Source organism: Paraburkholderia sp. GAS348, from assembly GCF_050434205.1.
Classification (GTDB): Bacteria; Pseudomonadota; Gammaproteobacteria; order Burkholderiales; family Burkholderiaceae; genus Paraburkholderia.
In genome coordinates this window covers 57672-173014 of record NZ_JBNPVT010000013.1, presented here as the reverse complement: position 1 = coordinate 173014, position 115343 = coordinate 57672, and the positions used below count along the sequence as shown (strand labels likewise).

Sequence of the window (115343 nt, the reverse complement as noted above, 5' to 3'; positions counted from 1 at the left end):
ATCTCGCCGCGGCGGTGGATGATCTGGTCGTGCAAGGCGTGCAGGTCATCGTGCTGGGCTGCACCGAGTTGCCGCTGCTGCTGCGCGGCTCGACGCTGGCGCGGCCAGGCGGGCCGGTGGTGCGGCTTGTCGACCCGGCCGAGGTGCTGGCAAAACGCTGCGTGGCTTATGCGCTGGGCGAAAGCGCTGCGGCGCAGGCGGCTTCGGAACCGGCGGAGCCGGTGACGAGCCGGCTTAGCGTGGAAAGCGTTTGCGGTTAGACCCGGTTAGATCGGGCTGGAACAGCCGCGTGCGGCGGCGCCGCGCGGGAAAGCCTTGCAATTCCCACCCTCCGTCACCACTTCCTGACCCGCTGCGCGCTCCTTCCTGAAACGGCACAACGCCCGCTGATCGGCCGATCGGGGCGCGCCAGGCGCCGCCATTCATGGCCCGCAGCGCTGCGAAAGCGCGACCGTGCCGTGTCATGGAAAACTGTACAAATATACAGTATAGTATCCCGCTGTAACCCGGTCCCTGGCGTGTCCTCCCGCTAGCCGGGTGTCCCGAACTTGCGCGGTCGCGAGGCGTCCGTGAGAGGTGGTCCACTCATTCAGACGGTCGGAAAAATTGGCATCTAACGGAATTATCCGCATTCGCGGCGCGCGCCAGCACAACCTGAAGAACGTCGATCTCGACGTGCGAACCGGCGAAATGACGGTCGTCACCGGCCCCTCCGGTTCCGGCAAATCGAGCCTTGTGTTCGACACGTTGTACGCGGAAGGGCAGCGGCGCTACGTCGAAACCTTCAGCGCTTACGCCCGGCAGTTTCTCGACCGCATGGACCGGCCGCAAGTCGACCGGGTCGACGGCGTGCCGCCCGCCATCGCGATCGACCAGACCAACCCGGTGCGCAGTTCGCGTTCCACCGTCGGCACCATGACGGAACTCAACGATCACCTGAAGCTGCTCTACGCGCGCGCGGCCGAACTGTTCGATCGCCAGACCGGGCAGCAGGTGCGCCACGACACGCCGGAAACGATCTACGCCGAGCTGCTCGAGCGAACCGCGGCGCATGATCCGCGGCTGGTCGTCACGTTTCCGGTCGAACTGCCGGAGACGGCGTCCGAGCAGGAAGTGGAGCAATGGCTGTCCGCGAGCGGCTACACGCGTGTGCAGGCGCAGCGCGAAGTCGATTCGCCCACCGGCAAGCGCAAGCTGCTCGACGTAGTGGCCGACCGCTTCCGCCTAAGCTCGGTCGAGAAGCCGCGCGTGGTCGAAGCGATCGAGGCATCGCTCAAGCGCGGCGGCGGCCGCGTCAACATCTATGTGCTGCCTGCCGCGCCAGACGCGCGGGAGGCGCCGCTTGAGACGAATCCTCCCGAGCCGCAAATCTGGCGTTTCTCCACCGGCCTGCACAGCCCGGAGAGCGACCTGCGCTATGCGGATCCGCAGCCGGCGCTGTTCTCGTTCAACTCGGCTTACGGCGCGTGCGAAGTCTGCCGCGGTTTTGGCCGCGTGATCGGCGTCGACCTCGGCCTCGTGATTCCCGACGCGCGCAAGACACTGCGCGACGGCGCGATCAAGCCGATGCAAACGCCAGCCTGGAAGGAGTGCCAGGACGACCTGATGCGCTATGCGGCGAAAGCCGATATTCGCCGCGGCACACCTTGGGGCGAGCTGACGGACGCCGAGCGCGACTGGGTGATCAACGGCTCGCCGGACTGGAACGGCAAGTGGCAAAGCCATTGGTACGGCGTCAAACGCTTCTTCGAATATCTCGAATCGAAAGCGTACAAGATGCACATCCGCGTGTTGCTGTCGAAGTACCGCAGCTATACGCCGTGCGAGACCTGTGGCGGCGCGCGTCTGAAAACGGAATCGCTGCTGTGGCGTCTCGGCAGCAAGCAGAATGCGGACGAGGTGCTGGCGCCCGAAAAGCGCTTCATGCCGCGTGGCGTCGAATGGCGGCGCGCGCAACTCGAAGCCCTGCCGGGTCTGACCGTGCACGACCTGATGCTGATGCCGATCGAGCGCATCCGGCGTTTCTTCGATGAGATCAGCCTGCCGAGCGCACTGCTTGACGACGCACTCAAGCTGTTGCTCGCCGAAGTCCGCACGCGGCTCAAATATCTCTGCGATGTCGGCCTCGGCTATCTGACGCTCGACCGGCAAAGCCGCACGCTGTCGGGCGGCGAGGTGCAGCGGATCAACCTGACCACGGCGCTCGGCACGTCGCTGACCAAAACCCTGTTCGTGCTCGACGAGCCGAGCATCGGCCTGCATCCGCGCGATCTGAACCGGATCGTCGAGGCGATGCATCGGCTGCGCGACGCGGGCAATACGCTGGTGGTGGTCGAACACGATCCCTCCGTGATGCTCGCGGCGGATCGTCTGATCGACATGGGTCCGGGGCCGGGCGAGCGGGGCGGCTCGATCATTTACGACGGCGCGCCTGAGGCGATCCGCTCGTCCGGCACGCTGACGGGCGAGTACCTGGGTGGCCGGCGGCATGTGGCGGACGCGGCGCACTGGTCGCAACGTCCGGTGGATGACAGCACGCCGCGCATCGTGCTCGAAGGCGCGACCGAACATAATCTGCGCGACGTCACGTTCGAGATTCCGCTGCAGCGGCTTGTCTGCGTGACAGGTGTGTCGGGCTCCGGCAAGTCCACCTTGTTGCAGGACGTTTTGTATCCGGCCATGGCGCGGCACTTCGGTCTCGCCACCGAATCGCCAGGCGCATTCAGGAGCCTGACCGGCGCCGATCAGGTCACTGACGTGGTGTTCGTCGACCAGTCACCGATCGGCAAGACCGCGCGTTCGAATCCGGCCAGCTACGTCGGCGCATTCGACGAAATCCGCAAGCTCTTCGCCAAGGCCCCGCTCGCGCAGCAACGCGGTTACGGCCCCGGCATGTTCAGCTTCAACTCCGGCGACGGGCGCTGCCCGACCTGCGGCGGCTCGGGCTTCGAACACATCGAAATGCAGTTCCTGAGCGACGTCTACCTGCGCTGCCCGGATTGCGATGGGCGCCGTTATCGCGCGGAACTGCTCGAAGTGAAAATCGAGCGCGGCGAGCCGGCGCGTGCCTTGAGCATTGCCGACGTGCTGGAATTGACGGTGAGCGAAGCCACTGCCTACTTCGCCAAGGATGCCGAAGTATTGCGCGTGCTGCAGCCGATCGTCGACGTGGGTCTCGAATACGTGAAGCTGGGCCAACCGGTGCCCACGCTATCCGGCGGCGAAGCGCAGCGGCTCAAGCTGGCCGGCTTCCTCGCGGAATCGGCGCAGGCGCGCACCGCGCGCAGCGCGAAGCAGCCGGTCGCAAAACGCCTGTTCATGTTCGACGAGCCGACTACCGGCCTGCATTTCGACGACATCGCGAAGCTGATGCAGGCGTTCGGCAAACTGCTGGCGGGCGGGCATTCGCTGATTGTGATCGAACACAATCTCGACGTGATCCGTGCGGCCGACTGGCTGATCGACCTCGGTCCTGAAGGCGGCGACGGTGGCGGCAGGGTGCTGTGCGCGGGCACGCCGGAAGACGTCAAGCTGTGCCCGGAATCGCATACCGGCGAGGCGCTGCTGCAATACGACCGCGCGATGAACGCAGCGGCCGAACCGGCGTCGCAGGGCATTCCGCTGCAAAAGGCGTTGAGCGCGGCGCGTGCGCGGCGGGCGATCGAAGGCGAGGACGTGGTGCGCATCGTCAATGCGCGCGAACACAACCTGAAAGCGCTAGACGTGGACATCCCGCACGGCAAATTCAACGTGATTACCGGCGTGTCCGGTTCGGGCAAGTCCACGCTCGCCTTCGACATTCTGTTCCACGAAGGGCAGCGCCGTTACCTCGAATCGCTCAACGCATACGCACGGTCCATCGTGCAGCCGGCCGGGCGTCCCGAGGTCGACGCGGTGTATGGCATTCCGCCCACCGTCGCGATCGAACAGCGTTTGTCGCGCGGCGGCCGCAAGAGTACCGTGGCGACCACGTCCGAAGTGTGGCACTTCCTGCGCCTGCTGTATGTGAAGCTCGGTCTGCAACATTGCATCCACGACGGCACGCCGGTCACGTCGCAAAGCGTCGAATCGATTGCGGCGCAATTGCTGCGCGATCACAAAGGGCAGCACGTCGGTTTCCTCGCACCGCTGGTCGTGAACCGCAAGGGCGTCTACACCGATCTCGCCAAGTGGGCGAAAGCGCGCGGCAATACGCATCTGCGCGTGGACGGCGAGTTCGTGCCGGTGGACCCGTGGCCGAAGCTCGATCGTTTCCGCGAGCACACCATCGAGTTGCCGGTGACCGATCTCGTCGTATCGCCGGATAACGAAGCGGAACTGCGCCAGGCGCTCGATCAGACGCTGGAAATCGGCAAGGGCGTCATGCATCTGCTGGCGCCGCTCGACGGTTTGCACGAGGCGATCAGCGGCGGCCGCCCCACGGCGAAACTCGGCACGGTGAAGGTGCTGTCCACCAAGCGCGCCTGTCCTGTATGCGGTACGAGCTATCCTGAACTCGACCCGCGCATGTTCTCGTACAACAGCAAGCATGGCTGGTGTACGACGTGCGTCGGCACGGGTCTCGCACTGACGCGCGAACAACGCGCGGCGTACGACGACACGGTGATCGTCGACGACAACCGCGGCCGCGAGCAGAGCTTGCCTTCGGAGGAGCAGGAGCCGGAAGGTCTCGTCGACGAACCGTGTTCGGATTGCGCCGGTACGCGTCTGAACCCAACGGCACGCGCGGTCACGTTCGGCGAGCAGGCCATCGTCGACGTCGCGCAATGGACCGTGTCACACACGCGCGCGTGGATCGACACGTTGGAGATGACTGGCCGGGACGCGGAAATCGCGCGCGACGTGGTCAGCGAAATCGGCAGCCGCCTGCAATTTCTGGAGGAAGTCGGACTCGGTTATCTGAGTCTCGATCGCGCGGCGCCGAGCCTGTCCGGCGGCGAAGCGCAGCGCATCCGGCTCGCCGCGCAACTCGGCAGCAATCTGCAAGGCGTGTGCTACGTGCTCGACGAGCCGACCATCGGCCTGCATCCGCGCGACAACCAGATTCTGCTTAACGCTTTGCGCAAGCTGGGGGACAAGGGCAATACGCTGGTGGTGGTCGAGCATGACGAAGACACGATTCGGCGTGCCGATCACATCATCGACATCGGGCCGGGCGCGGGCAAGCGTGGCGGCACGCTGATCGCGCAGGGCAGTGTGGCCGATCTGTCGGCGCAGCCCGATTCGCTGACCGGGCAGTTTCTCGCCCATCCGATCGTGCATCCATTGCAGCCGCGCCGCGAAGTAGTCGTCGCGCCGGCCAAGCGCGCAGCCGCGGTACCGGAGAACTGGCTGACGGTGCATGGCGGCAAGCTGCACAACCTGCAGAACGTCACCGTCGGCATTCCGCTTTCACGGCTGGTGGCGGTGACGGGCGTGAGCGGGTCGGGCAAGTCGACGCTCGCCCGCGACGTGCTGATGGCCAATTTGCTCGATGCGGTGGGGCGCTCGGTGCTGTCGTCGCCGGCCACGCGGCGGGCGCGTGCGGTGGCCGAGACCCAGCCGGCGGCGAACCGGCGCTCGAGCGTGTTGGCGCGCACGGCGCCGCGTGCCCCGTTGAACGTCACGCATACATGGCAAGGGTGCGATTCGATCACCGGCTGGGAAACCATCGACCGTGTGCTCGAAGTCGATCAGACACCGATCGGCAAAACACCGCGGTCCTGTCCGGCAACCTACATCGGCGTGTGGGATGCGATCCGCAAGTTGTTCGCCGGCACGCTCGAAGCACGCGCGCGTGGCTACACGCCATCGCGGTTCTCGTTCAACACCGGCGAAGGACGTTGCCCCGCTTGCGAAGGGCAGGGTGTGCGCACCATCGGCATGAGCTTCCTGCCCGACGTAAAGGTGCCGTGCGACGTTTGCCATGGGCAGCGCTTCAACCCGGAGACGCTCGCGGTCACGTGGCGCGGCAAGAATATCGGCGACGTGCTGACCATGGAAATCGATGAAGCCGTCGAGTTCTTCGCGCCGATCTCGAACATCGCGCATCCCTTGCAATTGATGAAAGATGTCGGGCTCGGTTATCTGACGCTTGGGCAACCGTCGCCTACGTTGTCGGGCGGCGAAGCGCAGCGTATCAAGCTCGTCACCGAACTGAGCAAGGTACGTGACGACATCACGCGGCGCGGTCAGAAGCCGCCTCACACGCTGTATGTGCTGGACGAACCGACCGTCGGCTTGCATATGGCGGACGTCGCCAAGCTGATTCGCGTGCTGCATCGTCTCGCGGACGGCGGTCACAGCGTCGTGGTCATCGAGCACGATCTCGACGTGATTGCCGAGGCGGACTGGATCATCGATCTGGGTCCGGAAGGTGGCGTGGGGGGCGGCACGATTGTCGCCGCTACGGATCCAGAAGGACTCTGCCGCGTCGCAGCCAGCCACACCGGCGCGGCGTTGCGTTCTGTGCTCGCACGAACGCAGAGCGACCCGGCGGTAATCGCGGGTGAAGGAACCAACGGTTAATGCAGTGGAGCGACGCAACGGACTTTGCGCCGCTCCGTACGTGCGGGGCGTTCAGTCTGGCGAGCCGCACGCGCTCGGGTTACTCGCACCCCACTGCCACTTGAATGCGATGAACATGTGTCGAGGTGCCCGGCATGCAAAGCGGAGCATTACCGGTTTCGTCGGTGATATGTAATTAATTGGAATGTGTTTGTAATTGCATGGATGGCGTAATTGAAATGCGTATTTAGAGTGTCGTAAATACCGCTAAAAAGATTTGGAAGCATTTTTTTTCTTCTGCTATCTTCCCGCCCTTGGCCGGAGCCTCTCGTCGACGCCTGAAAATTACGTCGGACAACCTGCTCGGGGTCCGTCCAGGTTGCCATGCAATCCTCGCGAAAGGCCCGCCCGTTGGGCTTTCTCGCCACGTACCACCAGTGATCCGACGGCCGTTCATGGCGTGCGACCGCAGGCCGTAATAGCAGGCCGCAACAGCGGCTGCGTCCCAATTTTCGAGTTGCGAAAGGCGCGCTCGCATCTGTTCGACTCACGCTTATTCTTTTAAAGCGACGCGAATGCGGCACTGATTAGAGTGTCCTCTCTAAATTTAGTATGCTGCCATCAAAAAAAGTTTGACCATGCATTTTTTGTCCTGCTATTGTTGCCCCCCATGAAACGCATGGTGACAATCGCGCAAAAAGTTCAGGAGCCGCAGCGCGCTTCGATCAAATTGTCTCCAGCTGTTCATGCCAGACGGAAATGAGCGGATCGAATTCAATCTATTAGTAGTTCTACTTAGGTGGCTGTTCGATTAGTGTGAAGTGCCGCCCTGGCATCTCACAGCCGTACCCGTGCCATTGCACCTGGGTTGGGCCTTATGGCTCGAATTTTGGACTGCAAATCAACGGGCTGGGCGATGAGGATGAGTGTCTGAAGTGAACGTTGGTTGCCGTATGTAAGCGCGCTGCAGTGATAGAAATGAACGGTTCATGCCGGAGGAGTAAAGGTGGGTACGAAAGTCGAAGGGCAATTTCCGGCAGCAACGGCCCGTATGGAGAGGCCAGGACGCCCGCGTGAGTTTGGGCGCAAGCAGCAAAATCCAGTACGCCGCTTCGGCGGTATCGCGGTTGTTCTGCTCCTGCACATCGTGCTGATCTATGCACTCGTCAATGGCCTTGCCACCAAGGTTGTGCAGGTCATTCAGCATCCTATCGAAACGAAAATCATCGAGCCGGTAAAGCCACCTCCGCCGCCGCCGTTGCCCACCGTGCAATTGCCGCCGCCGAAGTTCGCACCGCCGCCGCCGCCGTTCGTCCCACCGCCGGAAGTGCAGGTGCAAACGCCGCCCCAGCCGACCATCACGCACCAGTCCGCACCGGTCGTATCGGCACCCGCCGTGGCGGCCGCACCGCCGGCGCCTCCCGCGCCGAGCAAGCCCGTCAGTGCTGAAGTAGGGGTTGTGTGCCCGAATTCGGATCAGGTCCGTTCGTCGATTCGCTACCCGAAGGAAGCGCAGGAGAACAACGTGACGGGCGATGTGCTGATCGAATTCGTAGTCGATCCGCAGGGCCATATTACGAATGAACGTGTTGCGAAGTCGGCAGACGATTCCTCACTCGATCGCGCAGCCTTCAACGCGGTCAAGCAGTTCACGTGCGTTTCCCAAGGCCAGGCTGTCCGTGTGCAAGTTCCGTTCTCGTTTAACCTGAACTGAAACCCACAGGCTGTTCGGTACCGGTAGCGATTTATCAGTCTTGGTTTAGAAGTTGTACTAATGAACTTGGAGCAGGCATGAAGAAGCGTACTCTCGCCGCAATGGCGGCAACCCTGTTGTTCGCCGTAACCACGGTGGATACCTTTGTGGCACCCCAAATGGCCCACGCGCAAGCTAGCGACGCCACCGCGTCGGCTGCTGCGCCCGCCACCGCCACACCGCAAACGGCCGGCTCGGCCGCCGACGAAGCCGTGCCGCCCCCGCAGCCGGCCACGTCCGAAGCCGTCAACAACCCGTATGGGCTGGGCGCGCTCTGGAAGAACGGCGACTTCGTCGCACGTTTCGTGCTGATTCTGCTGGTGCTCATGTCGATGGGCAGCTGGTACATCATGATCACCAAGTTCTTCGAACAGCTCCGTGCGAACCGTCGTGCGAAGAGCGCCGATGAACACCTGTGGACGGCGCCGTCGCTGGTCGAAGGCACGAAGCGGCTCGACGAAGCCTCGCCGTTCCGCTTCATCGCCGAAACAGCCATCGAGGCAGGCGAACATCATGACGAAGCACTGCTCGAAGCCGTCGACCGCAACACGTGGATCGACGCGTCGGTCGAGCGTGCCATCACCAACGTGTCGAATCGTTTGCAGGACGGTCTGGCTTTCCTCGGCACGGTCGGTTCGACAGCGCCGTTCGTCGGTCTGTTCGGTACGGTGTGGGGGATTTATCACGCGCTGACGGCCATCGGTATCGCCGGCCAGGCTTCGATCGACAAGGTCGCGGGCCCGGTGGGCGAGGCGCTGATCATGACCGCGATCGGTCTTGCCGTGGCGGTGCCGGCGGTGCTCGGCTACAACTTCCTGGTTCGTCGCAACAAGTCGGTGATGGAGCGTGTGCGTGCGTTCGGTGCGCAACTGCACACCGTCTTGCTCGCCGGCAGCCGGCGCTCGGCGCGCGCTTCGGCTCGCCACGCATCGCTGGTCCAATAAGCGGAGTCCGTCATGGCTATGAGCGTTGGGCAGGATGACAACGACGAGGTCATCTCCAGTATCAACACCACGCCGCTCGTCGATGTGATGCTGGTCCTGCTGATCATCTTTCTGATCACGATTCCGGTCGTGACACATACGGTGCCGGTGCAACTGCCGAAGGAGACGATCCAGCCGCTGCAGACCACACCCAAAAGTATCGTCATTGCGGTCAACCGCGACGGCGATTTCTTCTGGAACGAGAAGCAGGTGGATGCGCCTACGCTGCTGGCACGACTGAAAACCGTGTCGGTCATGACGCCGCAACCGGAAGTGCATGTGCGCGGCGATCAGAGCACGCGTTATGAATTCATCGGCCGTGTCATTACCGAGTGCGAACGCGCCGGTATCGCCAAGGTTTCGTTTATTACTGAGCCGCCCGCGCGCGGCGGCTAGCTTTGCATGGGATCGGACTAAGCGCTAAAGCGCCAACTCCGATCGACAGCTTTGCATGGGATCGGAGTAAGTGCTTTGCATGGGGCCAGAGTAAGCGCTAAAGCGCCAACTCTGGCCGACAGCTAAAGCGCCAACTCCGATCGACAGCTTTGCATGGGATCGGACTAAGCGCTAAAGCGCCAACTCCGATCGACAGGAGGTGATCATGGGAATGAACGTATCTTCGGGCGGTGGCAGTGCCGAACCGGATGTGATGGTCGATATCAACACCACGCCGCTAATCGACGTGATGCTGGTGTTGCTGATCATGTTGATCATCACGATTCCGATCCAGACGCATGCCATCAAGATGAACTTGCCGGTCGGCAATCCGCCGCCGCCGATCACGCAGCCAGAAGTGGTGCAGATCGATATCGATTTCGACGGCACCACCACCTGGAACGGCCAGCCGGTGCCGGACCGCGCGGCGCTCGAGTCCAGGCTTGCACAAGTGGCGGCCGAACCGGTTCAGGCGGAAATCCATCTGCGGCCTAACAAGCTGGTGCCGTACAAGGATGTCGCGGAGGTAATGGCGTCCGCGCAACGACTGGGCGCGACGAAGATCGGCCTGATCGGCAACGAGCAGTACATGCAATAGGGAAGTGCAATGCTAACGATCCATCAACGGTTCAAGCGCGCCGTCATTGCGGCCGCTATCGGAGGGCTGTCCGCGCTCGTCGTGCTGCCGGCCACGTCTCAAGCTGCGGACACGTTGCGGCCGGATGTGGCGAAGCCGCTGAACGCCGCGCAGGATCTGTATCGCGCGCACAAGTACAAAGACGCGCTGACGAAGATCGATCAGGCCGACGCCGTGCCGGGCAAAACGCCCTATGAAAGCTACATGGTTCAGGAGATGCGCGGCGCCGCGGCAGCGGCGGCCGGCGAATCCGGGGTGGCCGCTCAGGCCTACGAAACCTTGCTGAGTTCGGGCCGCCTCGCCGGTGCCGACGAGCAACGCACTAGCGCGGCGCTCGCAGGCATCTACTTCCAGCAGAAAAACTACGCGCAGGCCGCAAAGGTCGCGCAACGCTATCTGAAGGCAGGGGGCAGCGATCCCGACATGCGCACGCTGCTTGTGCAGTCTTACTACCTGTCGAACGATTGCGGCAATGTCGTGAGCCTGCTCAAGCCGGGCGTCGATGCGCAAGTCCGTGCCGGTCATGCACCCGACGAGTCGCAACTGCAATTGCTCGGCACGTGCGCGCAACGCGTGAAAGATGACGCGACCTACCGCAGCACGCTCGAAAAGCTGGTTGCCTATCATCCGAAGCAGTCGTATTGGGATGATCTGTTCAACGCGATTCGCAGCAAGCCTGGCTATTCGTCGGCACTCGATATCGACACCTACCGTCTGCGCCGTGCGACCGGCTCGCTCAGCACCGCTGACGACTACATGGAGATGACGCAGCTCGCCATCGTGGCCGGCAGCACGGCCGAAGGCAAACAGGTCATCGATCAAGGCTTTGCGTCAGGCGTTCTGGGTCACGATGCGCAAGCCGATCGCGAGAAGCGGCTGCAGGCGCTCGCCGCGAAACGGGCGCAAGCGCCAGCCGATCCCGCGAACCCCGTCGCGCCGGTCGACATCGGCTTCAACGAGGTCTTCGCGGGGCAGGCCAAGCAGGGTCTGACGGCCATGGACGCCGCGATTGCGAAGGGCGGAATCGATCACCCGGACCAGGCGCAACTGCATCTCGGTGAGGCGTACTACATGGCGGGCGACAAAGCGCGTGCCGTGCAAACCTTCCGCGCGGTGAAGGGTGCCGATGGTTCGGCCGACCTCGCCCGTTTGTGGGTGCTGGTGGCGTCGAAGTAACGCATCCGGTTTCCGATATGTCCCATCTTGCGAAGCGCCTCTATCGCGCGTGCCATAGGGAGGGTGTTGCACTCAATGAAACATAGTTCAGTTTCATCAAACTAATTTTGACTACGGGATTCTGTCTTGCTATGGTTTTGCCACTCGATAACAAGGCACAGGTCGCAGTTTCTATAGGAAGCAAAATTCGCGCGCTTCGTCAACGACTCAAGCGCACGTTGGATGAAGTGGCAACAACTGCGGGAATTTCCAAGCCCTTTTTGTCGCAAGTGGAACGAGGTCATGCAACGCCGTCGATTACATCGCTAGTTGGCATTGCTCGAGCTCTAGGTGTGACGGTGCAGTACTTCGTCGACACGCCAACTGAAGACAAGTCGGTCCGCAGGGCGAGTGAGCTGAAGTACTTCGGGTTCGACGGAACCGCGAATCTTTTTGGCCGACTGACGAACCTGTCGGTCGGCAGCAAGCTGGAAGGGATTCTCGTCAAGATGCCGGTGGGGCAGAACCCGTCTGAAGTTACGACGCATGCGGGGGAAGAGTTCTTGTACGTGATGAGCGGCCAGATATCGCTCACGTTAGAAGGTACAACGTTCGTATTGCAGGCCGGTGACACCGCGCATTACGAGTCCACTGTGCCTCACGCCTGGTGCAATACCGCCCGCGAAGAAGCCGTGGTCGTGTGGGTGGGCACGCCAAGACTGTTTTAGGTGCCTTTGCTCCGTGCTTTCGTTGAAAGCGGTCGATTCGCATCTATAAGCATTACTTAGTGTTTGATTCGGAGTTGATCTGATGGGGAGTGCATTGCCCCAGTACTCAGAGCCCGAAGCAGCAGTGGTGAAATCAATTAGAAAGCGCTGCGCATTTCGTTTGTAATAAATAAGTAGTCCGATATTGAGGTATCTGAAGCGTCCCGTCTTTTTGTCGGTACTTGCAAATTCGGCCTGTTGCTGGCCAGTTTGCGAGGCAACAAAAGTACGGGGCGGTTTTAACGGAGCGCGGCGCAAGATCGCCGTATATCGAGTGGAGAGGTTCACAAGGCCTCTCTTCACACACAGCTGTGGCCTTATTGACGAGCGGGAAGGGGAAAAATGAAACAAAGGGCATTGGCGCTTGCCATCAAAAGAATAATCTGGGCTGAACTGGCGTTGTCGGCCGCAATCGCCGTGCCGGCGTTTGCGCAAAGCCAGCCGGCCGCCACCGGAGCCGCGGCAGGCGCGACGACCACGGAAAGCGTGCCGGCAGCGGCAGCTCCAGCATCGGGCACCGCGGCCACACCGTCCGTGCCGGCATCGGGCACCGCTGCAACACCGTCCGCGGACAACAACACCGCGACGTCGTCCGGCAAAGGCGTTCAGCAACTGAAGAAGTTCGAAGTGACGGGTTCGCTGATTCGCAGCTCCGACAAGGTCGGCTTCAACCAGGTTCAGACGGTTACGCAGAAAGACATTGTGAACAGCGGCGCCACGACCGTCGCCGATTTTCTGCGCGACACGTCATCCAACTCGGCTAATAGCTGGGGCGAAGGTCAATCCGGCAACTTCGCCGCAGGCGCGGCGGGTATCGCCCTGCGCGGCCTGAGCGAAAAATACACGCTGGTGCTGGTGGATGGTCAGCGCGTTGCGCCGTTCGCGTTCTTCTCGAACAGCGTCGATTCGTTCTTCGACCTGAACACACTGCCGCTGAACGCCATCGACCGCATCGAAATCGTGAAGACCGGTGCCGTGTCGCAATACGGTTCGGACGCTATCGCGGGCGTGGTCAACATCATCACGAAGCACGACTTCCAGGGGCTGCAACTCGACGGCAGCTACGGCAGCGCCATCAGTCAGGGCGGCGGCGCCGGCACGACCAAATTCGGCGTGCTCGGCGGCTTTGGCGACCTCAACTCTGATCGTTTCAATGTGACGGCTGCCGCGAGCTATTACAAGTCGAACGGCTTCACGCTCGCAGACCGCGACTCGACACGCAATCAGGATTTCACGAATCAGCCGGGCGGCCTCTCGTTGCTCGCGCCGTCGTACTGGAACTTGCCCGGCAGCGCCGGCGTACAGGCGTTGAGCAATTGTCCCTTCGGCGGTTCGGTGAATCCTGCCGCCACCAACTCGCTGACGAAGGGATTGGCCGGCACGGTCTGCGGCTTCAACACCGCGGAAGGCACGTCCATTGCGCCGCTGACAGAGCGTGAGAACGCGAAGATTCATGCCGACTTCAAGATCAACGACACGACGACCGCATTCGGCGACTTCCTGATCAGCAGCAACTCGACCACCACCAACGACGGTTTGTGGAACAACGTAATCGGCAATCCGCAGAACCCCGCGCTCGTGTGGAACCCGCAGACGAAGCTGCTTACTCCGTTCAATACGGTTGTGCCGGTGAGCAACCCGTACAACACGTTGGGCGCTGCCACGCCGCTCACGTATTCATTCCCGAACACGGTAGCGGAAAAGACGTATGCCACGTACTGGCGCGCGTCCACGGGCGTCAAGGGCTCGTTCAACTTGCCGAACGGTGAATGGGATTGGGCGACGTCGGTGAGCCACTCGCAAAGCACGGTCTCGAACACCTACACGAACCAGCTCAACTCCAGTGTACTGAATGACATTTACCAGAACGGCACGCTGAATTTCGCGAATCCGTCGGCTACGCCGAACGCGTTCAACGGGCTGTACATGGACGCGAACAACCTGGGTATCTCGAAGCTGGATACGGTTGACGCGACGCTGTCGACGCCGGAGCTCTTCCATCTGCCGGCGGGCGACGTGGGTCTCGGGTTCGGTGCGCAGTTCACGCACCAGAGCGAAATGCTCACGCCGGGTACGGCATACGAACAAGGCCTGGTCGTCACCCCGAATCTCCAGACGGTGGACGGCCAGCGCAATGTGGCGGCTGTGTACTACCAGGTGGACATTCCGATTGTGCGCAACCTGACGTTCAGCCAGTCGGGCCGCTACGACCATTACAGCGATGTGGGCGGCGCGTTCTCGCCGCGCTTCGCGCTGCGCTATCAGCCGGTTCAGGCGCTCACGATGTACACCTCGTACGACCGAGGCTTCCGTGCGCCGACGTTCGTTGAGGACAGCAAGTCGCAAACGCTGGGGATCCAGGTGGACCCGAACACCGGCCAGAACTACACGTCGATTACCGAGGGTAATCCGAACCTGGCGCCGGAGCGCACGCGTAACCTCAATATCGGCTTCCAGCTGTCACCGACCCGTACAACCGATGTCGGCTTCGACTGGTACAAGATTCGTGTCGATAACGTGATCGGCCAGGGCGCGCCTTCGCAGATCGCCACCGACCCGACCACGGGCGACCTGCTGTACAAGGTCATCCCGTACCAGAACCTCGGCTACCTCGACACGAACGGCTTCGAGGGCACGTTCCGCCAGGCACTGCCGACGAAGGCCGTCGGTACGTTCACCTTGTCAGGCGACTGGGCTTACGTGAACAGTTACAAGATCGGCTTCCCGGGCGCCTCACCGGTGAACGGTGCGGGTAACAACTTCACCATCACGCAGCCGTTCGGCGGCAGCTTCCCGCGCTGGAGAGGCAACACCACCCTGGACTGGACGTACCATAAGTTCGACGCGGCGTTGACGTGGCAGTTCACGGGGCCGTACGCGCAGAATCTGGCGGCCGCACCGAACAAAGTGGGATCGTACAGCCAGTTCAACCTGATGATGACGTACACGGGCTTCAAGCACTGGACGATCTACGGCGGCATCGACAACATCTTCAACCGTACGCCGCCGTTCGATCCGATCTTTGCGAACGGCACGTTGAATCAGTCGGGCTACGACACGTCGCTGTACACGTACATTGGCCGCTTCGCGCAGGTCGGCGCCACGTACAAGTTCTGATGTCTGGCCCTTTCGTTGGGTAGTTGGACGCTCTGGCTCTTTTTATATAGAGCCGGAGCGTTTGATTTTGGTGTTGCATAGTATGTTTGAGTGACGTCAGCGCCTACCGCGAGCGTCATCCCGTCGATCCGACGAACCGCGCGCCGGGCGCAAGCTGGTGCGTGTCCTCACGCAAAGCTGATGATGAGACATGTGAAGTTCCGGTTCTCGCGCGTCCTGCCGGCCGTGGCGATAGCGCTGTGCGCCTTTGGCGCTGTCTCGATGCCGGTACAGGCGAAGCCGTCGATTTCACAGTACGACCAGCCGAAATATCCCGCCGATTTCACGCATTTCGATTACGCGAATCCCGACGCACCGGCCAACGGTTCGCTCAGTTTCGAAAACTACAGCGAACTGCAAACTTACGATTCGCTGAATCCGTTTCTGGTGCGTGGCGCGCCCGCGCCCGACATCCTCAATCTGATGTTCGATACGCTGATGCAGCGTAGCTGGGACGAGCTGGCCTCCGAATATCCGCTGATCGCCGACGACGTCGAAGTCGCGCCGGATCTGACGTCGGCGACGTTCCATATCAATCCTGCCGCACGCTTTTCGAACGGCGACCCGATTACCGCCGCCGACGTCAAGTACTCGTACGACACGTTGACGAGTCCGCAGGCCTCGCCGCTTTTCAATGCGCAGTTCTCCATCATCAAAAGCGCGACGGTGATCGACAAGCGCACGATCCGCTTCGATTTCAAGCATCCCGAACGCGATGCGCCGTTGATTGCCGGCGATCTGCCGATCTTTTCGCCGAAATGGGGGATGCAGCCCAACGGCAAGCGTCTGCCATTCGACCAGATTTCTTCCATGCCACCAATCAGCAGCGGCGCCTATCTGATCGAGGGACGCAAAAACGACAAGCAGATCACGTATCGCCGCAACCCTGATTACTGGGCGGCGAATCTGCCGTCGCGACGCGGCATGTTCCGCTTCGAGCGCATCGCTTTCAATCTGTATCGCGACCATTACACGCAACTCGAAGCCTTCAAGGCGGGCGATGCGGACGTTATCGTCGAATACGGCGCGACGCAGTGGGCGCGCAAATACGTCGGCAAGAACTTCGACAACGGACTGCTGAAGAAGGGTGAGTTCGCCGACGGTCCCGCGCAGATGCAGGGCATACTGATGAATATGCGCAGGCCGATGTTCCAGGACCCACGCGTGCGCCATGCCCTGACGATGGCGTTCGACTACGACTGGATGAACCGGATGATGTTCTATGGTCAATACCGGCGCACCAGTAGCTACTTCGAGGCAAGTCCGTTCGGCGCAACCGGCATGCCCGGTGAGAAGGAACTGGCGCTGCTCGAACCGTTGCGTGACAGCGTGCCGCCAGAAGTGTTCGGTCCAATGCTCAAACAACCCGACACGATTCCACCGAATTCCCTGCGCGGTAATTTGCGCGTCGCGCGCGATCTGCTGGCGCAGGCCGGCTGGCACTATCGCGACGGTGCATTGCGCGACGCCAACGGTACGCCGATGACGATCGAGATCATGGACGACCAGCCCGGCATGGACCGTCTGATCCTGCCGTATATGCAGGCGCTTGGCATGCTCGGCATTCAGGCCCATATGCGCGAAATCGACAGCGCGTTGTACGAGAAGCGGCTGGATAATTTCGAGTACGACATGACCACCTTCATCTATCCGCCGGTCACGATTCCGGGCGCTGAACTGACGCGCCGCTTCGGTAGTGCGGCCGCGTCCGAGGTCGGTTCCGAGAACTATCCTGGCATCCGTTCGAAGGCGGTCGACTCGCTGATTCACTCCGCGCTGTCCGCCACTAATCTCGACGATCTGGAAGCGGCGACCCGTGCGCTGGATCGCGTGCTGATCTATTCATATTACCTGGTGCCGGAGTACTACGCACCGGGCGCTCGCATCGGCTACAAGACCGCCCTCGGTTTTCCGAAAGTCGTGCCGAATTCCTACCTGTACGAAGACTGGGTCATCGACTACTGGTACGCGAAAGCGCCGGGCGGACAAGCAACTCGAACCACCCAGGCGGCGCAGTCCGCCGGCTCAACCACGGCGCTTGCCCACTGAGGAACAGCATGCTTGCCTACATTCTCAGACGATTGCTATTGATGGTGCCGACGCTGCTCGGCGTGGTCACGCTGACCTTTGTCGTCACGCAGTTTGTGCCGGGTGGGCCGGTCGAACAGGTGATGACGCAACTCCGCCACGGCGCTGGCCGTGGCGGAGAGGCGGGGGCGGGTGGCGGCGGTTATCACGGCAGCCAGGGTGTCGATCCGCAACAGATCGAGCAGATCAAGAAGCAGTTCGGCTTCGACAAGCCGCCGCTCGAGCGCTACATGCTGATGCTCAAGCGCTACGCGACCTTCGATCTCGGCCAGTCCTACTATCAGCATGACAGCGTGTGGGACGTCATCAAATCGAAGCTGCCGGTGTCGATCACGCTCGGCTTATGGACGGTGCTGCTCACGTATCTGATATCGGTGCCGTTGGGCATTGCGAAAGCGGTGCGCAACGGCTCGCGTTTCGATACCGTAACCAGCGTACTGGTGCTCGCCGGCTATGCGATTCCCGGTTTCGTGCTGGGCGTGCTGTTGCTGATGCTGTTCGGCGGCGGCACCTTCTGGCAGGTGTTTCCAATGCGCGGCCTCACCTCGGACAACTTCAACGACCTCAGTACCTTCGGCAAGCTGCTCGATTACCTGTGGCACATCGTGCTGCCGGTCACCGCTTCGGTGGTGGGCAACTTCGCGATCGTCACGATCCTGACCAAGAACACCTTCCTCGAGGAGATTGGACGTCAATACGTATTGACCGCACGCGCCAAGGGCGCGCCCGAGCGCGACGTACTGTGGAAACACGTGCTGCGCAATGCGGCGATTCCTTTGCTGACCGGTTTGCCTGCGGCCTTCGTCGGCGCCTTCCTGAACGGCAATCTGCTGATCGAAACCCTGTTCTCGCTCGACGGCATGGGCCAGCTTTCGTATGACTCGGTGATTCGCCGTGACTATCCGGTCGTGCTCGGTTCGCTGTTTCTGTTCACGCTGATCGCCCTCGTAACCAAACTCATTGCTGACGTCTGCTATGTCCTCGTCGACCCCCGCATCCAATTCAACCGCCTGGACCGCTGATCAGTCCGGCGCGGCGCACGTGGCGTCGCCGTCTCCCTGGCGGCGCACATGGCTGCGCTTCAAGCAGCAGCGGCTCGGTTACTGGAGTCTCGTGATCTTCGTGTCGCTGTTCGTTATCAGCCTGTTCGGCGAGGTGCTGTCCAACGATCGTCCGCTGATCGTCCGCTATGACGGGCACTATTACTTCCCGATCGTGAAGGACTATTCGGAGGAGATTTTTGGCGGCGATTTTCCGGCCCGTGCGAATTACCTCGATCCGTATATCCGGTCGCGGCTCGAATCGAACGGCAACTTTGCGATCTATCCGCCGAATCATTTCCACTACGACACGATCGACTACTTCGCCGCCCATCCTTACCCGGCGCCGCCAACCCGGAGCAACTGGCTCGGCACGGACCAGTTCGGCCGCGACGTGCTCGCGCGGCTGCTGTACGGTTTCCGGCTCTCAGTGCTGATGGCGCTCGCGCTCACGGTATCCGGCGTCCTGATCGGCGTATTGACCGGCGCGGTGCAGGGCTTCTACGGGGGCCGCACCGATCTGATCGGCCAGCGTCTGATCGAGATCTGGAGCTCGATGCCTGACCTGTACCTGCTGATCATCTTTGCGTCGATCTTCGAGCCCACGCTATGGTTGCTCTTTATCCTTCTATCGATGTTCGGCTGGCTCGTGCTCTCCGACTACGTGCGCGCCGAATTCCTGCGTAACCGCTCGCTGGATTACGTGAGGGCGGCACGCACCATGGGCCTCTCGAACTGGCAGATCATGTGGCGCCATGTGCTGCCGAATAGCCTGACACCGGTGATCACGTTTCTGCCGTTCCGCATGAGCGCGGCGATTCTGTCGCTGACCAGTCTCGACTTCCTTGGGCTGGGCGTACCGCCGCCCACGCCGAGCCTCGGCGAATTGCTTCAGGAAGGCAAGAACAACCTCGATGCCTGGTGGATTTCGATTTCGGCTTTCGCCGCGTTGGTGATTACGTTGCTGCTGCTGACCTTTATGGGCGACGCGTTGCGCAATGCGCTCGATACGCGCAAGCGCGGCTCGGCGTTCGGCGGAGGTCCGCGATGAACGAAGCCAAACCGAACCGGCCGTTGCTAGAGATCGATCGCTTCTCCGTGCGTTTCGGCGACAAGATCGCAGTGCATGAACTCAGCCTCTCGATCGCGCGCGGCGAGCGCGTCGCCCTGGTCGGCGAATCGGGCTCCGGCAAGAGCGTCACTGCGTTGTCGATTTTGCGTCTCGTCGAGCATGCCGATCTGAGCGGCCGCATGCTGCTCGACGGCGAAGATCTGCTGCAGAAGACTGAGCAGCAGATGCGCGGCCTGCGTGGCGCCGACGTGGCAATGGTGTTTCAGGAGCCGATGACGGCGCTCAATCCGCTCTTCACGATCGGCAAGCAGATCGCCGAAAGCTTGCGCCTGCACGAGGGCTTGCGGCCGAATGCGGCGCGCCGGCGCGGCATCGAGTTGCTCAGGCGCACCGGCATTCCCGAGCCGGAACGGCGCATCGACAGTTTTCCGCATCAATTGTCCGGCGGCCAGCGGCAGCGCGCGATGATCGCCATGGCGCTCGCGTGCCGGCCGCGTCTGCTGCTTGCCGACGAACCGACCACCGCGCTCGACGTCACCGTGCGTCAGCAGATCGTGGATCTGTTGATCGCGTTGCAGGAGCAGGAAGCGGCCGAGCGTGGCATGGCGGTGCTGCTGATCACGCATGACCTGAATCTGGTGAAGCGTTTCGCGCAGCGCGTCGCGGTGATGGAAAAGGGCGTGCTGGTCGAAACCAATACGACCGAAGCGTTGTTCTCCAACCCGCAGCATCCCTACACCCAACGCCTGCTGGACAGTGAGCCGCAGCGTGCGGTGGAGCCGGTCGAGCCGGGTGCGCGGCGCTTGCTCGACGTGCAGGGACTCGCCGTCGACTACAGCACGTCCGCGAAAGGCTGGCGCTCCATGTTCGGACGCTCTACGTTTCGCGCGGTGCACGACGTCGACCTGAGTGTGCGGCGCGGCGAGACGCTCGGCATCGTCGGCGAATCGGGGTCGGGCAAATCAACGCTGGCGGCAACCGTGCTCGGCCTGCAGCAACCGGCAGCCGGTCATATCCACATCGACGGTTTGCCGCTTGCCACGTTGAAAACCGCGCGTTCCCGCCGGGCGTTGTATTCGCGCATGCAAGTCGTGTTTCAGGACCCCTTCGGCTCGTTGTCGCCACGCATGACGGTGGAGCAGATCATCGGCGAAGGCCTGGCCATGCATCAGCCCGACATGGACGCAAAGGCGCGGCGCGCACGCGTGGGTGGCTTGCTGGAGGAAGTGGGGATGCCCGCGGACACCATGCTGCGCTATCCGCACGAGTTTTCCGGCGGCCAGCGCCAGCGCATTGCAATTGCGCGCGCCCTGGCGGTCGAGCCGGAATTGCTGGTGCTCGACGAGCCGACCAGTGCACTCGACGTATCCATCCAGAAACAGGTGTTGAATCTGCTGACAAATCTGCAGAAAAAGTACAAGCTAAGCTATTTGTTCATTACGCACGATCTGGCGGTGATGCGAGCCATGGCGCATCGCGTGATCGTGATGAAGTCAGGACGCATCGTCGAAGCCGGCGACACACTCGATGTGCTGCACGCGCCGTCGCATCCCTATACCCAGTCGTTGCTCGCCTCGTCGCTGATCGTTTCGCGCGCGGGTGCAACAGAGACGCCTACCGGAACCGCCAATGATTGACGAACGTTGGGCGCAAGCCGCCCGGTCGCTTACGAGCCGCGCGACCTTCTGGTCGCTGCGCATTGTCGATGAACAGATCGACGATCACGAGATCCGCAACGACATCGCACAACCCATGCGTACGGTGCGCGATCGTGGCGCAATGCTGACGGCATGGGTGGGCGCGGGAGCTGGCTATGCAGCCACCGCGAATCTGAGTGCCGCCGGCCTGCAGGCAGCGCTGGATCTCGCTACGGTTCGCGCGCAAGCGTGCGCGGGCTTGTCGTTGATCGACCATCGCGAGGTGGCGCGCCCTGCCGTGAGCGGCCGCTATGTGTCGCCGAATGCGCAGCATGCGTTGCCGCGCCGCGCCGAATGGTTAGACCGCCTGAGTGTGGAATGCGCGGGCGCGAACCTCGACGCACGCATTGTCGAACGCGTCGCGGCCGTGCAGATCACGCATACCGATCAGCTCTACATCACCGGCGACGGCGTGCGGATCGATCAGCGGTTCCAGTTCGTGATGCCGCAACTGAGCGTGGCTGCACACGCGGACGGCGATACGCAAGTGCGTACCCTCGGCGGCAACTACGGCACCCTGGGGCAGGGCGGCATGGAAGTGCTGGCGCGCTTCGGCTTCGACGGCTCGGGGGCGCGTGTCGCGAATGAAGCGCTCCAATTGCTGGCCGCGCCGAATTGCCCATCAGGCAAGCGCGATTTGCTGCTGATGCCCGATCAGATGATGCTGCAGATTCACGAATCGATCGGCCATCCGCTCGAGCTCGATCGCATTCTTGGCGACGAGCGCAACTTTGCCGGCTGGAGCTTCGTCAAGAAAGAAATGTTCGGCTCGTACCGCTACGGTTCGGAATTGCTGAATGTAACCTTCGACCCCGAACTGCGCGAGGAAGCCGCCGCATACGCATTCGACGACGACGGCACCGAAGCGCACAAGCAATACCTGATCCGCGACGGCGTGCTCGAACGCCCGCTCGGCGGCGCGCTCTCGCAGCAGCGCGCGCATATGGCGGGCGTGGCGAATTCGCGCGCGTCGAACTGGAACCGGCCGCCGATCGACCGGATGGCGAATCTGAACATCGAACCCGGTGAAAGTTCGCTGGAGCAGATGATCGGCAACATCGAACACGGCATTCTGATGCGCACCAATACGTCCTGGTCGATCGACGACCATCGCAACAAATTTCAGTTTGGCTGCGAGTTCGGTCAACTGATCGAAAACGGCAAGCTCACTCAGGTCGTCAAACAGCCGAATTACCGTGGCATCTCGGCGAATTTCTGGCGCAGCCTGAGCGCGGTGGGGAACGCGGATACGCGCGAGGTGTACGGCACGTCCATGTGCGGCAAGGGTGAACCGGCACAGATCATTCGCGTCGGCCACGCCTCGCCGGCTTGTGTGTTCAGCAACGTCGACGTGTTCGGAGGCGCGTGATGAGTCAATTCCTGTCCTCGCGCTCCGCTACGTCGATCGACTGGCAGCGGCATTTCACGTCGCTGACCGACGCCATCGAAGGCCTGCAGCAAGGCGCGGAAATCACGCTGAGTTCATTTGCCGGCGAACAGTCCGACTTTATCCGCTTCAACCAGGGCTTGGTGCGGCAGCTCGGCAGCGTGTCGCAAGGCAAGCTGACCTTGCGTTTGATCGACGGCGCGCGCCAGGCCTATTCGACGCTGACCGTCTGTGGCGATCTGCAGAACGATCTGGACGACGTGAGCGCGGCGCTCGCCACCTTGCGCGAAAGCCTGCGCGGCGCGGCGGACGATCCGCATCTGTTGTTCGACACGTCGAAATGGGCGCGCGCCACGCAACGTTCGGGCAAGCTGCCGGAGCCGGACAGCTTGTTGCGCACCGTTGCCGAATGCGCAAAAGGGCTGGATTTCGTGGGCTTTTACGCGGGCGGCACGATCGTGCGCGGTTTCGCGTCCACGAGCGGCAGCCGCGGCTGGTACGAAGTCGATAACTTCAATTTCAGCTGGTCGCTCTACGACCCGAGCGGCCGCGCGATCAAAATGACCTACGCCGGCGACGACTGGAGCGATGCTGTTTTCGCACGCAAGGTCGAGCAGGCCGCAGCGCGTCTGCCCGTGCTCGCGCGCACGCCGCGCGCGTTGGCGCCGGGGCGCTATCGTTCGTATCTGGCGCCCGAGGCGCTCGGGGAACTGCTCGGCGTGACGGCATGGAGCGGTTTCTCCGCTCGCGCCCAGGCGAGTTCGCGCAGCGAGTTGTACAAGCTGCATGTGGGAGAAATCGTCGTCGACCCGCGTGTCACGATCAGCGAAGATCTGAATCTCGGCATTACACCCGGCTTCAACGACGACGGCTACCTGCGCGTAAGCGTCCCGTTGATCCAGGCCGGCCGCAGTGCCGAACGCCTCACCAATGCACGCAGCGCGCGCGAGTACGGTTTGGCGCCCAACGGTGCGCTGGCGAACGAGTCGCCGGCGGCGCTCTCGATGCAAGCGGGCGATCTGCTGGAAGAGGACGTGCTGGCGAAACTCGATACCGGTCTCTACATCGGCAATCTCTGGTACGTGAATTTCTCGGACCGGATGAATTGCCGCCTCACTGGCATGACGCGCTTCGCGACCTTCTGGGTCGAGAACGGGCAAATCGTCGCGCCGCTCGAAGCCATGCGTTTCGACGACAGTTTGTATCGTCTGCTCGGCAGCGAACTCGAACAACTCGGCTCGCAAGCGGAATTGCTATTGAGCGACTCGACATGGGGCGAGCGCGCCACGGGCGGTATGCAATTGCCCGGCATCCTGACGAGGTCATTTGAATTGACGTTATGAGCCTATGAATCAAGACATAAAAACAAAATACAAATCCGAGAGCTTGCCCGAGGGCCTGACGCTGCGCGCATTGCGCGTGGCCGACGTGCTGCATATGGCCCGCCTCGTTGACGCGCCGCGCCTCCAGACAATCTGAACGGATTCCTTGCGTGCCATTTTTTTTCATCGACCGCCCGGTCTTCGCATGGATTGTTGCGCTCGCCATTGTCGTGGCGGGCGCGCTCGCCATTCCGCTACTGCCGGTGGCGCAGTATCCGCGTCTTGCGCCGCCGCGCATCGTGATCAGCGCCACGTATCCGGGAGCCGCGACGGAAGTGGTCGATGCCAACGTCGGCAGCATTATCGAGGAGAGTCTCGATGGCGCCGACAATATGCTGTACTACGAAACGACTAGCGACAACCTCGGCGATCTCGAGATCGACGCGACCTTTGCACCGGGCACCAATCCGGATCTTGCTCTGGTCGACATCCAGAACCGTCTCAAGCAGGTCGAGCCGCGCTTGCCGCAACAGGTCGTGCAGCAGGGCATCAGCGTATTCAAGGCGGCCAACACGTTCCTGATGCTGGTCGCGCTCACTTCCACGGATGGCTCGCGCGATTCCGTGCAATTGAGCGATTACCTGAGCCGCTACGTATTGCGCGAACTGAAACGCGCGCCGGGCGTGGGCGCGGCGGAGTTGTGGGACGCCGACGAAGCGCTGCGCATCTGGCTCGATCCGATGAAGCTGCGCGAATACAATCTCGGCGCCGCCGAAGTGAACGCCGCGATCGCCGCGCAGAACGCCACGGTAACGGCCGGTACGCTGGGCGACGCACCATTCGTTCCGGGGCAGCAATTGACGGCCTCGGTGAGCGTGAAGGGACAACTGATCTCGCCCGCCGAGTTCGGACAGATTGTGCTGAAGGCGCTGCCCGACGGCTCGGCGGTGCGCTTGCGAGACGTCGCGCGGGTCGAACTTGGACGCGACAATTATTCGTTCTATTCACGTCTGAACGGTAAAGCTGCGGCGACCGTCGGCATTCAACTCGGTCCGCGCGGCAATGCGCTCGAAACGTCGAATGCGATTCGCGCGCGACTCGCCGAGCTATCGAAAAGCTTGCCATCCGGTGTCTCCATCGAAATTCCGTTCGACAACGCGCATTTCGTGAAGATTGCCATTCGTGAAGTGCTCGTCACGCTGGTGGAAGCGGTGGTGCTGGTGTTCTTCGTGATGTGGCTGTTCCTGCGCGATCTACGCTATACACTGGTGCCGACGGTGGTGATTCCCGTCACGCTGATGGGCGCGTTTCTCGCGATGTACGCCTGCGGCCTGTCGATCAACGTGTTCACGATGTTTGGCCTTGTGCTCGCAATCGGCATTCTCGTCGACGATGCGATCGTGGTGGTGGAAAGCGTGCATCGCGTGATGGAAGAAGAAGGCCTGCCGCCGCGTGAGGCCACCCGTAAAGCGATGTCGCAAATCGGCGGTGCGATCGTCGGCGTGACCGCGGTGCTGACGGCCGTGTTCGTGCCGATGGCGTTTTTCCCGGGTGGTGTCGGCGGTATTTACCGGCAATTCGCAGTGGCGATGATCGCGTCGATGCTGGTGTCGTCGTTCATGGCTTTGTCGTTGACGCCCGCGTTGTGCGCGAATCTGCTGAAAGCGCACAAGCACCCGGTGAGTCGACGCGATGCCCGCCGCGGCCTGCTCGGCTTCGCGGCGCGGGCGGCGAGCCGGTTCACGTCCGGTTTCGATCGGGCCGCAAGCGGCTATCGCGGGCTGACCGCGCGTACGCTGCGCCGTATCGGACCGATGCTGGCAATCTATGCCGTACTGGTCGGTGTGTGCGCCGCGCTCTACTGGCAAATGCCTGGTGGCTTTTTGCCGAGCGAAGACGAAGGCCAGTTGCAGGTGATGGTGCAATTGCCGGCCGGCGCGACGCAGGAGCGCACGCTCGCGGTGGTCCAGCGGATGGAAAAAATCCTGCACGCCGAACCCGCGATTGCGCACGTCACCAGTGTGATCGGCTGGAGTTTTACCGGCAGCGGTCAGAACGTGGCGATGGGCTTCGTCGAACTGAAAGACTGGGGCAAGCGCGACACCGATGCGATGGCGTTGCGCGACCGGCTCAACGAAAAGTTCGACAAGATTCTCGACGGTGACGTGGAGGCGCAATTGCCACCTTCCGTGCCGGGACTCGGGCATTCGGACGGTTTCGTGTTCCGGCTCGAAGATCGCGGCGGAGTCGGACTGGACGCGTTGAAGGCGGCGCGCGAGCAACTGTTCGCGCAGGCCAAGGCGAGCCCGGTGCTCGCCTCGGTGCATTCGGAAGATCTGCCGGATGCGCCGCGCGTCGAACTCATCATCGACCGCGCGAAAGCGTACGCGCTCGGCGTGCCGTTCGACCGCATCGCCGATGTGCTGGGCAGCACCTTCGGCTCGACGTATATCGACGACTTCCCCGCTGGTGGCCGGATGCGCCGCGTAATGATCGCCGCCGACGCCGCCACGCGGATGACCGAGGACGATCTGATGGCGCTCGCCGTGCCGAACTCAACCGGCGGCATGGTGCCGCTATCGGCGATCGCGTCGCTCCATTGGTCGATCGGTCCGGTGATGCTGAGCCGCTACAACGGCTATCCGTCACTCGACGTGAGCGGCCACGCGGCACCCGGCTACAGTTCGGGCGCGGCGATGGCGGAGATGGAGCGGCTCGCCGCTTCGCTGCCGGTCGGTGTCTCGTACGACTGGGTCGACGCGGCGCGCGAAGAAACCGCGGCGGCACAGCTCACCCCGTTGCTGATCGGCTTGTCGCTGCTGGCCGTGTTCATGGCGCTGGCGGCCTTGTACGAAAGCTGGACAATCCCGCTTGCCGTGCTGATGGTCGTGCCGCTCGGCGTGATCGGCGCAGTCGCCGCGGTGCTGCTGCGCGGTATGCCAAACGACGTGTACTTCAAGGTCGGCATGATTACCGTTATCGGCCTCGCGGCGAAGAACGCGATTCTAATCGTACAGTTCGCACGCGATCTATATCGCCAGGGCCTGCCATTGACGCGCGCCGTGACCGAAGCGGCCGCCGCGCGCTTCCGGCCGATCGTGATGACCTCGGCGGCGTTCCTGCTCGGCGTCGTGCCGTTGGTGGTGTCGAGCGGAGCGGGTGCCGAGAGCCGCCGCTCGATCGGCACCGGTGTGTTCGGCGGGGTGCTGGCGGCCACGCTGTTCGGTCTCGTGTTCGCGCCGGTCGCGTTTCATGCGGTCGCCTCTCTAACGTATAGCAGGCGGCGGCTCGCCGAGCTGCGCCGCAAGCGGTGCGCGCGTAGTTCGGCTGAAGTTGCCGGCTGAGCCGGTAAAACGCCCTCCCTCTGCGTGCACGGGTCTGCTGTCCCCGACCCCGTGCCGCCATGCGCAAAGCATGGTCCTATGTCCCTTTCCACCGGTAAAGAAAATCAGTCGCCGCGCGCGCTGTGCGATCTCGCCCTGACGCTATCCGATAGCGGCGGATCGGCTATCTGCGCCGCATAAGTTCCGCGGCGCCGTGCCGCATAGCGTACAGCGTGCGGGCGTCGCATGATTTTCAACAATTTGCGACGCAGCGACTCTTCAGTAGGGGGCATCTTCTCTGCGATCCAGAGAGGTGCTTTGAAACCCGTTAGTTCATCCAATTAATGTAGGACTACCTATTTATGAAATCGCGTCAAAACGTTCTCGGCTCCGGCGCCGCCGGTCTCCATTCGCTGGACGACATGCCCGATTGCATGAGCCGCGCCGCACCTGCCGGTCCGCTGATCGGCAGCGTCCGGTCGATATGCCAGCGCCTTGGCGCGGCCGGCTGGCGCGAGATGCTGCTGGACGTGACCGGCGGCGCCTTCGACATGATGGCGCCCGACCTCGAAGCGGAGCTCGTGAAGCCGCTGCCGTGGATCGAGCGTCGCTTTGCGGGTTTCGGCGACTTCGCCGCAGCCGGGTGCGCTGCGATCCAGCCGGGGCAGCCCGATTTCAGTTTGCTCTACCACGCGCTCGCCGCGCCGTCGGTCGTCACGGGCCGCGATGGTGAATCGCTCGGCGCGTATCCGACGCTTGCCGAAATCGACACGCTCGAAAACTACATTTTTGCGGCTCGCCGCGTGTCGCTGAGCGAGTTGCGCGCCGAATGCGGCGCATGGCCGATCGCCGTATCGACATTCGCGACTCACTACCGCAACGCACCGATGGGCGTCAACGGCCGCCGTGCGCAGCTGTGCTTCTCGCGTGCGGGCGTCGCGCGGATCGGCAATCTCGAACCGCGCTATGAACCGAAGTTGCGCGCCTTCGTCGGCTTCGACGAAAGCCGCCCCTTCGATTTCCGCGTCGTTCCGCGCCGCTTCTCGACGTACCTGGCGGTCCGCAGGCCGGTCGACCCGAACGGGCCGGCGCAGTTCGGGCCGCAGGACCGGCTCGATGACGACGACCGCCGGCATTTCTGGGTGCCGGTTCACAAGCTGTTCAGCGGGCCGGAATGCATTGTCGGGATGGACCTGCAAGTCACCCCCAGGTGCCGGCTGCAGAACGACACGCTGGCTGCATTCCATCGCTTCCTCGATGCACAAGGTCTGGAGAACAACTGGTCCGGCGACTGCCTGGAAGAGTTTCCGTTTACGATCCGCAACGAAATGATCGGATCGCTGACGATGGAGGCGCAGCACGGCCCCGGCGTGGTCGTGCCGCGGCCCAGCACGATGGTGGAGGAAGCGCGCTATCGGGGGGCGCGGCTCACGTTCCCTGTCGATCCGCGTTATTCGGGCAAGCCGGGCAGTTTTTTGCTTTCGTCACTGCTCGTGTTGCCTGGCGCACAGCCGCTGCGTTCCCCGCAATATCTCGACGACGCCGAACAGATGACGGCGCGGCCGGCGCCCCAATTCATCAACTTGCGCCATCGGGTCCGCGACGACCGGATCGACAATCTGAACGACGAGCCTGGACTCATGGAGATCGTGGCTCGGGGCAACTACGAGGCGCAGCACTACGTCGATTTCAGCGGCGACGGCTGGGTCGCGTCGGCATGTCCTGAGCTTGCGTGTCAAGGCATCGTCGCGTCGACGCCGGCGTTCGCGATGATCGGCTTGCCGGACTTCCTGCCCAAACTGAGCCAGCGCGATCTGATGGTGTGGTGGCGTAACGACGTGCCCGCGCCGCTGCGCGACGCGTTGTGGGCGGTCCCGCCGCTCGCATTGTCGCAGACGCGCATCGCCGGCAACATCGAACTGGAGGGCGGCCTGTTCAGGATCGACGACGACACAGTCAGCGCGATCGTCTCGATGCCGCAGCGCATGGACGATGCACCCGAAAGCGCGATGCGGCAGACGGCGAATGGAGCAATCCGCTTCGACAAGGTCGGTTTGCCCGACGGCTCGCCGGGTGTCTTCGATCCGGGCTGGGACGCCAGCATGGGCGTGCGTCTGAGTGCGGACGGCACATTGAAGCGTTTTCTCGTGGGTCACGGACTCGGGTCGCCGTTTATCGAGGACGTGAAGCTGTGCGCCGCGCTCGGTGCCTACTGGCCCGGCGTCGCGCCGGACGCGACGCGACAGTATCAACCGGACAAGGAGTTGTGCGGCATCTCGTATCCCTGGCCGTCGGCGGTGCCGCTTACCGACGAAGAGCTCGGCATGGTGCCGTCGACGGAGGGGCCGATGAAGAACCGGTTCGTGCCGTGGGACGGCGTGTCCGGACCGCGCCGCGGCAGCTTCCAGGGGCGGCCGGTCATCGAGTATGAGGACGAGCGTCGCGTCGACCATATCGATCTGCAAGGCCGGATGACGGCGTTGCTCACGTCGCGGATCGATCTTGCGGATTTTCAGGCGCGTGTGTTGGCGATGGCCGCGGTGTATTGGAGCCTTGGTGTTCGCCCGCAACCCGGCGCGCCGGGCGACGTGAACCGCGTGCTGTGGGAAAAGGCGCAATGGGCAGTGTTCTCGTTCATCGCGGTTCTGCCAGACGATCCAGACTTCGTTCGCATCGCCGCGCAGACCGGCGCGGACCTCGACCCGGCGCGCCGCTCCTACCGCTTCGAGATGTTCCGCTGGGGCCGGCGTCATGCGGACCCCGGCAGCGTTCGCAAGGTGCTGGTGGACATCGAGGAAGAGGCAACGGCCTATTCAGATGGCATAGTAGTCCTTATCAATCGCGGCGGATCATGGCGACTGGACGATACGATACCGATGTAGTGATCGTTGGCGGTGGCCCGGCCGGCAGTGCGGCTGCGATTGCCTGCACGGCTCGCGCGCTGCGAGTGCGGCTGTTCGAGCGCGAAGGGTTCACCCGCGAACGTCCGGGCGAGACGTTGCATCCGGGCATCGAGCCAGTACTGGAGCAGTTGGGCATCGGCAGCGCACGGCTCGCGTCGGTGACCGGCGCGCGCCATGAGGGGATCTGGATCGACTGGAACGGCGCACGGCGCTTCGAACTGTTTGGGCAGGACGTGCAAGGCGCATGGCGTGGTTTCCAGGTGCAGCGCAGTGCGTTCGACGCGATGCTGCTGGCGCGCGCCGCCGAAGCGGGCGCGCTCGTGCGCCAGCCTTGCGCGGTCTCGGGACTGCTGATGCGGGATGGCGTGGTGCGCGGCGTCGTCGCGGGCGGCGAACCGGTGACGGCGCACGTCGTGGTTGACGCAAGCGGTTGCACGCAGTGGCTGCGCCGGCAACTGGGGATCGACGCCGCATCACGCTCGCCGCAACTGATCGCGCGTTATGGCTATGCGAACGGAACGTGTCCGCAACGTGACGCCGCGCCGCAGATGAACGGCGATGCATCGGGTTGGATATGGACCGCGATGATCCGGCCGGGTACGTATCAATGGACCCGAGTGTCCTTGAACGGCGAGAAGGTTTCCGCGGACTGGATGCCCGACGAATTGCGCCATCTCGCACCACAAGGGCCGTCGCGCGGCGCCGACGTCACCTGGCGGATCGCGGGCGACGTTGCGCGTCCGGGCTGGTTCATGGTCGGCGATGCCGCCGCCGTGCTCGACCCCACCTCGTCGCATGGCGTGCTGAAGGCGATCTTGTCAGGCGTGACGGCAGCGCATCTGATCGCCGCCGTGCTTGCCGACAAGGCCTCGGCGGACGATGCCGCGCATGCCTATCACGACTGGCTTGAGGACTGGTTCAACACCGATGCCGCGCAATTGGCGCACTTTTACCGCGAGCTCGGCGTGAGCGGTTTTGGCTAGGGCTCGCACTAGCCGGCCGGCGTCGCCGGGATTTGCAAAGGACCGCTGAATCGTCTGATTTTTACCCGATATGGCGCCAGTGAAGGGGGTAATTAGTCATATGTAAAAGAGGCTGGATGTTTCATTATGGAAACATTTTCACTCGGGTGAGGGACCGGCGTCGAAATGCTGAATCATAAATGTTTCGATAGATGTGCGGTTGTCGCATTGACACTGTCGACAAATTCCCGATTTGCGAATAAATGCCGGATTGAACGTTCATTATTTGCGAGGTTTCGATTTCATTTTTGAAACATTTTTTGGATTCGATTGTGGTGAATCACTGCCGCAAATCCGGCGATTCGCGATAAATTCGCGCACCCGCAGTGAGGACCTTAAAGCAAGTCCACGTAAGCTTTGCCGGTCTCATTGCGAATGGCGGTCCGGTATGGCTTGCCGCTATGCCGGATCCTATGCCGAAAGTCATATGAAACACGCAATAATCGTTTTCTTCATACATTGACTTTCTCGATGCCGATTTGTTTTTGAAATTTACTATAGAGAAGTATTCCGCTAACATCACGCATAATCCGTGAAACGGCGATACCGGCGGTTTTCATCCGCCGGTATTTAAATTCGACCATATCGGCCGGCCGACGGGCAGCGGGGTCCACAACGTACGACAGTTTGGGGATAGATTATGCCGCACATGCATCTGGATACTGCGAGGATTACCTGGTTACATACGCCGACGCTGAACGTGCGTAGTGCAGCGCGGCGAATCGGCGTGTTGCTGTTTGACGGCTTCTGGCTGCTCGGGCCTGGCACGGTGGTCGAGATGTTCCAGACCGCCAACGAACTTTCGGGCTCGCGGGCCGGCGAAGAGCCGCCGTATCAAGTTCAGTTTCTGTCGATGGACGGCGGCAGCGTCGCGAGTTCTTCGTCGGCGCGAATCTGGACTGACCGTATCGACACACGTTACGGCAGCGGCTTCGACGTGCTGTTCATCGCAGGCGGCTACGGCGCACACGAGGCCGCGCTGGACGAACCGCTGCTGGGCTGGCTGCGATCGGTGCAAACGCGTACCCGTGCGATCGAGACGATCGGCGAGGGCCGTCTCGTCCTGGAAGCCGCGGGTCGCGCGGAGCACGACGGCCTTCAGGTGAACCGCTATCTGGGCAGCCCCACGGCCGATGCCGCGCGCAGCGCCGCCGACGATCGTAACGACTGTGCGCGCAGTGCGCTGATGTTCATCAAGCGCGACCTCGGCGCGGAACTCGCGCGCAGCGTCGCGGATCGGGTCATGCCGGGCATGGCCGCCAACTGGGTGCCGCTGCCGGCTGAAGGCGGCACACTCAGCGTGGCCGAGAAAATCCGTGCCGCCGCGCGCTGGATGGAGGCGAATTGCGATCGTCCGGTGTCGGTTGCCGACGCCGCGCAGGTGGCCGCGATGAGCGAGCGCAACTTTCTGCGCCGCTTCAAGCATGAAATGCAGGTCACGCCTTCTGACTATCTGCTGCAGGTGCGGCTGCGTATAGCCTGCAACTTTCTGACCGAAACCGAATTGCCGGTCGACAAGATCGCGCGCCGCAGCGGCACTGGCAACGGCGATCGGCTCGCGAAGATATTCCGCAAACGCATGGCGCTCTCGCCTACCGAATATCGCGCGCGCAGCCGGGTGGCGAGCGAGGCGTAAGCAAGCGCCGCTGTCATGCAGACGGCGCACCTCATTGCCGGTGGGAGCGTGGGTAGCGGCGTGCGCATCGGCGGCCGTGTTTTCTCCGGGCAGGCATCTTACGAGCACAGTGGCCATGGGCAACAAGGTAATGGCGACGGCATTGCCGGAGGTGAAACTCATCGAGCCCGAGGTGTTTTGCGACGAATTCGGTTTCTGCTTCGAGAGCTTCAGCGCGGATGAGTTTGCCGACGACGTCTCGCAAGGTTTCAACTTCGTGCAAGACCGTCATTCGCGGGCGGTGCGTGGTGTGTTGCGTGGGCTGCACTATCAGGTGCAGCGTCCGCAAGGCCGCCTCGTACGGGTGGTGGCGGGAGAAGTGTTCGACGTCGCCGTGGATGTGCGGCTCAAATCGCCGAACTTCGGCAAGTGGAGTGGCACCTATCTGAGCGCGGCCAATCGGCGGCAGGTGTGGGTGCCGCCGGGCTTCGCGCACGGTTTCGTCGTGCTGTCCGACGTTGCCGAATGCTTTTGGAAGACCACGGACTACTGGTTCCCCGAACTCGAGCGCTGCATCTTGTGGCGCGATCCTGATATCGGCATCGCGTGGCCCAGCGACATCGAGCCAATCCTCGGCGCGAAGGACGCAGCGGGCCGGCGTCTCTACGAAGCGGAAAATTTTGCCTGAGGGCTGCACGCGGGAGCGGTTCAGCGCCGTTCGGCGCCGTTCAACGTGTCGCCGCCACGGCGCCCACGCGCCGGAGTCGATGCGCGCGCGGCGTGAGGGGGCGGGCTAGCGGTAAAAACCCCGGGGCGGGCGGCAACTATTGCAATACCGTGTGGCAAGTATTGCAACGCGCTGTGGGTCCTCGCGCCGGGGCGGGTGTTTGCTACGCCTGTTCGGCGGATGCGGAGGTCAGCGTCGCATCACGCCCATCAGCAGGGTGACGAGGAAGATCACCACGAAGATGAAGAACAGGACTTTGGCGATTTCCGTTGCGCCTGCGGCGATGCCGCCAAAGCCGAATACCGCGGCGATGATCGCGATGATAAAGAAGATTACAGCGTATCGAAGCATGGGGCCTCCCACCGATGGATTGCTGGAGTGAAGTTAAAAAACGGCTGCTCGTTGTGGGCACAGCGTGCTTTGACGGGTTGTCGCCGGCGAGCGAGATACCGCAATAGATGTGCCCAGGGCGTGAAGAGCGCACTCGAATCGGAGGCGCAAAGCGCGTAGAAATGAGCCAAGGAGCCGCCGAACACAAACCGGAAACCTGAACCCTCAATTGTCACAAATTGTCACAAATTTGTGATATCTTTCGGCGCGCCAAATGGCGCCCGTACGCCTAAGCGACCGGCCACGAAAAGTATGCGAAAAGCAGGCATCCGGCACGCTATGCCGGACACGGTTCATGTGTTGGCCGCGTCCGTCATGTCGCTCGACATTCAAGGTTTCGCCGGATCGTCCGTATACACGCGTAGACGGCGGCATCGCGGTCATAAAGTATTTTCGTTTTTCACGTTCCCCGCAAACTTCTGCGGCAGGCCGAATTCGCATTGAAGTCCCGGGCGGTCATGGGGCGGATGGCCGATGTCCAACAAGCTGATCTGTCCATGAAACCTGTTGTTTCGTTTTGCCTGTCGCTGACGGCGCTCCTCGGCACCTTGTATGCCGCTACGCTGGCCGCAGCGCCTTCCGCGCTGCCCGCGCTTGCCGCACGGGTTCCGTCGTCCGCTGCCGCTGCCCAGCCGTCGCCCGTTTCGCCGGCCGCCGCTGCCAACAGCGCGCAGGCAACGAACGCGCCGAACGCAATGAACGCGCCCAATGCCGCGAGCAGCGTCGCCGGTTCGACCACGGTGCACATGGCGTTCTCCGCATTGGGCGCCTATCGGCCGCTGAATCTGCGCGGTCTCGAGGACGCGCGCGTCGTCAACGTCGGCGTGCGGCTCGATCATGTGGTGACCGCGGCATGGTTGCGTTTGCGCTACACGTATTCGCCGGCGCTGGTGTTCCCGATCTCGCACTTCAAGGTGTCGATCAACAACGAAGTAGTGGCGACCGTGCCGTTCGATCGTGAGCATGCAGGGCAGATCGTCACGCAGGACATCCCGCTCGATCCGCGGTTCCTGACGGATTACAACCAGATTGGCCTTCGGCTCATTGCGCATTACACGCTTGAACATTGCGAAGACCCGGAAAACTCGGCGCTGTGGGCCGATGTGAGTCCAACGAGCGAAATCATTCTCGACACCTCGCCGATTCGCTTGCCTAACGATCTCGCATTGCTGCCGGCGCCGTTTTTCGACCGGCGCGATGTGAGCCGCCTGCGTCTACCGTTCGTGCTGCCTGCGGACGCCGACAACGCGACGCTGCGCAGCGCCGGGGTGCTGGCCTCGTGGTTCGGCGCGCTCGCCGATTATCGTCAGGCGCGTTTTCCGGCCTCGTCCACCTTGCCGTCCGACGATCAGGCCGTGGTGGTGGCGCGCAGCGCGCAGTTGCCCGCGGCGTTGAAGCTGCCGCCGGTCAATGGGCCGCTGCTGATCGTCACCGACAATCCGGCGTCCGTCGACAAGAAACTGCTGATCGTGACGGGCCGTACCGCTGCTGAAGTCGATCAGGCGGCCGCCGCGCTCGTGCTCGGCAGGACGGCGATGGCGGGCCCCGCCGTGCAGGTCGCGCAGATCGATATTGGCGCGCCGCGCAAGCCCTATGACGCGCCGCGCTGGTTGCCGGTGGACCGTCCGGTCGCTTTCAGGGAGCTGATCGACGATCCGAATCAGCTGCAGGTGCACGGCAGTTCGCCGGACGCGATCCGTCTGAACCTGCGCGTGCCGGCCGATCTGTTCTCATGGAACGGCGCAGGTGTGCCGCTGAATCTGAAGTACCGCTACACGGCGCCGACGGTGCAGAACAACTCGACCCTCGCGGTGCAGATCAACGATCAACTGGTCAAGTCGTACCGGCTCGCGCCGGCCAGCGCCGACGATGCGCAGGGCCGCCTGCAACTGCCGGTGCTGTCGGCGAGCGGCAACCGTTCGAGCAGTGCGCTCGATATTCCGGCGTTTCGCGTCGGCAGCTCGAACCAGTTGCAATTGCGCTTCAATCTCGATTCGCAAAAGACGGGGCTGTGTCAGAGCGTCGCGTCGAATCCCGTGCAGGCGGCGGTCGACCCGGACTCGACGATCGACTTTTCGAACTTCGTTCACTTCGCGCAGATGCCGAATCTCGCGTACTTCTCGAATAGCGGCTTCCCGTTCACGCGCTATGCCGATCTGGCGCAGACGGCCGTGGTGATCCCGGCGCATCCCGCAGCCGAAGAACTCGAAGCATTGCTGACGATGCTCGGCCACATGGGGCAATGGACCGGCTATCCGGCGCTGCGCGTGCAGATCGCGCGGCCGGCCGACATCGCGCAGCTGACCGGCAAGGATCTGCTGGTGATCGGTGGCAATGGTTCGGCGCCGGTGCTGGATCATTGGCGTCAAGCGCTGCCGCTGACCATCGGCGCGAACTCGAACGACGGCACAACGGGGGGCGAAGGCGGCACGGTCACGCGCGCCTCGTTTTCGGTCAAGGAGCAGTGGCGCAACGGCGTGCATCTGCCGGACGGCAGCGCGCATCTCGAACGCGACGGCTCGCTCGCCGCGCTGATGGGCTTCGAATTGCCCGGCAGCAAAGGACGCAGCGTGGTCGCGTTGACGGCCACCGATCAGCGCCAGCTGATCCAGCTGCTCGACGTGCTGGAAAAGCCGGACCGGGTCTCGCAACTGCAGGGCGACGTAGCGCTGGTGCGCGGTGGCGAAGTCGACAGCATGCGGGTTGGCGAACCGTATCTGGTGGGGTATGTGCCCTGGTATGCGCGGCTCTGGAGCAAGGCGATCCAGCATCCGATCCTGCTCGGCGTGCTCGGCGCAATCGCCGGGCTGCTGCTGGCGATCGGGGCGTTCACCGCGTTGCAGGAACTGGCTGCGCGCCGCCGGGGAGTCTGATCGATGCTGCCGGTGAAGTGGAAAGCGTCGCAGCGGTTTGCGCCGGGCGGGGCCCTGGCGGGTGCGCGCACGCGCCTCGCGCCGGTGGTACGCGCAACGGTTGCCGCCCGTATGTTGACCCGCGTGGTCACCGGCGTGGCCACCACGCTCGCGAGCGGCGCGTTCGCCGCGGGCCTGCCGCTGCCGGCTACGGCTACGGCTACGGCTACGGCTACGGCTACGGCTACGGCTACGGCAAACGGGCCCGTCAGTCCTGCGCAAGGTAGTTGTGCTGCACCCGCATGGCCGCGCTGGCAGCAGTTCAAGCGCGATTTCATCTCGCCCGAGGGGCGCGTGATCGACGTCGGCTCGGCCGATTCGCGCACGGTATCCGAAGGGCAATCGTACGGATTGTTCTTCGCTCTCGTCGCCGACGACCGCACGGCCTTCGATTCGATCCTGCATTGGACCGAGGAGCATCTCGCGCAAGGCGACCTGACCGCGCATCTGCCGGCCTGGTTGTGGGGCCGCTCCGACAGCGGGCAATGGGGCGTGCTGGACGCGAATGCTTCGTCCGATGCCGATTTGTGGATCGCCTACGCGCTGCTCGAAGCTGGCCGCGCATGGCAGGAGCGCAGCTATACAGCGCGTGGCGCGGTACTCGCGAAGCGCGTGCTCGACGAGGAAACAGCCAGCGTTGCCGGTCTCGGGTTGACGCTGTTGCCGGGCCCGGTGGGCTTTCATCCGGCGCCTGACGTTTGGCGGGTCAATCCGAGTTATTCGCCGCCGCAGGTGGTCCGCGGCATCGGCACGCGGCTGCCGGACGACGCACGCTGGGCGCGCCTTCTCGCCAGCACCGGCCAGGTCCTGCTCGACACCGCGCCGCACGGCTTTTCACCTGACTGGGCGTTGTACCGCGCCAAACACGGTTTCGCACCGGACTCGCAAACCCGGGCCGAGAGCGCCTACAACGCGATTCGCGTCTATCTGTGGGCGGGCATGCTCGATCCACGCGATCCGCTCGCGCAACCGCTGCTCACGCGCCTTGCACCGTTCGCCGGCTTTATCGCTGCGCACGGCGCTCCGCCGGAAAAGGTCGATACGACGAACGGCAGCGTCGGCGCGAACATGGGTAACGCCGGCTTCTCGGCGGCGGCCGTGCCGTTTCTGGACGCGAGCGGCCAGCGTGCGCTCGGCGATGCGCAGATCGCGCGCATGGAACAACTCGACCGCGCAACGCCGGCCGGCTATTACACCAGCGTGCTGAGTCTGTTCGGACTGGGCTGGCGCGATGGCCGCTATCGCTTTGCCGCCGACGGCACACTCAACCTGGGCTGGAGTTCGCCGTGTCGCGCCGCTTCCCGGTAACGTGCGCAGCGTGGCTGCTCGGCCTCGCGATGCACGTGGCGCCGGTCGCCGCATGGGCAGGCGCGCAGGCAAGCGCGCAGGCAGGCACGGCCGTGCCGTCGCAAAATGCCGCCGCGCAACGCCTGTTCGCGACGGCCCGCATGTGGTCGACCAAGCATCGTGACGATCTGGCGTTGCAGGCGATCCAGAAGGCGTTGCTGATCGCGCCGGACGATCCTGCGCTGCTGGCCCAGCAGGTGCGCATCCAGTTGCGTCTCGGCCAGGCGCAGGCCGCGCAGACGACGCTGGTGCGGCTACGGAGCAAGGCGCCCGGTACGGCTGCCACGCAGCAGATCGAAGACGAGTTCCGCGTCGCCACGAATGGCCGCGAGGAACTGGCGACGATCCGCCTGATGGCGCGCAGCGGCCAGTCCGCCGAAGCGGCACGGCGGCTGGTCGCACTGTTTCCGCGCGGCGCGCCGTCGGGCTCGCTCGGCGCCGAGTACTACCAGATCATTGCCGGCACGCCCGAGGGCCGCGTGCAGGCGATCGCTGCATTGCGTCAGCGGATCGCCGCCGATCCCTCGGATGTCGATTCGGCGCTGGTGCTCGCCAATCTGCTGAACGCGCGCGGCGAGACGCGCGCCGAGGCCAACCGTATCGCGTGGGATCTCGCCACGCGGCCGGATTCGGATCGCTCGGCAGCGCTGGACGCGTGGCGGCACGTGTTGCAACTCGCCGGCGCGGACCCGGCTTATCTCGGCGCGCTGCGCGCCTATCTGCAACTCGTGCCGGACGACACCGAATTCAAGGATCGGGTCGGCGTGATCGAAGCGCAATTGGAGGCGCAGCGGCAACTCGAACGCAATCCCGACTACATCGCGCAGCAACGCGGCCTGCAGGCACTCGCGCGCAACGATCTGACGACGGCCGAACCGCTGCTCGCCCGGGCTGCCCAAGCCCGGGCGAACGACGCCGAGGCGGTCGGCGGCCTCGGTCTGCTCCGCATGCGCGAAGGGCGGCGTGACGAAGCCCGCACGCTGTTTCTGCGCGCGACCGCGCTCGCGCCGGACAATCGCGGGAAATGGGAAAGCCTCGCGCGTGCCGCGCAGTTCTGGGGCACGCTGGCGCAGGGCCGCGAGGCCGCCGCAGCCGGGCGGCCGCAGGATGCCGAACGGGCTGCGCGCGCCGCGCTCGCGATGGAGCCGGCCAACGCCGACGCCAGACTGATGCTCGCCGACGCGCTGCTCGCAGAGCACAACTGGAGCGCCGCGGAACCCTTGCTGCGCGACTTGCTGACGGCGCGCGAACCGAACCTGTCGGCGGTGCGCAGTACCCAGACGCTGTTCGAGAACACCGGCCGCGCGGCTCAGGTCGCGCCGCTCCTCGACGCATTGCAAAGCCGTTTCACTGCCGCCGACGACCGCCAGGGCCTCGCGCAACTGCGCGCCGACATCCTCAGCGGCCAAGCGGAAAAATTGCTGGCGGCGGGCCAGCGCGGCCCAGCCGCGCAGTCCTACGAAGCGGCATTGCGGCTCGCGCCCGATGCACCGTGGACGCGGTTTGCGCTCGCGCGACTGTATCGCGATCTGGGTCTGCCGCAGCTCGGGCGGCGGGTGATGGACGAGAGCCTGGCGGCATCGGCGTCGCCCGAAATGCGCTATGCGAGCGCGCTCTATCGCAATTCGCTCGACGACCTTGGCGGCGCGCAAGCCGTGCTCGCGCCGATCGCCGACCGGGACCGCACCGACGGCATGCGTGCGCTCGAGCGCAGCCTGCAAGCGCAGCAGTGGCTCGCCAAAGCACGCGCCGCATTCGCGCAGGACGATCGTGCGGGGGCGGCACACGCGCTCGACCAGGCAAGCTCGCTGGCCGGCGACGATCCGAACCTGCTGGCCGCGGCCGGCTCGATGTGGATCGATCAGGGCGAACCCGAGCGCGGCCTGGCGTTGCTGCAGAACTGGATCGACACGCATCCGCAGCAGACCGACGCCGAGGTGCGTCTGCGTTACGGCGATCTGCTCGGCAGCGCGAAACGCAATCACGAACTGGACACGTGGCTGACGTCGCTGCGCAGCGACGCCCAACTGAGCCCCGCGCAACGCGCGCGCCTCGAAGACCAGGCGCTGCGCTCGATCCTGCGCCAGACCGACGAGGCGCTCGATCGCCAGGATTACGCCGCGGCGCGGCAGTTGCTCGCCGGTGTCAGCCGGGCCGGCCGGCGTGACAAACGGTATGCGTTCGAAGTCGCCGATCTCGAACGGCTGCAGGGGCACTATGCGGCCGCGCGCGCCGCGCTGGCGCCGGTGCTGGCCGCCACGCCGAACGATCCGGACGCGCAATTGGCGCTCGCCCGGGTGCTGGAGCAAAGCGGCGATCGCCGCTCGGCGCTCGATCTCGTGCGCACAGTGATCGACGGCGCGGCACCCGACGACGTCGATACGCGGCTGTCCGCGGCGCGCCGGCTGGCGGCATTGCGCCGCCCGCAGGAAGCGGAGCAGATCACCTCGGCCTTGCGGGTTGCCTATCCGGCGCGGCCTGACGTGACGGTGCAAAGCGGACGCCTTGCCGAGGATCTGGGCCAGTACGAGGAAGCCGAATCGCTGTACCGTCTGTCGTTGACCCAGGAACGCGCGGCGGAGGTGACGGCCGGCCCCGACGGCACGCCCGCGCAAGCCGCGCTGGCCGATCTGCAGCAACGCCGCAACCCGGAGATCGAGACAGCGTGGATACCCGCCTATAAGTCGGGCGACGCCGGCATTTCGCAGTTTCGCGCGTGGCAAGCGCCCGTGTACCTGCAGATTCCCTATCGCTACGACGGCCACTTTTTCCTCCACGCCGATACGGTTCATATCGATGCCGGCACGCTCGATGTCGACCACGCCAACCCGTCCACGCTCGACGCGTTCGGCACCCTCGGCGTGGCCGACAATCTGCTGCAGCAGGCGCGCTCGCCCGGCATTCCAGCTGGGACGATCGCGGACTACGTGGACCGCAAGTATCTGCATCAGTGGGCCACCGGCGTCGCGCTTGGCGCCGGCTATACGTCCGACGCATGGCGCTTCGACTTCGGCACGACGCCGCTCGGTTTTCCCGTGCATTACATGGTTGGCGGCGTGCGCTACCAGTTCGATGCGGGACCGGCGAGCTTTTCGATCAGCGGCTCGCGCCGTCCGGAGACGAGCAGCCTGCTGTCGTACGCGGGCATGCACGATCCGGTGACCGGCGCCGTGTGGGGCGGGGTGCGCCGCGATGGCATCGACTTCCATACGTCGGTCGATGTCGGCACGACCAGCGTGTTCGCCGATGTCGGCGCGGGGATGCTGACTGGCCGCAACGTGGCGAGCAACCAGGCAGTCACCCTGCGCACCGGCTTCACGCTGCCGGTCTACCAACGCGTCAACACGCTGGTAAGCACGGGGCTGGTCGGCAACGTCTGGCACTACACCAATAATCTGCGTTTCTATTCGTTCGGGCAGGGCGGTTATTACAGCCCGCAACGCTATCTGTCGCTCGGCGTGCCGATCGAATGGGCGGGCCGGCGCGATGCGCTGAACTGGGACCTGACGGCCAACGTCGGCGTGTCGAATTCGTATGAGAAGGACTCGCCGTATTACCCGAACGGTTTGCCCGCGCTGAACAGTGCGTCGCCTGCGCTCAACAGACTGTGGAATACGGCGAGCTCGGCGCCGGGTTTCAGCAACCTCGTCAATACGGCCAGCTCGACACGCGGCGTGGCGTTCTCGTATGGATTGAGCGGCATCGTGCAGTACCGCTTCAATCCGTATCTGGTGGCGGGCGCGCAACTGAGCATCGACCGTTCGCACGACTACGCACCGAGTTCCGCGTTGCTGTACATGCGCTACACCTTCGACGGGCGCAAGCAGGACAACAGTCTGTCGCCGAGGCCCGTGCGCCTCTACTCCAGCTTTTGAGCGGCGCTGCAATGAGATCAGGGAGGCCACGCGTGAACACCGCTACGAATTCACTCAAGCCGACGCCGGCCGGCGCGTTTGTGCGACGCCTGCTGCAGGTTGTCCGCCGCGCGGAATCGGAGCGCGGCGCGTGGCCGGTCGGCCAACTGGCGATCGATGCGCTCCCCGGCGAATGGGCCACGCTCGAAGCCGGCAAGCTCTACGCGGTCTACGCCGCTGCGCGCACGCCGGGCGCCGACGCGCTGCTCTGGGAAAGCGCGCGCCAGGCGCAAGCGCGCGACGTCACGGTGGTGCTGGCACGTGCTCGCGCACAGGTCGCGAGGCGCCTGCGCGAACTTGGTTTCAGCGCCAACGCGCCGGCTTCCGGTTGGCCGCGCAACCTGAGCGTCCTCGCGATGCCGCCAGCCGGCGGCGCCTCGGCCGGTTCCGCCGGCACAGGCGTCCATGGCGTCCCGCCGGTCGCGCTTGCCAGGGTGTTCGGCGGTCTGCGCGCGCTCAAGCGCTTCGGCTTCCGTTCGCGTTCGCTGTATTTCGTCGAAGGCGCCGAGCGCTGGTTCAACTGGGAGGATCCGGCCGCACTCGCACGGGAAGGCCGAATGCTCGCGAACTGGTGCGCGGTGCGCAACATCACGCTGGTGTTGCTGCTGGGTTCGCCATCGGACGCCGATGCCGACTTCGCTGCCGATTCGCCGTTCGTCGAGCCCGCGTTCAACAGCGCAGCGGCGCAGCATGGCCGCAACGAATTTCACGCGGCCTGCGCGGGCGTCGCGCGGATGGAGCACACCCACGGCGAGTTGCTATGGCATGTGGATTTCTGGCGCTCGGGTCGCACGCTCGTCACCGGTGACGTGCGTTCGCTGCGCTTTACCGATGACGGCCGGCTGAGTGTCGCGTCCGATGCGCTCGGCAACGGCGACGCGCGAGGCGATGGGATGCTGGCGCGCGACGAACAGCGGGTGGTGGTCAGCCGCGCAGTGGTGCGCGGACACGAGGCGTGGGTGCCGTCGAACTGGGAAGTGCTGGCCGATCAGAAGGCCGTGCTCGCCGCGTGTGTCGACGCACAGGCGGCGACCGTGGTGCTCGATTACGCCGGCGGCGCGCAACTCGATGCGCTGTGCGCGGCGATCCACGCGTTGCGCCGGCAGGCCGGGCGCGCGTTGAAGATCGTCGTCGCCGAACGGGGTGAAGTGCTGCGCCATCAATACGAACTGCTGGTGCTGACGCTCGGCGCCAACCTGGTGCTGGGCCGCGATCTGCCGTTCTCGCGGATGCAGTCGCTGCTGCAATCGTTGCAGGGACAACTGCACACGCGACCGATCGCCGCCGACTATCGAACCTCGCTCAGCGCTGCGCTGAGCGAGGACGTATTGGGCTATCTGCCCGCCGGCACGTTCTGCGAGCGGGTGCGCGCGGTGCTCGAACGCAGTGCTGTGCTGCAGCTGCCGCATGTGCTCGTCAAGCTCACGCTGCGGCCTCAATGCGCGCACGTCGAAGCGCTAAGAAGCTGCGTGCCGCGCCGTGCGGGCGACGTCTTCACGGCCGATGCCTCGCACCTGTACGTGTTCCTGTTCGCGTGCCGGCTGGCCGACGGGGACGCTGCGCTGGCCCGCATCTTCAACGTGCCGGTCGAGCGGATCGCGGGCGACATCGTGCATCTGGCGGAGCAGAGCATCGGCAACGAATTGAATGCGCTCGCCGCGGCGAGCCGGCGCACGCCGATCGCCGACTACAGCGATCTGTTCGCCACGCCGTTTCGCAATCAGACCGCCCCGCCGGCCACAGCCGCGCGCGCCGGCACCGTTTTGCCGGCCGGGGATGGAATGTCCACGGCCGGGCAGCTCGCCGCGGTGGAGCAGGCGCTCGAGGCTGCGCGTGCGGAAGCGGAGCGGGCGCTCGGGCCGGAGGCGGGCCACGAAGCAGGGCAGGCCGAGGCGTCTGGGCCAATCGCACCGAGGCCGCTGCAGCCGCTGCAGCCTCCGCCAGCGCCAGCGCCGCGCACGGCCCCGCCGCAACGCCGTGCCGAGCCGTATGCGATGCCGTTGCGCAAGAAGGAGAGCGAGTAATGGGATTTCTGTTGATCTGTTTTGTAGCCGGTCTGATTCTCGCGATCCCCGTGTGGATCGTGTGGCAGCGCGCCGGCTCGCATCGCGGTCTCGCGGCGATGCGCCGCTTCGATCCGAGCAATGCGGTGCCCTGCGAAATCGAGCCGGTTGCATTGCGCGCGCGTCTGTTGCCTGACACTGAGCGCCCCGCTGGGGAGACGTCATGAAGACGATTGCTGTCGTCTCCACCGCCGGCGGGACAGGCCGCACGACCCTGAGCGCCGCGCTCGCCGTGCTGCTCGCGCGGCGCGGCCATGCCGTGGTCGCGCTCGATTTCGATCCGCAGAATATGCTCGGCGCGCACCTCGGTCTCGATTGCCTCGCGCCGGCCGGCCTTGCGCAAGCCATGCTCGACGAAAACGAAGCGTGGCATGCGCACACGTGGCGCAATAACGAAGGCGTGCTGTTCGTTCCGTACGGCGCGGTGTCGCTCGAACAAAGCGCGCGCTGCGATGCGCGCCTCGCAGCCGAACCGCAGTGGCTCGCGAATGCGCTCGCGCAACTCGATCTGCCGGGCGACGGCGCCGTGCTCATCGACACGGCCCGCTATCCGTCGCAGCAAGGCGAGCAGGCCGTGCGGAGCGCCGATCTCGTGCTGTGCGTGACGCCGCCCGAAGCGGCCGCCTGCGCGACCCTGGTTGCGCGGCTCGACGCGTTGCGGCGCGGTGGCGCGAACCTGCGGATCATCGTCAACCGGCTGAATCCGGCGCGCGACATGCAGCGCGACGCGCTGGCGATGCTGGGCGCCGCGCTCGGCGACGGCCTGCCGCTCGCGCAGCGCGTGCATCTGGACGCGGCCTTGCCCGAATCTTTCGCACGCGGCACGTGGCTGTTCGACGACGCACCGCATTCGCAGACGTCGCACGATCTGCAGGGCCTCGCGAATTGGCTTCATGCGTGGCTCGCCGCCGCGCTGACTGACGCGCCGGCGGCAAACGCGCGCCGCGCGGGCGAGCGGCCATGAACGGGCCCGTCTCCGCCGGCCGCCATGCGCGCACGCTGCGCCAGCGCGCGCTCGAGTGGTTCGCGCGCGGCCTCGGGCTGCCGGCGGAGCGCACGGCGCTCGACTGGTTCGTGCGGGTGTTTTTCCAGCCGCCGGCAGCCGGCAGGGCGGACCTCGCGCGACTGTGGAGTCGTGCTGCCGTGCTGCATCTGGCCGCGCAGTGGGGCGTGCTCGAACCGGATCGCCTGCGTGCGTGGGTGTGGCGCGCGTTCATCCGGGCGCCGAAGCCGCACGCCCCGACGGGCAGGCCCCAAGTGCGCGCGGCGCTCGCGTGGATCGACCGCTGGCTCGTGCCGGTGCTGCTGCGCTGGCGGCGCGTGCGCCAGCGCATCGAAGCGATGCTGCCGAGCCTGCCGTGGCAGCGCTGGGGCATGCAGCTCGAAGCCGGCACCCAGCGCATCGGCCACATTCGCTGGCTCCTGCCGCTCATCGTGGTGGTGGGCGCGGTCTTGTGGGCCATGATCGGCACCTCGCCGCTGTCGACGGACGGCCAGTTCGAATTCTTCGCGGTGCTGGTGGTCGTGGCGCTGGTGGTGCGCCGCTTCCATGGCCGCATGCCCGTGCTGATCCTGACGACCCTGGCCTTGCTTGCGATGGTGCGCTACATCTGGTGGCGCGTCACGCAGACACTGTCGTTCCAGACCCCGGGCGAGGCGATTCTCGGCTATCTGCTGTTCGGCGCCGAAGCGTACACCTGGGTCATTCTGCTGCTCGGCTTCGTGCAGACCGCATGGCCGCTCAACCGTACGATTGCCGAGTTGCCCGCCGACACGTCGAGCTGGCCGACGGTCGACATTTATATTCCGACCTATAACGAACCCTTGACGGTGGTGCGGCCGACCGTGTTCGCCGCCCAGGGTATCGACTGGCCGGCGGACAAGCTGAAGGTCTATCTGCTCGACGACGGCCATCGCGAGGAATTCAGGAATTTCGCACGCGATGCCGGTATCGGCTACATCACGCGTGACGACAACCAGCATGCGAAAGCGGGCAACATTAACCGTGCGCTCGAAAAAACGCACGGCGAGTACATTGCAATCTTCGATTGCGATCACGTACCGACCCGCTCGTTTCTGCAAACCACGATGGGCACGTTCCTGCGCGATGCCCGATGCGCGATGGTGCAGACGCCGCATCATTTCTTCTCGCCCGATCCGTTCGAGCGCAATCTCGGCACCTTCCGCCGCGTGCCCAACGAAGGCAATCTGTTCTACGGGCTCGTGCAGTCCGGCAACGACCTGTGGAATGCTTCGTTCTTCTGTGGATCGTGCGCGATCATCAAGCGCACGGCGCTCAACGAAATTGGCGGGATCGCGGTCGAAACGGTCACGGAAGACGCGCACACCGCGCTCAAGCTGCACCGGCGCGGTTATACGACCGCGTATCTGCCGACCGTGCAGGCAGCCGGCCTCGCCACCGAGAGTCTCGCCAGCCACATCAAGCAACGCACCCGGTGGGCGCGCGGCATGGCGCAGATTTTCCGCATCGACAATCCGTTTCTTGGCCGCGGTCTGGGTTTCTTCCAGCGCCTGTGCTACGGCAACGCGATGCTGCACTTCTTCTATGGCGTGCCGCGGCTCATCTTCCTGACCATGCCGATGGCGTACCTGTTCTTCCAGATGTATTTCATCAACGCGTCCGCGACCACCATCGCGGGTTTCGTGCTGCCTTACATCGTGCTCGCCAACATCGCGAACTCGCGGATGCAGGGCAAATTCCGCCATTCGTTCTGGGCAGAAGTCTACGAATCGGTGCTCGCGTGGTACATCGCGCTGCCGACCACGGTGGCGTTTTTCAGCCCGAAGCACGGCAAGTTCAATGTGACCGACAAGGGCGGGCGCATCGACGAAGGCTACTTCGACTGGGCGGTGTCGAAACCGTATCTGGTGCTGCTGGCGCTGAATGGCTGCGCGCTGATGGCGGGCGTGTACCGGCTGACGTTCGGGCCGGGTGGTGAAACCGCGACGATCATGATGAATGTGTTCTGGACGCTCTACAACCTCGTGATGCTCGGTGCGGCGGCGAGCGTGGCGCGCGAGGCGAAGCAGGTGCGCGTCACCCACCGTATCGCAATGCGGGCCGCGGCGACGCTGCTGCTCGTGGACGGTACGACGGTGGCGTGCACCACCAGTGACTATTCGACCGGCGGTCTCGGTCTCGAAGTCGTTCCGGCGTTGCCGCTCGCGCTCGGCGACAGCCTCGGCGTGTGTCTGAGCCGTGGCGACCGGCAGTTCCATTTTCCGGTGCATGTGAGCCGCTATGTGGGCTCGCACCTCGGTGTGCGCTTCGAAGGCCAGACGCTCGAACAGGAGCGGCAGATGGTGCAATGCACCTTCGGCCGCGCCGACGCCTGGCTCGACTGGGACGAACAGACGATCGAGGACGCGCCGCTGCGTGGCCTGAAAGAGGTGCTGACGATGGGCATCGAAGGTTATTCGCGGCTGCTGAACGGCGCGCTGCGCGCGCTTCAGTCGCTGCTCGCGCTGGACCGTACACGCTATTAATGCCGATGGCGCGTGCGCCCGGCCAATGAGAGAACTCCGACCATGACGCTGTGGAACCTGTATTTCATCATCAAGCTGTACCTGTTTGCGGGCGGGCATCTACAGCCGGTGTGGATCGCCAACATCGGATTCGCGCTGGCGCTGGTGGCGAGCGCGACGCTGCGCCACCTTGGATGGCGCGTCCTGCGCAACCTGCTCGGTCTCGCGATCGGCATCCCGCTCATGTACCACGAAGCGAAAGTGCCGCCGTTCTTGCGCCTGACCGAAGAATTCGGCAACCTCACCACCTTCAGTTTCGACTATTGGCTCGAACTCGCGCAGCGTTTCTTGCCGCCCATGCTGATGCTCACCGCGCTTGGCGGGCTGGTCGGCTATCTGATCGTCAACCGCTGGCTGCGGGTGGCGACTTTCGTGCTGCTCGCGCTGGTCGCGATTCCGCTGTGGCAGCAGGGCACCGCGATGTACGCGCGGCTGCAGAGCGAACCAGCCACGGCCGCATCCGGCAATGCGCTTGCCGCGCAGCCACTCGACCATAACGCGGCGCTGTCGGCCTTCCGCACGCAGGAATCGCAACGGCAAGTTACCTTCGGCCATGTCGGCACCGATGCGAAGACGCAGTTCGACGTGATCGTGCTGCATATCTGTTCGTTGTCCTGGGACGACCTCGACGCGGTGAAGGCGCGCAATCACCCGATGCTGAGCCACTTCGACTATCTGTTCACCCACTTCAGCACGGCGGCGAGCTACAGCGGACCGGCCGCGATTCGGGTGCTGCGGGCGAGCTGCGGACAGGAAGCGCACGCGGATCTCTACAAGGACGCGCCGCAGCAATGCCACCTGCTGGCCGACCTGGCGCAGGCCGGCTACACGCCGCAGACGATGCTGAATCACGACGGCCACTTCGACAACTTCCTGCAACTGGTGAACGACAACACCGGTGTGCCGAATGTGCCGATGATCTCGAACGCGAGCGTGCCGGTCGCGATGCATGCCTTCGACGGATCGGCCATTCACGACGATTACGCGACGCTCGCCAACTGGTATGCGCAGCGCGCAAGTACGCCGGGCCCGGTCGCGCTTTACTACAACACGATCAGCCTGCACGACGGCAACCGTCTGCCGAACAGCAATCTGTCGAGTATCGACTCGTACCCGCAGCGCGTGAACAAGATGATGAGCGACTTCGACCGCTTTGCGGATCTGATCGCGGCCTCGGGGCGGCGCGCGGTGATCGTGTTCGTGCCGGAGCATGGCGCGGCGCTGCACGGGGATGCGAATCAGGTCGCGGGTCTGCGTGAAATCCCGACGCCGCGCATCGTGCAAGGACCGGCAGGCGTGCGGCTGGTCGGCTTCCAGGGCAATCATGGGCCGACCACGGTGATCGACAACCCGACGAGCTTCCTCGCGATTGCCCAACTGCTGTCGAACCTCGTTTCGAACAGTCCGTTCAAGCCGGGCGTGAGCCTGGCGCAGTACGCCGCCAATCTGCCGCAAACGCAGATGGTCGGCGAGAACGAAGGAACCGTGACGATGAAGACGGCGTCGGGTTACGTGGTCAAGACACCGGACGGCATATGGGTGGACGGCAAATGACACTAGCCAATGCTGAAGCGAGGGCGCAGGCGAGCAGCTGGCCGGTGGACGATATTACCGGCCTTGGGCGCCGGTTGCCCGAAGTCGATCCGGCCACGTACTTCGACGAACAGGCGCGGGAGTCGTATCAGCTGTCGCTCGTGAAATGGCCGGTGCTCGCCCGGCTGATGAATCTCGCGCCGCGCGACGAGGCCGCGGCGTCCTCGGTGTCCTCGGCGTCCTCGGCGTCCTCGGTGTCCGATATACACCAACCCGCGCAAGCGGCAGCGGCCGGCTAGGCGTTCGCGCGGCGGCGCGCCGGCCGGCGCGTGTCCTCGGGCGGCGTGCGCCAGGCTCACCGCAACTGCGTCACTGCCAACAGCAACACCATGCTGCCGATCGCGCCATCCAGCACGCGCCACGCGCTCGCCCGGCGAAACAGCGGCGCCAGCGCACGGGCGCCGTAACCCAGACCGATAAACCAGACCCCGCTCACCGCCATCGCGCCGAGCGCGAACGCCACCCGTGCGCCGTCCGGTTCGCGCGCGCCAGCCGTGCCGATCAGCAGAAAGGTGTCGAGATACACGTGCGGATTGAGCCATGTGAAGGCCAACGTCATCAGAACGATCGGCATCGCGCGTTGCACGGCTGCCGTGCCCGGCGCCGCACCGCTTGCATTGGCGTCCAGCACCGCATGGCCCGGCCGCACCGCGCGCCGCAGCGCGTTGATGCCGAACCATGCCAGATAGGCGAGCCCGACATACAGCATCGCGTGGACGAAGACCGGATAGCGCTCCACCAGCACGGACGCGCCGCCGACACCGGCGCCGATCAGAATGAAGTCCGACAGCGCGCACAGCGCAACGATCTTGCCGACGTGCGAGCGCATGATGCCCTGCCGGAGCACAAAGGCGTTCTGCGCGCCGATCGTCACGATCAGCGACGCGCACAGGGCGGCACCGTGGGAAAAAGACAGCCAGTTCATAATCGATCCAGTAGACGGGGGAAGCGAACGAGACTAGTCTGCGGTTTTGCTGCTCATAAGAGAAGCTAATTTACTTAATGCTGATTAAGGAACGCTAATGCTCGACTATGCATTGCTCGATGCACTGGCCGCCGTGGTGCGGCACGGTTCATTCGACCGTGCGGCCAGCGAACTGAATGTGACGCCCTCAGCTGTCTCCCAACGGGTCAAGCTGCTGGAGGAGCGGGTGGGCAGCGTGCTCGTGAAGCGCGGCCAGCCGTGTGTCGCGACCACCTCGGGCGCGCTGTTGTGCCGCCATACCGAACGCGTGCTGTTGCTGGAAGCGGAACTCGCCAGCCGGCTGCCGGCGCTGCCCGGCGCGCTGGTGGAACCGTGGCCGGCGCTGCGCGTGGCGGTCAACGACGATAGCGTGGGCACCTGGTTTATCGATGCGGTGGCGCAATTCTGCGTCGAACGGGAGATGCTGCTCGATCTGGTGATCGACGACCAGGACCACACCGCGCAGCGGATTCGCGACGGCAGCGTGCAAGGCGCGGTCACCACGCAAGCCGAGCCGGTGCAGGGCTGCCGCTCGACACGCCTCGGACGGATGCGCTATCTGGCGGTCTGCACGCCGGCGTTTCGCGAGCGCCATTTTGCTGACGGCGTCACGCGCGAGGCGCTGCGGCGGGCGCCTTGCGTCGATTTCAATCCAAAGGATCAGCTGCAAAAGCGCTTCATGCGCCGCATCACGCGGGCGGAATTGGACCCGCCCCTGCACTGGATTCCGCACGTCGCCGGCTTTTTGCGCGCCTGCGTGACGGGACTTGGCTGGGGCATGTGCCCGGAACGGATGATCGCGCCGCATCTGGCCAGCGGCGAGTTGGTGGACATGGCGCCCGGCAAGCATATCGACGTCGATCTCTACTGGCAGAGCTGGCGCTTGTCGATCGGCTGGCTCGACGATTTCGGCGCGGTGCTGCGCAAGCGGGCGACGGAGTTTCTCGATTGAGCGCCGCCGCTGCCGCCCCGCGCTAGCGGCGCACCGGCCACTGCTTATACTCGACGCGCACACCGCTGGCCCCCGCCCGCGCCGCGTAACGGTCGACCACCTGATGCACGTCGTGGTCGATATGATCGGCGTGGGTGGCATCGAGAATCAAGGTCGCCCCTGACGGAATCTGCCCGAGATAGTGCTTCAGCTGCGGTGTGCAGAAGAACGTCGCGCTCTTGCGCACGCTCAGCAGATAGTGGTCGCCGTCGTGCGTCAAACTCAGCACACGGCGGATGTTGCGCTCAACCACCAGCACGACGCTCAATGCGAAGCCGATCGCAATCCCGATCAGCAGATCGGTCGTCAGCACGCCCACGATGGTGCCGGTAAAGGGCACGAACTGCGCGAAGCCAGCCTTGCCCATCGACACGAACAAGGTCGGCCTGACGAGTTTATAGCCGGTATGAATCAGGATCGCCGCGAGACATGCGAGTGGAATCATATTGATCACACTGGTCAACGCGAGGCAGGCGATCAGCAGCATGACGCCATGCGTCACGCACGACAGGCGGCCGCGCGCGCCGGCATGCAAATTGGCCGCGCTGCGCACCACCACGGCAGTGAGCGGCAAGGCGCCGAGCATGCCGGCGAGCAGGTTGCCGACGCCTTGGGCTTTCAGCTCGCGATCAGGCGCCGCTTTTTGTTGTTTCGGGTCGATCTGCTCGAGTGCTTCGAGACTCAGCAAAGTCTCCAGACTCGCGACGATCGCGATCACCATGGCCACGCGCCATACATCGGGATTGAGCCACTGCGTGAAATCGGCGAACGTGAATGCCTGGCTCAGGGCATCCCATGAGCCGAGCGGCGGCATGGCCACGCGCTGTGTGGAGGCAAGCGCCACGTCCGCGGCGAGCATGTCGGCGAGTGCGGTCGCCGCGATGCCGAACGACACGACGGCGAGCGGCGCGGGAATCGCGCGCACGAGTCTGAAGGCGCGACAGGCCGGCGTCTCCCACGCGAGGAGAATGGCCAGTGAGACGAGCGCCAGCAACGGTATGGCGGCGGATGTCTCGCCGTTGGCGAGCCCCACTGCCAGCGGCAACTGATTCACGATCAGCAGAATGCCGATCGCGGCGAGCATGCCGTTGATTACCGGAGGCGGCACGTAACTGGCCAGTTTGCCGGCCCGTAAAAAACCGAATAGCACTTGCAAGGCGCCCGCCAGCGCCAGCGCGGTCAGAAACGCGGAGAAGCTGCCAAGCGTGGCAAGCGCCTGCACGACGATTACCACGAGGCCCGCCGCGGGTCCGCTTACGCTAAGCCGCGAACCGCTCAGCAGCGCCACCACGAGCCCACCGATCACGCCCGCGAGAATGCCGGCGAACGGCGCGACGCCCGAGGCGGTCGCAATGCCGAGGCACAGCGGCAGCGCGATCAGGAATACGCTGATGCCGGCCAGCAGGTCGGTGCGCCAGGCGGATGCCGGGCATGCTTTAGGGGAAGGTGTATGAGGTGGCGTGGCGTGAGCTTGTGTCATCGTGAGACTTGCCTCGAAGCTGGGGAGTCGAACTGCGGGAGGAGGGCGGCGCTCGCAACGCAGGCGGAGCGCCGCATGAGGCGTGGCGGAATCGCGCGGCGATCGCGTCGCCGTTTCGCTTGCGCCGATCGAACGGCGCGTGCGGGTCCGGCGTTCAGCCGGCTGCCTCGTGGGCATCGGCCGTATCGCCGAGCGCCCATTGCGGGTCGGTCAGCGCCTTCAGGCGGCCGTCGTGCATCGAAAAGATCCAGCCGTGAATCTGTACCGCGCGCCGTGCGTCTTGAATCAGCGGCAGCGCGTGCAGTGCCTGCACCTGGGCCAGCACGTTGAGCTCCGCGAGCCGGTCGGCGCGTTCGTCGAAATCCTCCAGCAGACGGAGTTCCGTTGTATGCAGCGCGGCCAGCCGGCGAATCGGCTCGATGCGGCGATTGACGTTCGGCAACGCGGCCGCCGGCGGCCGCAACGCCGCTTGCACACCGCCGCAGCAATGATGGCCGCAGACGATGATGTGCTGCACGCGCAGGACGACGAGCGCATATTCGAGCACGCTCGCGAGACTGTCGTCGTGCTCGCCGACCAGATTCGCGATATTGCGGTGAACGAAGATCTCACCGGGCATGGCGCGGGTCACGGCTTCCGGCACGCGGCTGTCGGAGCAGCCGATCCACAACACATTGGGCCGCTGGTCGTTGGCAAGGCGCTGGAAGTAGGCGGGATCGCGGGTGCTGATTTCGTCGGACCAGGCGAGGTTTTCGACCAGCATGCGTTGAGGGTAGGTCATCGGTGCTCCTTGTGTCGTTGTGTCCGCATCAGTCGTTGCTGGCCCAGTAACGCTCCAGAATCTGGTGGCGGGCGCGGTTCGCGTCTATGGTGCGCTGGCTCGGCGGATAGTCGGCCTCGGTGGTTGGAATGGTTCCCGCGCGGCGTGCCTCGATGAGCTCCTGGCGAACCTGTGCGCGTGTTTTCCCGACTTGGGGTGGCGGCGCAGCATACGCGTTTTGTGACGATGAAAGATCGCTCGGGTTGGCGTTGCCCGATGCTAAAAGGTTATCGCTATCGGCCAGCGCTGTGGTGGACAGTGCGCTCAAGAGAAGGGTGGTTAGAGCAATCTGCTTTGATTTCATTTGTCTCTCCATAAATGATTTGCATGCCGAAGTTGTATTCCGGCATGTCAGTCATTCTGCTGTGAGAGCCATGAGGCGACGGTGATCCTCGGATGAAAATTCTGTCATCTGCCTTTATTTGCGGTGCCGTCTGCGGAGTTTCTCGCGCTGCATGGCAAGCAGCGACAGTGTGGAGGGCCGCTTCGGAAAGCGCAGGCTAAATGTGGTTCGCACGTGAGGGATGCTCTCGACGCTGCACTCGCCGCGGTGTTCGTTCATGATCGACTTGACGATGGCAAGTCCAAGGCCGGTGCCGCGTGCTGAGTTGTAGCGCGCCGGATCGACGCGATAGAAGCGGTCGAAGATTCTTTCCAGGTGCGGCTCGGCGATGCCGACGCCGCTGTCGGAGACCGATAGCTGAACGTAGCGGCGCAGCCTCGCGCAATGCAGTTCGACTGTGCTGCCGCGCGGTGCATGCGTCAATGCATTCGAAACCAGATTGCTCAGCGCGCGCTGCACGAGCAGCACGTCGCCTTCGAAGTGTGCGTCGCCCGTCACGACGATCTCCACGCCTGCGTCCGCCGCCATGCTTTCGTAGTAGCCCGTGACTCGCAACGCTTCGCTGCGTGCATCGACTCGTTGCAGCGATAAGCGGCGTTGCGCGCTGTCGGATCGGGCGAGGAACAGCATGCTGTCGATCAGACGTGACAGGCGCTGGAACTCGTCCACGCTCGACTCGATCACCGCCCGGTAGTCGTCGGCCGAACGGGGTTGTGAGAGGGCGACTTGCGCTTCGGCCAGCAGGTTGGTTAGCGGTGTACGCATGTCGTGTGCGAGGTCGGAAGAAAACTGCGTGAGACGTGTGAAGGATTCGTGCAACCGCGCCAGCATACGGTTGAAGGCGTGGCTCAATTCCTTGAGTTCACCCGGCATGTCACGTTCGGGCAACGGTCGCGTGAGACGGCTGCTGGAAATCTGTTCGGCGCGGGCAGTCAGCCGGGCCAGCGGGCGCAACCCGAAACGGGCGATCCACCAGGCCAGCAGCGCGTTGACCAGCGTGCCGATCACGCTGACGAACAACACGTTGAGCGCGTAGGCGCGCAGCAATGCCGTCTCGACGCTGCCGTCGTATTGCACCACCACCCGCACGCGCGTGCCGGATTCGCCACCGAGCGGCGCCATCGCCACCAGGAAGCGCCTGGACGTGCCTTCAACCTTCACCTGCACAGGGGCGATGCCGGCGCGCACCGCAAGCGTCTCGGCATTCGGCCAGTAGCCGTTGGTGCGGATGAGCGGCGCGCCAAGTGTGTCGAATAGTGCGATGTCGAGATTCTGGTGGCCATGCAACTGTTCGTACCAGGCCTCGCGATCGGCGCGGACCGCGTCGAGTCCGGGCATTGTTTGCAGGCTCAACTGCAGGGCGGTGAGGGTTGCCGTCATCTCGCGCGCGGAGGTCGAGTCGATCCGCATTTTCAGGCCGTGATACAGCAGCACCCCGTTGAATGCAAGCAGTAAGGACGTCGATACCGCGAACAGAATCGAGAGCCGGGCCCTCAACGTGCGCGGTATGAGTGGCGCGAACGGCCTGGTGAGTCGCTTCGCTATCGACGCCAGAAAAGAGCAGGGCAAGTGCCACTTCATCGCGCTTCGCTGCAGCGTTCTTCCAGCACGTAGCCCATGCCGCGCACAGTGTGGATCAGCTTCGGTTCGTAGTTGTCGTCGACTTTGGCGCGTACGCGTCGGATCGCGGCGTCAACGACATTGGTCTCACTATCGAAATTCATGTCCCACACCTGCGATGCGATGGTGGAGCGGGACAGGATTTCGCCTTGGCGGCGCATCAACAGCCATAGCAACGCAAATTCCTTTGCAGTCAACAGGATCGTGTCGCCCTGGCGCGTAGCCTTGCGGCGCTTGAGATCGAGTGCGAGATCCGAGACGTGCAGCGAGGCGGCTTCGCGCCCATGGCCGCGCCGCAAGATCGAGCGGACGCGTGCCAGCAATTCGGCGAAATCGAAGGGCTTGACCAGATAGTCGTCGCCGCCCATTTCAAGACCTCTAACTTTGTCGTCCAGGTCGTCGCGCGCGGTGAGCAGCAGCACCGACGTGGAACGTTCGTGGCGCAGGTTTCTCAGCACGGTCCAGCCGTCCTGGCCGGGCAGCATGACGTCGAGGATGATCAGGTCGTAGTCCTCGGTCAGCGCGAGATGCTGGCCGGTCACGCCGTCTTCCACCCAGTCGGCGACAAATCCCGCTTCTGTCAGGCCCTTTCGGAGGTAGGTGCCAGTTTTCGCTTCGTCCTCGACGATCAGAATTCGCATGGTCTTTCTCCTGGTGACGCCCTCTGCGCCGCACCGCGCTAGCGGTGCGACAAGTGAGAGCCGCGCGGACAGGGCCGCGCCTCGCGCCGTGAGTGGCGCTAAATGCGAGCGGATAGGTGCACCCTTTGCGACGACGCAAGCGGATGAGTACCAGTGCCAATGAGCCGCATGCCTTGCTCGCCACGGTTGAGGCAACATGGATGCGCGCAGTGGTTCAGGTTGAGACGTGTGAGTCTGGCGATCGGGATTGAAGCTGCCGATGCGGTTGCGCGAATACGGGCGGTTGCGCTGCCGATTGCAGACAGCGCAACCGGCGAGAGACGGATCGTTTTGATGTGCTCTTTCATAGCGTCAGGCATGCATGGGATCTTCCCGAGGCGGCGACTAATTTTGAGACACTTGGTCGCGGAAATCGGGTAGGCATGTTTGTCATGGCCTACTGAACGTATGCAGTACTTATACCATGATGAGATAGAAAATAGTTTTCGCTACTTCAGGTGCGCCATGAGTTGAAAGATGGTGGGCGGCTGCCGGGTCGGCGGTGTCGATCAAGTCCAGGCTGCCTGCGGAAAGCGTCAACGTGCGGTCGCCCGGCGGGGGCACGCGCTGAGGACGCGAAAATCGTGTGAGATCAGTGAGGTTGCCTTGGAGCCATTCAGCTCGCAGTGCTTGTTGCCGGATATCCAGCGATGGTGCATCAGTCTGGGCGAGTGGTGCTGCATTGCGGCAAGCAATTCGAGCGATAGCAAGCCGTGCGTGATCGGCGAACTGGGGCGATTCAACGGCGTGACGATTGCGGATGCGGGGGGCGACGCGCCACCGTTGAACAGATGAGCAGGTTGGCTCAGCCAGAACGCTAGCGAGCCGATCGCGATGGCCATCAAGGCAGTCGTCAGAGAGAGCTTCTCGCCTTTGCATCCACAGAACCGCATCTTGAGCGCCGACACAACCGCTTTCACCGTAGAAGCGCGCATCGCCACGGAGTGCATTGATTGAATACGTAGCATGAGGGTTCGGTTCGAAGTCGGGAGCGTTAATCGTATGAATGCCTCGCCGACATCAGGATGAGAACAACGTGACAAATTCGTCATGCGGCGCTTCGAACGTTCATTGCGTCGATGTAAATATGCGCGACGGATTTGTCATGGGGTGCTCACACTCGTGCAACGGCCTACGTTCAGGATTGGAACTCAGTCAAACGGAGAACGAATCATGACGAAGGTGCTCAATGCAGCCGGATCACCGGGTGCACGCGTCGGCGCAGCCAATGGCTCGCCGAATCGAGCGCCATGCGTGCGAAGCCGGTCAGCGTCATCACGTGGCGGCGATAAATGAGCTTGTAGACGGCAGTGGCTAGCCAGCCGTCGACGAACACCGGCTGCGTCAGCAAGCTGTTGCTCAGGCTGCCGATTGTGCCTTCGCGGCCGAAACCGACCAAGGTGCCGGCGTCGCGATAGACGAACTCCGGTAAGGGCTCGCCCGCTATCCTGCACTTCAGCGCACGCGCCAGAAACAGCGCCTGCTGGTGCGCGACCTGAGCGCGCGGCGCCAGAAACGCGTCCGCGTGTTCCGAAGAAGGGCAGGCCGCGCAATCGCCGAGGCCGAATATGTTCGCGTCGTTCGTGCATTGCAGGGTGCGGTTCACCTGCACCTGGGCGTTGCGATTCACGGCGATGCCGTCGAGCGTGCGCAACACCGGTGGCCCCGCTATGCCGGCCGTCCAGATCGCGATGTCGCTGGCGAGCGGCGCGCCTTCATTCGTCAGCACGGCATCGGCACGCACTTCGGTGACGCGCGTGGCATTCAATACGTCGACACCGAGACTGCCGAGCATCTTTTGCGCGCGCGCCGAGATCGTTTCGGACAGTGCGGGCAACACGCGCTCGCTGCTTTCGATCAGGCGGATACGGAAGTCGCGTACGGGGTCGAGTGAAAACGGGCTATAGCGGTTCAGCAGACGCACTGTGTCGCGCAACGCGGCGGCGAGTTCAACGCCTGTTGCGCCAGCGCCGATGATGTTGATCGACACCGGCGTGTCCGCCTGGGCGGTCCGCGCGCGGCGCGCATGGTTCGCGCGCAGGCAGGCGTCGAGCAGCCTGCGGCGAAACGCTTCCGCATGCGCGACCGATTCGAGCGGCAAGGCGTGTTCGGCCGCGCCAGGCACGCCGAAATATTGCGTGACGCTGCCCATTGCCAGGATCAGCGTATCGAATGCAAGCTGCCGCGACGGCAGGATTTCTCGGCCGTCGGCGTCGTGGAGCGCATTCAGGGTGATGTGCCGGCTCGTGCGATCGAGTGCGGCGAGTTCGCCCTGTTCGAATTCGAAGCCATGCCGTTGCGCCTGCACCGCGTATTGCAGTTGATGCGTGGCTGGATCGAGCTGCCCTGACGCGGCTTCATGCAGCAAGGGCTTCCAGAAATGCGTCGGCCAGCGATCCACTAGCACGATCTGCGCGAGACCGGCGCGCCCGAGCGTTTCCGACAGCCGCGTAGCGAGCCCAAGCCCGCCGACTCCGCCGCCGACGATCACGACGCGATGCGCCAGCGCTCGCGTCGATTGCTGCCCTTGCTGGGTGTGTTGCGCGGCAGAGGTTCCTTGCCGATCGTTTGCGGCCATGATCCGTATCCTCCTGAAGTTATCTGTGCTGAGCCGGTGAAGGCATTCCGGGGCAACACCCTGAATTCGTCGGCCTCATCTGTCAGGGCCAGTATAGAATCGGCTAAAACCGCAGCACAATTTAATGTTTATGCAGAACATATAGGTTTTAACTTATGCTAAAAGCCGCCACGTTCCGTCAATTGAAGACCTTGCATACGGTCGCGAAGCTCGGCAGCGTGTCGCGCGCGGCCGAAGAATTGAAGCTCACGCAACCGGCGGTGTCGCTTCAGGTGCGTCTGCTCGAAGAGGCTGCGGGGGCGCCGCTGTTGCAGCGGGTGGGCCGCGGCGTGCAGTTGACCGCAGCGGGCGAGATCCTCGCGCGTTATGCGCTGGAGATCCTGGATCTATGGAATGGCGCGGCGGACGATCTCGCCGCGTTGCACGGCGAGCAGGGCGGCACGCTGCGGATCGGCGCGATCACGACCGCTGAGTACCTGATCCCCCCATTTCTGGTGCGCTTCACCGAGTTGCGCCCGCAAGTGAAGGTGCAGTTCAAGGTCGGCAATCGAGCGGACATCATCCGCATGTTGGCCACGCACGAGATCGATCTTGCGGTGATGGGCAGCGCGCCGCGCGAATTGCGCACGGCGGCAACTGCCTTTGCGAAGCATCCCATGGCGTTCGTCGCCTCGCCCGCCCATGCGCTGATGAAGAAAAAGCGCCTGTCGTTGGACGATCTGCAAACGGCGAATCTGTTCGTGCGAGAGCGGGGTTCGGGCACGCGCTCGACCGTCGAGAATCTGTTTCGGCTGGCCGGCCACAAGCTGCATATCGGCTCCGAACTCTCGAGCAACGAGGCGATCAAGCAATTGGTCGAGGCGGGTTTGGGCGTCGCGTTTCTGTCGCTGCATGCGTGCTCGCTGGAATTTCAGGCCGGCTTGCTGGCGTTGCTGCCCTTGCCCGCCAATCCGATCGAGCGCGACTGGTACGTGATGCACGTGTCCGATAAACGCCTGCCGCACGTTGCCGGGCTGTTCCGCGATTTTCTGATCGAGCACGGCATGTCCGGCGCGGTGCCGGTGCCGCTGCCGACGGTCGCCGCGGCGAAGCGGCGCCGTCAGGCGCGTGAAGCAAGTCCGGTCTGAGGCGAGGATTCTCGCTATTCGCTTCGACGTTTGCGCTCTACCAGATAGAGGGAAGTCCCCGCGCGGCCTTTGGTTACATCCGCAAAGCCTTATGGGACGGTAATTTCAGGTTACATCGCCGGAGATCGAAGTAAAGGTTGGGCGGGCGATATTTTTGCCCGTGCCGATTGTCTTTACAGTGACGTCCAGATGTCTGAGAAAAGTGGACGCCGCATCCGCGTGGCGAATGCGAACGCGGAGAAGCGCTGGACATTCCGCGCGCACCGGCTGTCGAATGGGAATTGATCGGACCGACTTCCGCGGATGTACTCGCGGAGGGTGTCGCGAGTTTGTGGTTCTGCCTGGTGGTTTTTTTACTCATTGCCTTCAGAATAAAAAAACCGCACCTTAACGGGTGCGGTTCTTGTTAAAGCAACGGTGTGATGCAGTGTGAATCAACCGCAGTACACAAAGACTTCGTGGATCGGCAGGTCGGCCAGCTTCAGCGTGCCCGCATCGCATTGCCATGCGCCGGCGGACAGCATGTCGGTCGTATCGGAGAAAGCATTGAGGGCGTGGGGCGCCTTCCAGAATGACGTCGGCGGGATCGTGCAGGGCAGGGTTCAGGCCGGAGGCGCCGGGGCCTCTAGCGTCGATGTAAAGCCTTCGGTACCGCGACGGGCGCGCTCCGCGCCCCACTGTCTGAGCTGACACAACTCATGTAAAGGACTAATAAGCCATGCAACTGCAACACGCCAGGCAGTTTTATATCGACGGCCAATGGGTCGACCCGCAAAACCCGGCCAGCGCAGCCACGCTCGACGTGATCGATCCGTCCACGGCCACTGCGTTCGCGCAGATTTCGCTTGGCAGCGCGGCCGATGTCGACCGCGCCGTAGCCGCTGCGAAGCGTGCCTTTCCTGCCTATAGCGAGACGACGATCGCGCAGCGAATCGATCTGCTGCAAGCGATCCTCGACGTCTACCGCAAGCGCTACGACGACATGGTGCATGCGATCAGCCGCGAAATGGGCGCACCGCTGCAATATGCGAACGACGCGCAGGCGTGGACCGGCGTCGCCCATCTGGAGACGATGATCCGCACGCTCGACACGTTCGAATTCGAGTACGTGAAGAGCAGCATTCTGATCCGCAAGGAAGCGGTCGGCGTGTGCGGGTTGATCACGCCGTGGAACTGGCCGGCCTTGCAGATCGCCACCAAGGTCGTGCCCGCGCTCGCGGCCGGCTGCACGATGGTGCTCAAGCCCTCGGAACTGGCGCCGCTCTCCGGCATCATTTTCGCCGAGATCCTCGGCGAAGCGGGGGTGCCGGCCGGCGTGTTCAACCTGGTGAACGGCGAAGGCACAACGGTGGGCGAGGCGATGTCGCGTCATCCGGACATCGACATGATGTCGTTTACCGGTTCGACGCGTGCGGGCGTGCAGGTCGCGAAAGCCGCGGCGGATACCGTCAAGCGCGTGCATCAGGAACTGGGCGGCAAATCGGCCAACCTGATTCTCGAAGATGCCGATCTGAAGCAGGCCGTGATGCGCGGTACGCGTGCATGTTTCGACAACAGCGGCCAGTCGTGCGATGCGCCCACCCGCATGTTCGTGCCGCGCGCACGCCTCGCCGAGGCATTGGCGTACGCGAAGGAAGCCGCTGAAGCATTGGTCGTCGGTCCCGCGGATGCGAAGGGTATTGATCTTGGGCCTGTCATCAGCGAGCAGCAGTTCGACAAGATCCAGCGGTTGATCGGCGTGGGCATCGAAGAGGGCGCGACGCTGGTGGCCGGTGGTCCGGGCCGTCCCGAAGGCTTGAAAGAGGGCTACTTCGTGCGCCCGACGGTGTTCGGCAATGTCACGCCGGGCATGACGATCGCGCGTGAGGAGATTTTTGGACCGGTGCTGTCGATTCTCGGCTACGACTCCGAAGACGAAGCGATCGCGATGGCCAACGACAGTCTCTATGGTCTTGCGGGCTATGTGCAATCCGCGTCGATCGAGCACGCGCATGCCGTGGCGAAGCGGCTGCGTACCGGCACGATCTATCTGAACTACGCGGACTACAGTCCCGATGCGCCGTTTGGCGGCTTCAAGCAATCGGGCAACGGCCGCGAGTACGGCGAGTTCGGTCTCGAGGACTTTCTGGAGATCAAGGGCGTGGTCGGCTACGCGAGTTGAGGTGGCGTGACGGCCGGTCGGTGACGTACCTCAGTGACGTAACTTAGTGACGTAACTTAGTGATGCTCCATAGCCGCGCAAACATAACGAAAGTCATGCGGGCGGTGAGAGACATCGCCGCGCCGCCGCTTTCCGATTGCCGTTCCGAACCTGCGAGCGCCTGGTGTCATTCAGGTCGTGGAGTGACGCGACATCATCCGTTCGAAAGCCTCGACGATGCGTTGCACGTAGGGATTTTTGTAGGCGAGGCTGCCGGTTCCGCGCTCGAAGTGCGCGAGCATGGTTGCGTTCGCTTCGAAGACCAGCACCTGTCCGTCAGGCAGCACCGTGAAGTCGATGCCTCCGTAGTCGAGATCGAGCCTTCTGCCGATTGCCGCGATTGCGCCCATCACACGTTCGCCGAGCACGGCGTGCGGATTGTCGAGGAAGCGCCGCTCTTCCTCCAGCTTCCACGGATGCTGTTCCATGTCGGCGGAGTAGTAGTGCACCATCCAGTGAGGTGAAATCGCCAGATGGTAGGGAAACGGCTCCCGGTCGACAAAAATGATCCGGTATTTGCGGTAGAACCCGTCGGTGCCGCGATAGTCGCGAAACGCCGTCAGGTATGCAACCCCGCCTTGTGCCGAGCGCCACGCTTCGAGCGCGGCGCGGCTCTCGCACAGCGTCAACCCGTCGCCGCCATGCGTAGCGGCAGGACGCGCCAGGACCGGAAAGCCGATGCCGCTCTCCGCAAGCAAGGTGTCAAGCGCGGCGCGTGAAGCCGGAGCGGCATCGCTCTGCACGCACGGCGCCACCTGCACGTCCGGCAGTCCGTCGAGCAGGCTCGCAGTACGGTGCCGTTGAGTTCGGGCGACAACAGAGGGCGCATTGAGCACGGGCCGCGCAGAGCGCGAGACGAAGCGCGCGAGCCGCCCGGAGAGCGGCGCGGCGACATCCGCATCGCCAATCGCGTTGAACACGAGATCGTAGGCGGGCAACTGTTGGTCTTCTTCGTCGGCGGCGTAGTCGATCGGGTACTTGATGCGGCAGCAGGTCGCGCTGGGCAGCAGTGCATCGAACGGCACATTGCCGGCAGTGTGTGCCGCGCAGAGGATCAGCACGCGGCGCTGCTCCGCGCCGCTTCCTTCGACAAAGACGCGCTGGATCCGGTAGGCACGTTCCCGATACGCGGCGGCTTCGCTCACGTGTCCAACGCTGGCGAGGATGGCGGCCAGATTCTGGCAGGCTACCGCAACATGCGGATCGAGCGTCAGAACGAGGCGGTACCAGTACTCAGCGATTACATGATCGCCTTTCATGAGGTATCCGGTCGCGACATCGCAGAGATTCGAGGCGTTGGCGCCGGGTACCGCAGCGGCGTAGGCGTCCAGCGTGTGGGCGGCGATCAGATGCGCGACGGCGCCCAGTTCGTCGCCGTCGCTGCGCCGGGTTTCGGCGAGGGCGCGGTGACGGGCCGGATCGAGCGAGGCGCCGGCATGACCCGCTGACGCACCGGGAGACGGTGCTTTGTGGACGGCTTCGTTGTGGAGAGTCTGGGTCACGGTCGGTCGAGATAGCTGCAGGGCGACGCGCCGCTGCGCACTCGAAGCATAGCGGGCGTGTCTGCGATTCGGCTTACAGCGCCGCGTGCCAGTCCAGATGACTGAAGCGCGGGTGATCTGCGGGTGACCGTACCTCGCCGGCTTGAATACGATGAAGTGACCGGGCCCGGAGACGCCGCTCAACTAAGCCATTCGTTCACGTCATCGGGTTACGTCATTGGGTTCTGCCACTACGGTTCTGCCACTACAGCAGCAGTTCGATCGAATGAAACAGACGGCGCAGATCGGGCTCTTGCGAGCGCGCGCCTTCGTCGATCACTTCGCGCAAACAGTCGAGAAAACACGCGGCCGCCGGACTGGTCGGCGCGCCGCGCCGCGACGTGATGCTGACGATGGTTTCATCCACCGTTTCGCGCAAGGGCAGCGCCCACAGATTCTCCTTCGCGATGGTCACCTCGACGAGCGGCCACGGAAAAATGCTGAGCATGTCCGTCTGCGCGAGCAGGCCGAGCACGACCGCGAGCGAATGCGCGAGGTGGATCGTGTGCGGCACGCTCATGCCGCGTTTGCGGAACAGGTTGTCCGAGATCGACTCGCGGCTTGCGGGGTCCCAGTTCAATATCCATTCAGCGTCTTCCAGTTCGAGCAGCGTTCGGCAACCGGCTTTCGGATGATCGCGGCGCGCCACCACGGCCGAATGCGTCGAAAACAGCGGCACGTTATGAAACTCCGATTGCGGCGACGCAGGCGGCGGACGGCCAATCGAAAAATCGAGGCTGCCGTCGCGCAAGCGCGGTTGCACGACCGCCAACAGGCCCTCGAAGAATTCCAGTTGGACTTCCGGCATGCGCTGCCGGAACCGCTGCACGGTGGGCGGCAGAAACGTCAGCGCGACCCACGGCGTGACGCCGATCGACAGTTTGCCTGCCGCCGCGCCGCGCATCGCCTCGATCTCCGCCTCCGCGCGTTGCAACTGGCCAAGCACCAACCGCGCATGCACGACCAGCGCGCGGCCGAACTCCGTGAACGCGACGCCGCTCGCGCCGCGCACCAGCAACGGCGCGTGCAGATCGGCCTCCAGTTCGCGCATGGCCTTAGTGACGGCGGCCGGTGAAAGGTCGAGCGAACGGGCAGCGGCCCGGATACTGCCGGTATCTGCAATGGCCGCTAAAGTGCGGAGTTGATGCAGTTTCATCTGGAAAACCCGTAGATGGGTGGCAACTACTGGTTGCCGCCGCAACGATTCTACGCCTGCCGCTTGAATATCGGCGTAGTTATGCTGGGTTCACGCTTTCATAGACGGAGACGACATTGTGAACACCATGGCCATCCCGGCGGGCATCGCCGAACTCGAAGACGAAATGATCGCGCTGCGCCACCGCATCCACGCGCAGCCCGAACTGGCTTACGAAGAGTTCGCCACCGGCGACCTGGTTGCGGAGCGCTTGCAGGCGTGGGGCTACAGCGTGCATCGCGGGCTGGGTCAAACCGGCGTTGTTGGCCAATTGAAAGTCGGCAGCGGCACGCGCAAACTCGGCCTGCGCGCCGACATGGACGCATTGCCGATTCACGAAACTACCGGCCTGCCTTATGCGAGCGCGGTGCCTGGCAAGATGCACGCATGCGGTCACGACGGCCACACGGCGATGCTGCTGGCGGCCGCCAAGCACCTCGCACAGGAAAAGAGTTTCGACGGCACGTTGAATCTGATTTTCCAGCCCGCCGAAGAAGGTCAGGCCGGCGCGAAAAAAATGCTCGAAGACGGCCTGTTCGACAAGTTTCCGTGCGACGCGGTGTTCGCGATGCACAACATGCCGGGTTTCCCGACGGGCAAGTTCGGCTTCCTGCCGGGCTCGTTCATGGCTTCGTCGGATACGGTGATCATCAAGGTGACCGGCCGCGGCGGCCATGGCGCGATGCCGCACAAGGCGGTCGATCCGGTGGTGGTGTGCGCGCAGATCGTGCTGGCGTTGCAGTCGATCGTGTCGCGCAACATTGCGCCGCTCGATATGGCGATCATCACGGTCGGCGCGATTCACGCCGGCGAAGCGCCGAACGTGATTCCTGAAACCGCGGAGATGCGCCTGTCGGTGCGCGCGCTGAAGCCCGAGGTTCGCAACTACTTGCAGGAGCGCATCACGGCGGTCGCCTGCGGGCAGGCGGCGGTGTTCGGCGCGCGGGCGCATGTGGACTATCAGCGGCGTTATCCGGTGCTCGTCAACGATGCACAGATGACCGGTCTTGCACGGCAAGTCGCACTTGACTGGCTGGGCGAAGACGGTTTGATCGCCGACATGCAACCGTTGACCGGCAGTGAAGACTTCGCGTTCCTGCTGGAGCGTTGCCCGGGCAGCTACCTGATCATCGGCAATGGCGACGGCGAGGGAGGTTGTATGGTCCACAACCCGGGCTATGACTTCAATGACGGCTGCCTTGCCACGGGCGCGGCCTACTGGGTGCGGCTCGCGCAGACGTTTCTCGTCTGACGGCGGCTGCAACAGGTCGGTGCTGAGGGCACGAAGGCAGTGCGCGATGCGCGCTCACCCAGGCTGTTGCAGACCATGTGCAGACGAAAAAAGCCGGCCACGGCAACACAAGGCCGCCGCCGCGCATCAGCAGGAAGAACACCACGGAGACACAGATGGACTATTCCGCCACACCGCAACCCGCAGGCGCTGACGCGTTGAATCTCGCCGACGCGTCGGCCATGCCACCCGCCAAACGCACGAGTCACGCCAAAGCGATCGCTGCGATCACGCTCGGCAACGGCCTCGAGTTTTTCGATTTCACGATCTATAGCTTCTTCGCGACGATCATCGGCAAGCTGTATTTCCCGGTGGAAGGGCAGCTTGCGCAACTGATGCTGGCGGTCGGCACCTTCGGCGTGGGCTTTATCATGCGGCCGGTGGGTGGCATTGTGCTCGGTGCGTATGCTGACCGCGCCGGACGCAAGGCCGCGATGAGTCTCACGCTGTGGCTGATGACGCTCGGCTCGGCGATCATTGCGTTCGCGCCCACTTACGCGGCGATCGGCATTGCCGCGCCATTGCTGGTGATCCTTGCGCGATTGATTCAGGGGTTTGCGCTGGGCGGCGAGATCGGTGCATCGACATCGTTGCTGCTTGAATATGGCAGCGACAAGACGCGTGGATTCTACGGAAGCTGGCAATTCGTGAGTCAGGGGTTGAACACCGTATGTGGGTCGCTGCTGGGTGTTGCGCTGGCGGCGGCGCTGTCCACTGCCGCGCTGGAGAGCTGGGGCTGGCGTGTGCCGTTTGTGATCGGCATGGCGATGGGGCCGATTGGCATTTATATCCGGCGGCATCTGGACGAAACGTTGCCGGGGGTGGAAGACGGTACCGTTTCGGCGGCGCAGGCGCCTGATGCACAGCCGGTTCGCAAGCTGTTTCGCGAGCATTCGCGGGTGATTACGACGGGGGTGTTGACGACCATTGGCGGCACGGCGGCGAACTACATCGTGCTGTTTTATCTGTCTACCTACGCGATTCGGATATTGCATTTGCCGATGTCGTCGGCGCTGTGGGCCGCGTGGACCGCGGCGATCGTGACGGTGATTTGCTCGCCATTTGCGGGCGCGTTATCCGATCGCGTGGGGCGTAAACGTGTTTTGTGGATTTCGCGGGTGTTGCTGATTGTTGCCGTGTATCCGGCTTTCATCATTATTAATGCTTCGCCTACGGTGCCTGTTTTGTTGTCTGTCGTTGCGGTGCTGGCTGTGTTTGTTGCGTTTACCGCGGTGCCTAATATCGTCATGCTGCCCGAAATGTTTCCGCGCGAGATTCGCGCTACCGGGATGTCGATTGTCTATTGTTTAGGAGTTTCTATTTTTGGTGGGTTTGCGCAGTTTTTTGCTACCTGGTTGATTCAGATTTCTGGGAGTAATCTGGCGCCTGCCTGGTATTTGATTGGATGTGGGGTTGTGTCGTTGTTGCCGCTTCCGTTTATGCGGGAGACTGCTGGGAAGGCTATTGATTAAAGTTTTTTTTGCCTTTGGCGGCGGCATTGGTGGTGGTTTTGTGGCAGTGCCGGGTTTGGGGTTTTTTGCCTGCGCGGCGCTTGTTTGTCTGGTTGTCTGTTTATCTATGGTGTCGGGCTTTCATTGGCCTGGATTTTGTGCCTTTCCTTGATCTGGATTTGTGCCTTTCCTCGATTTGTTAGTGGTCTATTAGCGTTCGCCCCTGTGCGGGGCAGGCACTTACTTTCTTTGCCGCCGCAAAGAAAGTAAGCAAAGAAAGCGGCTCAAACCGCTAATGCTAAGCGGGCGCCGTGGTTTGCAAAGGGTAGTGGTGCATCTGGAATCTGTGTTCGCGCACCCTCAAGCGTTTGTGACAAGGGCGTCATACTTCCGGCGGCGCTGCGCGCGCCGAAGAGCACTTCATCAACCCCACGCTACGCTTTCGCGCCTGCACGCCTATCGCGGCGCAGTGGCTCCTCTCATGTCGGGTTTGTTGCATCTATTACCTCTATTACCTCTATTACCTCTATTGCCTCTATTGCTTCTGTACCTCTGCGCTTCGGGCTTCATTCCAAGTACGAACTTTGAATTTTGAATTTAGAACAGTGTGGGCTGGTACGACTTGTTGGTAAGTCAGAGTGAAGCACTGATACTTGCGGGGCGCTGGGATACTTGGGCATTCGGGGATTCGCAGAGGGGAAGCCGATGGTCCTCGCCTCGTGTAAGCGAGGCCCCTGGTTTCCCATGCATACCTGTCCGCGACGCACGCAGTGCGGAGTGGGAGCTGATGATACCTTTGTCACTAGCGCTTGAAGGTGCGAGGGCACGGATTCCAGATGCACCACTACCTCTTGCAAACCACGGGCCCCACTTAGCATTAGCGGTTTGGGCCGCTTTCTTTGCTTACTTTCTTTGCGGCGGCAAAGAAAGTAAGTGCCTGCCCCGCATAGGGGCGAACGCTAATAAACCACTAACAAATCAAGGAAGGGCACAAAATCCAGATCAAGGAAGAGCACAAAAGCGAGATCAAGAAAAACCCAACACCGCAGGCATACAGACAACAAGCGCCGCGAAGGCAATAAAAAAACCCAACCAAAACCCAACACCACAGGCAAACCGACAATGCCGCCGCCAAAGGCAAAAAAAACCAGATCATCTAGCAGCCGACTTCCCATCAGCCACAGGCGCAGCCTCGTCAGCCGCAGCTGGATCCCGCGTTTCGGGCATCGCCGCCCAAACCAGCAAAACAGCAAGTGCGCCCGCAGCGGCGAGTCCAAAAAAGCTCACAGCATTGCCAAAATGATCCGCCACAAACCCGGCAGCAGTCGTGCTCAAAGTCGCCCCGATCCCAGCCGCCAACCCAAACAGCCCAATACAAAGGTTATACCGCCCCTTCCCGCCGGCGACATCGGCGGCAATCAACGGCAGCATCACGCCGAACACGGCCGCGCTCAGGCCGTCCAGCATCTGCACCGGCACCAGCAAATAAGGGCTGCTGATCCCGGCAAACAACAGCGCCCGGATCGGCAGCGCCGAAAAGCCAAGCAGCAAAATCGGCCGGCGTCCCCACCGCTCGGCCGAGCGCCCAACCCATGGCGACATCATCGCCACAATCGCCTGCGGCACGATAATGCACGCGGCAATCACGAGCTGCACGTTGTCGCCCATGCCGGCCGTCACTTCGCCAGCGGCGAGATTCAGCATCGCCGCATTCGACAAGTGGAACAGCACGATGCAAGCCGCAAACAGCAGCATCCGTTTGTCACGCAACAACTCGCGCAAACTCTCGCGTCGTTCGATCTGTTCAGGTGTCGGCCCGGCTTTGGGCAACTCGATCGTATCGGTGCGCTGAATCATCGTCAGCGCAATCAGCGCCGGCACGGCAAGCGCCGCCGTCAGCCAGAACACCGCGCGAGGCGAATAGTATTCGCCGAATACGCCCATCAGCCCGGCCGCGACGGCGCTGCCGATCGACGCCCAGCGCGCATTGCGTCCCAACCGGTCGCCCAGATTCGCACGCCCCACCAGGGCGAACGAGATCGCGGCCAACGCCGGCGTCAGCATGCAGCTGGCAAAGCCGTGGAACACCTCCGCGGCAATCACCGGCAACACCGTCGGGCTCGCGGCCAGCAGCACCGCGCTGAAAATGATCGCGAAGATCGCCCATGCGGCAGCGCCTTTTTTGTTGCGCAGCGCGTCGACGGCAGCGCCACCCGGCACCTGGCTCACCATCGCGCTAATGGTGCCGACAGACAGCGCCATGCCGATCTCGCCCTGAGTCCACTTGTGCGAGGCAAGGTACGACGCAATGAATGGCCCGAATCCCGTCTGCACGTTGGCGACGAAAAAATTTAGCCAATCGAGTGCGCGCAAACTGCGTGCGGTGACCAAAGTGCGGCCTATCATCGGGCCGCCCGTGTGTTGGAACCCGCAGCGACAGGGGCCGGCGCGGCAGAAGCCGCAGCGGCGGGAGCCGGCGCCGGAGCGGTCGGCGGCGCCGGCGACACCGCGCGGATCGGTTTGTCGCTGGCGTACGGCGGCGTCGCATTGATCTGCGCGTCGCTCAAATCCATCAGCGGATGCAGTTCGTTGTCTTTCGTGACGAAACGCAGCGCCGACCAGTTGGCGGCAATCGTGCGCCGCTCGGTGCTGACCATGCCGTTGACGTCGAGCACGACCGCCTGCGGCTGAGCGTTGGCGTCAATCAGCACATCGATCACACGGCCGACCTTGGCGCCGTTCGAACGCTCGACATCGGCGTCGATCAGCGGCAATTGCACGGCAGCGGACTTCGCAGCAGGAGCCGGCACGGCCGCCGCGTTGAGCGTGATCGGCGCGGTTTTCGCGGTCGGCGTGAAGCGGAAAGCGCTCCACGGGAAATTGACCTTGCGGTCGCCGACGCCGAGGAAACCCTGCAGATTGACCACCATCTCGCGCGGCTTGCCGCTCGCATCCGCGATCATATCGACCGCGCGGCCCACCACCTTGCCGTCGGGTTTCTGCACTTCGCTATCGAGCAAGGCGCGCGCGTCGCTACGCTCGATCGTGCGCAGCACGATCAGCGGCGCGGGGGCAGGGGGCGGCGGCGCGGGCGTGGCGACCGGCGGCGGCGGTTCGACCTTGTGCGGCTTGACGACCGGTTTCTTAGGCTTCTTCGGCTGTTCGGGCTCGGTCGCTTCAGTCTCGACGGGTTCCGGCGCGGAGGCGGCCACAGGCGCGCTCGCGGGTTCGACGGGCATCACGGTGGCATCGACAATCGGCGCCTGCTGCGGGCCCCACAGCAGGCTGCAACCGGACAGCGCGAGCAGCGCGAACACAGCAAGAATCAGAAGACGCCAGGCAGGACGCGAAAAACCGCCGCTCATCAAGAAGGACTCCATGGGCCAGTGCGGACGGGCGCTGTGGACCGCCGCAGTTAAGTCACGCTTTAAGTCGCGTAAGGGTCAGAGTGTAACCCGCGGCGCCGGGGCGGCCTGGTTTTGCAGGCTTTCTGACAGGTGTCTCCAACGCACGGTTCATGTCGCGTTGCAAGCTTCTGGCCACGATGAATGCCTGTTTTTGCGCGCCGAATCCCGCAAAACCCTTTCATAACTTGATGACAAACCGTAGGTGTAAACGCGCGGAGCGTCCCCATGGTTTGCCGTCCTTTAAACGATATAAGCATCGCGACATGTCGAGCATGCCATTCATGCGATGGGAGACATATTTGTGTTGCCCTACATTTCGAGACAGCAAAAGAAGAACGGAGCGTGCGGGTTGTCCGGACGCATCGCAAGCCGACGTTCAAACCTTGCCACACCACATTAGATCAACGCAACGAGACGAACCTGATGGCGGCCCGAATACGAGCCGTTTCAGCCCGCTGATAAAGGAGGCACTCATCATGATGGAACCCCACGCCCAACCGATTTCTGAAGTCGGCGCCGAATCATTCGACGGAAAGGGCTTTCTCGACCGCTACTTCGAAATCTCTTCACGCGGCAGTTCGCAGCGTACAGAAATCGTCGCGGGCATCACGACCTTCCTCGCGATGGTCTATTCCGTGTTCGTCGTGCCGGGCATGTTCGGCAAAGCGGGCTTCGATACCAGCGCGGTGTTCGTCGCCGTGTGCCTGACCACCGCTTTCGGCTCGCTGCTGATGGGTGTGTGGGCGCGTCTGCCGATCGCGATCGGCTGCGCGATTTCGCTGACCGCGTTTACCGCGTTCGGTCTTGTGCTCGGTAAAGGTCTGCATCCGAACGTCGCGCTCGGCGCGGTGTTCCTGATGGGTCTCGTCTTCACCGGAATCTCGGTGACCGGCGTGCGTTCGTGGATTCTGCGCAATCTGCCGACCGGCATCGCGCACGGCACGGGTATCGGCATCGGCCTGTTCCTGCTGCTGATCGCCGCGAATGATGTGGGTCTGGTCGTCAAGAATCCGGGTGCCGGTCTGCCAGTGTCGCTCGGCAATATCACGGCGTTGCCGGCGATCATGTCGGTGGCGGGTCTGGCTGCGATCTTCGGTCTGGTGCGCCGTCGCGTGCCGGGTTCGATCCTGATCGTGATCGTCGCGATCTCGGCGATTGCGCTCGTGATCGATCCGGCGGTGGCGTTCCACGGCGTGTTCGCACTGCCGTCGCTGAGCGCACCGGGCCATTCGTCGCTGATCGGTGCGATGGACATCAAGGGTGCGCTGTCGATGGCAGTCCTGCCTAGCGTGCTGGCTCTCGTGATGACCGCTGTGTTCGACGCAACCGGCACCATTCGCGCTGTCGCCGGACAAGCCGGTCAACTCGACGAAAACGGCCGCATCATCAACGGCGGCCGTGCGTTGACGGCGGATTCGCTCAGCTCGATTTTCTCTGGCCTGCTCGGTGGCGCACCGGCGGCGGCCTACATCGAATCGACGGTCGGCGTAGCAGCCGGCGCGAAGACGGGCATGGCGGCAGCGGTGGTCGGGCTGCTGTTCCTGGTGGTGATGTTCTTCTCGCCGTTGGCCAGTCTCGTGCCTTCGTATGCAACGGCCCCGGCGCTCATGTACGTGGGTCTGCTGATGCTCTCGAACGTGAGCAAGCTGCACATGGACGATATGGTCGACGCGATGTCGGGCCTGATGTGCGCCGTGTTCATCGTGCTGACCGCCAACATCGTGACGGGCATCATGCTCGGCTTCGCGACGCTGGTGATCGGCCGCGTGGTGAGCGGCGAGTATCGCAAGCTGAACGTCGGTACGGTGGCCATCGCTATCGTGCTGGTCGGCTTCTATCTCGGCGGTTGGGCGATCTGATTCTGCCGCATTGCGTTTTGCGCGATTTGTTGTAACGCGAGAGTGGCGCGGGCCTTTTTTGCCGCTTTGCTCGAACGTGTAGTCGGTTGTTCTCCACCTTGACGTGGCGTGTTGCAGGGTTTTATCTGCGATGCGCCGCGTATCTTTTTTGCAGCGTCCCCTTCGCTGATTCGTTCACCGCTACTTCCGCCGCTTTCTTTCACCTGTTCGCGCGCGCTTTGAGACAAGCACGCACCTGTCCTTGACATCCTCACGCGCGTTTCTATACTTAACCTCATGGTTAAGTTTAATGAAATGCTACTCGATCGCACCTTTGCCGCGCTGTCCGATCCGACGCGGCGAGCGTTGCTCGCGCGTCTGTCCGAACTGAGCGATCTGTCGGTCAGCGAACTCGCCGAGCCTTTTGCAATGTCCTTGCCCGCGGTGATGAAACACCTCGACGTGCTGTCCGAGGCCGGTCTCATCACGCGCAGCAAAACCGGGCGCACGGTGGCGTGCCGCCTGTCCGCCGGACCCATGGAGGAAGCCATGGAGTGGCTCACCCGCTATCGGCGCTTCTGGTCCGAATCACTCGATCGTCTTGCTGCTTTCGTCGAAGAGGAAACCCCATGTCCACCAAGCCCAGCCTCACCCTCCAGCGGCGCCTCGACGCCGCGCCAGCCAAAGTCTTCCGCGCCTGGACGGAGGCGGCGCAATTCATGAAGTGGATGCATCCGAACGGCGCCGAGGTGCTCCGCGCGGAAGTGGACGCGCGCGTCGACGGACGCTTCACGATGGGGTATCGCAAGCCGGACGGCCGGGAGCTGGAGGTCTACGGTCAGTATCTGGAAGTGGTGCCCGACGCCAAGCTGGTGTTCACGTGGGCATGGCGTTCGCAGCCGGAGCAGGAGTCGCTCGTCACGGTGCTATTGCGCCCAGACGGTAACGGCACGTTGCTGACGCTCACTCATGAACAGTTCATCGACGAAGAAACGCGCGATCTGCATCAGTCTGGCTGGAGCCATGGCCTCGATTCGCTGGAACGCTACTTCGCCTGACTTTGCTCTATCGAACTTGCACGACGCAGAGAAGGAGACGCACATGGACCCGCAACACCGGATCGGTACCAGGGAAGAATGGTTGGCCGCCAGCAAGGCGCTATTAGTGGAAGAGAAAGCGTACACACGCGCCGGCGATGAACTCGCCCGCAAACGTCGTGAACTGCCGTGGGTGAAGGTCGACAAGACCTATGTATTCGACACGCCGCAAGGCCGTAAGACACTCGCCGAGATGTTCGGCGGCCGCAGCCAGTTGATTGTCTATCACTTCATGCTGGGCCCGGATTGGGAAGAGGGTTGTTTCGGCTGCTCGTTCGTGTCGGATCACATGGACGGCATCCTGACGCATCTTGAACATCACGACGTATCGTACGTGGCGGTCTCGCGTGGGCCGCTCGCGAAGATCGAGGCTTTCAGGAAACGTATGGGCTGGAAGTTTCCGTGGGTGTCGTCGAGTGAGAGCGACTTTAATTTCGACTATCACGTGTCGTTCACGCCGGAGGAGATCGCCAGCAAGAAAGCGTTCTACAACTTCACCGGGCAGGATGTCGGAATCGACGAGCTGCCCGGTCACAGCGTGTTCTACAAGGACGAAGCGGGCGACGTCTATCACACCTATTCCACGTACGGACGCGGCGGCGAGCAGTTCCTCAGCGCGTACGCGCATTTCGACGTCACGCCGAAAGGACGCAACGAGAAGAAGAATATGGGCGATTGGCTCAAACATCACGATCGCTACGAAGAGACGGCGAGCGGTTGCCCCGCATGCGGATCGTGACGCCAGCCGGCAATCAATCAGCGGGACGTCACGCCCCTTTGCGTCCCGCTTCATAAAACAGCGCAAACAACTCCGATTGCGAGTTGACATTGAGCTTCGTATAAATGTGCTTCTTGTGCGCACGCACCGTCTCGAACGAGATCGTCAGTTTCTCCGCGATGGCGCGCGTTGAAAATCCGCTTAAGGTCAGCATCGCCACCTCGACTTCGCGCGCGGTGAGTGGCGAGCGGCCGCCCGTCGACGACACCTGCTCGAAGCGCGCGGCATAGGCAGGTGCGTCCGCCGGGACGCCTGCTTCTGTCGCTGCTCCCATTGCTGTTTGTGTCACTGCCTCGTTCGAGGCCGGCTCCGGCGCGTCGAATGCCTCATACGGCAGGCGCTGCCGCAACAACGCGATCACCCATGGCGCGCAGAGCGCGAGCACCGCCAGGTCGCGCTCGCCATAGCGCTGCGTTGCGCCTAGCGAGAACGCCAGCGTATGCCGCGCGTCGATCATGTAGTTGAAGTGCACTTCATCGCCGACAATGTTTTTCCTGAAGTACCGCTGGTAGTAGTCGGTCATCGAGAAGTTGTCGGGCGCGACGTCCGCAAGCGTGACGAAGCCGGATGCGGGCTTCTCGGTCGCGGCGATATAAAACGGGTCGAGTTGATAAAGCGCCGCGAGATAGTCCTGGAACATCGCATCCACCGCGCCGTCCGGGGTGGGCGATTCGGCGCAGACGAGGGGCGCCGCGCCAGGTGTGAAGCGCAGGGCGACCCAGTTGTCGAACACGACATAGCGTTCGAGCGCGCGCGTGAGGCGAGTCCAGAATTGCGCGCTGTCGAGTGCGTCGATAACCGCGCCGATCTCGCGGTGAAAGGCCAGATCGCGCCATTCGAGTTCCATGCGTGCTCCGTTGAGGGTAACCCAGCAGGGTGATTACGGACAAAAATATGTCTGGTAATAATAGGCCCAACCTGCAAAGCGGGCGGCCCGACAACAGCCGCAATTTAACGCGAAGCAGACAGGCAAGGGCCGCAACTATATTGCATGGGGCCAGAGTAGGTGCTAAAGCGCCAACTCTGGTCGACCGCAGATTGCATGGGACCAGAGTAAGTGCTTTGCATGGGACCAGAGTAAGCGCTAAAGCGCCAACTCTGGTCGACAGCTAAAGCGCCAACTCTGGTCGACAGGAGACAGAATGCTTCAACTTGAACTGGCACAGATTCCGATTGTGGACGGCGCGACGGGCGTGGGTGGTAAAAACGTGCAACGCGTGCTGCGAACCATCGGCCAACGTGCGGCCGGAACCGATCTGATCGTGTTTCCGGAGACCACGCTGTCGGGCTTTCCGACGCGGGACACCATCGGCGACGTGGCCGAACCGATCGACGGGCCGTCGCTTACCGCGGTCCGCAATGCGGCGCGCGAAGCACGCGTAGCGGTGGCGGTGGGGCTCGCCGAGCGTGACGGCAGCCGCTTTTTCAACACCACGGTGCTGATTGACGAACGCGGCGAGATCGCGCTGCGCTATCGCAAGACGCATCTGTGGGCGTCGGACGTTGGTGTGTTCGAACCGGGCGACCGTTACGAAGTATGCAGCTTCAAGGGCCTGACCGTTGGCCTCCTGATCTGCTACGACATCGAGTTTCCCGAAACGGCGCGCGCAGTCGCCTCGCTCGGCGCCGATCTGCTGATCGTAACGAACGGCAATATGGAGCCGTTCGGGCCGGTGCATCGCCGGGCAATCGTGGCACGCGCCATGGAGAATCAGATGTTCGCGGCGCTCGTGAATCGCATCGGTTCAGGTGACGACAACCTCACATTCCCCGGCGAATCGGCGCTGATCGATCCATTCGGCGACGTGGTGTGCGACGCCGGGCAGGAAGAAACGGTCCTGCGCGCCACGCTCGATCCGGCGCGTCTTGAAGGCGCGCGCGAACACTATCGTTATCTGCATGACGCGCGCATTGCGCTCGACCTCACGACGCAGGACGGCGAGCACGGGCAACGTACGCGTGTGATCCGCCCGCGTTAAGGTGCGCGCGCTTATGTGCAGGCACGCATAAGCGCACCCAGGCGCCAATAAGCGCAAACAAGCAGTACGTCAGCAAAGAATCATCGGCGCGGCATACGCGCTTCCAGCAGGTCTGATCGACAAAGCTCGACCGGGGCGCGTTCAACACCGCCCCCGGCGACGCTCGCCCATTCGCAAGAGGAGACACCGCATGACCCCAACATCACCCACCGAACGCGCCGGGGCACCCGCCGCGCCCCAAGGCACGCATCTGAAGCGTACGCTCGGTCTGCCTTCAGTCTTGCTGTTCGGCCTCGCCTATATGGCGCCGCTGATTGTCTACGGCACCTATGGTGTGCTGGCGAGCGCCAGCAACGATACTGCCGCGCTCGCGTATCTGATTGCCCTGATCGCGATCGTGTTTACTGCGCTCAGTTACGGCAAGCTTGCGCGGCTTTTCCCGGTGGCCGGTTCAGCTTATACGTACACACGCAAAACCTTTAATCCGCATCTGGGCTTCATGATCGGCTGGGCCACCTTGCTCGATTACTTCTTCCTGCCGATGGTGATCTGGCTGATCGGCGCCGCGTATCTCAGTGCCGCGTTTCCGCACATTCCGAGCTGGATCTGGATTGTCGCGTTCATCGTGTTGACGAGTGCGCTGAACATCCTCGGCATCGAACTCGCGAACCGTTTCAACATCGTGCTGATGGTCGTGCAACTCGCGATCGTCGCGTTGTTCGTCGTGTTGTGCTGCCACTATGTGACTGCTGCGGCCGGCCCTGGCGGTCTGATTTCGGCTGAGCCGTTCTTCAAGCCGCATGTGCCGTTCTCGGCGACGATGGCGGGCGCCGCGATTGCCGCCTATTCGTATCTTGGCTTCGACGCGGTGTCGACGTTGACCGAAGAAACCATCGCCCCGGAAAAGACCATGCCGCGCGCGATCGTGCTGATCGCGCTGATCGGCGGCGCGATCTTCGTGATCGCCGCGTACACGGTGCAACTCGCGCACCCGGGTGCAGTGTTCAAGGACCCGGATTCGGCCGCCTTCGAAGTCGCGCGCAAAGTGGGCGGCGATATCTTCGTGACGGTGTTTCTGGCCGGCCTGATCCTTGCGCAGTTCGCTTCGGGCATCTCGGCGCAGGCAAGCGTGGGCCGTTTGCTGTATGCGATGGGACGCGACGAAGTATTGCCCAAGCGCATCTTCGGTTTCGTGCATCCGAAGTTCAAGACACCGGCGCTGAACATTGCGATCGCGGGCGCAGTCGGTCTGGTCGCGTTGAAGCTCGATGTGGCGACGTCGACCTCGTTCATCAACTTTGGCGCGTTCCTCGCGTTCACTGCGGTCAATCTGTGTGTGGTCCGCCAGTTTTTCAGCGCGAAGGGCAGTGCGAATGCGATGGGTATGATTGGCGGCCTGCTGTTTCCGCTGGCCGGTGCGATTGCAGATATCTGGCTGCTGGTGAGCCTCGAGAAAACCGCTCTGGTGCTTGGCGCGGTGTGGTTCGTGCTGGGGTTGTGCTATCTCGGCTGGATCACGCGCGGTTTCCGCGAGGCGCCGCCGGAGGTGGCAACGGGTGTGTAAGTTCTAAACGTTGGTTTCACGCGTTAGTGGTACCCCATTGCGGCCGCCGAACGGCGGCCGCATCGCTTTCCTTCTTCCTCGATTCAACGTTTCCATTCAAGGCGAACAGGCCACCTGCTTGTGCGCGTCCATTCCCGTCACATTTTTGGGTGAACTCGGGAGAGTCCAGTCGGCATATCCTGTAGACAAAATGCCACAACGCAAATCAATTGAATAGGTATTAAGCTTCGCTCAACAGTTTTCGATTCGCGACATTTAATTAATGGTTACTTTGGCCAGTCAATCGAATTGGGTGGGCGTTTCGTTAAACAGATCTTCCGAGTAGATTGGATTTCGATGATTGCTGGCATCGGAAATGTGAGGTCCGTACCCAACGCTTGACTTTGTGTAAGTGATTTTCGCTAAAAGGGGATGCAAATGGCAACCGCCGCTGATCAGATCGCCGCGTCGTACCCGATTCCAACCTACCGGTTCATCGTTTCGCTTGGCAGCGAAAATATCCCGTTCAATAACGTGTCCGGACTGGATATTACCTATGACACGATCGAGTACCGGGACGGCATTGGCAACTGGTTCAGAATGCCTGGGCAGCGTCAGACAGTAAACATCACGTTGCGCAAGGGAGTATTTCCCGGGGACTCTGAGCTATATGACTGGATCAACAGCATCTCGCTGAATAAAGTGGAAAAGAAGGACATCACCATCAGTCTGACCGATGATGCGGGCACCAAATTACTGCTCACCTGGAATGTTTCAAATGCTTTTCCCACCTCGCTGACCTCGCCGACACTGGATGCCACCAGCAACGAGGCGGCAGTGCAGGAGCTGAGGCTGATGGCCGACCGGGTCACGCTTCAGACGCATTGAGTGTAGCCGGGCTATCTGCATAGTCTGTGGAAGGCGCGCGTTGGCGGGTGCGACCGAAAGCGAAGCCTATTCCATGCGGATTGGCGAGGACGTCACGATGACCGTCGATGATATTGCACAGGGCAAGATGATAGTAAGTGTAGGGTCGGCGGCAGTACGTCCGGTTGAATTTATTATTCTCCAGTTCGCACAGCACATTGGGCAACGCTGAATGCAGCCCATTTCATTGCGCTCCGGTACAAAATTTAGTAGGAAATTGTGATGTCAATTTCTGTCAGTTATCCCGGTGTTTATATCGACGAAGACACTACCCCCGCAATTTCCATCAGTACAAGGCCAACTGCTGTTCCCATAATCCCCGTATTTGGTTGGGGCTATTCTGTAGTTAAATTCAATAATTATTTAGAGTTCGTTCAGTATGTTCGAGGCCTGGGGAAGGAGCTTGATTCCAATGGTTTCTGGAATGTGCGAGCATACTTCGAGTGTGGAGGCGGGGCCTGTTATGTAACGGAGCACGACTCGCTGATCGGCTCTGTGCCGAAATATGACGATATCACCTTGATTGTCGCTTGCGGAAAAACCGATATTACGAGCAGTTCAGTACGGGACCTCTGCGCGCCGGGAACCGGGAGATTCGCTGTTCTTGATGGTCCATCGGACGAGATAACCGATAGCACAGCTGCGAAGGATTATGATGCCATATCGGGGGCGGCAGTTTATTACCCGGGCCTTTCGGTAAACTGGACGACTAACACCATTGCCGCCAGCGCGGTGGTGGCCGGATTATATTGTGCGGTGGATCGGACGCGCGGCGTATGGAAGGCACCGGCAAATGTGGCTCTCCCGTCAAACTATAAGCCGATATATAAGGTGTCAGACGATTTGCAAGGGCAATATAATCGCGAGAAGGCAATCAATATGATTCGCACCCTTGATAATCGGGGTCCTGTGGTCTGGGGGGCACGTACTCTGGAAGACAGTGATGACTGGCGTTATGTTCCGGTGCGGCGCCTGTTCGATAGCGCTGAGCGGGATATAAAGACTTCCATGCAGGCAATGGTATTCGAGCCGAACAACCAGCCGACTTGGGAAAGGGTGCGTGGTGCCATCGCCAATTATCTTTACAGCCTCTGGCGAAGCGGAGCACTGCTAGGTTCGACTGAGACAGAGGCCTATTTCGTCAAAATTGGCGAGGGTATTACCATGACTCCCGAGGACGTGGCGCAGGGAAGGCTGATCATTAGCGTAGGCATGGCGGCAGTTCGTCCGGCAGAGTTTATCGTTTTGAATTTTACCCAAAGCGTAGGGCAGGGATAATGCTGGTCAGATTTGCCAACCAGATTTTACGCGTGACATCTGTCTGAAAAAGGAAAATTTCATGCCAGTTACAACCAGTTTCCCGGGTGTGTATATCGATGAAGATGCGTCGCCGTCAATCTCGGTCAGTAAATTAGCGACATCCGTGCCTGTGTTTATTGGATATTTCTCTGCTGCCGGCGGAGGGAGCCAAAAATTTAATTATAATCAATGTATTCGCATTGCGAGCTGGTTGGATTTCACGACAATTTGCTCGTCCGCAACCCTTATTTCAGTCTCGATTAAATCTACCGCTAGTCCTGCTCCAGCGGCCGTGAACGGTAAGGAGGCGAGCGGCAGCTCGGGCGATACCTATACCTATGCCGATTCAGTCTCGTTCCAGCCGAACGCCGCGTACGATGTGCAAAGTTATTTTCAGAACGGCGGTGGGCCGTGTTATATCTTGCCTCTAAAATACCCCGCAGCCCAGGCTGATTATGACGCCGTGCCTTCTATAATCGATCTCGAAAATGACATAACCTTGCTGGTGCCGACTACGGCTCTTAATAATGCATTGCAGGGCGTTTTGAGTGGTATGTTGACGTCCGATAAGCGGTATTTCTATATCGCAGGTAGTTCCGATGGGTCGCCTCTCTCCTCTGCGCAGCCGGACCAGATCGCGGTGTATTACCCTTATCTGACGACAAATTATTATCCATACTCCCGTTCACCGGATGCCGCCATTACTGTGTCCGGGTATATCGATGGAAATAATAAAACCGGCAATGAGGTGACGAATCTGGCTCAATTGAAGTCCGTCAATCCGGCCGAGTACGACGCCGTAAGCGCAGAGATCGATCAAATGGTGTCGGCCAACCTTTCGAACACGCTGCTTCTTGCGCCAGGTGCTGCGATAGCGGGTGTTTATTGCCGCACTGATGCTACGCGTGGCGTATGGAAGGCGCCAGCCAACGTGGCGCTAAGCGGTTTCGTTGGGGCCAATGCGACGGTTACCGACGATCAGCAGGGGACGATGAACGATGCGGGTATTAACGTTATCCGCAACTTTAGTAACCGGGGACTGATTGTTTGGGGCGCACGAACCCTGGCGGGAACGGCAAAAAATAGCGACACCAGCTGGCGATACGTTCCGGTGCGACGACTGTTTAACAGCGCAGAGCGCGATATCAAGACGACCATGCAAACCATGGTGTTCGAGCCCAACAATGCGCCGACCTGGGAGAAGGTACGTAGCGCTATAGAGAACTATCTGTATAGCCTATGGATACAAGGGGCATTGTTAGGGGCAACGCCGAAAGAAGCCTACTTCGTGCAAATCGGTTTGAACGTAACCATGACGGCGGATCAGATTGCACAGGGGCAGATGATCGCCACAGTGGGTATGGCTGCAGTTCGCCCCGCGGAATTTATCATCCTGCAATTTACGCAGAGCATGAGTTCGTAGCGGAGTACCGCCAAAACACCATATCACGCCCACGGTTTTACGAGCTCAATGGGAGAAGTGACTTCATGATGGGGATAAGTCAACCGGATGTCACTTTCAGTGAGCAGGCGATTCCGGGGCAATCGAATCAGATCGAAAGCGCTGTGCCGCTGTTTATTGGCTATACGCAACAAGGCGCTAAATTTTCCGCCGTTCGTATAAACAGCTTCTCTGACTTTGAGCGCTTGTTCGGCGGAGCCTCAACAACCGCAGCGATCCTTTACTATGCCGTGAAACACTATTTCGACAACGGTGGCAGTGGCGGTTTTGTGCTCTCGTTGGGCGACTATAGCGCGCTGGAAAGTATCACGGCCGCGCAACTGCTCAGCGCATTCGGCGATGCCAGAATTTCCGAAGCGGTCGCGATAGAAAGCACCATCACCTTGGTAGCGATGCCTGACACGGTTTTGCTGGAAGGTGCCGGTGCAGCCAGCAGCGAGTGGGCCAAAGCATGGTTTGCATTACTGACGATTTGCCAGGTGCGGCAGGGCGTTTTTGGTCTATTCGATCCACCCGATGCAGCGGGTAGCGCCAGTGCATGCCTGGCCAGCTTCATGGCCAACCATCCTGCCAACCCGGAATGGGGCGCCGCGTACTGGCCGCATCTCGTGACCACCTATGGTACGGACGAGCAGAATCCTGTCGTGGTGCCACCTTCCGCAGCATTGGCAGCGGTGATCGAATATACCGATCGCGAGTCGGGTGTGTGGAAAGCGCCTGCTAACGCGGCGCTGGCGCAGGTGGTCAAGCCATCCCAATCATGGCTTCAGTCAGATGGCCTGTTTCAGCCCGATGGCGCCTCGCTCAATCTGATCCGCAGCTTTCCAGGGCGAGGCACGCGCGTATGGGGATGCCGCACGCTTACACCCAATACATCCTCACCGTGGCTCTATGTGCAAACCCGCCGTTTCATCGCATTCATCGAGGCGGAACTCAGCCGGATTGGCCGTCAGTTCGTTTTCGAAACGAATAATGCCCTCACCTGGATCAAATATCGCGGCCTGGCGCATCTCTGGTTGCGCCAACTTTGGCTGGACGGCGGTTTGCAAGGCTCGGAGGAGCAAGAAGCTTTCTATATCCAGATCGGATTAAACGAGACCATGACCGAGGAAGATGTCGTGAACGGAAAAATGATCATGAAGGTGGGGGTGGCGGTCGGCCAACCGGCCGAGTTCATCGTTATCAGTCTGGCGTTCGATACCCGTTTGAGCGTGATGCAAGCTTCGGTTAGTGCCGCGGGGGAGAGCGCAGGATGAACAGTCCAGCATTTTTCCAACCGGCGACATCTCATCGCTTCTCAGTGACATTCTGGCTCGACCGGATGCCGGTACCGAGTGTGGTCGACTCGAGTTTCCAGCGCATTGCAGGACTCAGCCGTGAGTGGAATGTCTCCGCCTACAGCGAAGGTGGTGAGAATCTACGCAATCGCTATTTCGCCGAAAAAATCCAGCACGGCTCACTGACGCTGGAGCGTGGCGTCATGGCGCTGACTCCTTTGAGCATCATGGTCAATGCTCAGCTATTGACCGGTAAGGTCATGTATCTCGATGCGGTCATCACGCTGTTCGACGTCGATACATTGCCGCTTTGCAACTGGTTGATCACCAAGGCGTTGCCCGTCCGCTGGCATACCAGCAATCTTGATGCCACGAGCAGCCGGGTCCTGATCAATACGCTGGAACTGCGTTATCAGGAAATGATTCCGATGGGGGTGAAGCTGTGACGCTTGAGATCAGGGAATTGGTTATCCAGGCCAAAGTCGTTGGGCCGGAGGAAAACGCCGCTGCGCCGCCGCCACTCAGTTTCGCGCAGGAGCGCATTCAGGAGGAGCGTCTCGTCCAGGCGGTCACCCGGCGCATAATCGAGCAGCTACGCGATGAAGGCTGGGGCGTAAGATGAATGTACTGCATCGCAAGCCGACGAAACTCACGCTGAAAGCTTATAGCGATCGGGAAATGACGCAGTTGTCCGGGACGCTGTCGGCGATGTACAACCCTGACTCCGTTTCGCTGGACTACCAGACCGACTATCGCCCCGATCTGTTCATCAACACCACGAGGCAAAGCAATCGCTATGTGCAGACACGGCCAGGGGGGCTGACACTCGAGTTGTTGTTCGATGCCAGAATGCCCGGCAACCACACGCCGATTGATCGCCAGCTCACTCGTCTTCGCTCGCTCTGCTACAACGTCAATCCGGCAGACAGCGAGCCGCGCTATCTGCAGGTCCGGTGGGGAAAGATGCGCTGGAATGGGAGGGGCTACTTTTCTGGGCGCATGAGTTCACTGTCGATTCGATACACCCTGTTCGAACGCGATGCGACGCCATTGCGGGCGACGGCGACACTCGTGCTGACAGCGGATGGAAGCTTGACACTGCAAAGTGCCGAAGAGCAGTTGAAGGCGCCTGCTAGTGCGGTCGTGAACGTGCCTGATGCGACGTCCCTCGCGCAAGTGACGAATAGCGCCGCTTCTGCCCTGACCGGCGCGACGGACTATCTCGAGGTCGCTGCGGAGAACGATCTGGACAGTCTCGATGCGATCCGGCCAGGCCAGACACTGAAGGTGTCTGCTGCCGGCAAGGGGACGCGTTGATGCGACCCACTCCGCTCATCGTACTGCTGACTGGCGAGCCACCTGTACCGTTGAGGGTGTTGAAGCCGATCTGGGCCGATACCCATCACAAGGTGAATGGGATACCTGCCGGAACAGTCGTTCTGTCGGTGGCGGGGAATGCTTTGGAAACCTTGCCGTCATGTGACGAGGATATCGAACTTTGCACGCCAGGCCGATCCATAGCAATTTTACTGGTCGAGCACGGGATCGAGAGCTGCATTTTTCGCGGCGTCATTGTGCAACAGACGCTCAAAATGCGCCGCGATCGTGTCGAATTGACGCTGTCGCTGCGTCATGGGTTGCAGGCCCTGGTAAGTACGCATCGCTCGCAGGTTTTCCAGGAGCAGAACGATGCGGCCATTGCCGGGAGACTGCTGCTCGAGCAGGCGATTCCATTGCTCTCGGTGACGGGAATGGATACCGTGTACGACCAACTGGTGCAGTTTCGTTGCTCTGACTGGAATTTCCTCCGTTGCCGGCTTAATGCGAACGGAGTCTGGTTATTTCCCGCTCCGGAAGGGGTTGAGATCATGCGGCCGGTGCTCTCCGGCATTCCGTCGCACACTTTGCATCAACATGCTCGCTTAACGGGTGAAGACCCGTTGATCGAAGAAGGGTCATGGTCATTCAGTGAGCAATATCAACCTTCAGCGTTGACTGTGACGACCTGGGATGACAAGGCGCAGATCAGCCAGACCGCATTGGCCGGCGTGGCGGTACTCGGAACGCAGGCATTTAACGCGGCACAAGGTAATCGCCTGAATGCGACGCCGTGGGCGTTCAACTACAGTACGTCGCTGCGTTTCGATGCTGCGACTTCCCTGGCCACGGGGCTTCTGATGAATCTGCAGTCCGCGGGCGTTCAAGGGGAGTTTGCGGTTGAAGGTTCCATTGATTACCGGCTAGGGCAAACATTGGCGATAGAAGATTATGGCCGGTCGGTTGACGGTCACGGGATCATTACCGGGATACGTCATCGGATCAGCAAGGAAGAGGGATGGCGAACAACCGTCTCGGTGGGCAACGACGATTTCACTCGCGATGCGACGCTTGTTCCCCGTGTGACAGGTCTTCATATCGGTGTGGTTGCGCCGTTTGAAGAGGATATAAGTGGCATGAATCGCCTCCGGGTTCGTATGCCGGTACTGGGCGACATGGATAATGTCCTGTGGGCGCGCTTCTCCAGCCCGTATGCCAGCCAGATGAGCGGCTTTTGCTTCTACCCCGAAACCGGTGATGAAGTAGTGGTGGGTTTTTTCGACGAGGATCCTGGCTGTCCGGTGATTCTTGGAGCCATGCACAATCCCGTCAACCGGGCACCGATAGCCCCCTCTCAGGAAAACACCAACAAGGCATTGGTGACCAATAAAGAAGGGCGCCAGTTTCAGCTGTCCTTTGACACGCTTGCCAACGCCGTGGAACTGGCGTCGTCTGATAATAAGTTGACTTTGCGGGAAGGCGCGACCCTGGAGAGCAAGGAGGTGTTGTCGGTGAAGGCGAGCAGTATTTCCATCGAAGGCGATAAAGCGACGCTGTCCGGTAAGAGCATGGTCAATATCACCGGCGCGAAGATCGATCTCTCACATTAGCCTCTGTAATCGTGCAGTTCCCAATGCACAACCACGAGTGACTTATGGCAAACGATATTCTGACGCAGACATTCGGCCGTGGCTGGGCCTTTCCGGTCGCATTTACGCTAGCTGACGGTGTAGTGATGGCCGAAGGCGCGCAGGACGTGAATCAGAGCTTGCGCATTCTGTTCAGTACCGAACCGGGTGAGCGCGTGATGCGAGAAAACTACGGCTGCGCGTTATATGACGTGATGTTCGAGAATATCGACGGCGATCTCATCGCCGAAATCGAAACGCGGATCATCGACGGCATGCTACGTTACGAGCCTCGCGCCCATCTGACTGCGGTGCGGGTCTATCAACCCGACGCTGCGTTGAACCAGTTGCAGGTGGAGGTGACCTATTGCCTGAGGGGGAGTGATATCGAGCAGAAGATAGCCGGTCTGCTCGACGTCGGCGACGCGCAAGGCCGGTGGATGGCATGAGCTCCTTCGTGGTTGTAGACGGCACGGTACTCGTCTTCGAGCCGATGTTTGGTCAGAGGCAGGTTGTGCTTTCTGAACCCGCGTTTATATCGGGCCATGGTGAGGCGACGATTAACGAGCGCCGTGTTTGTGTCATGGGTGATGAAAAGTGCGTCCAGTGGCAAGCGCAATACTTTATCCCGGGATATGCGCCAGGCACCGGCATTGTCAGCGTTGAAGCTTTGGATGGCAGCCAGATGGCCCCGTGCGTGACCAGCGGTGCGCCCCTTATCCTGATGGGACAGCGATTGATCGCACGCTTCGCGCCAACCGTGCCGGCGACAATGAACGCTCCGCCATACAGTCCGGATCCGATAGCGCCAAGTATGGGGCACGGCCGATTCATGCCGCCGCAAACCTTGGTTAGCGCGGGGTAATTCATCGCTATTTTTTTGAACGTGACAATTAGTCATGCTTATTTAAAAGCGATTCCGTTTAGCCATGCCTGTAACATTGTGATGACGCGGAGAACGCAATGAATCGCGGGAGATTTGAATGTCAGGATTGAATGATCTGAAAGCCACGCTGGAAGAACTTGCACCGGATGCCCGATTTGTTCTGGATGGCCGATCCGACGAGTCGATTCTGAATTCGATCTATGACTACGCGAAGTTGATTCCCTTTGATGCCGACAATAGCTGGGCCGACTTTTTTTTCATGGCGGAAAATTCGCCTGGCAAGCTGGCGGAAATTCATGGCAACAGCGATCTGGCGGATGGCGCGCTATTGCCGCAGCAAGCCTTCCTGCTGGCGTTTCTAGACGTACTGAAAACGCCACGAGCGCTATTCAACCATCTCCCGGCGGCGCATCGGGAGCTGTACTACCGGGGCCAATTGGGGTTGAGTGAGCAACGCGCAAAACCGGACAGCGTGGCGCTGTCGTTTCAGTTGAGTGCTTCGTCCCGGGGGCAGTTCATTCCGGCGGGAACGTTGTTCGACGCAGGACAGGATCGGAATGGCGCGGCCATACGTTATGCGCTGGATGAGTCCCTGCTGGTCAACCGTGGTGAATGGACGGATTTGCGCTGGGTATTGCCGGGCGCGAAAGGAACTCAATTGGCGGCTACCGTTTACAGTCGCGAGGATAAGGTTGAGTTTCCACAGTACGGTCTCAGGTTATTCGACGCGTGCGACGGGCAGCGGACCGTGATGACTGGCCGCATGGTGGCGGCCGCGCTATTGGCGATGCCCGCCGGGTTGCGCACTATTACAGTGACCTTTGCTGCCGCCCTGGATGTCGAGAGCCTGACATCGGCACAGGTGAGTGGCACGGATAGCTGGCTTGACCTGGCCGTAGGCAAGGGTTCAACCACCGATTCGCTGATCTTTACTCTTCAGCCCGAAGCGGCCGCGATCGCGGCACCGCAAAATCTTGATGGCATCACCGTGGATACACCGTTGCTGAAGCTCGGACGCGACGATGGCGCCCAGGTTCCGGAGATTACGGCGCTTTCGGTGGCGGCGGCTGGAAGTGCCGAGGTGCACTACAGCACGGATTATGGTGTGGACAGGCTGGATAGTACGAGTTACCCGTTCGGTACTTCGCCCGTAGTGGCGTCGGGCTTCAATCTGATGGCGCCAGGCTGGTGCAATCGGAGCGAATCTGTCGTGCTGACTTTGACGCCGCAGTGGATTGGTTTGCCCACTGAAGGATTTCCAACATGGTATAGCGGATACGACTACACGCCTTCCAATAACAACGCCTTTATGGTGCAGCCGCTCCTGGTTTCATCAACCGGTAGTCAGCCGTTATCAAGTACGCCAGGCGTCAAGGGGGACTCGGCCCAGGCGCTATTTGAAAGCGGAACAGGAACACCGGTCCCCGCACCGCTGACTATTGCGCTTCCGCCGTTGCTAACCGCGTCACCCACCGGGAGCAGCAATCCCTGCGACTGGCCACAATGGCTTCGCCTGGAACTCGTCAACCCGGATTTCGGGCATCAGAACTACCTCAAGCTGGCTGGGACAAAAGTACTGAACCCGCCTTATACACCTCAAATGAAGGCGTTGTCCGTGAATTACACCGTGACGGCACAGGCAGACGACTTCGTGCAGTATCTGCTGACGCCGTTTGGCTACGCCAGCGAGATCGACCCGGGGGATGTCAGTCAGTCGCAACTTTATCTGGGTTTGAGCGGTGGTAAGGCGGGAGACACGTTGTCGTTATTCTGGCAATTGGAAAGTCCACAGACGTTAAAGATCAATTGGCAGTATCTCAATCAGGACAACCAATGGGGGTCCTTGAATGACACCGTTGTGGACGGTACCAGGGGCCTATTGGGAAGTGGCCTGTGGTCGGCGCTCTTGCCTGACGATGCGAGTGCGGACGTTGCGCAAATGCCGGCGGGCCGTTACTGGGTAAGGGCGCTGATCAATCCGCCCGACTCAGGGGGCGACACCTGTGCCTACCCCTGGTTCCGCGGTATCACGGTCAACAGCATGACGGCGACATTAGACGCGCCGGAAACACTGGATCCGGGGCATTTCCTTCAGCCGCTACCGGCCGGCACAATTGCGCGGCCGGTCGCGCCGATCCCGGGAATAGAGGGTGTCGAACAACCTTGGCCATCCATCGGAGGGCAACCCGCTGAGACCCCTATTCAGTTTTTCCAACGTGTGGCGCAACGGCTTTTGCACCGGGAACGGGCATTGACGTGGCAGGACATGGCCTCCCTGTTGAAGACGCGGTATGCCAACGTGTTTGGCGTCGCGATCCCCCCGGTGGACCGCATCACTCAATTGCCGGCCCCGACAGCGCAAACGCTGCTGGTGATTCCGGTGAATGCAAAAAAAGATAATCAGGACCGACTGCGCCCCAAGTTCAGCCAGGCTCATCTGAATGACATGGCGACCTACTTGCAAACGCTGGCCTCGTCATGGATATCCATTGTGCTGGTCAACCCGACATACCGCGATGTGCCGATTGCTTATGACGTGACATTTAACGTGAACCCTGACTACGGCTACCGCAAGTTACAGGAATTGCTGGCGCAGCACTATATGCCGTGGGCATGGGACCGGCAGAACGGCGTCACCTTGGGGAGCACGCTCGACTATTACGGCATCATCGCCTGGATCCAGCAGCAGTCGTTCGTGATCAGAGTGAATGACATGACGCTCGACAGTAAGAAGGCCTCATGTGAGGCGCAGGAGAGCGAGGTTCTGGTGCTGACATGGGCCATTTCACCGCGGACTCATTCCAAGGCGGTAGCATGAGCAATCCGAACAAGTTACTCCCTCTTGTTAAGCAATACATCCATTTCGACACGCTGTACGGGCAAGCGAAACAGGCGATCGAGACTTACGGAGGGCGGAGTTGGACTGATACCGGCGAGCACGATCCCGGAGTCACGTTCATGGAAGGGTATTGCTATAGCGCATCCGATTTGGCGTATCGCAGTACGCTGCCACTCACGGACCTGCTTACGCCTCCTAGTGCTGATCAGATCGCCGGCGGTGGTATTTTTCCAGCGGACTTCGGTCCGCAAATGACGCTGACCAGTGGACCTATCACGCCTGAAGACTATCGCCGTGCGCTGTTGGATCTTTATGACACGACAGGCCAATATTTCTACTTTCGTAACGCGCAGTTGGTCGTTGACCCTGATGACTATACGTATTGGTATGACTCTGGCGAAAAAGAGTTCAGTTTCGTCAAACCAACTTCAACTGAGAGTAGCGCTCCAGTCGAGTTTAAGTTGCGGGGAAACTATACGCTCTACGTGGAACCTACCAGAAGCGCGCTACAGGCCCAGACGGCGGCAAAGGCCGCGCTTAACGCTTTTCTGGCCGACAATCGGAACATCGGAGAATCCGTCAGCAACGTTGTTTGGACCAGTCCACAGCAAATCAATCCGTTAGCATTGATTGAACTGGATGAGAATGTGCAAAATTTTGCCGCCATTTTTGCGGCAATATACGAAGCGACAGAAAAATTTATTTCACCATCGGCCATGCGTTACTCGGCCGCCGCGCTCATCGCGCAGGGTGAGCGTCCTGATGCTATTTATCAGGGGCCTTACATGACGAACGGCTGGATTCCTGTTTTGCCGGAGACGGTCGACTATACAAAACCCGTTACGGTTAATCTCGGGGGGCTGGCGCAGGTTTGGCTCGCGATCGATGGCGTTAAAAGTATCGTTTCGCTCAGAGAGTGGTCAAACGCAGCTAATACATGGAGCTGGACCAGTCAAAACAATTCAACCTATCCGCAGCTTTGGGGCCCCGACCCGTTGACTGAGATAGTTCAATCTGTTCAGCTCATTACTATTGGTGGCGAGTACGTAACGGCGGCGAAAGGCGATATTGAAGCTGAAATGAGCGCGGATCCGGTTATTCGGGATCCTGATGTAATATTGCCCTATGGGCGTTATCGCGACGTCGCACAATATCATCCGGCGACTGACAGCATCCCTCCGTGCTATGGCTTGCAGCAGCTCCCCCCAGGGGGGGCACAGCCGCCGTTGTATCAATTCCTGTTGCCGTTCGAGCAGATGATGGCTAATGGGTGCCATCAACTGGCGATGCTGCCGCAGCTGCTCACGTTCAGGCGAAACGGGTACACGGTTTGGGGCGGGCAATGGCCGTACGCGCCAGGCAGTCCTGCCGACAAGGTGCATGAAAGCTATTCATCTGCCTTAAAGACTCAGATAGCGGCCAATGCTGATGATTACGATCAGGAACTGGCAATCCTCAATTATCTGTTGACGTACTTCGGTACTCAGCGTGCCGCGCAGATGCTGGACACGACTGCCGACGAATTTTTGGCGGTCGAGCAAAATTATCTTGGCAACATTTCGGAGCTGGCCTATCACCGCGATAATATCCGCCCTGACGAAGTTTCGGCACTGCAAAAACGAATTGCTTCCCGATTGGGTTTCGGTATCGATCTCTTTGACAACCCGGTGGATCTGAGCCGGTTGCCGTTTTATCTGATCGAACATCGGGCGTTGTTGCCGGTTCGGCCTTCCAGTCAATATGATGCGCCGAATTATCCCGCGGGAGTTACCTTATCGGATGATCAGAGCACGCTCACCGTGGTTCTGGATCCCGCTACCTCTGTGAGTGAGCTTCTGGTCGGGCAACTGATCGACCTGGTACTTGTGGGCGGGTTGGCGGAGCCGAAGGAGAATGGCGACTATACCTTGACGGCATTGATCGTTGGCGCGATTGATGTCGAGGGCAATTCGTTTTCCTTGTATCTACAAGACAACCCGGAGTTAGTTCTCAACATGGGGCGAATTGTCGACGCGCAAAATGCCAAGAAGCTGTATTGGAAGAACTGTCAGGCGTGGCTGCAAGATATCGATTATCCCCTAATGTATGCGGCCGATCAGGATGGCGTGCCGGCCGACGAAAGGGTGTTGGCAATTTCTGGAAAGTTTCCTTTTCCCGCCATCTTGCGTGTCGGCGACACGCTGGTAGTCAACGCGATCGAGGATCCTGTTGCGACAGGGGCGGGTGTTTCCGCGTGGGAGTTGCCTGTTACCGTCAAGGCGATTGACGGCGTGGCGGGCACCGTGACTGTTGTTAAAGCGGACGGCGCGGAACATGACTTTCCGGTTGGGACAGACGTCAGAAATTACTTCTGGTATGCAGGAAGCAGCTTTGATCGCTTCTCGTTTATTGTCAGTCTCGTGCTAAATAAAGCGATTCTTCCGCAGCAGGGCGATGCCTACACCACGGAAAGGTGGATTCGTCAGTGCGTCCAGGCGGAGATTCCAGCTTGTGTCAGTGTCGTGATTCATTGGCTCGATGATGTGAATGTCAATCCTTCCAGCCCTGTCTCCTTTCAGAATTTCTCGAGGAGCTATTCCAGTTGGCAGGCCGGGAAAACAGCCCCGAGCACGGCAACTTATCAACTGCTTTGGCAGCTCTCGCTTGGCCTGCTACCCACAAGGTTGATTGGTATCGGCACCATGGTCATTGCCAGCAGCGACCAGCGGTCTCAGGTGATTGGGCCGGACGGGACTGACTGGAATGTCGACGTGATTGCCAAAAATAGTCTGTTCCTTGTTCCGAAAAAATACGTGCCGTCATAGTCACATCTTTGCGAAGTTAGTGATGTGGCGTGATTAGCCGGTTCTAATGAATTTTTCAGATTAAGATAAGGAATGCAAATGAATACGAAAAACTCATCGAGTTCGAAAACCGGAAGTGGAACCACCGAATCTGGAAAGGATCGAGGATCCGCCGCTGAGGCTGCGAAGGACGCTAGCGCACCGGCGCAGGCAGGTGGTCCCGCGATGGCCACCGTGGTTGATGTGACTTCCGCGGACCTTAAAAGTCGGTTTGTTGCGGGCAGCATTCCGTTGCAGCAGGACTTTGGCAATTTGATCGATATCGCCGAATGCGGTCGCCGTGCTGTCGGGCAGAGTAAGGATCAGACGGATAACAATGTCGGGGCGGGGCTGGCTTTGGCTTCCGATGCCGCCAACATAGGGAAACTGTCGGTGAAGCCCGCGCCATCTGACGGGATCAAGGTAGATGATGGCGGGTTGAAAATCAGGAGAGGTGGATGTATCACCGTCGATAGCAACGGTATCGCGGTAAAGGCTGGAAACGGTATCGATGGAAGTAGTGATTATGTCTGCGTTAAGGCGGGTTACGGGATAGTAGTGGATAGCAGCGGGGTCAGTATTGATTCTAAGACCGTTCTTCCAAAAGGCATGATCATGATGTTCTGTGGCAGCACGATACCGCAGGGTTGGGTGGTCTGCGATGGTGGGTCTGGAACCCCCGACCTGAGGGGCCGGTTCATTCTCGGCGGTGTGGTGGCTGATGTGGGGGGCGAGAATGGAAAGTCGGTTTCGGGTGACAAGAATAATAAGGTATATAGCCAGACGTCAACGGCTGTTAAGACAGGCATTGATGTCAACATTGACGATTGTACGCTAACGATCGAACAGATTCCCTCGCATTCTCATTGGTCCGGCACCAAGCGGACCGGACCCGACGACTTATGCGACGCTTACGGCTATCACACAGAGAGTTTCAGTACCAACATGACACTTGCGGCGAACGTTTTCGAAACAATCGAACCGGGAAATTTTTACCAGGTTACCAGTTCTTCAACCGGTGGTGGGAAACCTCACTCTCATCCAATTTCGGTCACAGAGGATTCGCATGCGCACGCGGTCGATATCGTTCCGCCTTACTATATTCTGGTTTTTATTATGAAAACCTGATTCAATGCGCCGAATATATAATTGATCGCCCTGTAAGACATCGGAGTGTGGAGAGGGAATGGATGCTGCGGCGGCAATTGGTGCGTCTGTTTTGGGATGTTTGCGAATTGAAATCGTTGTTTCCTGCGAGTATTCGTCGAGAGTGATCGATTGGTGCAGGAACAGGTTGGATTGTGATTTGCGCGATACTGTTAGTCAAGGTGTTGAGAGGCTTTCTCGAGAAATTCCAACGGCTCAGCGGATCGATGACCTTGTGTTTGATCTGGGCGTTCTGTCATTGTGGGAATTCGAAACGCAATTCTGCAAAATGGTCGAGCATAAAATTTCGCGGTACATAGAAGAATCAAAATTGAATTTACGGGTCAATCCTGAATTTAGAAGCGAATGGATGGCGTCAATTGATTCAGGAGAGTCTTCGATTTCCGGTCGTAGGACGCATGCCCGGGTTTTTGCCCGGAACGATGATGAAAGGCTATTAACGCGAACAAGGGCTGATGCGCACGAAAACAGGTTGGCGATCGCCGAAGCCTGCCTTTTTTCGACGTCCAGGTTGCATCTTTGGAAAACGCTTGACCGGGGGGAGTTGCATCGTCTGTTGAATGCTTCAGATGTTCTAACGCCAGACATGCTTTTACTGAGTGCCTTGAGATATCTTCATGAAGACGCGTTTTGGGATTTGGGTAAAAATTTACTGCAGCCAGAAGTTGCAGTGCTGGCGATATCGGTGGACGGTTGTGAAAGGGCGCTAACTGAGTTGTTTGATCTGCCGCTCTCACGTTCGTTGTTGCCGTGGTTGCGTGCGCTGTGGGCCCACGAGCCGGTGCGTCGCGTAATGGAAGGCAGAGTGGCGTTTGACCGTGTAAAGGAAATACAGGGCGTGTTCGACGAAGTCAGTTTCCGGAAGGGCGAAGCGCGGAAGGCGTTCAACGACGTGCCCTCCCAGGCGAGGGAAACGCAGCGAGTGTTCGACGCGACGGGATCCCGCGAGAGTGAAATGCGGAGGGTGCTCAATGAGTCGTCTTTCCGGACACGGGAAGTTCACCCAGTACTATTGAAGCGCACCTCCGGAGGACGCCGGTGCTGGCAAGAATGCGCCGCCAGTTCGACGGAGATTCAGGTGAATAATGCGGGTCTTGTTTTGTTGTGGCCACTGCTGCCAGATCTACTCTGCCGGTTGGGCCTACGGGGGAAAGACCGCTTCATCGACGCTCAAGCCCAAACAAATGCCGCCTGCTGGCTAGACACCCTGATCTGGAACGACGATTACGCACGCGAGTGGCGCATGCCGTTCACCAAATGGCTATGCGGCTTGCCGCTCGAATGCGAAATCGAGTGGCAAGCGCCTGACGAAACAACGACCGAACAGCTGCATTGCTGGCTAGCCACGCTTCCCGAACAACTACCCGGCTGGCGCACGTTGCAGGTCCAGGACATTCGCACACTGTTTCTACAGCGCCCAGGCGAAATGCTGCTAACCGAAACCTCACTGAAACTAAAGGTACAACGGGAGCCTTTCGACATCCTGCTGAATGACTGGCCGTGGCCGCTGAATCAGGTGATGCTGCCATGGCTGGAGCAGCCGCTTATGATCGAATGGCTATGAGCAGGAATAGGTAGAAAGCGTCATTCGCTTCTACCTTTCTGCAGGGTAAAAATAAGGAATGCAAAAGTATGAGCGATCCGTATCTTTTAGAAGGCATGAGTCAGTCAGATCAGGACGGCACGGATCACTACCGCAACCTGATGCGTCACATCGAACGAATTGACTTGCTATTGCAGCACTACTATTACCGGCGAGCGGAGAGCAGCAATCGCAGCGACTTTCTGCTACCGGAACAAGAGATTGCAGCGCGCTTGAGACAACCGCTGGGCGCCCCCGCCTGGGCGGCGCCCGACCCTATGCATTCTCATCCTGGGCAAGCAGGTGCATCGCCTCAGCCGGGAGACCTCCTGACGCAGATAATCGAGCGATTCGAACTGACGGACTTCGAAAGCAACGTCTTGCTCCTCGGTTTGCTACCTCACTTTGACAGGCGTTACCACGGTCTTTTTTCCAGCTTGCAGGGCGGTCCGCAACAACGCCTCCCGACATTCGAATTGGCGCTGACGTTATTTTGCGAGTCCGCATCTGCGAGACGTGCCCAGCGAGCCAGCTTGCTGCCTGACGCGTCGTTGCTTGGCTGTCGGCTCGTGGAGTCGCAGGATAGCGATTCCGCTGACCTGGAAAGCTGGAATCAGACATCATTCAGAACGGCGACTGAAGTTTTTCACTATCTGTTGGGCAGTCGCTACTTCTCGCCGGAACTGTGGAGCTGCGTGGAGTTGTTGGAGGGGAACGGTGCGAGCGAAGGCAACTTCGCGACATTCCTATCCACGTTGCAAAATCAGTTGATCCCACCGCAGAAGGCTATTCGCCCCGTGATGATGTTGCGCGGCAACCAGGGCAGCGGAAGAGCTCAGGCCGTGGCGCAAGTGGCGCGAGCGGCAGGACGCGACGCGCTATGTCTGGATCTATCGCGCTTGCCGGAGAATGACGCTGAAGCGGAGGAAGTCTGCGCCCAGCTTTTTCGTTATGCGCGCATGTCAGCGGCTTGTGTTGTCGTGCGCTCCCTCAGCACGTTGGCGGAATCGCGCAAGCCATTGTTTGGTGGTCTGTCGCGGCAACTGGAACAGCCGGGGCTTGCGGTAGTTTGTCTGGTTGAACCGCTTTCGCCTTTAGTATGGTTGCGCAACATTCCACAGTTTTTGTTAGAGATGCCAACGCGCACCGCGACCGCGAAAGCCGCTTTGCTCGATGAGCGGCTTGCACCGTTCGACGCGTCAGATATCGATTCAAGCGCGTTGAGCCGTTGTTTTCACTTCACGCCAGAAACGCTTCCTTCCGTCGTCAGCGAGGCAGTGTTTTATAGCCAGCAGCGCGATCCCGATCAAGGATTGAATCAGCAGGATTTGCGAAAAGCCATGCGTCTGCGTTCGCAGCAGAATTTCGGAAAATTGGCGCAACGTATCGAGCCGGGACGCAGTCTCGACGATCTCATTGTGGCCGATGAATTGCGTCAGCAATTGAAGGAAATCACCGCGGCGATCAAGCATCGGGACAGCGTTCTCGACAATGGCTTCGCTGATAAGGTGGGCTACGGCACTGGAATCAGCGCGCTGTTCTACGGCCCCTCAGGGACTGGCAAGACGATGGCTGCCGAGGTCCTGGCGGCAAGCCAGGGCGTCGATCTGATCAAGGTCGATCTATCCACGGTGGTGAACAAATACATCGGCGAAACGGAGAAGAATCTTTCACGCATTTTCGATCTTGCGGAAGCGGACGCCGGCGTACTCTTTTTCGACGAAGCGGATGCGTTGTTCGGCAAGCGCAGTGAAACCAGGGACGCGCAGGACCGTCACGCGAACATTGAAGTGTCCTACCTGCTGCAGCGACTGGAGCGGTATCCCGGGCTGGTGGTCCTGGCTACCAATAACCGCAGTCATCTGGACGATGCCTTCAGCCGCCGTTTTACTTTCATCACCCGGTTTTCGTTCCCCGACACCGCGCTGCGAGAGCGGATGTGGCGCGCTATCTGGCCGGAGAGTGTGCGGCTTGCGGCCGATGTCGACCTGGCTTTCCTCGCGGCACGCGCCCACCTGACGGGTGCCAACATTCGAAACGTCGCCCTCTTGTCAGCCTGGCTGGCGGCAGATGAGCCCGATGGGGTGGTCCGCGCGGCTCACATCGAGCTGGCGCTGAAACGGGAATTGGCCAAGATCGGACGGTTAATGCTGTAGTTTCTTGAAGAGGAGTTGTTTTATGACCGCAGCGATTCAATCCAGTACTGCAATCATCGACGTCAACAACGCATTGAACACCGCGCTCACAAACTATGTCGACGATGGGGTAAAAATCACGTTCGATCTGCCTGACCTCGATAATTTGCCGTCGGATCCGACGGTGAGTGTATTTCTCTACGAGATACACGAAGATCTACAGCTCAGGATGTCGCAGGCACGGGCTCAATCTCGTGATCCGGATAAAAACGTGGTGACGATCTCGCCGGCCTGGGTCAACGTCAGCTGCAATTACCTGATCACGTACTGGGATCCGCAGCAAACCACCAGTGGCGTCGGCAGTCCGGGAAGCGCGCCGGACAATCAGGCCATCAAGGTGATGAACCAGGTGGTGAATGCGCTGATCAACAACCGGCAGCTAGCGGGCATACCTGGCGCCTATACCCGGATGATCCCGCCGAAAGACGAGTTGAACAGTCTGGGGAATTTCTGGCAGGCCCTTGGCAATCGGCCTCGTTTGTCTTTACACGCATCGGTAACGGTGCCGGTTTCTCTGACCGACAGGAATGAAACGGCGCCGGGCGTGCTGACCACCGAGTCCAACATCGAGCAGATTTCCTGATTGCCCGACCCGGCTGGCATCGCCGGCATCGGCAGCCGACGGCTGTTTCTACAATGCCATATCGAAGGCGGGCTTAAGGAACAATTCGATCGCCATCACGATGAGGCCCATTGCGGCCGCTGACAGCGTCAACGTACCGTATTCGTCGTAGCGTGAATCGTATAGGCACGCCACGACGAAAATAATCGCCAACAGGTTGGTCAGCCAGTCGAAGTTCAGCGCCAAGTTCATCGATCAAATCCGGACTCGCGCGCGACTCGTATCGTCGAATCGCGCAATTACGTGAGCCGGATTCTAGCCAGTCGAGCTTACGGATTCGCAACGACTGTGCTTACACGTATTACGCCCCTCGCGGAACATCACATCATGTCGTGTTCGATCCAGTCGATCACCGAGGTGCGTTTCGGCTGCCAGCCGAGCAGTTTGCGGGCGCGCTCACCGCGCACGCGGCTGTTCGAACCGAGCCCGTACGAAGCCATTTCGTAACCCCATTCCTGTTGCGCTGCTTCGAGCGGCCAGTCTTGCGGCTCGCCGAGTTGCATCACGCGGGCGATCGCGGCGCTCATGTCGCGAAACGACGCCTCGCCGCTTTCGACGAAGTAGAAGGCACCCGCCGGCGTGTTCTCCAGCGCGAGGCGATAGAGTTCGGCGACGTCGTCGATATGCACGTTCGACCAGATGTTGCCGCCGCTGCCCACATGCCGCACCACGCCGCTCTTTTGCGCCTGGCGCACGAGCCGCGGCAACTGCACGCTTGCGCTGCCCGGCACGGCGCCGTGGCCGTAGATCAGCGTGTTGCACAGCACCGCCGTGCGAATGTTCCGCTGTGCCGCATCGAGCACGCGTTGATCGATGGCGACACGTGCCGCTTTATCCGCGGTGGGCTCGGGCAGGGCGTCCTCGTGATAGATGCGCGCGTTGCCCGCTTCGCCGCCCGACGCGTCGCCGACGATACTCGAGCCGCTCGTATGCAAAAACGGCTTGCCGGAACCGGCGAGACCGTCGATCAACGCTTTCACCGCGCCTTCATGGTCGCTGTTCGCGGCGTTGATGACCGCATCGGCGGCTTTTGCTTCGGCGATCAGGAGGTCGCTGTCGTCGAGCGTGCCGATGACGGGTTCGATACCGAGGCGTTGCAACTCGGCGCTGTGCTCGGGCTTGCGGATCAAACCGCGCACCTGATGGCCGGCGCGCACGAGGTGCGCCGCGATCGAACCGCCGATAAAGCCGCTGGCGCCAGTAATGAAAATCTTCAAGACGTTCTCCCTAAGGTGGAAACACCGGAAACACGATGCAATGCCTGCAGTATCCGCCGTGTTGATTCTCGCAAAAAGCGTGTTAGTCTCAAATCAATCTTGATTTGAAATCAACAATGAAGACTTCCACCGACGAGTTGCTGGTGTTCGTCACGGTGATCGACAGCGGCTCGATCACGGCGGCGGCGGAGAAATTGGGGCAGACCGTCTCCGGCGTCAGCCGCGCGCTCACGCGCCTTGAAAAGAAGCTCGACACCGCCCTGGTGCGGCGCACGACGCGCCGCCTGCAACTGACCGAAGAGGGCGAGGCGTTTCTGCGGCGGGCCCGAGCGATTCTCGATGCGATGGAAGAAGCCGAGGAATCCGTCACGCGCGGGCGCGAGCGGCCCTCGGGACGTTTGCGGGTCGATGCGGCGTCGCCGTTCATGCTTCATTGCGTGGCGCCCCATATGAAGGCGTTTTCCGCGCTGTATCCGGAGATTCGTCTGGAGCTGACCAGCAACGAGCGGATCGTCGATCTGCTCGAACAGAAGGTGGATATCGCGATCCGCATCGGCGCGTTGCAGGATTCGACCTTGCATGCGCGCGCCCTGGGCAGCAGCAAACTGAGAGTGCTCGCCAGTCCGGCGTATCTGGCCGAATACGGCGAGCCCAGGTCGGTGGAAGCGTTGCGCGCGCATCGCCTGATCGGCTTCACGGCGCCGGAGCACCTGAATCGCTGGCCATTGAAGCGGGGCGGGAAGGGCAAGTCAGAGCCGTTGAAGATCGAGCCGGCGATCACCGCATCGAGCGGCGAGACGCTGCGTCAGTTGGCGCTGTCGGGGTGGGGCATCGCCTGTCTCGCCGACTTCATGACCGCGGCCGACGTGCGCGAAGCGCGGCTGGTGCCGATTCTCGGCAACGTGTTGTTGGACGAGCGGCAACCGGTGAGCGCGGTGTATTACCAGAGCGCGTCGCTGGCGGGGCGCGTGCAGTGTTTCCTGGATTTCATTGCGGCGCGGGTAATGCTTTAGCGCATCCTTCGCCAGTAATCCGCTTAAAAGCCCGCGGCTCGTATTGAACTGACCCCGCAAAGTTGGACACCCGTCCAACGATTTGGGGTGCAGTTCATATGAGTGCGCGGGCTTTTTACGCCGTCAGCGGGCTCTCCTATAACTCCGTAAGGGGCGTATAGGCGGGCCCTACCGCGTCGGCCGGCGCGTTGAATCTTTTTGTCCGCGTTCCGCCGACCATTTTGAACGTGTATATACAAGTTGTTTGCTGCGGAGAGCGAATGCGGTGCGGCGTGCGTGGGCACCCGAAACCCTTGTGCGGACGATATATAGGTCACGTAAATGTCCGGCCCTAATGGAAACCCCTAGGCCCAAAGCTGCAAAAACAAGTTGTATATACAAGACGGCGACGCTAAACTTCTCTCGAATTGTATAGACAAGACAGGACAACACCATGATCAATCTGAAGCCCGGCTACCTGACCCTCCCGCAACTGCGCCAGATCGCACGCGAACACGTCGCGCTGCAACTCGATCCCGCCAGCCACGCCGCCATCGACGCCTGCGCCAAAGCCGTCGCCGATATCGCCGCGAAAGGCGAGCCGGCGTATGGCATCAACACGGGTTTCGGGCGCCTTGCCAGCACGCACATCCCGCGTGACCAGCTCGAACTGCTGCAACGCAATCTGGTGCTGTCGCACGCAGTCGGCGTGGGTGAGCCGATGTCGGGTCCGGTCGTGCGCCTGCTGATCGCGCTGAAGCTGTCGAGCCTCGGCCGCGGCCACTCGGGCATCCGCCGCGAAGTAATGGAAGCACTGATCACGCTGTACAACGCCGATGTGCTGCCGGTGATTCCGGTCAAGGGTTCGGTCGGCGCATCGGGCGACCTCGCACCGCTCGCGCATATGTCGGCCACCTTGCTCGGCGTCGGCGAAGTGTTCGCGAAGGGCGAGCGCATGCCGGCCACCGAAGGCCTCGCGCTGGCCGGCCTGAAGCCGCTTACGCTGCAAGCGAAGGAAGGTCTGGCGCTGCTGAACGGCACGCAAGCTTCGACCGCACTCGCGCTCTACAACATGTTCGCAATCGAAGACCTGTATCGCACCGCGCTGGTGGCGGGCGCGTTGTCGGTGGACGCCGCAGCGGGTTCGGTCAAGCCGTTCGACGCGCGCATTCACGACCTGCGCGGCCATCAAGGTCAGATCGACGCGGCAACGGCTTACCGTTCGCTGCTGCAAGGCTCGGGCATCAATGTGTCGCATGCCGATTGCGACAAGGTGCAGGACCCGTACAGCCTGCGCTGCCAGCCGCAAGTGATGGGCGCGTGTCTGGACCAGATGCGTCACGCCGCCGACGTGCTGCTGATCGAAGCGAATGCCGTTTCCGACAATCCGCTGATTTTCCCGGACACGGGCGAAGTGCTGTCGGGCGGCAATTTCCACGCTGAGCCGGTTGCATTCGCGGCCGACAACCTCGCGCTCGCCGTTGCTGAAATCGGCGCCCTGGCCGAACGCCGCATCGCGCTCCTGATCGACGCGACGCTGTCGGGCCTGCCGCCGTTCCTCGTGCGCGACGGTGGTGTGAACTCGGGCTTCATGATCGCTCACGTGACCGCTGCGGCGCTCGCCTCCGAGAACAAGACGCTCGCGCATCCGGCTTCGGTCGATTCGCTGCCGACGTCCGCGAACCAGGAAGATCACGTTTCGATGGCGACGTTCGCCGCGCGCAAGCTTGGCGACATTGCCGAAAACGTCGCGAACATCCTGTCGATCGAGTTGCTCGCCGCCGCGCAAGGCGTTGATCTGCGCGCGCCGCACAAGACCAGCCCGAGCCTGCAGAAAGTGATGGATGCAGTGCGCAAGGACGTCGCGCATTACGAGCTCGATCACTACTTCGCACCGGATATCGCGGCCGTCACGCGTCTCGTGCAAAACGGCACGATCGCGAAGCTGAGCCCGTTCTCGTTCGCGTCCGAACAGTAAGCTCGAACATCACGTTTCAAGCACGCAAATCAAGCCAATGAACGCACCGGCCTATCAGGGCATCAAGGACTTCATCCTCGGCCGCATCCATGCGGGCGAATGGGCTGAAGGCGACCAGGTGCCTTCCGAAAACGAGCTCGCACGCGAATTCAACGTCGCGCGCATGACGGTCAACCGTGCGTTGCGCGAGTTGACCTCGGAGCAGGTCCTCACGCGTGTGCAGGGCTCGGGCACGTTCGTGGCCCGGCCCAAGTACGAATCGACGCTGGTGGCGATCCGCAGCATCTCCGACGAAATCGTCGCGCGCGGTCATCGCTATCAGGCGAAGGTGCTGCACGTCGGAGCGAGCATCGCCGACGAAGCGCTCGCCGAAGAAATGCAGGTGAGCGCGGGCAGTCCGGTGTTTCATTCACGCGTGCTGCATTTCGAAAACGACGAGCCGGTGCAGCTCGAAGAGCGCTGGGTCAATCCGGCGGTTGCGCCTGAGTACGCGTTGCAGGACTTCACGAACACCACGCCGAATCAGTATCTGGTGCGCGTCGCGCCGCTGCAGCGCGTCGAGTACCGCATCGAAGCGCTGGCTGCAGATGGGGACACACGCGAGCTGCTGACGATGGATGAACTCGAACCGTGCCTCGTGCTGCACCGGCGCACATGGTCGCAAAGCCAGGTCGCTTCGGTCGCCAATCTCTGGCATCCCGGCAGCCGCTATCGCTTCACCGGACATTTCTGATTTCGCCGTTTCTGACTGATTTCACGACTCATTTTTCCGAATTCTCCCGAACATTTTCACGTATTCCGAGGGCCACCATGAACAACCCGAAACACATCGACCCGCGTCTGGACCCGACCCGCACGATCCGCGCACCGCGCGGCGCGGAAAAGACCTGCAAGACCTGGATCGCGGAAGCCGCGTACCGGATGATCCAGAACAATCTGGATCCGGAAGTCGCCGAGCATCCGCACGCGCTGGTCGTATACGGCGGTATTGGCCGTGCCGCGCGTAACTGGGACTGCTTCGATCAGATCCTCACGTCGCTGAAGGACCTGAACGAAGACGAGACGCTGTTGATTCAATCGGGTAAGCCGGTCGGCGTGTTCAAGACGCATGCGGACGCACCGCGCGTGCTGCTGGCGAATTCGAACCTGGTGCCGCATTGGGCGACGTGGGAACATTTCCACGAACTCGATCGCAAGGGCCTGATGATGTACGGCCAGATGACGGCGGGCAGCTGGATCTACATTGGCAGCCAGGGCATCGTGCAGGGCACCTACGAGACGTTCTTCTCGGTGGCGAATCAGCATTTCAACGGCGACCCTTCGGGCCGCTGGATTCTGACGGGCGGCTTGGGCGGCATGGGCGGCGCGCAACCGCTGGCCGCGACGATGGCCGGCTTCTCGATGATCGCAGTGGAATGCGACGAGACGCGCATCGACTTCCGTCTGAAGACGCGTTACGTCGACAAGAAAGCGGCGACGCTCGACGAAGCGCTCGCCATGCTTGAAGAAGCGAAGAAAGCGGGCAAGCCGGTGTCGATCGGCCTGCTCGGCAACGCGGCGGATGTGTTCGCCGAATGCGTGACGCGTGGCATCACGCCGGATTGCGTGACCGACCAGACCAGCGCGCACGATCCGATCCACGGCTACCTGCCGCAAGGCTGGAATGTCGAAGACTGGCGCGAGCGTCAGAAAACCGTGCCGGATAGCATCGTGCTGCCCGCCAAGCAGTCGATGGCCAAGCAGGTGCAGGCGATGCTGACGCTGCAGGAACGTGGCGCCGCTACGCTCGACTACGGCAACAACATCCGTCAGATGGCGCTTGAAATGGGCGTGGAAAACGCGTTCGATTTCCCCGGCTTTGTGCCGGCGTATATCCGTCCGTTGTTCTGCGAAGGCAAGGGCCCGTTCCGTTGGGTCGCGCTGTCGGGCGATCCCGAAGACATCTACAAGACGGATGCGAAGGTCAAGGAACTGATCCCAGACGATCCGCATCTGCACAACTGGCTCGACATGGCGCGCGAACGCATTGCGTTCCAGGGCCTGCCGGCGCGGATCTGCTGGGTCGGCGTGAAGGATCGTTACCGTCTGGGCCAGGCGTTCAACGAAATGGTCAGGAACGGCGAGTTGAAGGCGCCGATCGTGATCGGCCGCGATCACCTCGATACCGGCTCGGTGGCAAGCCCGAATCGCGAAACCGAATCGATGAAAGACGGCTCGGACGCCGTCAGCGACTGGCCGTTGCTCAACGCACTGCTGAACACGGCAGGCGGCGCGTCGTGGGTCTCGCTGCATCATGGCGGCGGCGTCGGCATGGGCTTCAGCCAGCACTCGGGTGTCGTGATCGTCGCTGACGGCACGGATGCGGCGAAGGAGCGCCTTGGCCGCGTGCTGTTCAACGATCCGGCGACCGGTGTGATGCGTCACGCGGATGCGGGCTATGAACTCGCCCAGGAAACGGCGCGTGAGGCAGGTCTGAATCTGCCGATGCTGGGCCGTTGATCGTGGCGCTTCACAGCCCGCTTGTCGGCAGCATGGCAACCGCTTCGCTGATTCGCGGCGCCGACCTCGTGGCGGCGCCGTGGAAGAACGGCGGCGGCGTCACGCGTGAAGTCGCTGCGTTTCCCGCGGGCGCGGGGCTCGATGCTTTCGTGTGGCGCGTTAGCATCGCCGACGTGGCGCAGGCCGGGCCGTTCTCGCGTTTTGCGGGTATCGACCGCACGTTGGTGTTGTTGTCGGGCGCGGGCATGTTGCTCGACGAAACAGGCGATGCCGGCGCTCACGCCGTGAAGACGCATGCGTTGACTCAGCCGCTCGATATCGCGCGGTTTGCGGGCGAAGCGCAAATCGACGCACGCCTCGTCGACGGCGCGACGAGCGACTTCAACCTGATGGTGCGCCGTGGCGCGGCGGTGGGCGAAACCGAAGTGTGGCGCGGCACTACACAACGCGCTTTGTCCGCCGACGTGGTGCTGTTGTTCTGCGCAAGCGGTTCGGTTTCGGTCACGCTCGGTGGCGAAGCCCAACCGCAAGTGCTCGAGGCCGACGACACACTGCGCATCGACACGCCGAGTGCGCTGTCATGCACGGTCGAGGGCGAGGGCGCATTGCTCGCGATCAGCATCCGCTATATGTAATGACCGCAACGATCACGACGATTCGCGTGCGCGCTTAAATCCTGGCACAGGCCGGGTGAATGCCGGGTGAATGCCTGGTAAATGCCAGGCAAGGGCCTGGCAAAGCGCGCCGCGAACCACCACAGACACGCAACGAGCTGCAAAGAGCACGCGATGAAGCAAACCGTCTGGCATCACCTGAAACTCTGCCCCAAGGGCGATCCCCAACACACGCTGCCCGATGCCGCGATTGCCGTTGACAACGGCAAGATCGCATGGCTCGGCGCAGCTTCCGAATTACCCACCGACTACGCCGCATGGCCGCGCGAAGATCTGCACGGCGCGTGGGTGACGCCGGGTCTCGTCGATTGCCATACGCACCTGGTGTACGGCGGCCAGCGCGCGGATGAATTCGCGCAGCGCCTCGCCGGCGTTAGTTATGAGGAAATCGCGCGGCAGGGCGGCGGCATTGTCTCGACGGTGCGCGCCACGCGTGCCGCCGACGAAGACTCGCTGTTGCGCCAATCGGCCGCGCGCCTCGAACCGCTGCTCGCCGAAGGCGTCACGGCGGTCGAAATCAAATCCGGCTACGGCCTCGATCTCGCCAGCGAGCGCAAGATGCTGCGCGTCGCGCGCCAATTGGGCGAGCGCTATCCGGTATCGGTCTATACGACGTTTCTCGGTGCACACGCATTGCCACCCGAATTCGCGGGAAGGGCCGATGCGTATATCGACGAAGTCTGCAACACGATGCTGCCCACGCTCGCCGACGAAGGCCTGGTCGACGCCGTCGACGTATTTTGCGAGCGCATCGGTTTTTCGCTGGAGCAAAGCGAGCGCGTGTTCCAGGCCGCGGAGCGCTATAAATTGCCGGTGAAAATGCACGCCGAGCAGTTGTCGAACGGCGGCGGCACGGTATTGGCCGCGCGTCACCATGCGCTGTCCGCGGATCACCTTGAATTCCTCGACGAAGCCGGTGTTGCGGCGATGAAAGAGTCCGGCACCGTTGCCGTGCTGCTGCCCGGCGCGTACTACTTCATCCGCGAAACGCAATTGCCGCCTTTGGACTTGCTGCGGCGCTATCAGGTGCCGATCGCGATTTCCACCGACAGCAATCCCGGCACGTCGCCCACCACGTCGCTGCTGCTGATGATGAACATGGCGACTACGCTGTTCCGCATGACCGTGCCCGAAGTGCTGCAAGGCGTGACCTCGCATGCGGCGCGTGCGCTCGGCAAGGCGGATACACATGGTTCGCTGGAAGCAGGGCGCGCGGCGGATTTCGCGGTGTGGTCGGTGGAAACGCTTGCCGAGCTGGCTTACTGGATTGGGCGTCCGTTGTGCGCGCGAGTCGTGCGTGCGGGCGAGACTGTTTATACGCGGCGCGATTTAAGCTAGGGCCTGAGAGATGATGCAATCCAAACAATCGCTATTCGCCGATCATGCCTATTTACCCGACGGCTGGCGCCGCAATGTGCTGCTGGAATGGGACGAAAACGGCACCCTGACGTCGGTTACGCCCGATACGGCGGCTGTTCAGGACGGTGTACAAAAGGCGGCCGGCCCGGTGTTGCCTGGCATGCCGAATCTTCACTCGCATGCGTTTCAACGCGCGATGGCCGGTCTGACCGAATATCGTGCGAACGCTACCGACAACTTCTGGAGTTGGCGCGACCTGATGTACCGCTTCGCCGCGCGAATCACGCCGGAAGGGCTCGCTGCCGTCGCACAGTGGCTGTACATCGAGATGCTGAAGGCGGGCTATACGTCGGTCTGCGAATTTCATTACGTGCACCACTCGCCGGATGGCAGCCACTATGCGAACCCTGCGGAACTGGCGCAGCGCGTGGTGGATGCCGCTTCGGCGAGCGGCATCGGCATGACGATGCTGCCCGTGCTGTATCAGTACAGCGGTTTCGGCTCGCGCGCACCGCGTGAAGATCAGCAGCGTTTCATCAACACGCCGGAGGGTCTGCTCGGTCTGCTTGGTACGTTGCGTGCGGCGCGTCCCGAGAATGCTGCTCTGCGTTATGGCGTAGCGCCCCATTCATTGCGCGCGGTATCGGCCGATTCGTTGCGTGCCTTGCTGAACGGCATCGATAGAAGCGCGCCGGTTCACATCCATATCGCCGAGCAAACCGCCGAGGTCGACGCCTGCCTTGAAACCGAAGGTGCGCGGCCGGTGCAGTGGCTGCTCGACCGCTTCGACGTCGATAGCCGCTGGTGCCTCGTGCACGCCACGCATGTCGATGCGAACGAAACGCTTGCGCTCGCGAAAAGCGGCGCGGTCGCCGGTCTGTGTTTGACCACCGAAGCCAATCTCGGCGACGGCATTTTTCCGGCGCACGCGTATCTCGACGCGCAAGGGCGCATCGGTGTGGGCTCGGACAGCCATATCGGCGTCGACTGGCGCTCGGAATTGCGCTTGCTCGAATACGGCCAGCGCCTCACGCGTCGGCAGCGCAATGTGCTGGCATCGTCGCAGGCTACGCACGTGGCCGATCGGTTGTTCGACGCTGCGCTCGAAGGCGGCGCGCATGCTACGGGTCGTGCGGTCGGCGCACTGCAAGCGGGCCGCCGTGCCGACTGGCTGGTGCTCGATCCGGATCATTCGAGCATCGCCGAGCACGCGCCGAACGCATGGCTCTCGGGCGTTGTATTCTGCGAGCATGGCGAGTCGCCGATTCGCGACGTCTATGCGGGCGGCGACAAGGTCGTCGACAACCGCCGCCATCGCGACGAAGAGAGCGCTTACGCGCGCTATCGCGGGGCGCTCGCCGACCTGCTCAAGTAAGGCGCTGACGCCACTCGCTGAAGCGAAATGCTCGCGTGAATGGCCGAATATATTGCCGAATGAGTTGAACCTTCGACTTTTATCGATTCATCGATTCCGGACTGATATGACTGCTTCATCTACTGCCACACCTCCGCCGGTTTTATCGCTGCATCAGGGAAGCCTGCCGTTGCTGATTTCGATCCCGCATCTGGGCACGCAAATTCCCGCCGATATCGCCGCAACGATGACGCCGGCCGCGCAGCGCACCGACGACTGCGACTGGCACCTTGATCGCCTCTACGCGTTTGCGAAGCGCATGGGCGCGTCGATCCTGGCGCCGACGTACGCGCGCTATGTGATCGACCTGAACCGTCCGCCCGATGGCGCGAACCTCTATCCGGGGCAGGACACCACCGGTTTGCTGCCGGTCGATACCTTCGACAAGGAGTCCTTGTACCTGGAAGGCCATCTGCCGACGGACGCCGAAGTCGCGCGCCGGCGCGATGTTTACTGGAAGCCCTATCACGACGCGCTGGCGCGCGAGCTCGCCGCGCTGAAGGCGAAGCACGGCAAGGTGCTGCTGTGGGAAGCGCACTCGATTCGCTCGCATGTGCCGCGTTTTTTCGAAGGACGTCTGCCGGATTTCAATTTCGGCACGTCGAATGGCGTGAGCGCGGTGGCGGGATTGGGGGAGGAATTGGCCGCCGTAGTCGAACGGCATGGCGGTTATTCCGCTGTTGCCAATGGGCGGTTCAAGGGCGGCTATATCACGCGCCAGTACGGGCAGCCGTCGCAGGGTGTGCACGCGGTACAGCTCGAGTTGTCGCAGATTACGTATATGGAGGAGCAGATGCCGTATGCGTACGACGAAACGCTGGCTGTGAAGATCGAGCCTTTGCTTGAACAACTTATGGCGACGGCGTTGGAGCGCGTTAGCGCAGCGTGACGGCGGCAGTTTGCCGGCGGCAGCCTGAGCGCGCTGCTGTGACGGATATCCCTCTCATCTTCGCCACGCGGTTCGCCGCGCTTCGCATTCCGCGAGGCCGCAACCGCGTCGGCTCACACCGCGTCGGCTCACACCGCAAAGGTGTAACAGCATGTGTCCGTGATTGCATGCTGCGGTTTTCGCGCCGAACGTATAGAGCGTCGAAGGTTCCGCTAAAGGGTGAACCGTGGGGGTTGAGCCGCCGGGTTGACCCGCGCCGCGCCGAAGCGCAGCGGCCACAAAAAACCCCGCTTATGGCGGGGCTCTCCAACGTGCACCGTGTGGGCTGCGAACGCTTAGTGGCAGCGACGTTCCCAGTGATGGTGGACGCGCACCTTGTGGCATTCGCGATGGTGCTCATAAGCCTGGGCGGGAGCGATCGCGCTCAGGGTGACGACGGTTGCTGCGATGGCGAGAACAATCTTCTTCATTACAAAATCCTTAATTCATGGTGGTGGTGCTAACGCTGCAGCACGCGGCGTGCCGCAACGGTTCGAAAGGATGCCACACATCGCGCGTGAAGCGCGGGAACGCTGGCCGAATGCATGGGTCAACTCAAAGCGCCTGGCATCGTGGCGGTTTATCCCCGGACAGCGGCGCGCAGTAGCGTGCCATTTCGGCACATCGAGCGTCGCAGGATACGCGTGCGGGCATTGCGCGCGAGGCGCTGAAGCGGCTACCCTTTCAGAACGATGACGTGTGTGCATCGCGTCATCCGTACATCGGGCAAAAAATGGAAGGCCCAGCGATGGAAGATTCCGACGAATTGCTGCTCCCGGTCTGGCGAGCGAACCTGGTGCTGCTGACCCGCGAGGTTGGCGCCGCGACGCGTCTGGCGCGCATGATGACCTTTTCCGCCAGCTATCTGAAATTGATGTTGTCCGGCCAGCGCGAATTCAGCGAGGAGTTCGTGCGCGGCATCGAGGCGGTCACGGGCTTGCCGAATGGCTGGATGAACGTGCCGCATACCGAGCAGGACATACCGCCCAAGGCGCGCGAAGCGATCGACAACGAACAGCCGCTTGCGCGTTTTCGCGGCACGGCGCATCCGGTGCGCAAGAAGACGGTGCTGCGCCCGCCTGAGCCGATTTTCGGCCAGGCGGGTCCGGCCAAACGCGTGGAAGAAGAGACGCTCGACGCCGAAGCGCATCGGCGTCAGGCTCACTTCCGCAAAGTTCGCGATCTGGCGATACAGGATGTGCGGCGTTTCGAGCGGCATTTGAGTCAGGCGCCGGTGGACCTTGCATCGATGCGCTCGAAAGTGGAGGACGTGATCGCCGCCGCCGATCTCGACGACCCGATTCAGGCCGACCTGGCCGGCCGGCTGGAACAGATCGAAAAGCATCGGCATTTGCTGCTCAGGCATGTGGAGCGGTTGCAGGCTTTGCTCGGGCAAATTGGGGGAGCGGATTGATGTAAGTCACGCGCCACGCGCGCAGTGACCACAATACGGATTCAGCCGAGGTGCATCTTGGGGAAAATTGCCGACACTTTGCAGCAGGCGCTCGCGCAACGCGCACCCCTCGCGAGCCTCGCCGCCGCGGCGGGGCTGAGCGAGTTCTATTTCCTGCGCACGTTCCAGCGCGTGACCGGCGTGACGCCGCATCAATATGTGCTGCGGGCACGTTTGCGAGCGGCGGCGCTGCGTCTTCACGACGACAGCGCGAAGGTCGTCGATATCGCGCTCGATTGCGGCTTCAACGATCTGTCGAATTTCAATCATGCGTTTCGCGCGGAGTTTGCGTCGAGTCCGCGTGCGTGGCGCGCGCGGGGCAGGGCGCGTCGCGCATGATCCTGTGCGCTGCGTTCATGAAGGTGGCCGCCGCGTTGGCGCTGGTTGCGTGCGCAAGCGCCGCGCAGGCTGAAGGCAGTGCCGCGAGCGGTCCGGGCAGGTCTAGCGCCTCCAGCACGTCCAGCACCTCCAGCACGTCAAGCACGTCAAGCACGTCAAGCACGTCAAGCACGTCAAGCACGTCAAGCACGTCAAGCACGTCAAGCACGTCAAGCACGTCCAGTTCCGCCAGCATCCCCAACGACGACCTTTCACCCTCGACGGTGGAGCGTGACGTCCATCTCTTCGTGATCCAGAAAGACGGCTCCGTCGAAGAACATGACGACACGGTCTTGCGGGCCAACACGACGAGCGGCGTTGACGATATCGCGCAACGCTACGTGTGGTTCAACAAGGACATCGAGCAGGTGCAATTGCTGGCTGCGGAAACGATCGACCCGAACGGCGTCGCGCATCCGGTCGGCCCCGAGGCGATCCGCGACGTGCAGGAACCCCGTTCGGCGGGCGCGCCGAGTTTCGAAGACGGGGTGTTGCGCACGGTGATCTTTCCGGGCGTCGAGCCCGGCTCGCGCGTGCATCTGGCGTTTCGCAAAACCCGCACGAAGCCTCTGCAGGCCGGCACCTTCGCGTATCTGGTCGAACCGACGCGCGACCCCGTCGAGATGCAGCGCCTGATTTTCGACCTGCCCGCCGACGTGCCGCTCTATGCCGATGCGCGCGGCTATGTCGCGCTGGCGCCGGTTACGGCAAACGGCCGCACCCGCTATGAGTTCGACTACCGGCACGGCCCGTATGCGCCGCTCGAAACGGGCGCGGTGGGCTATGCGAACTGGGGCGACCGGCTGATGGTGTCGACGGTGCCGGACTTCGCGAGTTTCGCCGCGCGTTATCGCGGCCCAGCTGCCGACGCGACGATGAGCGACCCGGCGATCGTTGAACTCGCGCAGAGCCTGACCGGAAAGGCCAGCGACCCGCGCGCGAAAGCGCAGATACTGTACGACTGGATGCGTTTGAATATTCGCTACGTCGCGCTGTTTCTCGGCGAGACGGCGGCGATCCCGCATAGGGCGATCGACATCCTGCACAACCGCTATGGCGACTGCAAGGATCACGTCGCGTTGTACAGCGCGCTATTGGCCGCGGCCGGCATCCGCAGCGAGGCCGTGCTGCTCAATCTCGGGCCGTACTATAGCTTGCCGTCCGTGCCGGGGTATGGAAGCAGCGCGATCAATCATGCAATCGTCTGGATTCCTTATCTATCGTTATTTGCCGACACCACGGCAGGCGGCGTGGGTTTTGGTTATTTGCCGCCGAGCGTGATGGACCGGCCCGTTTTGCTGGTCGACGACGGCGTGCTGGCGCGCACGCCGGCCACCCAGTGGCGCGAGCGCATGGCGCGCCTGCAGATCGACGTCGATGAGAGCGGGGCGGCCAACTACGCTTATCGCGTGGAAGATGCCGGCTATACCGCGGAGCTGGAGCGCAACACGTTCCGGCGCGCGACACGCCAGCGTACGCAGCAGATTGCCGCGAATCGTCTATTGCTGACGGGCTTGCATGGCACAGCGCAGCTGCGCGCGGGCGATCTGACTGCAACGGATGGACCGTTTTCCATATCGATGCAGGGACGGGTCGAGCACTTTGTCTGGACCGACGGCACGACGGCCGTGCCCGCCTTGACGAGCTTGTCCGGCGGAATGGCGGGGCAGGTGCAGGCGTGGCTTGCGGAGCCGGCCAGGACGCAGCCGTGGGCCTGCATCGGCGGGGAATTCGACGAGACGCTGGAAATGACGCTGCCGAGGTTTGCCCGCGTGACGGAGGTGCCCCCGGATGCCACGGTGCAGGATCGTTTCTTCGAGTTTTCTGCCCGCTACGTGTTCGATCCTGCCGCGCGGGTCTTGCAGGTCAGGCGGCACCTTCGCGCCGCGTTTGGGCATCAGATGTGCTCTGCCGATGAATTTGCCGGCGTGAAGGACGATCTTGTCCGGATCGAGCGGGATCTCGATGCCGAGGTGGTGGTGAAGGAGGTCAAATAGGCTCGTGTGGCAGCGGCAGCGGCAGCGGCAGCGGCATCGGCATCGGCGGTAAAAAAGTACCGCCGCTGCCGCGCTAACAATCACGCCGTGATGGGCAAAGGGAGACCCTTAACTTCCGCTCTTCGTCACGATAGGAACCCAGCTCCCGTTCTTGACCTGATACAGCGTGGAAGCGCCGCTCTTCAACGCCCCGGTGCTGTCGAAAGAAATCTTCCCGGTCACGCCGTCGTCATCGATCGCCTTGAGCACTGGGCGGTAGACCGCAGGCGAGTTCGATTTCGCTTGCTGCATCGCCTTGATCGCGGCCCATGCCCCGTCATACCCAAACGGTGCGTACGACAGGATATCGACCCCGAAGCGCTTCTTGAACTTCGCGGAAAAGTCCTTGCCGCCCGGCAACTGGGCCAACGGTCGGCCGTATTCCCAGGCCATTACGCCTTCGGCCGGGTCGCCGGCGAGCTTGATGAAGTCCTGGTCCATCACGCCGCCGCCCCCCACCAGTTGCGCGTTCAGCCCCAATTGCTTCATCCGCTTGGCGAAGCCGGCCGCCTGGGTATCCAGGCCGCCGAAGAAAATCAGGTCCGCGTTGGTCGCCTTGATCTTGGTGATCTGCGTGCTGAAGTCCACTGCGTGATTGTCGGTGTACTCGCGCGTCACGATGGTGCCGCCATGCGCCTTCACTGCCTTCTCGAACTCGTCGGCCTCGCCCTGGCCGAACGCCGTGCGGTCGTCGATGATCGCAATGCGTTTGGCCTTTGTCACCTCGACGGCGTAGACGCCCGCGTTGCCGGCGTTCTGCGCATCGGTGGAAATCACCATGAAGGTGTTCGCGAAGCCCCGCCCGGTAATGATCGGATTGGTCGCGGCCGGGTCGATCACCGGAATGCCGGCCTGCTCGTACACCTGCGAGGCAGGAATCGTCGTGCCCGAATTGAAGTGGCCCACGACCGCCGACACGCCCGCGTCGACCAGCTTCTGCGCGGCCTGCACGCCGACGCGCGGGTCGGCCTGGTCGTCTTCGGAGACGAGCTGGAATTGCGCGACCTTGTCGCCGATCTTGATCTTCTGCGCGTTGGCTTCTTCGATTGCAAGCCGGACACCGTTCTCCAGATCCTTCCCGTAGCCGGCGTTGGCGCCCGTCAGCGGCGCGGCGAAGCCGATCTTCACCGGCAGGTCGTCGGCGAAACTGGCCAGCGGCGCGACCGCGAAGGTAGCGCCAACAAACAGAGCAAGCGGTTTCAGCGTGTTGCGAAGACTCATGGTCTCTCTCTCCATCGACAGTTTCAGGTGTGAAAGCGGCAAGACGGTAACGCTGGATTGACGCGCACGCATTGGTTTGACTTCGCATGGCGCGCGTCATCAAGGGTACGGATGATCGGTCACCATTAACAATGCTGGATTACACCGAAGGAAATCCCCCGCCTCGGAGGAAATCCGCCGCCCGGAAGGAAGTCTCCCGCCCCGAAGGAAGTCCCCTTGGGGGGCGGACGCGCCGTGGCGTTCACATATCGGTCAATCTGGCGCGAATATAGAAAGCCAATTTGCAGCCGTCTTGGCAGTTCGCGGCGCTTTGAATGAGCATTTCGGCATAGCCTGCGCAGCGCTTAGGCTGGCGGCCTGTCCGCGGCGACACGTAGGTGCGGATTGCGGCACATGCTTAAGAACGAGGGGGATGCGCGGCGCGAGCGCACCGGCTGTGCTGGAGCAGCGCACCGCGGCATAGAAGCCGCGAATGTGCCAATGAGACGTGGGAAAACGACCAGCGAAAAACAACCTGCAGCAGGCTAGGCAAATACCTTCAATGCTCGCCTTGCTGGCGCAGCAACTCTTCGCGCAGACGCAGCAGCGGCGCCTTGGTCTCTTCGTCGGCCCAGGTGTCGAGATCGTCGATCGCGCGCTGGCAGCCGTCGAGCACCAGGTCGAGATCCACCGGCACGCTGTTGTTCAACGCGAATTCGATCGTCTCGGCGAACTGCTGGCACTCGTCCTCGCCGTACGAAATGTCGAGGTTGTCGGCGATGATTTCGGCGATATTGCTGCGTGCCTTGTCGTCGGGCGTCACCATATCGACGATGCCGCGCGCCACCGCCAGCGAATAGTAAAGCGCAATGTCGAGCCACTGTGCGGGATCGAAGTCGCTCTGGTCGAACTGGTTCTCGAAGTACTCGATCGCTT

Annotated in this window: 89 protein-coding genes (2 of these 89 cut by a window edge); 69 read left to right on the top strand and 20 right to left on the bottom strand. The window is 61.9% G+C overall.

Annotated features, from left to right (window positions below; all coding sequences use genetic code 11):
• The 21 genes from P3T22_RS21735 to rfbC form a co-directional block, all read left to right on the top strand.
• On the top strand, positions 1-260 hold the 3' end of the coding sequence (locus P3T22_RS21735) for an amino acid racemase (protein ID WP_429326072.1). Its footprint begins 1252 nt before the window's first position; only the last 260 of its 1512 coding nucleotides appear in the window; the start codon falls outside the window, past its left edge; its stop codon occupies positions 258-260.
• A gap of 346 nt (positions 261-606) precedes the next feature.
• Entirely contained in the window at positions 607-6507 is a 5901-nt protein-coding gene (gene uvrA, locus P3T22_RS21730) for an excinuclease ABC subunit UvrA (RefSeq protein ID WP_429326071.1), read from the top strand.
• Between the two features lie 1030 nt (positions 6508-7537).
• Positions 7538-8200: an energy transducer TonB gene (locus P3T22_RS21725; RefSeq protein WP_063495407.1), complete on the top strand. Its 663-nt coding sequence runs from the start codon at positions 7538-7540 to the stop codon at positions 8198-8200.
• Between the two features lie 77 nt (positions 8201-8277).
• A complete protein-coding gene (locus tag P3T22_RS21720) occupies positions 8278-9183 on the top strand; it encodes a MotA/TolQ/ExbB proton channel family protein (protein WP_063495408.1) in 906 nt (301 codons plus the stop codon).
• Positions 9184-9195: 12 nt separating this feature from the next.
• On the top strand, positions 9196-9618 hold the full coding sequence (locus tag P3T22_RS21715; RefSeq protein WP_046566007.1) for an ExbD/TolR family protein: 423 nt from the start codon (positions 9196-9198) through the stop codon (positions 9616-9618).
• Between the two features lie 205 nt (positions 9619-9823).
• Positions 9824-10255 (top strand): ExbD/TolR family protein, encoded by a 432-nt coding sequence (locus P3T22_RS21710; RefSeq protein WP_063495409.1) that lies wholly within the window; start codon positions 9824-9826, stop codon positions 10253-10255.
• A 9-nt stretch (positions 10256-10264) separates the two neighbouring features.
• Entirely contained in the window at positions 10265-11470 is a 1206-nt protein-coding gene (locus P3T22_RS21705; RefSeq protein ID WP_063495410.1) for a tetratricopeptide repeat protein, read from the top strand.
• A 131-nt stretch (positions 11471-11601) separates the two neighbouring features.
• Complete coding sequence (locus tag P3T22_RS21700; RefSeq protein ID WP_063495411.1) at positions 11602-12177, top strand: helix-turn-helix domain-containing protein; 576 nt, start codon at positions 11602-11604, stop codon at positions 12175-12177.
• Between the two features lie 381 nt (positions 12178-12558).
• Positions 12559-15333: a TonB-dependent receptor gene (locus tag P3T22_RS21695; protein WP_063495412.1), complete on the top strand. Its 2775-nt coding sequence runs from the start codon at positions 12559-12561 to the stop codon at positions 15331-15333.
• 183 nt (positions 15334-15516) lie between these two features.
• The gene (locus tag P3T22_RS21690; RefSeq protein ID WP_063497859.1) at positions 15517-17421 is read left to right on the top strand and encodes an extracellular solute-binding protein; all 1905 of its coding nucleotides are present in this window, start codon (positions 15517-15519) and stop codon (positions 17419-17421) included.
• An 8-nt stretch (positions 17422-17429) separates the two neighbouring features.
• A complete protein-coding gene (locus tag P3T22_RS21685; RefSeq protein WP_063495413.1) occupies positions 17430-18482 on the top strand; it encodes a microcin C ABC transporter permease YejB in 1053 nt (350 codons plus the stop codon).
• Positions 18436-19551 carry an ABC transporter permease gene (locus tag P3T22_RS21680; protein ID WP_063495414.1) on the top strand — a complete coding sequence of 372 codons (1116 nt, stop codon included), beginning with the start codon at positions 18436-18438 and terminating at the stop codon, positions 19549-19551. Before P3T22_RS21685 ends, P3T22_RS21680 begins: the two co-directional genes overlap by 47 nt.
• Entirely contained in the window at positions 19548-21209 is a 1662-nt protein-coding gene (locus tag P3T22_RS21675) for an ABC transporter ATP-binding protein (RefSeq protein ID WP_063495415.1), read from the top strand. Before P3T22_RS21680 ends, P3T22_RS21675 begins: the two co-directional genes overlap by 4 nt.
• Positions 21202-22638, top strand: coding sequence for a TldD/PmbA family protein (locus P3T22_RS21670; RefSeq protein WP_429326070.1), 1437 nt, complete (start codon positions 21202-21204; stop codon positions 22636-22638). Before P3T22_RS21675 ends, P3T22_RS21670 begins: the two co-directional genes overlap by 8 nt.
• Positions 22638-23999: a TldD/PmbA family protein gene (locus P3T22_RS21665; RefSeq protein ID WP_429326069.1), complete on the top strand. Its 1362-nt coding sequence runs from the start codon at positions 22638-22640 to the stop codon at positions 23997-23999. Before P3T22_RS21670 ends, P3T22_RS21665 begins: the two co-directional genes overlap by 1 nt.
• Positions 24000-24003: 4 nt before the next feature.
• Positions 24004-24135: a hypothetical protein gene (locus tag P3T22_RS21660; RefSeq protein WP_256390476.1), complete on the top strand. Its 132-nt coding sequence runs from the start codon at positions 24004-24006 to the stop codon at positions 24133-24135.
• Between the two features lie 13 nt (positions 24136-24148).
• On the top strand, positions 24149-27322 hold the full coding sequence (locus P3T22_RS21655; RefSeq protein ID WP_429326068.1) for a multidrug efflux RND transporter permease subunit: 3174 nt from the start codon (positions 24149-24151) through the stop codon (positions 27320-27322).
• A gap of 341 nt (positions 27323-27663) precedes the next feature.
• Positions 27664-30183, top strand: a complete 2520-nt coding sequence (locus P3T22_RS21650; protein WP_429326067.1) for a hypothetical protein — start codon at positions 27664-27666, stop codon at positions 30181-30183.
• Positions 30153-31187, top strand: a complete 1035-nt coding sequence (locus tag P3T22_RS21645; protein ID WP_429326066.1) for an NAD(P)/FAD-dependent oxidoreductase — start codon at positions 30153-30155, stop codon at positions 31185-31187. Before P3T22_RS21650 ends, P3T22_RS21645 begins: the two co-directional genes overlap by 31 nt.
• 679 nt (positions 31188-31866) lie before the next feature.
• Positions 31867-32862 carry a GlxA family transcriptional regulator gene (locus P3T22_RS21640; RefSeq protein WP_063495420.1) on the top strand — a complete coding sequence of 332 codons (996 nt, stop codon included), beginning with the start codon at positions 31867-31869 and terminating at the stop codon, positions 32860-32862.
• A gap of 115 nt (positions 32863-32977) precedes the next feature.
• Complete coding sequence (gene rfbC, locus P3T22_RS21635; RefSeq protein ID WP_063495421.1) at positions 32978-33529, top strand: dTDP-4-dehydrorhamnose 3,5-epimerase; 552 nt, start codon at positions 32978-32980, stop codon at positions 33527-33529.
• 228 nt (positions 33530-33757) lie between these two features.
• Here rfbC and P3T22_RS21630 read toward each other — a convergent pair whose 3' ends face one another.
• Positions 33758-33919, bottom strand: a complete 162-nt coding sequence (locus P3T22_RS21630; protein WP_035551387.1) for a DUF1328 domain-containing protein — start codon at positions 33917-33919, stop codon at positions 33758-33760.
• A gap of 536 nt (positions 33920-34455) precedes the next feature.
• On the opposite strand from P3T22_RS21630, the gene bcsB reads away from it, so the two are divergent.
• Genes bcsB through P3T22_RS21585 form a run of 9 tightly spaced genes read left to right on the top strand, consistent with a single transcriptional unit; the run spans position 34456 to position 49572 of the window.
• The gene (bcsB, locus tag P3T22_RS21625) at positions 34456-36831 is read left to right on the top strand and encodes a cellulose biosynthesis cyclic di-GMP-binding regulatory protein BcsB (protein WP_429326065.1); all 2376 of its coding nucleotides are present in this window, start codon (positions 34456-34458) and stop codon (positions 36829-36831) included.
• 3 nt (positions 36832-36834) lie between these two features.
• A complete protein-coding gene (gene bcsZ, locus P3T22_RS21620) occupies positions 36835-38178 on the top strand; it encodes a cellulose synthase complex periplasmic endoglucanase BcsZ (protein WP_429326064.1) in 1344 nt (447 codons plus the stop codon).
• Between the two features lie 29 nt (positions 38179-38207).
• Positions 38208-42092 (top strand): cellulose synthase subunit BcsC-related outer membrane protein, encoded by a 3885-nt coding sequence (locus P3T22_RS21615; RefSeq protein WP_429326087.1) that lies wholly within the window; start codon positions 38208-38210, stop codon positions 42090-42092.
• Between the two features lie 11 nt (positions 42093-42103).
• Entirely contained in the window at positions 42104-44155 is a 2052-nt protein-coding gene (gene bcsE / locus P3T22_RS21610) for a cellulose biosynthesis protein BcsE (protein WP_429326063.1), read from the top strand.
• A complete protein-coding gene (locus P3T22_RS21605) occupies positions 44155-44361 on the top strand; it encodes a hypothetical protein (RefSeq protein WP_063495423.1) in 207 nt (68 codons plus the stop codon). Before bcsE ends, P3T22_RS21605 begins: the two co-directional genes overlap by 1 nt.
• Entirely contained in the window at positions 44358-45158 is an 801-nt protein-coding gene (gene bcsQ, locus P3T22_RS21600; protein WP_063495424.1) for a cellulose biosynthesis protein BcsQ, read from the top strand. The genes P3T22_RS21605 and bcsQ overlap by 4 nt, the downstream gene beginning before the upstream one ends.
• Positions 45155-47701, top strand: a complete 2547-nt coding sequence (gene bcsA, locus P3T22_RS21595) for a UDP-forming cellulose synthase catalytic subunit (RefSeq protein WP_429326062.1) — start codon at positions 45155-45157, stop codon at positions 47699-47701. Before bcsQ ends, bcsA begins: the two co-directional genes overlap by 4 nt.
• A gap of 42 nt (positions 47702-47743) precedes the next feature.
• Positions 47744-49294: a cellulose biosynthesis protein BcsG gene (gene bcsG, locus P3T22_RS21590; protein ID WP_429326061.1), complete on the top strand. Its 1551-nt coding sequence runs from the start codon at positions 47744-47746 to the stop codon at positions 49292-49294.
• Positions 49291-49572, top strand: coding sequence for a hypothetical protein (locus P3T22_RS21585; RefSeq protein ID WP_429326060.1), 282 nt, complete (start codon positions 49291-49293; stop codon positions 49570-49572). Before bcsG ends, P3T22_RS21585 begins: the two co-directional genes overlap by 4 nt.
• Before the next feature lie 56 nt (positions 49573-49628).
• On the opposite strand, the gene P3T22_RS21580 is transcribed toward P3T22_RS21585, so the two are convergent.
• Positions 49629-50258, bottom strand: a complete 630-nt coding sequence (locus P3T22_RS21580; RefSeq protein WP_063495427.1) for a LysE/ArgO family amino acid transporter — start codon at positions 50256-50258, stop codon at positions 49629-49631.
• A gap of 97 nt (positions 50259-50355) precedes the next feature.
• On the opposite strand from P3T22_RS21580, the gene P3T22_RS21575 reads away from it, so the two are divergent.
• Complete coding sequence (locus P3T22_RS21575; RefSeq protein WP_429326059.1) at positions 50356-51249, top strand: LysR family transcriptional regulator ArgP; 894 nt, start codon at positions 50356-50358, stop codon at positions 51247-51249.
• A 22-nt stretch (positions 51250-51271) separates the two neighbouring features.
• On the opposite strand, the gene P3T22_RS21570 is transcribed toward P3T22_RS21575, so the two are convergent.
• The 7 genes from P3T22_RS21570 to P3T22_RS21540 form a co-directional block, all read right to left on the bottom strand.
• The gene (locus tag P3T22_RS21570) at positions 51272-52768 is read right to left on the bottom strand and encodes a SulP family inorganic anion transporter (protein WP_429326058.1); all 1497 of its coding nucleotides are present in this window, start codon (positions 52766-52768) and stop codon (positions 51272-51274) included.
• Between the two features lie 154 nt (positions 52769-52922).
• Positions 52923-53549, bottom strand: coding sequence for a carbonic anhydrase (locus P3T22_RS21565; protein ID WP_429326057.1), 627 nt, complete (start codon positions 53547-53549; stop codon positions 52923-52925).
• 28 nt (positions 53550-53577) lie between these two features.
• Complete coding sequence (locus P3T22_RS21560) at positions 53578-53892, bottom strand: DUF4148 domain-containing protein (RefSeq protein WP_429326056.1); 315 nt, start codon at positions 53890-53892, stop codon at positions 53578-53580.
• 114 nt (positions 53893-54006) lie between these two features.
• Complete coding sequence (locus P3T22_RS21555) at positions 54007-55500, bottom strand: heavy metal sensor histidine kinase (protein ID WP_429326055.1); 1494 nt, start codon at positions 55498-55500, stop codon at positions 54007-54009.
• A gap of 8 nt (positions 55501-55508) precedes the next feature.
• Positions 55509-56192 (bottom strand): heavy metal response regulator transcription factor IrlR, encoded by a 684-nt coding sequence (gene irlR, locus P3T22_RS21550; protein WP_063495431.1) that lies wholly within the window; start codon positions 56190-56192, stop codon positions 55509-55511.
• Positions 56193-56767: 575 nt separating this feature from the next.
• Positions 56768-57283 (bottom strand): hypothetical protein, encoded by a 516-nt coding sequence (locus P3T22_RS21545; protein ID WP_429326054.1) that lies wholly within the window; start codon positions 57281-57283, stop codon positions 56768-56770.
• A gap of 134 nt (positions 57284-57417) precedes the next feature.
• Positions 57418-58809 carry an NAD(P)/FAD-dependent oxidoreductase gene (locus tag P3T22_RS21540; RefSeq protein ID WP_429326053.1) on the bottom strand — a complete coding sequence of 464 codons (1392 nt, stop codon included), beginning with the start codon at positions 58807-58809 and terminating at the stop codon, positions 57418-57420.
• A gap of 155 nt (positions 58810-58964) precedes the next feature.
• On the opposite strand from P3T22_RS21540, the gene P3T22_RS21535 reads away from it, so the two are divergent.
• Positions 58965-59936, top strand: coding sequence for a LysR family transcriptional regulator (locus P3T22_RS21535; RefSeq protein WP_429326052.1), 972 nt, complete (start codon positions 58965-58967; stop codon positions 59934-59936).
• A gap of 724 nt (positions 59937-60660) precedes the next feature.
• Positions 60661-62097 (top strand): aldehyde dehydrogenase family protein, encoded by a 1437-nt coding sequence (locus tag P3T22_RS21530; protein WP_429326086.1) that lies wholly within the window; start codon positions 60661-60663, stop codon positions 62095-62097.
• Between the two features lie 170 nt (positions 62098-62267).
• Here the strand turns inward: P3T22_RS21530 and P3T22_RS21525 are convergent, their stop codons facing one another.
• Together P3T22_RS21525 and P3T22_RS21520 are read right to left on the bottom strand one after the other, a co-directional pair.
• The gene (locus P3T22_RS21525) at positions 62268-63638 is read right to left on the bottom strand and encodes a hypothetical protein (RefSeq protein ID WP_429326051.1); all 1371 of its coding nucleotides are present in this window, start codon (positions 63636-63638) and stop codon (positions 62268-62270) included.
• 244 nt (positions 63639-63882) lie between these two features.
• A complete protein-coding gene (locus P3T22_RS21520; protein ID WP_429326050.1) occupies positions 63883-64833 on the bottom strand; it encodes a LysR substrate-binding domain-containing protein in 951 nt (316 codons plus the stop codon).
• Positions 64834-64951: 118 nt separating this feature from the next.
• On the opposite strand from P3T22_RS21520, the gene P3T22_RS21515 reads away from it, so the two are divergent.
• From P3T22_RS21515 to P3T22_RS21505, 3 genes are all read left to right on the top strand, one after another.
• Positions 64952-66124: a M20 aminoacylase family protein gene (locus P3T22_RS21515; RefSeq protein WP_429326049.1), complete on the top strand. Its 1173-nt coding sequence runs from the start codon at positions 64952-64954 to the stop codon at positions 66122-66124.
• Between the two features lie 155 nt (positions 66125-66279).
• The gene (locus P3T22_RS21510) at positions 66280-67635 is read left to right on the top strand and encodes an MFS transporter (protein WP_063495438.1); all 1356 of its coding nucleotides are present in this window, start codon (positions 66280-66282) and stop codon (positions 67633-67635) included.
• Positions 67628-67786: a hypothetical protein gene (locus P3T22_RS21505; RefSeq protein WP_158515243.1), complete on the top strand. Its 159-nt coding sequence runs from the start codon at positions 67628-67630 to the stop codon at positions 67784-67786. The genes P3T22_RS21510 and P3T22_RS21505 overlap by 8 nt, the downstream gene beginning before the upstream one ends.
• Positions 67787-68766: 980 nt before the next feature.
• Here P3T22_RS21505 and P3T22_RS21500 read toward each other — a convergent pair.
• Both P3T22_RS21500 and P3T22_RS21495 read right to left on the bottom strand, forming a co-directional pair.
• Positions 68767-70020, bottom strand: coding sequence for an MFS transporter (locus P3T22_RS21500; RefSeq protein WP_063495439.1), 1254 nt, complete (start codon positions 70018-70020; stop codon positions 68767-68769).
• Entirely contained in the window at positions 70017-70979 is a 963-nt protein-coding gene (locus P3T22_RS21495) for a PRC-barrel domain-containing protein (RefSeq protein ID WP_063495440.1), read from the bottom strand. The genes P3T22_RS21500 and P3T22_RS21495 overlap by 4 nt, the downstream gene beginning before the upstream one ends.
• 518 nt (positions 70980-71497) lie before the next feature.
• Between P3T22_RS21495 and P3T22_RS21490 the strand changes: the two genes are divergently transcribed.
• The 4 genes from P3T22_RS21490 (at position 71498) to P3T22_RS21475 (ending at position 74695) form a co-directional block, all read left to right on the top strand.
• A complete protein-coding gene (locus P3T22_RS21490; RefSeq protein ID WP_063495441.1) occupies positions 71498-72880 on the top strand; it encodes an NCS2 family permease in 1383 nt (460 codons plus the stop codon).
• A 294-nt stretch (positions 72881-73174) separates the two neighbouring features.
• Positions 73175-73582 carry an ArsR/SmtB family transcription factor gene (locus P3T22_RS21485; RefSeq protein WP_429326048.1) on the top strand — a complete coding sequence of 136 codons (408 nt, stop codon included), beginning with the start codon at positions 73175-73177 and terminating at the stop codon, positions 73580-73582.
• Positions 73489-73917, top strand: a complete 429-nt coding sequence (locus P3T22_RS21480) for an SRPBCC family protein (RefSeq protein ID WP_063495443.1) — start codon at positions 73489-73491, stop codon at positions 73915-73917. The genes P3T22_RS21485 and P3T22_RS21480 overlap by 94 nt, the downstream gene beginning before the upstream one ends.
• Before the next feature lie 43 nt (positions 73918-73960).
• Entirely contained in the window at positions 73961-74695 is a 735-nt protein-coding gene (locus P3T22_RS21475; protein ID WP_429326047.1) for a DUF899 domain-containing protein, read from the top strand.
• Between the two features lie 28 nt (positions 74696-74723).
• Here the strand turns inward: P3T22_RS21475 and P3T22_RS21470 are convergent, their stop codons facing one another.
• On the bottom strand, positions 74724-75581 hold the full coding sequence (locus P3T22_RS21470; RefSeq protein WP_063495445.1) for a helix-turn-helix transcriptional regulator: 858 nt from the start codon (positions 75579-75581) through the stop codon (positions 74724-74726).
• 295 nt (positions 75582-75876) lie between these two features.
• Between P3T22_RS21470 and P3T22_RS21465 the strand changes: the two genes are divergently transcribed.
• From P3T22_RS21465 to P3T22_RS21380, 18 genes are all read left to right on the top strand, one after another.
• On the top strand, positions 75877-76713 hold the full coding sequence (locus P3T22_RS21465; protein ID WP_063495446.1) for a carbon-nitrogen hydrolase family protein: 837 nt from the start codon (positions 75877-75879) through the stop codon (positions 76711-76713).
• A gap of 190 nt (positions 76714-76903) precedes the next feature.
• Positions 76904-78277: an APC family permease gene (locus P3T22_RS21460; RefSeq protein ID WP_063495447.1), complete on the top strand. Its 1374-nt coding sequence runs from the start codon at positions 76904-76906 to the stop codon at positions 78275-78277.
• A gap of 417 nt (positions 78278-78694) precedes the next feature.
• A complete protein-coding gene (locus P3T22_RS21455; RefSeq protein WP_063497868.1) occupies positions 78695-79144 on the top strand; it encodes a phage tail protein in 450 nt (149 codons plus the stop codon).
• Positions 79145-79405: 261 nt separating this feature from the next.
• Positions 79406-80461, top strand: coding sequence for a phage tail sheath family protein (locus tag P3T22_RS21450; protein WP_429326046.1), 1056 nt, complete (start codon positions 79406-79408; stop codon positions 80459-80461).
• A gap of 61 nt (positions 80462-80522) precedes the next feature.
• On the top strand, positions 80523-81905 hold the full coding sequence (locus tag P3T22_RS21445; protein WP_429326045.1) for a phage tail sheath family protein: 1383 nt from the start codon (positions 80523-80525) through the stop codon (positions 81903-81905).
• 65 nt (positions 81906-81970) lie between these two features.
• The gene (locus tag P3T22_RS21440; protein WP_429326044.1) at positions 81971-83200 is read left to right on the top strand and encodes a phage tail sheath family protein; all 1230 of its coding nucleotides are present in this window, start codon (positions 81971-81973) and stop codon (positions 83198-83200) included.
• Complete coding sequence (locus tag P3T22_RS21435) at positions 83197-83667, top strand: phage tail protein (RefSeq protein WP_063495451.1); 471 nt, start codon at positions 83197-83199, stop codon at positions 83665-83667. The genes P3T22_RS21440 and P3T22_RS21435 overlap by 4 nt, the downstream gene beginning before the upstream one ends.
• Positions 83664-83843, top strand: a complete 180-nt coding sequence (locus P3T22_RS21430) for a DUF5908 family protein (protein ID WP_429326043.1) — start codon at positions 83664-83666, stop codon at positions 83841-83843. Before P3T22_RS21435 ends, P3T22_RS21430 begins: the two co-directional genes overlap by 4 nt.
• Positions 83840-84538 (top strand): hypothetical protein, encoded by a 699-nt coding sequence (locus tag P3T22_RS21425; protein ID WP_429326042.1) that lies wholly within the window; start codon positions 83840-83842, stop codon positions 84536-84538. The genes P3T22_RS21430 and P3T22_RS21425 overlap by 4 nt, the downstream gene beginning before the upstream one ends.
• On the top strand, positions 84538-86148 hold the full coding sequence (locus P3T22_RS21420) for a phage baseplate assembly protein V (RefSeq protein ID WP_429326041.1): 1611 nt from the start codon (positions 84538-84540) through the stop codon (positions 86146-86148). The genes P3T22_RS21425 and P3T22_RS21420 overlap by 1 nt, the downstream gene beginning before the upstream one ends.
• A 44-nt stretch (positions 86149-86192) precedes the next feature.
• Positions 86193-86615, top strand: coding sequence for a GPW/gp25 family protein (locus tag P3T22_RS21415; RefSeq protein ID WP_429326040.1), 423 nt, complete (start codon positions 86193-86195; stop codon positions 86613-86615).
• Positions 86612-87031, top strand: a complete 420-nt coding sequence (locus tag P3T22_RS21410) for a hypothetical protein (protein ID WP_063495456.1) — start codon at positions 86612-86614, stop codon at positions 87029-87031. Before P3T22_RS21415 ends, P3T22_RS21410 begins: the two co-directional genes overlap by 4 nt.
• Positions 87032-87149: 118 nt before the next feature.
• Positions 87150-89870, top strand: coding sequence for a hypothetical protein (locus tag P3T22_RS21405; RefSeq protein WP_429326039.1), 2721 nt, complete (start codon positions 87150-87152; stop codon positions 89868-89870).
• Positions 89867-92695 (top strand): hypothetical protein, encoded by a 2829-nt coding sequence (locus P3T22_RS21400; protein WP_429326038.1) that lies wholly within the window; start codon positions 89867-89869, stop codon positions 92693-92695. The genes P3T22_RS21405 and P3T22_RS21400 overlap by 4 nt, the downstream gene beginning before the upstream one ends.
• A 78-nt stretch (positions 92696-92773) precedes the next feature.
• Positions 92774-93841 (top strand): hypothetical protein, encoded by a 1068-nt coding sequence (locus P3T22_RS21395; protein ID WP_429326037.1) that lies wholly within the window; start codon positions 92774-92776, stop codon positions 93839-93841.
• Between the two features lie 58 nt (positions 93842-93899).
• Positions 93900-95444 carry a contractile injection system tape measure protein gene (locus tag P3T22_RS21390; RefSeq protein ID WP_148662112.1) on the top strand — a complete coding sequence of 515 codons (1545 nt, stop codon included), beginning with the start codon at positions 93900-93902 and terminating at the stop codon, positions 95442-95444.
• Positions 95445-95512: 68 nt separating this feature from the next.
• Positions 95513-97618 (top strand): ATP-binding protein, encoded by a 2106-nt coding sequence (locus P3T22_RS21385; RefSeq protein ID WP_429326036.1) that lies wholly within the window; start codon positions 95513-95515, stop codon positions 97616-97618.
• A gap of 22 nt (positions 97619-97640) precedes the next feature.
• Complete coding sequence (locus P3T22_RS21380) at positions 97641-98240, top strand: DUF4255 domain-containing protein (protein ID WP_063495463.1); 600 nt, start codon at positions 97641-97643, stop codon at positions 98238-98240.
• Between the two features lie 48 nt (positions 98241-98288).
• On the opposite strand, the gene P3T22_RS21375 is transcribed toward P3T22_RS21380, so the two are convergent.
• Positions 98289-98471: a hypothetical protein gene (locus tag P3T22_RS21375; RefSeq protein ID WP_063495464.1), complete on the bottom strand. Its 183-nt coding sequence runs from the start codon at positions 98469-98471 to the stop codon at positions 98289-98291.
• 128 nt (positions 98472-98599) lie between these two features.
• On the bottom strand, positions 98600-99496 hold the full coding sequence (locus P3T22_RS21370) for an NAD-dependent epimerase/dehydratase family protein (protein WP_063495465.1): 897 nt from the start codon (positions 99494-99496) through the stop codon (positions 98600-98602).
• A gap of 116 nt (positions 99497-99612) precedes the next feature.
• Here P3T22_RS21370 and P3T22_RS21365 point away from each other — a divergent pair, with 116 nt between their 5' ends.
• The 8 genes from P3T22_RS21365 (at position 99613) to hutG (ending at position 109301) form a co-directional block, all read left to right on the top strand.
• Positions 99613-100509, top strand: coding sequence for a LysR substrate-binding domain-containing protein (locus P3T22_RS21365; RefSeq protein WP_429326035.1), 897 nt, complete (start codon positions 99613-99615; stop codon positions 100507-100509).
• Between the two features lie 433 nt (positions 100510-100942).
• On the top strand, positions 100943-102466 hold the full coding sequence (gene hutH / locus P3T22_RS21360) for a histidine ammonia-lyase (protein WP_429326034.1): 1524 nt from the start codon (positions 100943-100945) through the stop codon (positions 102464-102466).
• 37 nt (positions 102467-102503) lie between these two features.
• Complete coding sequence (gene hutC, locus P3T22_RS21355) at positions 102504-103199, top strand: histidine utilization repressor (RefSeq protein ID WP_063495468.1); 696 nt, start codon at positions 102504-102506, stop codon at positions 103197-103199.
• A gap of 77 nt (positions 103200-103276) precedes the next feature.
• Complete coding sequence (hutU, locus tag P3T22_RS21350; protein ID WP_063495469.1) at positions 103277-104965, top strand: urocanate hydratase; 1689 nt, start codon at positions 103277-103279, stop codon at positions 104963-104965.
• 2 nt (positions 104966-104967) lie between these two features.
• Entirely contained in the window at positions 104968-105600 is a 633-nt protein-coding gene (locus P3T22_RS21345) for a HutD/Ves family protein (protein WP_429326033.1), read from the top strand.
• A 153-nt stretch (positions 105601-105753) separates the two neighbouring features.
• Positions 105754-106977, top strand: coding sequence for an imidazolonepropionase (gene hutI, locus P3T22_RS21340; protein ID WP_429326032.1), 1224 nt, complete (start codon positions 105754-105756; stop codon positions 106975-106977).
• Positions 106978-106987: 10 nt separating this feature from the next.
• Positions 106988-108373, top strand: a complete 1386-nt coding sequence (locus P3T22_RS21335; RefSeq protein ID WP_429326031.1) for a formimidoylglutamate deiminase — start codon at positions 106988-106990, stop codon at positions 108371-108373.
• A gap of 106 nt (positions 108374-108479) precedes the next feature.
• Positions 108480-109301: an N-formylglutamate deformylase gene (gene hutG, locus P3T22_RS21330; RefSeq protein WP_429326030.1), complete on the top strand. Its 822-nt coding sequence runs from the start codon at positions 108480-108482 to the stop codon at positions 109299-109301.
• 335 nt (positions 109302-109636) lie between these two features.
• Here the strand turns inward: hutG and P3T22_RS21325 are convergent, their stop codons facing one another.
• Complete coding sequence (locus tag P3T22_RS21325) at positions 109637-109771, bottom strand: hypothetical protein (RefSeq protein ID WP_256390477.1); 135 nt, start codon at positions 109769-109771, stop codon at positions 109637-109639.
• 317 nt (positions 109772-110088) lie between these two features.
• Between P3T22_RS21325 and P3T22_RS21320 the strand changes: the two genes are divergently transcribed.
• Positions 110089-110754 carry a hypothetical protein gene (locus P3T22_RS21320; RefSeq protein WP_063495473.1) on the top strand — a complete coding sequence of 222 codons (666 nt, stop codon included), beginning with the start codon at positions 110089-110091 and terminating at the stop codon, positions 110752-110754.
• A gap of 24 nt (positions 110755-110778) precedes the next feature.
• Entirely contained in the window at positions 110779-111132 is a 354-nt protein-coding gene (locus P3T22_RS21315) for a helix-turn-helix domain-containing protein (RefSeq protein ID WP_429326029.1), read from the top strand.
• Here the strand turns inward: P3T22_RS21315 and P3T22_RS21310 are convergent.
• The gene (locus tag P3T22_RS21310; RefSeq protein ID WP_429326028.1) at positions 111056-111349 is read right to left on the bottom strand and encodes a hypothetical protein; all 294 of its coding nucleotides are present in this window, start codon (positions 111347-111349) and stop codon (positions 111056-111058) included. The genes P3T22_RS21315 and P3T22_RS21310 overlap by 77 nt on opposite strands.
• A 46-nt stretch (positions 111350-111395) precedes the next feature.
• Between P3T22_RS21310 and P3T22_RS21305 the strand changes: the two genes are divergently transcribed.
• Positions 111396-113168, top strand: a complete 1773-nt coding sequence (locus P3T22_RS21305; RefSeq protein WP_429326027.1) for a DUF3857 domain-containing transglutaminase family protein — start codon at positions 111396-111398, stop codon at positions 113166-113168.
• A gap of 108 nt (positions 113169-113276) precedes the next feature.
• Here P3T22_RS21305 and P3T22_RS21300 read toward each other — a convergent pair whose 3' ends face one another.
• Positions 113277-114428: a branched-chain amino acid ABC transporter substrate-binding protein gene (locus P3T22_RS21300; RefSeq protein WP_063495475.1), complete on the bottom strand. Its 1152-nt coding sequence runs from the start codon at positions 114426-114428 to the stop codon at positions 113277-113279.
• 538 nt (positions 114429-114966) lie between these two features.
• Positions 114967-115343 carry the 3' portion of a hypothetical protein gene (locus P3T22_RS21295; RefSeq protein ID WP_063495476.1) on the bottom strand. It continues 85 nt past the right edge of the window, so the window shows 377 of its 462 coding nt (coding positions 86-462); the start codon falls outside the window, past its right edge — the gene reads right to left on this strand; the stop codon is at positions 114967-114969.

Bases quoted from the DNA above. Each gene is read 5' to 3' on its own strand.
- P3T22_RS21725 (WP_063495407.1), top strand. From the start codon at position 7,538: ATGGAGAGGCCAGGACGCCCGCGTGAGTTTGGGCGCAAGCAGCAAAAT.
- P3T22_RS21720 (WP_063495408.1), top strand. From the start codon at position 8,278: ATGAAGAAGCGTACTCTCGCCGCAATGGCGGCAACCCTGTTGTTCGCC.
- P3T22_RS21715 (WP_046566007.1), top strand. From the start codon at position 9,196: ATGGCTATGAGCGTTGGGCAGGATGACAACGACGAGGTCATCTCCAGT.
- P3T22_RS21710 (WP_063495409.1), top strand. From the start codon at position 9,824: ATGGGAATGAACGTATCTTCGGGCGGTGGCAGTGCCGAACCGGATGTG.
- P3T22_RS21705 (WP_063495410.1), top strand. From the start codon at position 10,265: ATGCTAACGATCCATCAACGGTTCAAGCGCGCCGTCATTGCGGCCGCT.
- P3T22_RS21700 (WP_063495411.1), top strand. From the start codon at position 11,602: ATGGTTTTGCCACTCGATAACAAGGCACAGGTCGCAGTTTCTATAGGA.
- P3T22_RS21695 (WP_063495412.1), top strand. From the start codon at position 12,559: ATGAAACAAAGGGCATTGGCGCTTGCCATCAAAAGAATAATCTGGGCT.
- P3T22_RS21690 (WP_063497859.1), top strand. From the start codon at position 15,517: ATGAGACATGTGAAGTTCCGGTTCTCGCGCGTCCTGCCGGCCGTGGCG.
- P3T22_RS21685 (WP_063495413.1), top strand. From the start codon at position 17,430: ATGCTTGCCTACATTCTCAGACGATTGCTATTGATGGTGCCGACGCTG.
- P3T22_RS21680 (WP_063495414.1), top strand. From the start codon at position 18,436: ATGTCCTCGTCGACCCCCGCATCCAATTCAACCGCCTGGACCGCTGAT.
- P3T22_RS21675 (WP_063495415.1), top strand. From the start codon at position 19,548: ATGAACGAAGCCAAACCGAACCGGCCGTTGCTAGAGATCGATCGCTTC.
- P3T22_RS21670 (WP_429326070.1), top strand. From the start codon at position 21,202: ATGATTGACGAACGTTGGGCGCAAGCCGCCCGGTCGCTTACGAGCCGC.
- P3T22_RS21665 (WP_429326069.1), top strand. From the start codon at position 22,638: ATGAGTCAATTCCTGTCCTCGCGCTCCGCTACGTCGATCGACTGGCAG.
- P3T22_RS21660 (WP_256390476.1), top strand. From the start codon at position 24,004: ATGAATCAAGACATAAAAACAAAATACAAATCCGAGAGCTTGCCCGAG.
- P3T22_RS21650 (WP_429326067.1), top strand. From the start codon at position 27,664: ATGAAATCGCGTCAAAACGTTCTCGGCTCCGGCGCCGCCGGTCTCCAT.
- P3T22_RS21645 (WP_429326066.1), top strand. From the start codon at position 30,153: ATGGCGACTGGACGATACGATACCGATGTAGTGATCGTTGGCGGTGGC.
- P3T22_RS21640 (WP_063495420.1), top strand. From the start codon at position 31,867: ATGCCGCACATGCATCTGGATACTGCGAGGATTACCTGGTTACATACG.
- rfbC (WP_063495421.1), top strand. From the start codon at position 32,978: ATGGGCAACAAGGTAATGGCGACGGCATTGCCGGAGGTGAAACTCATC.
- P3T22_RS21630 (WP_035551387.1), bottom strand. From the start codon at position 33,919: ATGCTTCGATACGCTGTAATCTTCTTTATCATCGCGATCATCGCCGCG.
- bcsB (WP_429326065.1), top strand. From the start codon at position 34,456: ATGAAACCTGTTGTTTCGTTTTGCCTGTCGCTGACGGCGCTCCTCGGC.
- bcsZ (WP_429326064.1), top strand. From the start codon at position 36,835: ATGCTGCCGGTGAAGTGGAAAGCGTCGCAGCGGTTTGCGCCGGGCGGG.
- P3T22_RS21615 (WP_429326087.1), top strand. From the start codon at position 38,208: ATGCACGTGGCGCCGGTCGCCGCATGGGCAGGCGCGCAGGCAAGCGCG.
- bcsE (WP_429326063.1), top strand. From the start codon at position 42,104: ATGAGATCAGGGAGGCCACGCGTGAACACCGCTACGAATTCACTCAAG.
- P3T22_RS21605 (WP_063495423.1), top strand. From the start codon at position 44,155: ATGGGATTTCTGTTGATCTGTTTTGTAGCCGGTCTGATTCTCGCGATC.
- bcsQ (WP_063495424.1), top strand. From the start codon at position 44,358: ATGAAGACGATTGCTGTCGTCTCCACCGCCGGCGGGACAGGCCGCACG.
- bcsA (WP_429326062.1), top strand. From the start codon at position 45,155: ATGAACGGGCCCGTCTCCGCCGGCCGCCATGCGCGCACGCTGCGCCAG.
- bcsG (WP_429326061.1), top strand. From the start codon at position 47,744: ATGACGCTGTGGAACCTGTATTTCATCATCAAGCTGTACCTGTTTGCG.
- P3T22_RS21585 (WP_429326060.1), top strand. From the start codon at position 49,291: ATGACACTAGCCAATGCTGAAGCGAGGGCGCAGGCGAGCAGCTGGCCG.
- P3T22_RS21580 (WP_063495427.1), bottom strand. From the start codon at position 50,258: ATGAACTGGCTGTCTTTTTCCCACGGTGCCGCCCTGTGCGCGTCGCTG.
- P3T22_RS21575 (WP_429326059.1), top strand. From the start codon at position 50,356: ATGCTCGACTATGCATTGCTCGATGCACTGGCCGCCGTGGTGCGGCAC.
- P3T22_RS21570 (WP_429326058.1), bottom strand. From the start codon at position 52,768: ATGACACAAGCTCACGCCACGCCACCTCATACACCTTCCCCTAAAGCA.
- P3T22_RS21565 (WP_429326057.1), bottom strand. From the start codon at position 53,549: ATGACCTACCCTCAACGCATGCTGGTCGAAAACCTCGCCTGGTCCGAC.
- P3T22_RS21560 (WP_429326056.1), bottom strand. From the start codon at position 53,892: ATGAAATCAAAGCAGATTGCTCTAACCACCCTTCTCTTGAGCGCACTG.
- irlR (WP_063495431.1), bottom strand. From the start codon at position 56,192: ATGCGAATTCTGATCGTCGAGGACGAAGCGAAAACTGGCACCTACCTC.
- P3T22_RS21545 (WP_429326054.1), bottom strand. From the start codon at position 57,283: ATGACGAATTTGTCACGTTGTTCTCATCCTGATGTCGGCGAGGCATTC.
- P3T22_RS21540 (WP_429326053.1), bottom strand. From the start codon at position 58,809: ATGGCCGCAAACGATCGGCAAGGAACCTCTGCCGCGCAACACACCCAG.
- P3T22_RS21535 (WP_429326052.1), top strand. From the start codon at position 58,965: ATGCTAAAAGCCGCCACGTTCCGTCAATTGAAGACCTTGCATACGGTC.
- P3T22_RS21520 (WP_429326050.1), bottom strand. From the start codon at position 64,833: ATGAAACTGCATCAACTCCGCACTTTAGCGGCCATTGCAGATACCGGC.
- P3T22_RS21510 (WP_063495438.1), top strand. From the start codon at position 66,280: ATGGACTATTCCGCCACACCGCAACCCGCAGGCGCTGACGCGTTGAAT.
- P3T22_RS21500 (WP_063495439.1), bottom strand. From the start codon at position 70,020: ATGATAGGCCGCACTTTGGTCACCGCACGCAGTTTGCGCGCACTCGAT.
- P3T22_RS21495 (WP_063495440.1), bottom strand. From the start codon at position 70,979: ATGAGCGGCGGTTTTTCGCGTCCTGCCTGGCGTCTTCTGATTCTTGCT.
- P3T22_RS21490 (WP_063495441.1), top strand. From the start codon at position 71,498: ATGATGGAACCCCACGCCCAACCGATTTCTGAAGTCGGCGCCGAATCA.
- P3T22_RS21485 (WP_429326048.1), top strand. From the start codon at position 73,175: ATGCTACTCGATCGCACCTTTGCCGCGCTGTCCGATCCGACGCGGCGA.
- P3T22_RS21480 (WP_063495443.1), top strand. From the start codon at position 73,489: ATGTCCACCAAGCCCAGCCTCACCCTCCAGCGGCGCCTCGACGCCGCG.
- P3T22_RS21475 (WP_429326047.1), top strand. From the start codon at position 73,961: ATGGACCCGCAACACCGGATCGGTACCAGGGAAGAATGGTTGGCCGCC.
- P3T22_RS21470 (WP_063495445.1), bottom strand. From the start codon at position 75,581: ATGGAACTCGAATGGCGCGATCTGGCCTTTCACCGCGAGATCGGCGCG.
- P3T22_RS21465 (WP_063495446.1), top strand. From the start codon at position 75,877: ATGCTTCAACTTGAACTGGCACAGATTCCGATTGTGGACGGCGCGACG.
- P3T22_RS21460 (WP_063495447.1), top strand. From the start codon at position 76,904: ATGACCCCAACATCACCCACCGAACGCGCCGGGGCACCCGCCGCGCCC.
- P3T22_RS21455 (WP_063497868.1), top strand. From the start codon at position 78,695: ATGGCAACCGCCGCTGATCAGATCGCCGCGTCGTACCCGATTCCAACC.
- P3T22_RS21450 (WP_429326046.1), top strand. From the start codon at position 79,406: ATGTCAATTTCTGTCAGTTATCCCGGTGTTTATATCGACGAAGACACT.
- P3T22_RS21445 (WP_429326045.1), top strand. From the start codon at position 80,523: ATGCCAGTTACAACCAGTTTCCCGGGTGTGTATATCGATGAAGATGCG.
- P3T22_RS21440 (WP_429326044.1), top strand. From the start codon at position 81,971: ATGATGGGGATAAGTCAACCGGATGTCACTTTCAGTGAGCAGGCGATT.
- P3T22_RS21435 (WP_063495451.1), top strand. From the start codon at position 83,197: ATGAACAGTCCAGCATTTTTCCAACCGGCGACATCTCATCGCTTCTCA.
- P3T22_RS21425 (WP_429326042.1), top strand. From the start codon at position 83,840: ATGAATGTACTGCATCGCAAGCCGACGAAACTCACGCTGAAAGCTTAT.
- P3T22_RS21420 (WP_429326041.1), top strand. From the start codon at position 84,538: ATGCGACCCACTCCGCTCATCGTACTGCTGACTGGCGAGCCACCTGTA.
- P3T22_RS21415 (WP_429326040.1), top strand. From the start codon at position 86,193: ATGGCAAACGATATTCTGACGCAGACATTCGGCCGTGGCTGGGCCTTT.
- P3T22_RS21410 (WP_063495456.1), top strand. From the start codon at position 86,612: ATGAGCTCCTTCGTGGTTGTAGACGGCACGGTACTCGTCTTCGAGCCG.
- P3T22_RS21405 (WP_429326039.1), top strand. From the start codon at position 87,150: ATGTCAGGATTGAATGATCTGAAAGCCACGCTGGAAGAACTTGCACCG.
- P3T22_RS21400 (WP_429326038.1), top strand. From the start codon at position 89,867: ATGAGCAATCCGAACAAGTTACTCCCTCTTGTTAAGCAATACATCCAT.
- P3T22_RS21395 (WP_429326037.1), top strand. From the start codon at position 92,774: ATGAATACGAAAAACTCATCGAGTTCGAAAACCGGAAGTGGAACCACC.
- P3T22_RS21390 (WP_148662112.1), top strand. From the start codon at position 93,900: ATGGATGCTGCGGCGGCAATTGGTGCGTCTGTTTTGGGATGTTTGCGA.
- P3T22_RS21385 (WP_429326036.1), top strand. From the start codon at position 95,513: ATGAGCGATCCGTATCTTTTAGAAGGCATGAGTCAGTCAGATCAGGAC.
- P3T22_RS21380 (WP_063495463.1), top strand. From the start codon at position 97,641: ATGACCGCAGCGATTCAATCCAGTACTGCAATCATCGACGTCAACAAC.
- P3T22_RS21375 (WP_063495464.1), bottom strand. From the start codon at position 98,471: ATGAACTTGGCGCTGAACTTCGACTGGCTGACCAACCTGTTGGCGATT.
- P3T22_RS21365 (WP_429326035.1), top strand. From the start codon at position 99,613: ATGAAGACTTCCACCGACGAGTTGCTGGTGTTCGTCACGGTGATCGAC.
- hutH (WP_429326034.1), top strand. From the start codon at position 100,943: ATGATCAATCTGAAGCCCGGCTACCTGACCCTCCCGCAACTGCGCCAG.
- hutC (WP_063495468.1), top strand. From the start codon at position 102,504: ATGAACGCACCGGCCTATCAGGGCATCAAGGACTTCATCCTCGGCCGC.
- hutU (WP_063495469.1), top strand. From the start codon at position 103,277: ATGAACAACCCGAAACACATCGACCCGCGTCTGGACCCGACCCGCACG.
- hutI (WP_429326032.1), top strand. From the start codon at position 105,754: ATGAAGCAAACCGTCTGGCATCACCTGAAACTCTGCCCCAAGGGCGAT.
- P3T22_RS21335 (WP_429326031.1), top strand. From the start codon at position 106,988: ATGATGCAATCCAAACAATCGCTATTCGCCGATCATGCCTATTTACCC.
- hutG (WP_429326030.1), top strand. From the start codon at position 108,480: ATGACTGCTTCATCTACTGCCACACCTCCGCCGGTTTTATCGCTGCAT.
- P3T22_RS21325 (WP_256390477.1), bottom strand. From the start codon at position 109,771: ATGAAGAAGATTGTTCTCGCCATCGCAGCAACCGTCGTCACCCTGAGC.
- P3T22_RS21320 (WP_063495473.1), top strand. From the start codon at position 110,089: ATGGAAGATTCCGACGAATTGCTGCTCCCGGTCTGGCGAGCGAACCTG.
- P3T22_RS21300 (WP_063495475.1), bottom strand. From the start codon at position 114,428: ATGAGTCTTCGCAACACGCTGAAACCGCTTGCTCTGTTTGTTGGCGCT.